The following is a 115,343-nucleotide window of genomic DNA, read 5'->3' on the forward strand; positions in this document are numbered from 1 at the left end:
AAGTTCTAAGTTCTAAGTTCTAAGTTCTAAGTTCTAAGTTCTAAGTTCTAAGTTCTAAGTTCTAAGTTCTAAGTTCTAAGTTCTAAGTTCTAAGTGAAATCAGCAGGTCGCTCTGCGACCGCTGATTTCACCTGACCACCTGACCACCTGACCACCTGACCACCTTATCTATATATCGGAAACTCCCTACAAAGCTCTACAACTAAATCCCTAGCAATTTTTTTGTCTTTCCTTATTAAACATTGATAAATGGCTTCGCCTATTGTTTCCATTTGCGCTTCTTTCATACCTCTTGCTGTTACTGTAGGTGTTCCTAGTCTTATGCCGCTGGTGATAAAAGGTTTTTCTGTATCGTATGGAACGGCATTTTTATTTGCTGTAATTTGCACTTCATCTAACATGGCCTCTGCATCTTTTCCAGTCAAGTGAATATTTCGCAAGTCCATTAGCATCAAGTGATTGTCTGTACCATTTGAAAGCAATTTAAATCCTTTGTCCATAAGTACTTCACTTAAAATCTTTGCATTCGCGACTACTTGTTTTTGATACACTATAAACTCATCGCTTAAAGCTTCTTTTAAGGCTACTGCTTTTGCTGCAATGATGTGCATCAATGGGCCACCTTGAGTCCCTGGAAAGACAGCTTTGTCGATCGCTTTTCCAAGTTCTTTTTTACAAAGAATAGCTCCTCCTCTAGGTCCTCTTAAAGTTTTATGAGTAGTCGTAGTTACTACATCTGCATATGGAATAGGGCTTGGATGAACTCCTGCTGCAACTAAACCAGCAATATGAGCCATATCTACCATAAATAAAGCGCCTACTTCTTTGGCGATTTTTCCAATTCTCTCAAAGTCAATTATCCTTGGATAAGCGCTTGCCCCCGCAACAATTAGCTTTGGTCTTGATTCTTTAGCAATTCTATCTAATTCTTCATAATCTAAAAGTTCTGTCTCTTTATCAACTCCGTAAGCGATAAAACGATAGTTAACACCTGACATATTTACTGGGCTACCATGAGTGAGATGCCCTCCATGAGATAAGTTCATACCCAGTACTGTATCACCTGGTTCTAGTAGTGCAAAATACACTGCTAAATTAGCTTGAGCGCCAGAATGGGGCTGCACATTAGAGTATTCTGCTCCAAAAAGCTTTTCAATTCTTTCTTTTGCTAAGCTTTCTGCAATGTCAACGTATTCACAACCCCCATAGTACCTTTTCCCAGGGTATCCTTCTGCGTATTTATTGGTCAAATGGTTTCCCATTGCCTGAATAACTCTTTCTGTAACTAAATTTTCTGAAGCAATTAATTCAAGATTTCCTTGTTGTCTTTTTAATTCCTTTTCCATAGCAGCATACACTTCTGGGTCAAATTCTTTAACTAATGGGAATTCTAACATTATTTAGCCTCCTAGTATAATTTGTCTTTTGATAAATGTTGAGCAATATGCCTTAAAGATTGATCGATACTTTTTATATATTCTTCCATTTTGTTTGTCTTGTCTCTCATTTGAAATAAAAACAAAGTTGCTACAAAAAAGAATATAAAGACCATAAAAGGACTTAAGAGTGTAGTCAAACTTGACAGGCTTAGTAAAAAATCATTAATTTGTATTTCCTCCCCTTTTCCGTCACCTTATTTTGATTAATATTACCATATTTTCATAAAGAAAAGAAGAAGAAATAGGTAATTTCAGAAGAAAAGTCGAACATTTTTTAAATAATCCAGTTTATCTTGCAGGTTTTAGTACTGTAGCCCGTAGTCACTAGCTTACATGTATTCCTTATGGGTCATTTAACTACCATCTTCGGCTTTCAACATAGACATTAGATTTTAAATAAATACCATCTGCATTTATCTACTTCATATTTTAGTTCGTATATTTTTTCCTCATTTTTTATTACGCTTTGACAGCGGTAAATGTACATGCGATTGCCTGCTAATTTTTCCTCATCAGCTTGAAGAATCCGATCTATTTTTACGACTTGTCTTTGATCCCCTTGTAAAAATCTAAACTTTATAGGTATAGGCATATCCATCTTTTTAAACCAAGCGATCATTTCGATTTCTTTTGCTATGACTTTCAACTTATACACCTCTTCATTGAAGCAAAGCTCCTTTTCATATTATGCTATAAATGACTCGACATCATCTTATACTCTTCTTCTCCTACACCTCCTGCTATAGGTTTTAAGCCTGAATGTAGAAAAGATCCTCTTATGACAGACTTTTTTCCATATTGCCTTCTCAAACAATCTACTGTTTCATCAATTCTTCTATATTTATCTAGAGATTTTTCATCAAAAATAGATATCTGATAAAATTCTCTGCTACATAACTCCGTAAGCCGCACCCCTAGGTGGCGAATGGGTTCTCCTTTCCAGGCTTCGTTAAATAGTTTTTTTACGTATTTAAACAACACATTAGTAGAATCTGTTGGGGCACATAAGGCGCATTGGTGAGAATAATAAGCAAAATCTTTATCTTTGATGGATACACTGACTACTCGGGCTAGGGACTTCTTTTTTCGAAGCCGCATAGATACCGTTTCTGTTAAGGAAAGAAGGATAAGATGAGCTTCTCTTTGATTGGTTACATCAAAAGCTATAGTCGTAGAATTTCCTACGCCTTTTTGCACCATGTCTTCTTCTCGAACAGGAGATTCGTCAATGCCATTAGCGTAATTCCATATGAGAACACCATGACTTTTTAAGTAACTTTTCATATGAGAAAGGTTCGCTTTTGCTAAATCGCCTATGGTACTGATACCTATCCTTTTTAATTTAGGTAAGGTTTTATTTCCTACCATAAACAAATCGTCTACTGGTAATGTCCACATTTTGCTTGCAATTTCATCTGAAAACAAGGTATGGACTTTATTTGGTTTTTCCAATTCCGAAGCCATCTTTGATAGCAATTTATTATGAGATATTCCGATATTTACTGTAAAACCTAATTCTTCTTGAATTCGATTCTTTATTTTATAAGCAGTCTTCAAAGGACTTCCAAATAGTTTTTCGCTCTCTGTATAGTCTAAAAAACATTCATCTACAGAGTACCTTTGAACTAAGTGTGAATACTCTTTCAATAAGTCAAACATACCATTGCTACATTTCATATACAATTCGTAATTAGGTGGCACAATGAGCAGGTCAGGACATTTTTGTCTTGCACTGTAAAGAGTTTCTCCTGTTTTGATTCCATACTTTTTTGCAGGAATAGACTTTGCCAAAATAATCCCATGACGACTTTTAGGATCTCCCCCTACTACAGAAGGTACATCTCTCAAATCTAAACTTTCCCCATGTTGCAATCTCCAAGTAGCCTCCCAACTTAGATAGGCTGAGTTCGCATCTATATGAAATATATTTCGATTTCTCATATTATTCCTTCTTTTTTTAATACATTATATCGAACATACGTTCTTTTTACAACGACTTTTTTATTGGTCAGTTGGTTCGTCGGACGAGTAAAACAAAAAACAGAAAGAGAAAGAACCAAACTCGCCTTTGGACGAGGAAATGCGTGTTTGGTTTTCTTCCACTTTCTGCTTTCGACTTTCTACTTTGAGCTTTTTATAATTATAAATTGTAAATTCTCAATTGCGCGAAGCGCATCATGATTTAGCACCTAAAACCTTGCCTTTTAATTCATTTAGAAGGGTAAATCCTAAAATCAATATTCCTCCTAGAATTTGTACTGGATTAATGGATTCACCTAGAATGGATACAGATACAAGAATGGCAACCAATGGGTCTATGTAACTTAAAATCGCCGCTTCCTGACCTTTTAAATCTTTTAAAGAGGAAAAATACATACAATAGGCTATCCCTGTATGAATGATTCCTAAGACAAGAAGATTAATCATTCCCAGGGTTCCAATACTTTCTATATGAATACCTGAAGTTGCCAATAGATAAGGTGTAAGGACTATAATAGATGCAATAAATTGTACTAAAGTTCGATCTACACCAGTAACATTTACAATAAATTTATTGAGAATTATGACCGTGGCGTAAAGTATAGCAGCACCTAAACCATAGCCTATTCCTACTAAATTCCCACTAGACTTTTCTACTCCGCCAATATTGATAATCATAATGAGACCTATTGTGGACATTATAAAACAGATGATTTGTTTAACAGTTAGTTTTTCTTTAAAAAACAGGGGGGAACTTGCCATAACTACTACAGGAGCAAAATAATAGCTTAGGGTGGCAATAGAGACTGTTGTGTAATGATAGGCTTGAAAGAGTAAAATCCAATTAAAGCCCATTGCCGCTCCTGAAACAAAGAGCAAAGGCAGGTCTTTTTTTATTTCTCTTAATGGAATTTTGTTCTTAGTAATGATTTTATATATCACAATAACCAAGGATGCAATAAATGCTCTAAATAGTGCAATTTCCCCTGTAGATAGGGGAATATTATTGACAAATATTGCAAGAGTTCCAAAGACGGTCATTGAAAATATGATTTTTAGCTTTGCTTCCAAATTACTTTTCACCTCACAAGAAAGTGCCTTTGCACTTTAGTTGCTAGTCATTAGTCTTTAGTCACTAGCATTTGGGTATTCCTTTTGGGTCAAGATCCTTCGCTTACGCTCAGGATGACTGAGCTAGAAGTTAAGGTTAAAAGTAGAACTTTGCTATTAAATAAGAAAGCGCCTTTAGCGCGTTGAATGATGGTTAAACGACAGTCGAACAATTGCTCAGCCATTGTTCAACTATCGTTAGATATCCATTTTCTCGCCTAAAGGCGAGGAATAATTCTAAATTTTCAATTGCGCGAAGCACTCATGGTAAGCCCCACCGGACAATGATCGGAGCCTAATACTTCTGAATAAATTTGGGCATCTACAAGTCTGTCTTCTAAGGATTTTGATGTGCAGAAATAATCGATTCTCCAACCTGCATTTCTTTCTCTCGCCTTTGTAATATAGCTCCACCAAGTGTAAGCATCTTCTTTGTCTGGATAAAAATAGCGGAAAGTGTCAATATATCCATTTTCTACAAGTACATCAAACTTAGCTCTTTCTTCATCACTAAAACCTGCACTCTTTCGATTAGACTTAGGATTTTTTAAATCAATCTCTTTATGAGCTACATTTAAGTCTCCACAAAAGATAATAGGTTTGATGGCTTCTAACTCTTTAAAGTACTCTAATATAGCTTCTTCCCAAGTCATTCGGTAGTCTAAGCGAGCTAGTTCTTTTTGAGAATTAGGCGTGTAAATAGTGAGTAAAAAGAAATCCTCAAACTCTGCTGTGATGATTCTTCCCTCTTTATCGTGCTCTTCTCTTCCCATGCCATACCGAACAGATATTGGCTCTGTCTTTGTAAAAATAGCAGTACCTGAATAACCCTTTTTCTCCGCATAATTCCAATACTGATGATACCCTTCTAACTCAAGATCCAATTGACCTTCTTGCAATTTGGTCTCCTGAAGACAAAACACATCTGCATCCACTTCCTTAAAAAAATCCATAAAGCCCTTTTTCAACACAGCTCGAATGCCATTTACATTCCAAGACACTAATTTCATATAACAACCACCTTTGTTGTTTTTAGTTTGTTTTAGCACTTTGTTGTAAGTTTTAGGTTGTAGGTACTTATGTCCCTTAAAGGGGACTTGTTTTTTTCCGCATTCCACATTCCGCTCTTAAGGTTTTCCTCGTCCAACCGACCCAAAAGACAGACCCTAAGTTTGCTCCTCTATTTCAACGCTTGTTGCATCATCCAGCGAGCTAGTGGGGCTGCTGATTCGCCTCCTGTTGAGCCGCTATTTTCTAAAATTACTGCCACTGCTATTTGTGGATCATCCGCAGGGGCAAAGCCAATAAACCAGGCATGGGATTTATCTGTATTATTTTCTGCTGTACCCGTCTTGCCTGCTACTTGAACTCCACTAATGGCTGCATTTTTTCCTGTACCTTTATTAACCACACTTTCCATCATAGAGGTCACTTCATTGGCTGTTTTCGCGGACATAACTGTAGATAATTCTTGTGGTTTTCCTTCTGTTCCTGTAAAACCTGTGATATTTTTTACTAAAATAGGTTTCATCATAATCCCATCATTGGCTATGGTAGAAACCATCATGGCCATGTGCAGAGGTGTGACTAAGAGTTCTCCTTGACCATAAGCAGTTACTGCTTGTTCACTTTTATTTAGCTTTTTACTAGGAAAATAACTCTTCTTTAGAGAAATCTCAAAATCAATAGATTGATTGAATAATAACTTTTCTGATAATCTTCTCAAATCTCCGTCGCCTAAAGCTACGCCTAATTCTGCAAAAGCTACATTGCTTGAGTAAGTGAGGGCTTCCTCTAAATTAATATTTCCATAGGCTTTTGCACCATAATTTTTAATCTCTTTTCCACCTATAGTAGTAACCCCTTTATCTTCAAAAGTAGTATCTCCTAGCCCGTTTTCAATGGCTGCGCTAGCTACAACCGTTTTAAAGGTTGACCCTGGCGGATATAGACCTTGAGTTGCTCTAGGTAGTAAAGGAGTATTTTCAGATTCTACAATAGAAGTCCAATTTTTTTCTAAAGTTGCGCTATTAGGATTGTAGTCTGGCTTGCTTACCATAGCTAGGATTTCTCCTGTTTTAGGGTTCATAACTACAATGGCTCCTTTATTTTCACCTAATAATTCTTGTCCTAAGGACTGCAATTCATGATCAATAGTCAAGTACAGATTATTTCCCTTGGAAGTCTGCCCCGTAATTTGATTTTTCAAATCGATAACGGGTCTTAATTCATTGATATTTAATAAATACTTATTGTAAGACGCCTCCAATAAAGCTTTTCCATAAGTCTTGGAGCTATAACCAATAATATGGCTGTACGTATTTTCATATGGGTAAATTCGCTTCTGTTCTGCTTCTTCTCCTTCTCTTTCGGAATAAGCAATAATTGTTCCATTTCGATCGTAAATATTTCCCCTTAAAACTGCATCTTCATATTCGCTTAACCTTTGATTGTAGCTATTAGATACAATTTGATCTTTTGTGAAAATTTCAAAATAGGTTAAATAAGCTATTAGGGAAAAGAATAGTACGCTTATGGCAATTAAAGATAAGATAATCCTCTTATTGGTATTCATACTCCGCCTCCCTCGATGTCCTTAGAAATACCCTGTAATATGCCTAATGCGATAAAGCTCGTAGTTAAGGAACTTCCTCCGTAACTAATAAAGGGTAAAGTAATTCCTGTTAAGGGAATGAGTTTGATAACGCCACCTATAATAATGAAAGTCTGAAAAGCAAATATTAAGGTAATCCCTAATGCAATAGCTTTATAGAATGTATTTTCAACAGTTAAAGCAATCTTAAATCCCCTATATACTAAAATATAGTAGAGCATAATGACCCCAACGCCACCTAAAATGCCCATTTCTTCACAAATAGCCGAAAAGATAAAATCTGTTTCTACCTCTGGAATATATCTGGGGCTACCGAGGCCTAAACCTCTACCAAAATAATCACCAGAGCCTATCGCAAAGAGGGATTGAGTAACTTGATAGCCCTTTCCAGCAATGTCTTCCCAAGGATTAAGCCACACATCAATTCGAACTTGAATGTGATTAACGAAAAGTACTCCTAAAAGGCCTCCAATAAAGGCAAGAGCAATATTTCCCAAAATCACCTTCCAATCATTTTCAAAGACAAACAAGAGCACAATGTGAATTAAAAAGAGTAAAACAGCTCCACCCCACTCTCTTTGCAATACAAAGAACACTAAAAAGACATAAGATACAATAGACAGCATAATATTATTAGGTATTTTAATGTCCCTCTCTTTAATTGTAAAGTTAGGCATTTTAATGTTTTTTTCTTTAATTGTAAAATCGGGCACTTTAATATCTCTTTCTTTAATTGAAAAGCTAGGCACTTCAAGAACATCCGGTTTTGCATAATAACAGGCTAAAAAGAAGACAAAGATAATCTTAATATATTCTGAAGGTTGAACGGAAAATCTTCCAATTCGAATCCAGTTTGTAGCACCACTTATATTTCTTCCAAATAGTAAAGTTAAAAGAAACAAAGCAATAGCTAAACCTATATAGAAGTAGGTGAGTTTGTTCCAAAACTTAATATTAGTAAAGACAAAATAAGTCAGCAAGAAGAGGATAATCCCTCCTGCAAACCAAATAATTTGTTTTGTCCCTAGCTCCGGGTCTAGGCGAAAAATCATAATCAGACCAATGCTACTTAACATAGCAACAATTAAAAATAAGTATAGATCCCCCCATTTTTTCCATCGTAGGAGAAAGTAGACAAAATAAATCATGGCAATCATAATAAGACAAGTAAGCAATACAGTCTTGCTTGGATTTCTTAAAAATAATAGTCCAAAGGCCAGAAGATTGAGAAAAACAATAAAGTAAATGGGTCTATAGCGGTTAAAAATCATCATTCTTCTTCATCCTCATATTCCGTTTCATCCACAAAAATAAAATCCAACTGGCCTAAGTGAATCTTATCTCCGTCTTGTAGTAAAACAGGTTCATCTCCAAGCTTTTCATCATTGACCAAAGTCCCATTGGTGCTGTCTAAATCTTGCACAAAACATTGATCCCCTTCAAAAGTAAAAGAGACGTGTTTCTTAGAGAGAAATGGATCTTGAATGGTAATTTCATTTTTATTGGACCGCCCTATGGTTTTATTCCTATCTAAATCGTAAGTATCAAATGTTTTAAAGTTTAATTTTTCTCTTCGATTCATTAATTTTAAATAAGGCACCTTTTCATCTTCATTTCTACGATACCCTTTCATATAACTAATATCCAAATAAATCATGCGAATAATAGAAAAAATAAAAAGATAGATAATGATGACAAAAAGATATTTAAACACAGTAGCGATAATTTGATAAGTGTCTCCTAAAAAATCATATATTCTGAGCAGTATTTCGTACATATAATTTACTACCTCTTCTTTAAATTATTTACTTACCATTATATTACAAGCCTTGAAGGGATACAACTTTTAAGTTGTAAGATATCCGTTCTATGCCCTATGTAAAAGCATTTGGGATGACTATCTTGGTTTTAAGTTCATATTAAGTTCTATGTTCTAAGTTCTATGTTCTAAGTATTAAAGCGATCTTCGGTGACATAAGTGTATATTAATAAAACAGATTCTTACATTTTTATTAAATAAAAATAAAGTCAAAGTATCTCCCTATTATTAGAAGGTACTTCGACTTTAAAATTGTTTATTCTGGCCACAAAATCTATATTTTCTACGTGACCTGCGGTGACTTAGGTGTTTTTAAATAGAAGCTACACCACATAACTATTTCGCGCTTGAAGTATTTGTTGCAATAGAGATCTTGTCGATAGTTACTGAAGTTTCCTTGTTTACGATATTTTGTATTTGTGCTGCTTGTGCTGTTGTCAATTGTTCTGCATCTACTACTACATTTACATATCCATCATGAATAAATACGATTGCATCGTTAAAGCCTTTTGAACGAATTAGATTTTCGATGACCATCTCTTGTTCACTTATTTTCACTAAACTAATCGCTTCTTGTTGTGCTAGATTTTTTGTCTCTTTATCTCCATCTTCTGATTTTGATATTTCTTCTAACATTGCAACATGTTGACTTCTACTTTGATCTCTCTCGATTTTGTAATCAACAAAGAATTCATCCGTCACAGCCATATTTCCAGTCATGATTTCATTTTCTGTCTCACTACTAACTAATTCTGCATTAATAGGTGCTTCTTCTGTGTTTACCTGGGCAGTGTCCGTATCCTTTTTAAAGAACATTTGGAAGTTAAGGTATCCTACAAAAACTAAAACTACTACCAAACCTAAAACCATTAAATTCTTGCTTCTTTTCAATTGAATAACCCCCTTGATTATTTTTAAATTTGTCTTATATATATTATTTCTTTCTTGAGTAAATCATAACTTTATGAGAAGGCAAATCAAGTACATTTTCCACACATTTTAAAAGATTGTATTTTATATCTGGATTAGAAGCACCGTCCGCCACTACGATGACTCCTTTTATACTTGGATAATTCTCAGTGATAATTAAGGGTTCATTAGAACCATTTTTATTGACCATAATTGCATTTAGATTTTTTTGACTTTCTTCAATAACTCTTTCACCTCCCTGATTGTCATTTTCAGTTGTGGTATTATTGGATTCTTGAGTGTTATAAGCGATTTCTTTTTTGTCTAGGCTTTCAAAGGTGATCATGACATCGATATTTCCTACACCCTCTATCTTCCCTAGAATACTCTTTAAGTCTTTTTGAATAGAAGACTGGTAATCGGATAAAGGTTGTGAGCTTGTGGTTTGTACCACTTCTTGTTGTTCAGCCATGTTTGCGCTTGTCCCTTTAGGATTATCAGCACTTCTAAAAAAATTTGAGACCAATACCATAACTACTCCGATAATACAGATCAATCCAATATTGAGCACTTTTTCTTTTTCGTTCATGTTCCTTATCTTGTCAATCATTTTTCTTATGTTCTCTTCTAATTTCACGTTTATCCCCCTTATCGTTATTTTCTCTCACTAATACTTATATTCTCCGACTTTAAATTATAGAAGTTCAAAAAGAAATTTTTTATATCTTTTGTTGTTTTTTCATCGATCGTTTCCTTTGTATTGTCTTTTTCAATTTCAATCTTTTCAACAGGATTAATAACAGAGTCGTCTTCTTCCGTCAATAAGATTACCTGCGCCTTCTTTAAAGTGCCAAAATCATCTTGATTTAAATCTTCGTAAATTTCTAAATTTACTTCTACTTTTAGATTAAAATTTTCTCCTATATTTTGCTCTATGTTTTCTGATAACTTATCTTTGTATAATTGAACCGTTAACTCTTTCTCATTAGCTGTAATTTTCTCATCTGATAGAGGGTCCATTTGACTTACTGTATTTTCTTTCATAATCAAATCGTGTTTTAACATGAGATTTTGCAAATAAAAATCCGTATTTAATACATTGGTAAAGGGCTGAACCATTGCCAATACAACAATAAAACCTGTAACGATCTTTACGTATTTTCCCATAGATTTGGGAAGAATTAAGTGAAGCAGCGTCACTGTAGCAGTGATGATGACAATATTCTTCAGCCATATGGAAAATGCATTCATTTTTTCACCTACCTATACATAACCGTCATATCGCCTAGTAGTATGATAATGCTGATCATCAAAAAGAACATGACCGCTACAACTAAGAGACAGGATAATATCAGCATAATATATGTACCTATTTCCGTAAGGCATTTCACAATACGCTCGTCAGATATGGGCTGAATAATAGCAGCTGAAGCTTTAAACATTAAAGATAATACGAACATCTTCATTATAGGAAAAGCGATAATTCCTACGATAATCAGTAAACCGACGATTCCTACACCATTTTTGATTACATTAGCAGCGCTAGCGATAGTATCCATAGAATCTGCTAAAAATCCTCCAACAAAGGGCACAAAATTATCTATAGCGTACTTTGCTGTTTTAGAAGATACCCCGTCTAATGTAGTCATGGCAAACCCTTGTATAGACACTACTCCTAAAAACAAAATAAACAAAAAACCTAATATGTATAAAGCAATATCTTTTAATAGTTTTGCTAAATTAGATAGTTTAACTTCCTTTGACAAATGATCGATTAAAGTAATCACTGCAGAGGCTAGAATCAACGGATAAATCACATTGTTAATGGTCGTTCCTACAAAAGTTACTACATAAACAATGACAGGGCTTAAAACGGCGCTACTGGCAATTGCTCCAACAGAGGCTAATAACAAAATAAGCGCAGGGATAATAGCCTGTATTCCGCTTACCATTTCGTCAATAGTGGATGATGCCAAACTGATAGAAGATCGAAAACTACTAGCAGCCAATCCAATCAAGACAAAATAGATGACATAAAACGCAATATTACCTACTTGACTCTCACCAAAAGAAGAGGAAATATTGTTGAGCACAGCGGCTAATATTGAGAGAAAAATGATTTGAGCCAGCAAACTTAGAGAAAGAGAAATCTCTTGAAAGAAAATGCTCTTTACCCCCTCTAATATGGTATCAAGGCTAAACTCTAATTCACCTTTGACAAGTGCTGCAATAAAATCTTTTACACTTGTATAATGTAAGTATTTCTCTAAACCAGCGCTATCATAAATTTGTTCTAAATTTCCTATATCGTACTTCTCGTATATTTGATCAGTAAGTTCTCCTAGAGTATTGGACTGCTCTAAGGCCAATACTCCACTTGTCCCAGATAGTAAAAGGACAAGCAATAGGATTGTTATTTTCTTTATCATAAGCTTCTCCTAAGGTATCAGATTGATAATAAAATCGATCAGCGAAAGGACAATCGGAACGGAAAGATACACGATAATTACTTTCCCTGCCAATTCTATTTTCATCCCGATAGAATTTTCTCCAGCATCTTTACATATTTGAGCTCCAAATTCCGTTATATACGCTATGACAATGACTTTTAAGATAATTTCAAAGTAGCTATTATCAATATCCGTCTTGCTCCAAAGAGAATGAAAGCTCTGTAAAATGGGTCCTAAATAAGAGTAAATAACAAATAAGATAATGACTCCAGTTGCTACAGCTATAAAAATTTGATATTCGGGATTGTACTTTTTAATCAGTACAATAAGTAAAGTAGCGACAATACCTATAATTGCAATTTGAAAGATATCCATATTTTGATCCTCTTCTAATAGAGTTGAAATAAGGATTTAATGGCATCAAATAAGTTTGAAATCATAGTAATGACCATCATCAGAACAATAACTACACCAGTGAGAGAGACCATATAAGCCATCTCATCTTTTTGTGCGTTCTTTAACAGCTGATTCAATACCGCTACTACGATTCCAATTGCAGCTACTTTGAATATCATTTGTACATCCATAAGCTCACCTCTAAATTATAATGATTGTAATAAATAAACCTACTATAATACCTAACTGACTATACAACTTGATATACTTTAATTTATCTTCTAAAGCTAAGGTCAACTGAGTATGTAAGCGATCCTTTACTAGGGCAAAATACTTTTTCTGATTTTCAGTATCTGTGGTGCCTAAGACATTGCCAAAGTATAAGAGGATGTCTAAATCTTCCTGTTTTAAATACAGAGAGCCTTTATTCTGATCTAATTCATCTTTCCAAATAACGCACAAGGGCTCATAGCCATAATCTGTAATGCGCGACAAAACATTTTTTAGTATTTTGTCAAAAGGTGGATTGACAATAGGGATTAGAGAATGGAAAATCTCCATTATAGGTGTAGAGGTATAACATATCTCTGTTTCAAAGTACTGGACAATACCTTGAAAATCTAGTATTTGTGAGTACCTCTTAGCAAAACGATTGGCTTGTAATCGACCAAGAAGGCAGGAACTTATAAACACCAGAAGAGCTCCTATACATTTAAGATACATGTTCTAGTTCCTCTTTTTTAAAGAGCTCGTTTACTTCTATTACCTTAGACACTGTTCCTATACCATTTGAGTTGTCTAGAAAAATAATCTTTTCAAATAATTTATCTTGAATCATTTGAGCAATATAGGGTCTATTGAGCAGCTCTTCCATACTTGCACCATGTACAGTGGTAATCATTTTTATTCCAGCATTTAAGGCTTCGCGAATAGCGATTAAGTCTTCTTTAGAACCGATCTCATCTGTTACAATAATTTGTGGAGACATAGAACGGATCAAATTGATGATGCCTGCTCCCTTTGGGCAGCAATCTAATACATCTGTGCGAATCCCCATATCGTTTTGTGGGATTCCCCTGTGACAGCCTGCGATTTCGCTTCTCTCATCTACTACGCCGATTTTTAGACCAGACCGGCCATTCCCCATACTAAAAGCTCGAACTAAATCTCTTAAAATTGTTGTCTTTCCGCTTTTAGGAGGACCAGCTATAAGGGTATGATAAATATCGTTTTCATCTCTTTGAATAATCTGAGCGACTGTTCTAGAACAACCCTTTACTTCTCTCATGACGCGATAATTCAAACCATTTACGTATTTAATCGTCTTTACTTCCCCGCCTTCTAGAACTACTTTTCCTGTAATACCTACCCGGTGCCCACCTCTTAAAGTGATAAATCCCTTAGACAGTTCTTCTTCAATAGAATACAATGAGTATTGGCTGAGCAATTGCAAAGAATTATGTATTTCCTTTTCTTTTACTATGTAAGCTTCTTTTACACTTTGGACAATTTCTCCGTGATCATTAATTAAAAAATCTTCCTTCATTTTGCAAACCATAAGAGGGTTGTTCACTCTTAATCTGATTTCGTCAATTCCTAATAAAAAGGTCAAAGGCAGTCTGCTTAAAATATTTTTAATCTTTAAATCCATTCCTTTGAAAATAACTTCATTAAAATCTTGAATTAATCTTTGGTTTGACATATTAATTCCTCCTTGTCCTTAATCTATATTTATTAGGCTAGGACAAGAAATATAACCTTTATTTTTTAAAAAAGCTATCAGCATTTTAGTTCTAAGTTTTACGTTGTAAGCTCTATGTAAAAACTTTTAGGTCGCAAATGATGATTGTTATGTCTGATTATTAGTATTTGAACAATGACTTTATCGCAAAAAATAAGAACAGGTTTATATCCATGGATATAAACCTGTTCTTATTGTCGTTGATTATCAATTCAGCCTACTTAAACATGAAACTCCTCAGCAAATGGTTTTACTTAGAACATAAAACATACAACTTAAAACAAAAAGCGCCAAAGGCGCTTTTTATTATTCGTGGTCGTGGCAATCACAATCGTCGCCGCAGTCACATTCTGTTGTGTCGATTTCTACTATGTGTCCACAATAAGGACAGTCTATTTCGAAATCTTCTTCCTCTAATTCATCGAAATTGGTAATGAAATCTTCTCCGCAATGTGGGCATTCTACTTCATAGAAGTCATCATCATCGTCATCTAAAAAATCCAAACCGTAAACTTCGTCTTCGACTTCCATAAGATCCTCGTCGACTAATTCTACATAATCTTCTAAATCTTCGTAGGCGTCATCAAGGCCTGCTAAAGCATCCGTTATATCCTCAAGAATTTCAACAATCTTCACGAGGACTTTTCCTTCTCTTGAAGAATCTTTAATCTCTAGGCCATCACATAAACCCTTTAAATAAGATACTTTTTCGTTAATGTATTCCATTTCCAATTCCTCCTTTACACTTTTATGCAAGTATGCATATTCATTATACCCCAACTTCTAGGGTAAACATACAAATATTTTATAAATAAATATTTGTATGTACTCATTTACATTGTAGCGTTGACGGGAAAGTGCCTCTGGCACTTTAGTCGCTAGCATTTAAGTATTCCTTTTGGGTCAAGATCCTTCGCTTACGCTCAGGATGACTGAGCTAGGAGTTAAGGTTAAAAGTAGAACTTTCCGAATACACAAGAAAGCGCCTGCGACACATCAGCAGCCAGCAATCAGCTACCAGAACTTTGTATTCCCCTGGGGTCAAAGATCCTTCGCTGGCGCTCAGGATCACGTGGATAGTAAATCTTCTAGGCTACCATTGGCAGCTAAAATGCTGATAGCTGACTGCTGGTGGCTGCCTTTCTAGACTCTCTCCATGTATTCGCCTGTTCTAGTGTCAATACGAATCGTATCTCCTTCATCTACAAATAATGGCACTGTTACTACTGCGCCTGTTTCTAATGTAGCAGGTTTGTTTGCACCTGTAGCTGTATCTCCTTTAAAGCCTGGTTCTGTTTCTGTAATAACTAATTCTACAAAGTTAGGAGCTGATACGGAGAAAGCTTGTCCCTTGTAGAATTTAATAGTAGCATTCATGTTTTCTTTTAAGAATTTGATTGCTTCTTCTACTTGGCCGTGATTTAATGGGATTTGCTCGTAACTTTCTAAATCCATAAAGTAATATAAATCCCCATCTTTGTACAAGTATTGCATTTCTTTTGTCTCAATATGCGCTTTTGGATATTTTTCAGAAGGATTAAATGTTCTTTCTGTAGTTCCCCCTGTAATTACATTTTTAATCTTAGTTCGAACAAAAGCAGCACCTTTGCCTGGTTTTACATGTTGAAAATCAATAATGACGTATACATTGCCATCCATTTCAAATGTAACACCTTTTCTAAAATCACTTGCAGATATCATACTTTATTCCTCCAAATTCAACAGTTTTGCGTGAAACAATGAGCCAAGCGAAAGCAAAGCTTTCAAATGAATACAATGCATTCATTTGGCGAATTTCTTCAGTACTTATGACTACTAATTTTAATAGCTTGCTAATACGCAATAAATCACTAATTAATATTAACATAAACTTCCTATGTAATCCATAATTAATTTTCATAATTAAACCACTTTTAACTTATTCTACACACCTAGGGTTGATCTATATTATTGCTAATTTCACTGTTATCATCTATACTTTGGTTTTTTTCTTCAACAAAAGGATTCGATTTACCATAGGATTTCCCCTGAACAAAATCGTACTGAGTCCATTCTGGATCATTTTCCTTAAGAAGAGCAAATGCCACTAGCCCTATAGTGGCATGAATTTTTCCTTCTCTATTTTCGTAGTGGACTCTTGTGACTTCAAGTCTTCTCTCATTACCATACAAATCTTTTAAAAAAGAATCTACCTGCTCATAGGTTCCTACAAGCGTCACATTTATATCCACTTTTGATAATATAGCGCCATCTTCATAAACCTGTTGCGAAGCTTTTTCTAAGGAACCAAATTCGATAAGATTATAGGATACTCCAGAATTTTTTTGCAAATTAAGCAGATTCATATACAAATCAGGGAGTTTCATACTTGATGGAATCTGTTTTTTAGCTTTTGACCATTGTTTATCTACATCCTTCAATTGCTTACTACTATAAAGGAACTCCATTTCACTACATTCTAATTCTTTTTCTTTTATAAATTGTCCATGCTTTTGAAATTCTTGAAATTTAGGCCAAAACAAACAAAAAAAGTACAAACTAAATATTCCAAGAAACAGCAGTAACCCTAATAAAACCTCTTCCCTTCTACTTAGATTCAAATTCTTCTCCTCCATTTGATCCGTATGAAAAAGTAATTTCAAAGCGAATTTGATTCTCATAAGCCGCAGAACGAATCCGTATATTGTGTGCTTCTTCTAATTGATATAAATTTGCAGCTAGCTCAGCGATTCCTTCTTCCTTGCTTGCTATTCCACTTATAATCATATTTCCATTTTCTCCTCTTTGACTCGTAAATGTAACACCCATAGGAACTAACCCTTCTAATCTCTTGATTAACTCGTAAAAATTGGTTGTGGATTGATTTCTTTCATGAATCATTCCCTTAATAAGATTGATTTCATTACTCTTTATAGAAATTTCCTGTTTTAAACCCTTCACGTCTCCCATAGATTGAATTTGTTCGTCTATTTGTAATATCTTATTTTGCAAATGGTAGTCTAGTGCAAACAGAGCAAGATACAAAATTCCCATAGTAAGGAAGAGAACAAGGATGATCTGAACCTTCTTTTTTCTCCCTAAAGCCATATTTGTTAGCATTTCCTCAGGAAGCAAGTTAATATCCATCATGATTTTTCTCCCTTCTCACAAGAGCACCTATAGCATTGGCTAAAAAGCTAATGTGATTTGCAGAGTGTAATTCTTTAATATATATACTATGTAAGGCAAAAAGGTACTCTGTTTCTACTTGAAGTGCATTCTCAATATATTTTTTACAGATAGGCATAAGAGAACCTCCACCTAGCAATAAAATATACCCTATCCTTTTATCTTTACACATAGATTCAAAAAATCCCATTAGCTGAGTTAATTCTTGTATTATTTCTAAGAGCAGATTATTTACCTCTTCCTTTCCTTTAAATTCTTCTTTTTCCATAGAAGAGAACGGATTATCTAATTTCCACTCTTCTGCTTCTTGAAAACTCATATGAAAATCTTTGGCAATAGCCTTTGTAAAATCCCTGCCACCTTTATTTAAAATCTTGTAAATGAAAATCTTCTTGCCCTCTATAAACGTAATTGATGTTTTTTCATACCCCATATCTAAAACAGCTATATTCTGATTTTTAAGAACGGTTCCATTCATTTTGCGCATATAGAAATGATCGTGGCATAGTAATTTAGAAATAGCATTAGGCTGAACATCTACTACATTAACTTTAAGCCCTGCTTTTGAAAAACAGTCTAAATAGTCGGTAACCGTTTTCCGTTCTACTGCAATGCCTTGAACTTCATACATGATGAAGGTGTTGTTTTCTTCAGAAGTTTCTTTGTATTCTCTAATTACCACTCCATCTACGATGTAATTTTCTATTTCATCAGGCAGTAATACAGACATTTCAAATTTTACAGCTTGACGAACTTCACTTAATTCCATTTTAGGCAATTGAAAAGTTCTAAGAATTATGTCCTTAGAGGAGAGAAGTAGTCGAATATCACTAGCTTTGATTTTTAACTTACAAAGTTCTTCTGAAAGGCCTTTCTTATCCACAACCTTTCCTTCTTGTACTATGTCTTGCGGTATATGAAATATACGGTAGTGCTCGATATTTATTATTTCTTCCTTTATATATCCCTTTATAATCTTTATGGTACTCGAACCTACATCAAACACCACTGTATGACTTTCTTTACGAAACACTCTATTCACCTCTACACTAAGCCTATCCGTTTTATTTTGCTTGCTATTTATGAACCTTACTGCAAGATTTCAAGCCTTAGAAAATGCCTTTATATCTCGCTCCACTTTAACAGATTGATTCTATTTTTTCGCTCATTATGTAACAAATCTGTAGACAGATAAGGCGTGATTTTTTCTAGTGCTTCTAAATCGTAGTGCAATACACCTTTAAAACAAGCCTCTTCCTTTAAATCAAGGAGCATCATACTTCCTTTTATTTCTCCCTGTATCTCTGTTACTCCCGTATCCATTCCAAAAAGGAGCATGGACCCATGTAATTTTGCACTGCTTGTCATATAAACCTCTTTTACGCAATCTAAAACAACAAATCCCTCAAAGGTACAATCATCCATGATAAAAGCATCTGCCTCCTGTACAATATACAGCTCTCTAGTATTGTCTCCTATAGGAAAAGTATCTTTGTTCAAATATATTGTCTCTCCTGGAGCATTGATGAAAGACACATTTTCCTTAAAATTTTCTACTAACCATGTTACGTAATCTTCACTATTGTAGGGTTGACAATAAGGCAAGTGAGAGTCTACAAAAGAATTGTACTGAGTGAATCCTTCATTTCCTCTTAGAACCACAGTATCTCCTTTTACATCTAGAGAGCGCTTCTTAAAATCATCAGATTTATTTACAATTAAGTCTTTTGTGATCCCTATAATGCCAGATGAAGTTTCTGGAATATCAATCGTATTCATACTATCAATAATCATTTTTCCATTGCAATACAAGACGTATTTTTTTAAATCTAATAAATTTACTTTTCCACTAGGCGCCTCAAGGATTGCTTCAAAATCTCTTCGAATAAGATGGGATTTTCCGTATATTTTGATCTTTTTTCTATTCTCATTAGATTCTACGACCTCATACCCATACTCACCGCCCTCAACCACAGTAGAAGATAAACCTCCTAAAGCATCCCAATCTGAAGATAAAATAGAAAGGGCTTCTTCCCTTGCACCTAAAGCTAAATAACAGGCTCTTTGATAGTGATCATAATTCTCTACAGACCGAAATTCATAAAGAGCTAAAAAAAGCATCGAAAACAATACAATACTTATAAGCATCATAATGATAATAATCGTAAAAAGAACAGCGTATCCATCCTGCTTTTTCATGGTAATCCCCCTAATTAATTACAGTCACTTGTCCTAATACGGAGATGTCCTTTTGCAATCTGGCCTTCTTTTCGCCTTCTGAGACTTCAATCGTAAGCTGAATGGTTTTACTGTCTATATAAGTTATAAAAAAATTTTCGATTTTATTAGCTATCTGAGACTTGCTCCCTAGCCCTATATCTTTTAAGTCTGAATGGGTCTTAGTTTTGTACAAAATCTTATTTGTCAATGTATAATAATTGTAGTACTCTGGAGTCTCTATATCTCTTAAATAAACTGTACCTTCTACTACATAAATTCTAGACGTATTACAAATCTGCTTTTCCAGCTGTATGGATAAAAAACGCAATTTTTCCATAGATGTAATATCTTCATAAAGATTTTCGTAACTACTGTACTGAAAATGAAAGTGGTAAAAAACAGCGCCTAGTATTAAGGTCATTAAAAATAAACTAATTATTAGTTCAATCAAAGTAAAGCCCTTATTTAAGGTACGTATATTTGAGTCCATAATTTCTTATACCGGCTTTCTTCAAAGATTATTTGTACTTTATATAAGCCTCGCCTGGTTGTTTCTTGTAAGTCGATTATATAATCGCCTTCAGAGTCTTTTGCATTTTCAACAATAGATGAAACCATTTCAACACTTAATTCTTCTCGATCGCATTCATTCATTGCAGACTTAATCTTTTCTAAGGAATTTTCGGCTTTTGTCAACACTTCATATCGATTTTTAGAGATGGTATAGCTTTTGTAAGCAAACTGCGAAGCAGTTAAAAAGCTAAAACAAAATACAGAAAAAACGCAAATAGACACAATTACTTCAATTAAAGTAAAAGCATCCTGCCTTTTCATTATTCTTCCTCCTTAATATAGATTCTGCCTGTCCCAATTTGTACCACGATAGTCCTCTTATTTCCTTGTCTATTTTCAAAAACAAAATGCCCCCCGAGATTGACTGTACCTGTAGGATGAAAAGTTAGGTTTTTTCTAAAGTACGTATTTGAAGTGATTAAAATAGAATCCTTAAATTCTATTTTTTCTGCTTGAGCGGTTGCTTCAGCAATATATATGTAGATTTTATCTTCATGTATATTAACTCTACGTGCTTTTCCATCCATTATAGCGTCATTTCGCGCATTCAAAAGAACTTGATGTACTTCCCTACACTGAGTTTTTAGATTTTGATTGTCTATAAAGTTTTGTAAACCTTTACTATTAAGGAAAACCATAGAAAGAATAATACCTAAAATCCCAACAGTAACAATCATTTCGATCAAAGTAAAAGCCTTCTCATCCTTCAAAACAAACACACCCTATTTAGTTCTAAGTGAAATCAGCAGGCCGCTCTGCGGCCGCTGATTTCACCTGACCACCTGACCACCTGACCACCTGACCACCTGACCACCTGACCACCTGACCACCTGACCACCTTATAAACCTAGATACCAACTAATAATATCGCTCCCCCAATACATAGAGATAAAAGCTGCTAGAGCAATCCAGGGTCCAAAAGGGATGGCATCTGTTTTGTCTTTTATTCTTGTGGCTAATAAAAGGATTCCAAAAATGCCTCCTAAAATAAAAGATAAAAATAGGGTTAGCAAAGATAATTTCCAACCTAAATACAATCCGATTACGCCCATAAACTTTACGTCCCCAGGCCCCATACCCCTCCCCTTTGTAAGTAAAAATAGGATAAGTAACGGAACTGCTCCTACAAATGCACCTAAAAAAGAATCTCGCCATGAAATAAAAGGCAAAAACACAGTAAGTAGAACAAATGCAATGAGTCCAAACAACAGTATTATATTAGGTAAAATAAAATGGTCCATATCGATGAATGTATTTATTATAAGCATACAGCCAAGTACTAAATAGGCCACCAACTTTTGATCAATACCTACTGCAATATATGTAAAAAGAAATAATCCTCCAGTCAACAATTCTACAAAGGGATATCGATACGAAATTTTAGAGCTACAATATCTACACTTACCTTTTAGAGCAATCCAACTAAGGATAGGAATTAAATCTAAGGGTCTCAATCTACTATCACAATTACCACAATGAGACGGCGGCGAAATAATAGACTCTCCTATAGGGATTCGGTAAATGATCACATTTAAAAAACTTCCAATAATCGTTCCTACTAAAAATACATAAAAAAAATCCAAAATATAGCCTCCTTAGACAATCCCAATATAATATTACCACGATTAAACTCTAATAAACAGCAAAAATGTAAAAATATGGTTTATTTTTCCAAAAAACAAATACTTCTCTACAATACTATTTTCAATTAATAATATACCCTACTTTTTTTATCTTGTATATTTATTGAAAGTATAATTATCACAAATTAAACTTATCGAAATAATACGTTTTTTATTGACATTAGGAAAATATAGTATTAATATATTATAAAACATATATATTTACTACGTTAAGGAGGCAACATGAAATGAGTTCACACGAACACAACCACGGTCACCACCATCATCACCACCACAACGATTTCCACGACTATAATGAGGCTATCAAAGAATATAAGAAAACCTTTCCTTCTAAGGAAGATGTCTTAGAACACACACCTGATCCAGCTGTAAAAGAACTTATTCATAATATGGAGAAAGTCGGACTTGAAACAGTATTTGATCGTTTCGATGCCCAAAAACCTCACTGTACTTTTGGTATGGCCGGAATTTGCTGCAAAAACTGTAATATTGGACCTTGTAGAATTACAAAAAAAAGCCCTAGGGGTGTCTGCGGCGCCGATGCCGATCTAATTGTATCTCGTAATTTACTTCGATGGGTAGCAAGTGGAGTTGCTGGTCATGGATATAGAGGTAGAGAAAGCATGCTTGCCTTAAAATGGGTTGGAGAAGGAAAGTTAAACTTGCCAATTCTAGGACCTGAAAAACTTAAAAAATCAGCTACTACACTCGGCATTGATATCGAAGGAAAGTCCATTAAAGAGCTTGCTGTTCTCGTTGCAGATATTTTACTTGAAGATTTATCTAGAACTGTTCCAGATAAGCACAAGACTATGCATGCCTTTGCTACTCCAGAAAGAGTAAAAGTTTGGAAGGAGTTAGATATTCTCCCTATTAGCGCATATCACGAAATAACAGACGCACTACATAGAACAACTACAGGCACTGATAGCGACTGGAAAAACATCATGCAGCAATTATCTCGATGTGGCCTTGCATTCTCATGGTCCAGCGTACTAGCTTCTTCTATTGCCATAGATAGCTTGTTTGGTTTGCCAGTGAGAAGTACGGTAAAATGTAATGTTGGAGCATTAAAAGAAGGATATGTAAATATCGCCCTTCACGGTCACTCTCCTCTTCTCGTCAGCGAGATCGTAAGACTAGGAAAAACAGAGGAATTTGATGCTTTAGCAAAAAAACATGGAGCTAAAGGAATACAGTTTTACGGTATTTGCTGTTCTGGTTTGTCTTCTATGTATCGATACGGAGGAGTCATTCCACTTTCTAATGCCATCGGTGCCGAATTAATCGTGGGAACAGGTGCCCTTGACCTTTGGGTTGCTGACGTTCAAGATGTATTCCCTGCTATTATGGAAGTTGCAAATTGCTTCAAAACTGTAGTAGTAACTACAAGCGATTCTGCAAGATTGCCTGGTGCGGAGCATTATGCTTATGACCATGAGCACTCTAATATTGCTCAAACGGAAAATTTAGCTAAAAAAATCCTTACTCGTGGAATTGTAAGCTTTGCAAATAGGAGAGATATACCTGTAACGATTCCTCAGTATGAAGTCAATGCAGAAGTTGGATTTTCTCTTGAAAATATCATAAAACAATTTGGCAGTATTGAACCTATCGCACAAGCTTTAAAGACAGGAAAAATCAAGGGAATTATTAATCTAGTAGGCTGTAATAATCCTAGAGTTTTATATGAAAAAGCGATTACAGATATTACATCAAAGCTAATAAAGGAAAATATTCTCGTTCTTACAAATGGATGCGCATCCTTCCCACTTCTAAAATTAGGATACTGTAATAAATCCGCTTTAGAACATACAGGTAGCCAGCTAAAAGAATTTTTAGGATCAGACCTTCCACCTGTATGGCATATGGGAGAATGTCTTGATAATGCAAGAGCTTCTGCGCTTTTTAGAGCCCTAGCAGATGCTTGTGGAAAAGACTTAAAGGATATGCCATTTGCCTTTGCAAGCCCTGAATGGTCAAACGAAAAAGGCGTTGCAGCTGCATTAAGCTTCCGTTTACTAGGGATTAATTCCTACCATTGTGTAGAGTCTCCTGTACAAGGATCACCTAATGTAATGAAATACATTTATGAAGATACAAAAGAAACCATCGGTGCAGTCATGGTCGTAGATGTAAATCCAGACAGCTTAGGCAATAAAATTATCGAAGATATTGAAGCAAAACGAGAAGCATTAAGCTGGAGTTAAGCTTAGGAGGAAAAATGAAAAAGTTTATCTATTTAATCATCATTGCAATTCTTATCATCAGCCTTTCTGCATGTTCTAAAGAAAAAAATGCGCCAGTTGATGAAGGAAATCCTATAAAAATAGGATACCTCCCCATAACCCATGCCCTTCCTCTTTTCATTCAAGAGGATGGGGCTAATCTAAAAAGTGCAAAGTTGGAATTAGTCAAATTTGGGTCTTGGGCAGAATTAGTTGAAGCCTTAAATGCTGGAGAAATTGACGGTGCAAGTATGCTTGTTGAACTTGCTATGAAGTCAAAAGAGCAAGGAATTGGCTTAAAGTCTGTGGCCCTAGGCCATAGAGATGGAAATGTAGTTGTGGTCTCTGAAGAAATAAATAAAGCTTCTGACTTAAAAGGCAAAACCGTGTCCATACCGAGCAAGCTTTCATCTCACAATATCCTCTTGTACCAGATGTTAAAGGAAAATAATTTAAAACTATCCGATGTCAATGTAGTAGAGCTTCCTCCAGCGGAAATGCCTGCAGCCCTTTCAGATGGAAGAATATCAGCATATATCGTTGCAGAACCTTTTGGAGCCATATCCATATCTCATGGTAGCGGGAAAGTTTTATACGACTCACAAGAATTATGGCAAGATTCTTTATGCTGTACTTTAGTTCTTAGAGATGAATTTATAAATAATAATAGGTTAGTTGCTGAGGAATTTGTAAGAGAATACGTAAAAGCAGCAGAAAAAGCCGAACAAAAAGATAAAGATGTATATGAAGTGTCTTCTAAATACATGAAGACAAAAAAAGATGTATTAGAATTATCCCTTAAGTTTATTTCCTATAAAGACCTTGCTATAAGAAAAGAGGAATACCAAGTTCTTACAGATTACATGAAAGAAATGGGCTTATCTGAAAATCCCCCAGCTTATGAAGATTTTATCGATAATTCCTTAATACAAGGTGAATAGCATGAATATCATAAAAAAGTCATTTCATGTACTAGTGAGCATTTCCGTACTCGTGGGTATTTGGCAGATAGTCTGTGCAACAGGAAGGTATGAGCCTTCCTTGTTGCCTTCCCCTATGGATGTTGTTAGGAGCATGAAAGAATTATTGGAAGATGGAACTTTGATTCTTCATATTCAAGTCAGCATGACAAGGTTTTTAATAGGGTATATTACGGCTTCCATTGCTGGTATTGTGTTAGGCCTTATATTAGGATGGTATCAAAAACTATGGGCGTTTATCGATCCTATTGTTCAAGTCTTAAGGCCAATATCTCCTATTGCATGGTTTCCATTTATCGTCCTTTGGTTTGGAATTGGAGATGCTCCTGCCATAGTGATTATCTTTATCGCAGCATTCTACCCTGTACTTTTATCTACTGTAAACGGCATACGTAAAGTAGACCAAGTTTACTTAAAAGTTGCGCAAAACTTTGAAATGAATCAGTTCCAATTACTTACAAAGATCGTCTTGCCTGCTGCCTTCCCAATAATCGCCAATGGCCTACATATGGCTCTTGGATCTTCTTGGGTCTTTTTAGTAGCTGGTGAGATGGTTGGTGCTCAGTCAGGTTTAGGTTATTTAATTATTGACGCGAGAAATTCACTGCGATTAGACCTAGTATTAGCTGGAATCATATTTATCGGCTTATCTGGCCTTATTTTAGATATGATTATTAAAAAAGTAGAAAAAAACATAGAGAGTAAGTGGGGTGTTCAAAATGGATCAAAATAATGAATCCTTTATTACCATAGAAGGGGTTACTAAAAACTATCCTAGAAACGATAAAACCCAAAGCCTTGCTCTAGATAAAGTGGATTTATCTATTAAAAAAGGTGAATTCATTTGTTTATTAGGGCCTAGTGGCTGTGGAAAGACCACTCTTTTAAACCTCATTGGAGGTTTTAGCAAACCCACTACTGGTAAAATCCTTATTGATGGAGAATTAGTAGATAAACCATCTGTTGACCGAATCACCATATTTCAAAATTACGGTTTACTTCCCTGGAGAAGCGTTATTAAAAATGTGGAACTAGGACTAGAAGCAAAAAAAATCTCTAAAGAAGAGCGAAAAACTATCGCTGAAGAATATCTAAGCTTAGTGGGCTTAACAGACTTTTCAAAACATCATCCAAGTGAGCTCTCTGGAGGTATGCAACAACGAGTTGCCATTGCAAGGGCATTAGCAGCAGACCCTGACATTTTACTTATGGATGAGCCCTTTGGCGCATTAGACGCCATGACACGAATGGGCATTCAAGATGAAATTCAAAGGATATGGAGCGAAAAAAAGAAGACCATTATCTTTGTCACACATGATATCGAAGAGGCTGTTTTTCTAGCAGACCGCATCGTCATCATGACCCCTTATCCAGGCAAAGTCAAAAGCATCTTAAAGGTGCCTTTAGCAAGAAAAAGAGATCGAACCAGTATAGATTTTCTAAAGATTCGAGATAAAGTTTTTAGCGAATTTGAATTAAAAGCTCCAGATTGTACGGAATACTATTTGTAATAATAGCGACCAGCCACCAGTATTTTGGGGTCAAGATCTTTCACTTGCGCTCAAGATGACTGGGTAGGAGTTAGGCTCAAAAGCAGGACTTTCCTAGTAGATCAATAGAGCACGAGGTTTCTCGTGCTCTTTACATATTTATATATATTAGAAACGTTCTGTTTTTTAACTTAGCCATTATTTAAGTCAGCTTTATATACAAGGCTTACATCTCTGACCCAAGAGACTTGACCCTAGCACTGGTAGCTGGCGACTGATTGGTGAGAGCTAAAATGCCGGAGCCACTTGTAGATCATGATAGCAGTAAAGCCCTTTTATCCCTTCACTAGTTACAACAGCATTTACAATTGCCTTAGCTACTACTTCTGCTGCTAGTGCCCCTAAAATGTTCATGTCAATTTCCTTATCTCCGCTAGAAATAGTAAAGAGAGCATCACCATCAAGATTAGTATGTACTGGATTAATTGCCCTTGCCATTCCATCATGTGCCATCTGTGATATTCGAAGACACTCTGACTTGTTTAGATGGGCATTTGTAGCTATGCAACCTATTGTAGTATTCATTAATTGCCCTCCAACTTTAGACGCCTCCCTTTCCATATCTTTAAAGACATCAATGGTGGGCTTTATTTTCTTGTTGGATATATCCACAGGTCCAGCCAGGATTTCATTTTGGCAAAACGGATCATAGACATCTCCAAAAGCATTGACAGCAATGACACAGGACACAATTACATCACCGTACTGAAGGCTAGCCTGTCCTAAACCAGACTTCATAGCAGACACCATGCCATTTACTTTTCCCACAGTAGCTCCAGTTCCTGCGCCGATATTTCCCATTGATCTATCACTTGTTGTAGCAGCACATATAGCCTCCGCTCCCATATTGCCATTAGGATATGCAAGGGGTGAGCCAATGGCTAAATCAAAAATTACGCATCCAGGAACAATGGGAACCTTTGTTACGCCAGTATCATAACCTATATCTTGGCTTCGGAGATAATCCATAATTCCATCTGCGCAAGCAAGTCCAAAGGCAGATCCTCCCGCAAGAAAAATCCCATGGACTTCTCCCACACTCTTCTCAGCACATAAAAGATCTGTTTCTCTCGTACCAGGTGACGCTCCTCGAACGTCAATAGACGCTGTAGCCTTATTAAGAGGACGTATTACAGTTACCCCTGTCATACCCTCGTAATCCATAGCATGACCGAGGGCAAAACCAGGAACATCACAAAAATATCCAGTATACCTTGGTTTGTACATTTTTTTCTTCCTTTCTAACTATTATCATATATCATTAATTTGCTCTATATTGTTGTCATAATACTATTGTATTTCGTTTTTAAACTTCATATTGGTTTTTAAATACGACTATTTAAGATGCAAGTTGCTCCATCAAAGATTCTTAAAAGAATCCACTTATTTCCTCTTAATTTGTTCTTATACATTATTCTACCACAACAAAAACATATTAAAGCATTAACCTCTTCTTAGAGCTATTATTTCTTATATCCTTATCTTATTCATTCCACACCAAATCAAAATAACCTTCTTTTCAAAGATGTATTTAAGCTTTTTATGTAGAAATTTAGATATTTCCACAGCAATATCATAAAGTGCCGACATACTTTAGCGACCAGCTTTATAGTATTTAAGTCTTATGTTCATGAAGTACTTTAAGTGAAATGCAAACCCTGTATATTCAATAGTTTTCTAGTTCATGTTAAACTTTAATACGAACATATAGTTAAGTGTATATTCTATATCTTCCCCTGGAATTGTTTTTTGCATAAAGTATCTAAATGAAGTAGAATGTCAATAACAAATAATAAGAGGTGTATCATGGAATTTTTAATGAGTTTAGAAGGTCTAGCTCTATACATTACTATATTTATTGCGAAGATTGTTGAAGTTTCCATTTCGACAATCCGACTGGTCTATAATAATAAAGGTGAAAGAGTAAAGGGTACTATTCTGGGATTTATTGAAATATTGATTTGGTTACTAGTTGTAAGCTCTGTCCTTAACAACATTACAGAAGATCCTTTTAAAATATTTGCATATGCATTAGGTTTTGCGCTGGGCAATTACTTAGGGCTCTATATAGAGTCTAAAATAGCCCTTGGTCTTGCATCCATTCAGGTTGTCGTCGGTGAGGAAACAGGAAGCACTCTAGCTGAAGCACTTCGTGAAGATGGCTATGGGGTTACTATTATTGATGGAAAAGGGAAAAACGACAGCTGGAAAAGTCTTTTGTTTATTCAACTTAAAAGGAAACAAATCCCTGCTGCTATTAAAACCATTAAATACATCGCTCCTAGTGCGTATATTACTGTCAATGATATTACGTCCATGTTTGGTGGATTTATTAAAAAATAGTTGTAAATATGCATAATTAAATTTTTATTTTAGTTTATGTTATACTTTAACTAAACCTCAAATTCAGTAATGATAAGGAATTTAACGTTTAAGCTAAACCTTAACTACTTAAGAGGTATTACAAAATAATATATAAAATCAATAATGAAGAATAGCTCCTTTCTCGTTTAAATCGCTTTTATATTTATACTAGTAGAGAGCTATTCTTTTCTTAATTAAATATAAAAGAGTTTTCTTTCTAAATGTTTATTAGGTTCCTTTCAGAATTACTTGACAAGCATAGCTTTAAACTGATAATTTTATTATCAGACTAAAATACAGAATAAAGAAGGAGGAACTTGGCTTTAGGCCAGGAAAACAGATGAGCGATAAGATTAGAATAGGTATTGTAGGATACGGAAACCTTGGCAAAGGTGTAGAATTAGCTTTGGGGCAAAATCCAGATTTTTCCTTAGAAGCTATTTTCACAAGAAGAGATCCAGAAAATTTTAAAACTACTTCAAAAGCAGTTCATATTTCTGATATAGCAAATTATATTGGAAAAATTGATGTAATGATTCTTTGCGGTGGCTCAGCTACAGATTTACCACAACAGACACCACAACTTGCTGAACTCTTTAACACAGTAGACAGTTTTGATAATCACGGAAAAATACCAGAGTATTTCAACAAATTAGATTCTGTTGCAAAAAACTCTAGCAAACTTAGCCTAATATCTGTTGGTTGGGATCCAGGATTATTTTCTTTAAATCGTCTTTTAGGACAGGCGGTACTCCCAAATGGAAAAGATTATACTTTCTGGGGAAAAGGTGTAAGTCAAGGACATTCAGATGCTATTAGAAGAGTAGAAGGCGTTAAAGATGGCGTGCAGTACACAGTTCCTATTGAGAGCGCTATAGATATGGTACGTACTGGAAAAAATGTAGAGCTTTCCCCTAGAGAAAAACACGAGAGAATCTGTTATATCGTCCCAGAAGATGGAGCTGATTTAGACAAAATAACAAATGAGATTGTGAACATGCCAAATTACTTTGCAGACTACGATACCACAGTACATTTTATAACTGAGGATGAGATGCAAAAAAATCATAAAGGCATGCCTCATGGGGGGTTTGTAATACGCACAGGGGTTACTGGAAATGGTACAAATCAGAGAATGGAATTTAGTTTAAGCCTAAATAGCAATCCAGAGTTTACTTCAAGTGTGCTAGTAGCTTATGCAAGAGCAGTTTATAGACTATCTAAGGAAGGTCATACTGGAGCTCGCAGTGTATTAGATATTCCATTTAGCTACTTATCTCCAAAGTCAGGAGAAGATTTAAGAAGAGAGTTGCTTTAGTCACTAGCATGTGGGTATTCCTTTAGGATCAAGATCTTTCGCTTGCGCTCAAGATGACTGGGCAAGAGCTAGGTCAAAAATAGGAGTTCCCTATTACAGTACGAAGAAAGGGCAGAATCATATTCTGCCCTTTTTTAATTAGAATACTATGTACTTATAGAAAATAATATTTGCTATTATTTATCTTAATTTTATTTCATATTACTTTGCGTCAACGCTTGTATTAAATTTTGATCGTCCTACAAAAGCTACAATACTTAGTATGATTAATGCAGTACCACATAATAAGAATTTAAAACTTTCTCCACCACCAAAATTATTGACAATTGGGTTCAGTATAAATGGAGAAACGAACATGCCGATATTAGAAGCACCATTTATTAATGAAATAGCATTAGCGCTCATTGCAGGTGTTACAGCAGAAGAAGCGATGAACATCGCTGTTGGCATTAACAAAGAAAGGCCAAACCCTATGAGAGCACCAGCGATAAAGACACTAGCAATGGACCCTACGATATTAATAAGAAGCAAGCCCACTCCTGCAAGTAAAATAGCAGTTGGAATAATAGTATCTTTTAATCGTTTTTTTATTGAGCCATAAATAACTCCAGCTACAGTTCCTGCAGCGGACATTAAAGTATTTGCTAGTCCTGCAGTTGTTGCATCACCTAAACCATTGTTTACTACAAACATTGCTACATTGGTAGCAAAGGAAAACATGAGAGTCGCAAAAACAAAGGTAACAACAGCCGTGAAGTACACCGTTCCATTTAATTTGCCTTTTTCCCCACTGCTTTCCTGCTGCTGAATGGGAGGATCATTCGGCAAGTATTTCATAACGATTACAATAATAGGGATAAAAATCAAGAAAATCAGATAAGATGATTTCCAACCTAAGCGAGCTAAAAGACTAGATATAAAGATGATAACCATACTACCACCATTCACAAATGCCGATTGTAAACCCATTAAAGAACTGCTTTCATCCCCTACAAAATAATCTGCAATAAGTGCCATGGACATGGTAGAATTAATGCCTTGACCTACGCCAATAAGCGCGCTCGATAATAATAACACATAAATACTTAGACCTCCAAATAAATAGGCAAGCATACCACCTGTAAATGCAGAGAAAAGTCCTACTAATACAATGATTTTCTTAGCAATCTTTCCAGAAAGAGGACCTGCTGAAATAGCAAATATCATCCCCATTAAAGATGGCAATGTCATAATCATTTGAATCAACGACGGATCTGCAGAAGGATAGCTCATAGAGATATCTGCTAAAATAGCGGATGCAATCATAGAAGCCATAAGTACAGAAGATATCGCTAAAATGGCAAATTTAATATGATTTTTGTTATGTTTTGTTTTCATTTAATTTGTAACTCCTTTCATTATTATCAATATAAGTATACTTAATTTGCGTATGCTTTACAAGTTCTTTTTATAAATCTACTTATTTATAATTTCTTATACCCAATCCTTGATATACTCATGAACGATATTATAATAATAATCGATCTCTGTACTTATCAGATGTACTATTTAATTATCGCTTTTTTGTCATGTAAAGCTAAACTGCGTTTAATCCTCTCTTGCCCACCCATATGAACATTTAACTGCTTTATTCCATCCTTTTAATCTGCTTGCTCTCTCTTCTTCGCAAATTAACGGTTCAAAGGTTTTATCAATAGACCAATTTTTAACGACCTCTTCTTTGTTTGCCCAATACCCAACAGCTATACCAGCTAAATAAGCAGCGCCCATAGCAGTTGTTTCCACACATTGTGGTCGGTTTACAGGTGCATTAATAATATCTGCTTGTGTTTGCATTAAGTAATTATTTGCACTTGCTCCCCCATCAACTTTTAGTGTTTTTAGAGAAATCCTAGAATCTGCTTCCATAGCTTTTAATACGTCATGCACCTGATATGCTAGTGAATCAAGAGCAGCCCGTATAATGTGGTACTTATTTACTCCACGAGTAAGGCCTACAATCGTACCTCTTGCATATGGATCCCAATGAGGAGCACCAAGACCAGTAAATGCTGGCACTACATAGCAACCATTTGTATCGTTTACTTTCGTCGCCATATATTCTGAATCCGAGGAAGAATCAATAATGCGCAGTTCATCACGCAACCACTGAATAGCCGCACCTGCAACAAAAATAGAGCCCTCTAATGCGTAATTTACTTTTCCATCTATTCCCCATGCGATGGTTGTAACGAGACCATTTTTCGAAAATACTGGTTTTTCACCTGTATTCATAAGTAGAAAGCAACCTGTTCCATATGTGTTTTTTGCTTCTCCAGCAGAAAAACACGTCTGTCCAAATAAAGCTGCCTGTTGATCCCCTGCTGCTCCAGATATGACTATAGGGCCACCTAAAAATGATGGATCCGTTTGACCATAAACACAGCTTGATGGTTTTACCTCTGGAAGCATACATTTTGGTATATCTAGCTCCTGTAAAATCTCCTTATCCCACTTCAACTCGTTAATATTAAACATCAGTGTACGAGAAGCGTTAGAGTAGTCCGTTACATGCACTTTTCCCTTTGTCAATTTCCAAATAAGCCATGTTTCAACAGTACCGAATAATAACTCCCCTCTTTTAGCTCTTTCTCTAGCACCTTCTACATGATCTAAAATCCATTTTACCTTCGTTGCTGAAAAATAAGCATCAATAACAAGACCCGTTTTAGCTCTAAAAGAATCTGATAATCCTTTTTCTTTTAGAGAATCGCAGTCCTCTGCAGTCCTTCTACATTGCCAAACAATGGCATGATATATAGGTTCTCCAGTATTTTTGTCCCACACAATGGATGTTTCTCTTTGGTTTGTAATACCTATTGCTGCAATATCTGCTGCTGTTGCTCCGATTTTATTCATAGCTTCTACAGCAACGCCTAATTGTGAAGACCAAATTTCATCGGCATCGTGCTCAACCCAACCTGGCTTTGGAAAGAACTGTGTGAATTCTTTTTGCGCAATGCTACAAATCTGCCCTTTCTCATTAAAGAGAATACACCTATTACTTGTCGTTCCTGCATCTAGTGCCATCATATACTTTGCCATAAAAATCCTCCCCAAGTTCTATACTTATGCATCTATTTTTTGTTATAAAATGAAAGGGCTCCATTAATAAAAGTATTAATAAAGCCCTTCTGATTATGTTACATATTTTCAACAAATTGAATTCTTACTCCATTAGGGTCTTCTACAAAGAAGAACTTTATATGAGGATTTGGCGATATTGGGCCTGCTACAATATCAATACCTCTTTGCTTTACGAAATCCATCATTTTATCAACAGAATCAACTTCGAACCCCAAGGATATATCTTTTCCAATTTGAACTTCTTTTACATTTTTATCACAGATAAGTTCTATTTGAGTTTCGCCATCTCCTAAAAAGGAAAGCTCCATATCCGGTCCCCCAGAGAAACTCTTGTTTAAGGGTAGTCCAACTACGTCTTGATAAAATTCAAGGGATTTTTTCATATCTTTTACATGAATAGTCGTCCATAAATATTTCATATATAAAACCTCCTTAAGTTATAGTGTTATTCTACACTTAAAGACCTGATATTTGCAACTTATGATTTTTAAAAACCTACATAAATAAAGATTTTTCCTAAAATATACCACTTGTAATAATCAATAAATTCATATATAATAATTAATTACGCATTGATCACGGCAAAAATATAAACACGATGTAACACAACAAAGGAGAAAAATATTGTTATTTAAAAATCTAAATATAATAGAACCAATTCAAAAATCCTTACTTCAGGTAGGATATTCAGAGGCTACACCAATTCAAGAACAGGCAATTCCAACTTTATTAGCAGGAAAAGATCTATTAGGTTGTGCACAAACTGGTACTGGCAAAACAGCTGCCTTTGCTATCCCTATTTTACAAGGCCTTTCTACTGAGCAGCGAAGTACTAGAAGTAAAAAGCAAATAAAAGCATTAATACTAGCCCCTACAAGAGAACTCGTTATTCAAATTGGGGAAAATTTTGAAACGTATGGAAAATACTTAGGTCTAAAAACTCTTGTTATTTTTGGTGGAGTCTCACAGCACCCTCAAACTCAATCCTTAAATCGGGGAGTAGATATTCTCGTAGCTACGCCTGGAAGATTGCTCGACCTCATCCATCAAGGATTTATCTCTTTAAAACAAATTCAATATTTTGTTCTGGATGAAGCAGACATGATGCTCGATATGGGAATGCTTCAAGACGTAAGGAAAATTATTAAATTTCTACCACAGATAAAGCAATCTATGTTTTTTTCTGCTACCATGCCAAGTGAAATTGCAAAACTTGCAAACTCTATACTAAAAAACCCCACTAAAATCGAAATCACGCCAGTATCCTCTACTGTAGATATTATCGAACAATCCGTTTATTATGTAAATAAAAGTAATAAGACAAAACTATTGATTGATTTGCTAAAAAACAAGGAAATCACTTCGGCTTTGGTATTTTCTAGAACAAAACATGGGGCTGATAAAATAGTAAAGACTCTTGAAAAATCCAAGTTGCAAGCAGAAGCCATCCACGGAAATAAATCGCAAAACGCAAGACAACGGGCTCTGAATAGTTTCAAAGAAGGAAAAACAAGGGTATTAGTCGCTACAGATATTGCAGCTAGAGGAATTGATGTAGACGAATTGTCCCATGTAATCAATTATGATTTACCTGAAGTTCCAGAAACCTATGTACATCGTATTGGCCGTACTGGACGAGCAGGTCATGGAGGAATTGCTATCTCCTTTTGCGATGTGGAAGAAAAATCTTCACTCAAATATATTGAAAAACTGATATCAAAATCCATTCCCGTCATTGAAAATAATCTCTACCCCTTAGTCGAAATGCCTAAGGAAAAAAGCAGTAAGCCAATAGGGAGGAGCAGTTCCACTAGAAACCCAAAAACAGGTTATGGTAATAAAAGTAAGGGATCAAAAGTATCTCAAAGTACTACCCGTAAGAATGATAAAATGAACAGATATAAATAAATTTTGCAAGACAAGAATAGCGCCTATGGCGCGTTAGTCGCTAGTCTTTAGTCACTAGCATTAGGGTATTCCTTTTGGGTCAAGATTCTTCGCTTACACTCAGGATGACTGAGCAGGAGCTAATGTCAGAAGTAGGACTTTCCTATTACATCAAATTCACCCCCTTTCTAGCAAAAATCCAAAAGGGATTTAGCCAGAAAGGGGCTATTTTATTATTGATTTCTCATTTGCTCATCGTACATATTCTTATAGAAACCGTCTTGTTCCATTAAAGACTTGTGATTTCCTCTTTCTATAATCTTGCCCTTGTTTAGTACGATAATCTTGTCTACATCTTTAATCGTAGAAAGTCTATGGGCGATTATAAAAGTGGTACAATTCTCTCTTAACTTTTGGATTCCTTTTTGAATTATTTTTTCCGTTTCCGTATCAATATTAGAGGTTGCTTCGTCAAGGATTAGAATTCTAGGTTTTCGAATGTACGCCCTTGCAAAAGAGATAAGCTGTTTTTCCCCTTGACTAAAGTCATTTCCTTTTTCAAATATTTTCTCGTGAATCCCCCTTTTCACAATGGACTCTGCCCCTACATCCATAAGGGCCTTTTCAATCTCTGCATCACTAAACCCTTCGTCAAGTCCTACATTACCCTTAATATCCGTTTCAAAAATAAAGGGATCTTGTAGAACTACAGCCATTTGCTCTCGTAGAGAATTTCTGTTAATGTCTTTTGTGTTTTTTCCATCAATGTATATATTTCCAAGCCTTGGGCAATAGAAATTTAAAAGCAAGTTTACAATGGTGCTCTTACCACTGCCCGTAGAGCCAACAAAGGCGATACTTTCTCCGCTTTTCACTTCAAAATCTATCCCTTTTAGAACATCGCTCTCTCCATAACCGAAGTAAACACCTTCAAATCTTACATCTCCTTTAACTTCTGTAAGTTTCTCTGGCAATTCCTCCATTGGTTCTAGCCTTAATAAGTCAAATACATGAGATGCTGATGCGTAAGACTGTTCTAGCTCGCCAAACCTTGAAACCACCGTCTTTATATTGTTAAAAATCTTTGTGACATAGTCGATTGAGATGTACATACTTCCGATTGTAACCGCGTAAGCCCCTGTAATTTTCCCCATACCAAAATACAAGAGGACGAGAATGGTTCCAACATAACTAAGAGCATCAATGGCTCTAAAACCTCCGTAGCTTCTCACCTTTGTTACCTCTAAACCGGTTTTGAATATATTTTTATTGATGTGGTCAAACTCCTCTTTGATATGGTTTTCCTTATTGTATACTTGAATAATCTCCATGTTTTGAATATTTTCATTTATACTTGCGTTTATAGCTCCTACGTAACTGCGGTTAAGAGTAGTATACTTCCAGGTCTTATGTCTTAAATCCTTAAATACAATGTATATTATAGGGACAAGTGTCAAAAACAGTATGGCAACGGGAAAACTGACTACAAGAATCATCCCGTAAATACAGATGATCATAATACCTGAAGTGGTCATATCTGCTAGGATCAACTGAAACATGGTCTTTAATCGATTGGTATCATTTGTGATTCGAGATACGATATTTCCAGCAGGCAAATTATCAAAGTAGGATATGGGAAGCTTTGTTACATGTTTATATACATCCTTTTGAACGCTAAAGGAAATTTTATTTGCAGCTTGCTCAAAAGATATGAGAGCTAAATTGCTAAACAATCCACAAAGAACATATATGACTAAATACAACAAGAGAAGTTTGGCAATTGCCATAAAATCTCTAATATCCATATCTAGCTTTATGTAGTTATTTAGTATATAACCAATAATCATTGGACCTATTATTTCTAAAGCTGTACGCACAACAGAAAGAAATAATCCAATAGATAAAGACTTCGATTCTCCTTTTGCATAACGCCACAATCTCTGCTTTACAAATTCATTTCGTTTCTTATTTTTCATCTTTTTCATCAAAGCGACTCCTTGCCATCTGATTCTTGTACTGTTTTGCGTACCATTGTCCTTTTTTAAGGAGCTCTTCATGTGTTCCTCTCTCCGTGATTGTACCTTTGTTAAGTACGATAATTTCATCGCAATCCTTAACTTGACTTATTCTATGACATGAAATAATCGTAGTCTTGCCACGACTTTTCTTCTTTATATTTTCAATGATGTTCTTTTCGGTCTTTCCATCTACTGCACTCATAGAGTCATCAAGTATCAATATATCTGGCTCTTTTAGAAAAGCTCTAGCAATACCAATTCTCTGTTTTTGACCACCAGAAAGAGAAATCCCCTTTTCGCCACAAAGAGTATCTAGACCTTCTGGAAATGTGCTAAGATCTTTTTCAAGATCTGCAAACCTTACAGCTTCCATAACCTCTTCATCTGTAGCCTTTGGTTTTGACAGTTTAATATTTTCTTTTATGGTCTTTGAAAAAATCATGTGATTTTGTGGAACATATCCAATCTTTTCTCGAACACTCGAAATACTGTATTTATGAATTCTTTCCCCATCTAAATAGAGATGATTCGTATCTATAGGGTAAAGACGTAAAAGTTGCTTAATAAAGGTAGATTTACCTGATCCGGTCTTACCAAGCACGCCAAGAGATTTTCCACTTTCAATTTTTATATTTATATCTTTTAAAACCTTCTCTTTTGAAGATGGGTACTTAAATGAATAATCGCTAAATTCGATATTGGGGTTCGTTTCTAAATCAAATGCATCTATACTCTCTACAATATCTTCCTCATAGTCTAATACTTCTTGAATTCGGTCCATAGAAGCAGTACCTTGTTGTTTGATATTGATAAAATTACCAAAGGCGTACATAGGCCATACAAGCATATTTAAATAATAGGTAAAAGAGACCAATTGACCTATTGTAATTTCTCCATTTGAAATTAAAAAAGACCCATACCCTATTGCAATAACAAATGTAAGAGCTGGTATAATCCTTTGGACAGGAGTCATAAGTGCTTGATATTTTACTACATTCATATTTTTATCACATAAATCTTTTCCACTTTCTTCAAATTTATTGTATCTAGATTTCTGAAGATTAAAAACTCGAATAATCCTTATTCCTTCTACATCCTCTAGAATATTTGTATTGAGTTTATCAAATGCCCTTTGGACTTTAGCCCATCTTGCATAGATTTTATTTCCAATTAAGATGCACAAGTAGGCAAGAATAGGCAGCGGTATAATAGAAGCTAAAGTCAATTTAACATCTACAACAACCATCATCATAACAATGATAAACAGGGGAAATATAGTGGAATCAAATAAACTAAGCGTACCTGCTCCAGCTAAATTGCTAATACTATTGGCGTCATTTGTGGCTTTTCCCATAAGAGAACCTGTAGAATGGGTTTCAAAAAACTTTAGAGATTGCTCTAAAAATTTTGTCATAAGATTGTCTTTTGCTTTATAATCTATTTCATTACCTGCCCTAAATGTAAAATAGCTCCAAGACATAGCAAACAAATACTTTATTAATATAATAAGTAAGTCAAGACCTAAGATAAGCAAAAAAACTTTTAGCTCAATGTTTCCTTCAAAAATCATATCCGTTAAACGACCTGTTATATATGGAGGAATCAACCCAACTAAATCACTTAAAAGCAAAAAAAGAACTGCTAAAATATATTTATTTTTGTAATACGAAATAAACCACCAGAATTTTTTAAACATACAGCCTCCTAATTCATTATGTATACATTCTATATTTACACTGTTATAGTATACCACAAGAAAGTGCCTTGGGCACTTTAGCTACCAGTGCTAGGGTCAAGTCCTAGAGGTCGAAAAGTCAACTACATATAAGAGATTTTTCAAATAATAGTTAGGTGATGAAAAACTTGCTATTGTAACCTTTTATATAAAATGAGAAAATAGAAACAGTACATAAAATCATAATATAAACTGAGGAGTATTTTATATGACAAAAGATTGTTTTATTTCATGGAGTGGTGGGAAGGATTCATGTCTTGCAATGTATAAAGCTATCGAGCTCGGCTACAAACCTAAAAAACTATTTACTATGTTTAGCATTGAAAATCAAATTAGTTCAGCTCATAGATTAAGCGAAGAGACCCTAAGGGCTCAGGCAGATGCAATAGGCATTAGCTCCTATATTGGAAAAGCTGCATTTGAGGAGTACGAGAACGTTTTTGTAGATAGCATCACTTCTTTTAAAGCCGAAGGCATGAATTACGGCGTTTTTGGTGATATCGATATAGACCAGCACAGAGAATGGGAAGAAAATGTCTGCAAAAAAGCATCTCTTGAGGCTGTATTGCCCCTTTGGCAAATGAATCGAAAAGAACTTGTAAAGGAATTTATCGACTTAGGATTTAAAGCAAAAATCATTGTCGTAAATACTACTATGCTAAGTACGAGCTTTTTAGGGCGAGATTTATCTTATCCATTAATGGCTGAAATTGAAGATTATGGCGCAGATGTTTGCGGTGAAAATGGCGAATATCACACAATCGTTTATGATGGTCCTATATTTTATAAGCCTTTAAATCTAAAATATAGGGATGAAATCACACCTATAGAAGATCGATGGGCACAGTTGAAAATCATACTTTAAAAATCACAAATAAAAGAATCATCTGCAAATGAATGCATACCCTTTGTAGATGATTCCCTTAATTTTTATTTAATTTATCTTTTTAATGAATATTTATCTTTTTTATTCATTATTCTCCATTATATTTGAACACATAGCTATTTAAGTCTACCTTCAATTTATTTGCTATCGTAGGACATTTTGCCTTTAATAAAAAGAATAAGTTTTCTTTTCTTTCAGAAAGCCCCTCAAAATTACCCTGTCCTTTACTGATAATGATATCTGAATTATTGTAAATTTTAATAAAATCATCAGAACACTCTTCTAAAATTACTCCTGGTGCATCGCATCCCGTAGATACGATTGTTGCTATTTGTCCAAGACCTGATTCATAAGCTTCTTTTTCTGTTGTATCATTTAGAATTGGCGACTTTCTAACAGCATATACAACAGGTATCTTGGGCATATTTTCAATCATTACCTTATCAAAGATCGTTTCTCCCGTATTATCTCCTATAATCAAGATATTGGATGCTTCTTTCAACTTATTATTAAAAATATCCAAATCACATATGTAAAATTCCTTTTCTAATTCACTTTCTACGCATTTTTCAATATCAATATCATAATACACAGCTGCATCAATATTATTTCCTGTAGCTGCTGTTTTTAATGCCCAATATAAATCTCTGTTTTTCTTTTGCATAAATGCAATTAGAAATCTATATACCTCTTTGGCTGCTCTTAAATCTCTTCTTTTGATTTCATAATAAGGATCTTCTTCACCTGTAATATTTATTATAATTTTTTGTATTTTTCGTACTAAGTCGGGAGAATTTTTATACTTTTTATAATCTAACAATACAGCTAACGCTTCTTCTATTATCTTTTTTTGTTTATCGATATCATTCGTTACCAATCTAGAAGACTCCAAAGCTTGTTTTAACATACATGGAATACAATCAAGAGTAATTTCCATACTATCCTCCATTACCTAATATTATATTAATCTCTGTATTTATGAGCATCTTATTAACAAATTATATTTCTTGTAGATGATTTCATGTAAGACAAAATAAATGCGTCAACAAATCTTTCCCTTGTGTTTATATTCAATACCTATGTGTGACATATGCTCATTATCATAATAATCATATTGACGATATATGTCAATAACATCTAAAGCATATAATAAAGATATAAATTCTAATACTTTAAATTATAATAACAAACGCCATGTACAAACCATAGATACCTAGAACTACTCTTTTTGATATACTAATCCCAATTTTTGTATTGCTGCTTCGGGTTTTTCTTCTTCTGTCAAAACAATTTCAACATTAGAATCAGAAAAAACATAGGCTGGATCTTTGTTAGCAAATTCCTTTTAAACTATTAAAATATCTATGTTCTTTTTTATCAAAAATTCAGCTGCTAAAATCCCCTTTCCCTTTGTCTCACTATTATATGGATTAGCAATAAAATCTACTTGCTCAACAACTTTTTCTGATGGTTTAAATGCAAATAGCATGAATATTGGTGCCTCTCCAAAATGAGAACTTATTCTATTTTTTTCCGTTTTAAAGGAAAACACCAACCGACTTTGGTTGATGTTTCTTAGTATTACAATATTAGCTTCATAATATAAAGAGCATTTATCCTATATGACTCTTAATTATTCTTCACATTCATCGTGATGTTGGTGCTCATGACAAACGGAACCTGTGGATTTTAGGCTACCCTGTAGATATGCTTCTGCTGTGGCCTTAGCATTCCCCGTTGCTCCGACGATGACTTCAATACCTTTCTCATTAAAAATATCTATAGCGCCACCTCCCATACCACCAGAAATGACCACATTAACACCCATATCATTTAAGTAATTTGGTAGAAAGCCAGGTTTGTGTCCTGGGTTTGGTATGGATTCACTCTTTATAATTTGGTCATTTTCAGCTTCAAAAATATTGAAGTTGACACAATGTCCAAAGTGCTCAGTTACTATTTCATTTTCACTAGCTACAGCAATTTTAATCATTTTCTTTGCCTCCATTTGTTCTAATATTTTTGCAACAGAATCAAACCAATTGCCATCGAAAAGCTCTATCATTCCGATATCACAAGTTTTAGCTATTTTAGGGTCTATGGGAAGCTTTGCAAGAACCTTTAAATTATGTTTTTTAGCTACTTCTTCGATATGACTATCCCCAAATATATTGTAATCCTTACCATTATCAGGGCATTTAAAGTAAGACATATTTTCTACAAGACCAATGATAGGAATATTCATCATCTCAGCCATCTTAACTGCTTTTGATACAATCATAGATACAAGCTCCTGAGGAGAAGTTACAACAATAATTCCATCAACAGCTATAGACTGAAATACTGTAAGAGGAACATCACCAGTACCTGGAGGCATATCTATGAACATAAAATCCACATCACTCCAGATGACATCACTCCAAAACTGTTTAACTGTATTGGCAATAACAGGTCCTCTCCAAACAACGGGATCGGTATCATTTTCTAAAAGTAAATTAACAGACATAATGTCAATGCCGGTTTTTGTTTTAACAGGCAATAGTCCAAGTTCATTACCTACAGCTTTTTCTCTAATGCCAAAAGCTTTAGGAATAGAAGGCCCAGTGATATCAGCATCAAGAATAGCAGTATGATAACCCATTCTGTTCATTGTAACTGCAAGCATAGAAGTAACCAGTGACTTACCTACTCCTCCTTTGCCACTAACAATACCGATGACCCTTTTAACGTTGCTCATTTCATGTAATTTCTCAGAGAAATCATTTTGTTGTTCTTTTCTTTCTGCACAGTCTTCTGCGCAACTGTTGCAGCTTTGATCACAATTTTCGCTCATAATTTTAGCTCCTTATTTTTAGATTGTTATACAAAAAGTTTTTGTCTACTTGTTTTAATATAATACATACTAAGTCAATGATTATCGTTAAAATCATTAGATATGGATTGTTCTGGACTCCTATTTTTACAATTATTATCTTGATCCATTATCGTCTTTAAATAAGAGTTCCATAGCCTTATTATAGGCCTCTCTTACTGCTAACCCCGATGCACAATTTATATCCACAATAGTCTGGCCGTTATTAATCGCTTTTACTGCATCTGAATCAAAAGGTATTTTACCTACAAAGGTCAATCCTTTGTTTTTACAAAACAGCTCTATCTTCTCTGTATTTGCATAATTGGTATCAAATTTGTTTATACAGATTGCGATTTTCGTTCCAAATTTTGCTGCTGTTTTTATGATGCGCTCCATATCGCTAATCCCCGATATTGAAGGCTCAGCCACGATTAGAACCATATCCACACCACTAAGGGATGCTATAAAGGGGCAGCCAATACCCGGTGAACCGTCAATAATGGCAAGTTCAGTATCCGGATCTGCTAATTTCATCTGCTTTTTGACCTCAGTAACCAACATTCCAGAGGTACCACTGCCCATTTTCAATTGTGCTGTTGAAAAAACTCTTTCTTCATTTGTATACAACATCAACTCTCCAGCTATAGCAGGTTTTAATGATATCGCGTCTACAGGACAAACATACTCGCAAACACCACAGCTTTCACAGGCAAAAGAATCTACTTTATATGTCCTTTTAACTGAAATAGCGTCAAATCTACAGTTTTGTCTACATTGATCACATTCAATACATAGTTCAGGATTAATCTCAGATTTTGGCAGACCATAATAATCTGTTTTTTTCGGCTCAGACCCTTGTCCTATTATAAGGTGTAGATTAGGTGCATCTACATCACAATCTGCGTAAACCTTAGCGTTTGAAAGCTTTATAAAAGCGCTGGCTATTGTCGTTTTTCCAGTACCTCCTTTTCCGCTAAGAATTAGTAGTTGTTTCATATTGCACCTCCCTTTTTACGGTCTCTAGCAGAGAAGAAAATATGGCATAGTATTTTTTGGTTTTTCTAGCTGCAATTTCAGCATTTGAATTCAACATGCCTAGTTCGTTGTCAAAGGGTAAACGCTTTAAAATCTTGATGTTTTTTTCTAGACAGAATTTTTCAGCTGGATTTTCTCCGTCTACACATTTATTGAGAACCACCCCGAAAGGCTTATTAAATAACTTGACTAGTTCGTATACCATATTGAGATTATGAACGCCAAATAATGTAGGCTCAGCGACTAACACACAATAATCAGCATCCTTAATGCTCTCCATTACGATACAAGCACTTCCAGGAGGGCAATCAATAAAAGTCTGTTCATCTCCTTTGGATTTATTGTTGACAAGCAGTTTTTTTATAATTGAAATACCTGAAGCTTCGCCTGTGTCCAATATTCCTGTGTATACTGTTACCTCATCGGAAATTCCTCTTTGCATTTTCCCAATACCTTTTTCTTTCTCTGTCAACGCTTTTTCTGGGCAAAGCATAATGCAACCACCACAGGAGTGACAAATCTCTTCAAATATAATCAGTTTGTCTTTTATATAGGCAAGGGCATTAAATTTGCAAAAGTCAACGCACTTTCGGCATCCATTGCAACGTTCATTATCCACTTGTGGAATTTTTACAGATACTTCTTCTTCCTGCACATCTATAGGTTTAAAAAACAGATGTCCATTGGGTTCTTCAACATCACAATCAATATAAGTTGATTTTTGCGCTACTGCAGCTAAATTAACCGATACTAGTGTTTTACCTGTACCGCCCTTGCCGCTTAGCACAGCTATTTTCATATTAATTGCCGACCTGGCCATGAAACCCCTCATGAATATCATCTAGCAAAGAAAGCGTTTCGGCAATAAAAGCGTCAATACTATCTTTTACGGATAGGGTTGTCGTTTTATACATTTTAATATTAGCAGCTTTTAACACGTTAGCAGCATTTTGCCCACATCGAGGAGTTAGCAAAGCTTCTATATTACTATCTACAATTATTTGTGCCGCTTTAATCCCTGCGCCACCTGAGCTGGCTACTGCGCTATTGTCTAGAAATACACTCTCTTTTGATTCCGTATCGTATATAAGAAAATAAGGCGTACGTCCAAAAGATACACATACATTTGTTCCCATGTCTTTTTCATCTACAGGTATTGCTATTTTCATAAAAATCCTCCACTCTATTTTATATTTAAATATTTTTTAATTGCATTTCGTAATTCATCGCAAAGGCAATATTCGCTTCCTTAGATTAACAGTATCTTTCGATTGACTAATGATTGTGCTAGCCTTTTCGCGCTTCCATATACATACCTTGAACAGTGGTACGAGCGCCTATTGGACCAGTTTCATCTCTTCTTGGCATACTATTTACCTCCTCATATATTCGTGACATATGTCATTTATGTTTTTATTATACTCTGTTTATGTCATATGTCAATAACTTTTTTTTACTCAACTGACTATTAATTACAAAATCCCTCCATAAATTACACATCTTATTACCATAAATAATGGCAAATATGCCTATTTATGAGCATAAAAGTCTCTGTACTGATCCCTACACGCATCTCAGTAGTAAACATTACTATGCTAAGTATAAGATTTATAGGAGGAAATTTATCTTATAGAGTAATGGATGAATTTTAAAATAATAGAGAAATATCTAGGATCAAAAGTTAGACTTTTCTAGTATACAAACAAAAGAATCATCTACAAATGAATGATTCTCACTTGCAGATGATTCTTTTGTTTGAAATACAAGGGAAAGCAAAAAGAGTCTAGAACTAAATAATCTTGACCCTTTCTCCATCCATTTCTATACATTCATACCCAAGATCTTCAGCTGTTCATTAATCTTAGCTTCCAGATCCGCGATTTCTTGTTTGTCTTGCTCCAATAGTTTAATCACTTCATCAAGGTCGATGGCTTCTTCTTCTTCAAATGTATCTACATAACGAGGAATATTTAAGTTAAACTCGTTTTGATTGATTTCTTCAAGTAATGCCACATGAGCGTATTTATCAACAGCTACACGATTTCGGTAGGTTTCAATAATCTTATTAATGTTTTCATCAGTAAGTTTATTTTGATTCTTCATGAACTTGGTTTAATAGTTGTTCTACCAGTTCAGTAAGATAATCATAGTCTACTTTAACATCTTTTACGTGTGTCATCTTCAGTTCAATTTGATAAAGGGGGATTTTCTTCTCTTTTGCAATATGTGATTTAAGTTCATTCGTCAAAACTGTTGTCAACATGACTTCTTGATCTGAAGTCATCCCTAACTTTTCTACCAACTCATCTGGATTGTCATAGTTGAATCCGACTTTTTCACCATCAATTTCCTCGGGATCATATTGCTTTAATTTTGCCATTCCTCTGTTATATTCACGGAGCAAATCAAGCATATAATCCTTTTGTTTTTCAGATGGTGGTAACTGTTGAAATTCGGTGGTCAAGCTACTTAATTTCCCTACAATTTGTTTCACTTCGTTAAACACATCTTCAAATGGTTTAGCAATGATACCGTCTTTTTGATTAGACTTACGTTGTTCCTCTTGAGATAACACAGCTGAATCTTTATTTGCATAAATAGCAAGGGCTTTATTCATCAGCTTCTCATTTTGTGCAGGCCACCTAAAATTTACCACACGCCCCCATGGTTTCTCTTGCATATCTGCAATACGGTTCGTTCTTGAATAGGCTTGAATTAACCCAGCACCTTTCAAGGTTCTATCTACATAAAGGGTATTAAGTTCTGGTGCATCAAAACCAGTTAATAATTGGTCAACGACAATAACCAAATCCAGAAAATTTCCATCTGAGGCGGATTTGTTTAAACGTGAAGTCACGTCTTGGGTATAACCAGAAACATCATCCATCCCAAAAGATGTGCCAAATTCTGCATTATAAGCTTTAATAGCATCATGTAAACCCTGATTTGTGGCAAGCATGCTATCATTATTCGATGAATTCTGGCTAAAAGTAACGGCAACTTTTAAAGTCTGTCCGCCATTCTTCTTATTTTCTTCGTTAATACGTTGAAACTCATTAAAATACATCATCGCCATTGGCGTACTTGCTTTACTACCGCCTACGTGAGTTGTAAACAAAGCATTATACTTGCCTTCATTAGAACGATTACGCCAATTTCTAAAAATATCTTCTACTACTAATTTGATGTGATCCAGATTTTCATCGTAGAAACTTGGTTCAACAGCATCATCCATATCTTCTTGAGAGAGGTTGTTTACTTTCTCTTGAATTTGTTCTTCGGTCCATTTTGGATAACGTTCACGGTAGAACGCCGGAAGATATTTCTCTTTCATTTTCTTTTCGTCAATTGTTGTCTCAAAATCAACTTTGAAACCTAATACATTACGGTCGGCAATCGCTTCACGAATAGTGTAAGCGTGTAATAGTGGCCCAAAAACATCTTCTGTTCGAAGGCCAGTGGTTGTTTCATCAAACATCGGTGTTCCAGTATAACCGACCCAGGCGGATTTCTTAAAAGCTTTTTGGATATTCTTGAATGAGTCACCGCCTGTTGAACGGTGTGCTTCATCCACGATAAATACGATATTCTTATCTGGCGCTTTAAAGGTTTTTCGTTTCACTAAAGTATCTAGTTTTTGAACGGAAGTCACTATAATACTATTGTCTTTGCTTTTAAGCTTACGATTCAAATCTGTCGTATTGTTTGTATTTTGAACGCTACCAAATGTGTCTTCTGATGCATCGGGGTCATAGGCTTTATAATTTTCATTGGTTTGCTTGGTTAAGGCAATTCTATCCACAACAAATACAACCCTATCTACTTTTGGCATACGGCTTGCAAGCCATGCAGTTTTAAAACTTGTGATGGTTTTGCCAGATCCAGTACCCATATCTATAGTAAAATCAAATTTTTTTAGACTAAGAGTTTGCTCAAGTCTATTTTATAATTGTATATTTCTAATACTTTCTAATATATCTTTTTTTGCTAAAAACACCTTATTGCTAACTCTAGAGTCTATCTGGATAATTCTCTGCCGTGCAGCATAGTTTTCAACAGTAAATGTTCCATCTTTTTTAACTTGTCCTTCAATTATATCATAAACAAATACTACACAATATTACTTAAAACAACAAATATTAACTGTCATTTTGACATTATTGTGCTATAATTATTTAATAACAATCAAATAGGATATTTGTTCGAATTTATTAAAGTGAGTGAGGTGGCTTCTATGCCTGGAACAATACATAACGACAGATGGATATCCCTGCAAGAAGTTTGCGACTATCTTGGCGTAAAGCGCCACACGGTCACGCGTTGGATTGATCAGCGCGGTATGCCTGCATCCAAGGTGGGAAAGCTCTGGCGTTTCAAAACCGCTGATATAGACGAATGGGTTAAAAAAGGCGAAGCCTCCGATGAGCGGGAGGTTATAAAATGAACAGATTTAAGACTTTAAATGCCCGTAGGCTTTCTGTTGTTGGATTTTCATTTCTTTTTGCCTATATTCTATCCTTCCAGTTTGAGGGACAGGTACTGTACAGCCTGCTGAATCTGCGTGGAACAGAAGCCGACCGTTACATACTGGCTGCAATTATCGCACATTTTGCAGGGCTTTTTACCTGTGGCCTGTTTGTCAAATCACAGGCGGCCGCCAAAAGTATGATGTTCGGTGGTATGGGCTTATGCTTAGCCGCCACTGTGCCCTTCTTTTTTGCTCCCTCCTCTCTATGGATAGGCGGACTGATTGTCAGCGGATACTTTAGCGGCTGCGTGGTGGCGGCATGGGGATTTTTTCTCAGGGCCTTTGCTCCCAAGAACGAGCGCATTAAATCCTGTGCCGACGTTCTGATTTATTCCAATTTGCTGATGGTTGCAGTTAACGTGGTGGCCATGAACAGATCAACCTTTATCGGGCTTGGCTTCTCTATGCTTTGCCTTGTTATCGGCATGGTCTTCATTTGGATGCTGCCGTTGGAGCAGGAGAATGAGCAGAACAAAACATTTAAAAATAAGACGCATGGCGGCATTAAAAACCCGCTAATATTGCTGTGTCTTTTTATCTTTATCATCACAATTAATTCAGGACTAATGTATCAGGTCATCAACCCCGCTTTTGAACCTCTGACGAGGCTGGTGAGCTGGTATTGGGCTGTGCCTTATATTGTGGCACTTGTTATTATGCGCAACCTACCTATGAAAGCAAAGCGTTCCAGAATTTTGTATATCGGAATGGCAATGATTATAGGAGCGTTCATCAGCTTTATGCTGTTAGGGCGAAACACTTCCGACTATCTGATTGTGGATACGCTGATGCTCGGTGCTTGTGGTGTTTTTGATCTGTTTTGGTGGAGCATCCTTGGAGAAATGCTGGATTATAGCGACAACCCAGCACAAACCTTTGGCATTGGGCTTTCCGCCAATGTATTTGGCGTGCTTTGCGGAGGCGTCTTGGGAATGACCGTAACATCCATTGGGCTTCCCAGTGCGGAGGTTGCGGTGATTGCCCTTACTGTGGTTTGCGTTACACTGGTTATGCTACCACCACTGAACCACCAGCTTGTTTTACTGCTGAAAAGCCATGCCTACCTTGCTACTTATGACAATATAAGTCAGTCACAGCAAACGGACATTATTCGTCAAATTAAAATTCTTGACCCACTGACCGTCCGGGAGGAAGAGGTATTACAGTTAATCCTTTCGGGCAAATCAAACCGTGAGATTGCCGGGGCTTTGTTTATCAGTGAGAGTACTGTAAAAACACATGTAAGGAACATTTTTTCAAAATATGATGCCGGTAGTCGGGCAGAACTCATCAGCACCCTGCTGAAGAATCAAAGGGTTGAATAATTCATAAAATCATATAAATACAGGGTTTAACTAGCCTCTCATACTAAAGTATGAGAGGCTTTTTTCTGCAAATTCATCCTTTCGAAGGATGCTTTTTAAAGACCTTTTCCTTAAAATCTATATTAGAGGAGGTATGGTGCAAATGAAATTAATCCGCAAACGACGTAATAGATATGCTTTATCGTTGGCAGCCAGTATTTATTTGACGGTGTGGTTAGGCAAGGCATTTATGTTAGAAGTGGTTTTCGCTTTTGGAGCTATCAGCCTTATCTCTCTCCTGTTATTGGTGAGGCAGAGCCGTCTGCTCTATGACGCAACACTCATTTGGGATAATCGAATCCTTGCGGTGCCATCTGCTCTCATCTCCATGCCGGGCCCCCAAATGAAAAAAGACACCGGGGAAACTGTAGTATCTACCTTTGGTATCCTCATCGGCAGTGAAATTTACCGGTGGGGTCTCGACGGGGTGCATGGCGTGCGGCTACACACCGCCCAAATTGACAAAGAACGGATGTACCTGACCTTTGGCGACGCGTCCAAGACCACGCGGGTAGAGTTGCTGCACGGAATGACAGAGAAGCAGGCGATACTGGATGCAGCACAAACGCTGCTTCGTGAAACCGGCGTAACAGCAGAAATTATTAATTGGAAATGAAAAGGAGGAATCCGAAATGAAAAAGACAGTATCTATTTTACTTGTGATAGTTCTGCTTTTAGGGAATCTTACCGGATGCGGCGGTGGAGGCGGCAAAATCAACGCGGCAACGCTTTCACCAGAGACCACCGGCGTCACCTTATCAAACGGCGTCAGCATAGAGCTGGGCGGCTATGTGCTGGAAAGTGAAGAAGAACTTACCGTAACCAAGCAACCTGTGGAAGAAAACAAAGACGAAGGGTATAAAATAGAAGCCTACGACTTCAAGCTGGGCGAAATGTCTGGGCTGTCGGACTTCATCACCCTTCGTATCCCCTATGATACCGCATACTGCGAAGATGGGCAGGATCCTGCGAAATGCGTGGGCGCAAAGTACAAAAACGAGGAAACCGGCCAGTGGGAGGATGTGCTGTTCGAGGTGGATGCCGCCGCGAATGAGCTTATCATCTACACCGACCATCTCTCCACCTTCGGCGTGTTCCATATCAAAAACGAGGGTCAACGCAGTGCCAAAATCACCAACATTTATGCAGACGTTACCAGCATTGACCAGCAGGAAGCTATGGAAACGCTCCGAAAATACGTGGCAGGCGGCGGCACGGACGGAGAGGAAGCAGCGGGCCTCGCGGCACGCCTTCTCACCGCTCATAACGGATTTATGGACAGCGTAGCAGGAGCAACCGGTGATGTGGGCTTTGCCACTGACCTCACAGGTACGATCCTGAACATGGCGTCCCTTGGCAGCCCGACCTTTGATACCGCCCTGGCTGATTCAGCCTACAAAAAGATGAATAAGCTGGGCAAAGTTGCAGCGGCGGTAAAGATTGGCGCGGTGATGCTGAATACGGAAAAGACAGACGCCGATACCCTTGGCTTATACAAGGACACGGCAATGTTGGCACTCTCCTATGCCGAATCCGCCGCCTGGGGACTTGCCGCCAGCGGACTGTTTATTTTCGATTACACCATAACCAGTCTGTTTGAGCAGGGCTTGGCGATGAAAATGGATAAGATAGACGAGGTCTATGTCTATTTCAACGACGAATACATCAGTAAAGACAAGCAGGGCTTTCAATGGACGGCCCGCAGCCTGAAGGATTGGCGGCAGGTGATGATTGATATAGCCGAAGCCAACCCCAACGAAGCCGATGCCAAGGCTGCCATTGAAGCGGAGATAGACCGCTATGCCCGCATATTCTGGACGCTGGGCAGTGCGGATATGGACATCGTCGTTACAGAAATGAAAGATAAGAGCAGCAAAGGCTCCGTCACAATCCCCACTCCCACCGAAGCGGAGATCAAAACCTTGGTGGCTGGTTACAAGGCGTATCTTTATGAACGCCTATACCCAGTAACGCAGTCCATCAGCGTGTATATGCAGCGCAAGGCCGAGGCTGAGTATCTGGCCGCGCTGAATGAGGTTAAAGCGTTCTTTAATCAAACCATCACCTTCAATATCGTGGAGGATGTTCCCAATGGCGAGAAATCGCAGTATGACGGCTACGTCCTGTGCTTCGCCCCGCTTTCCGAAAATGCGGTAAAAGAGAGCTGGAGCGGTACGATGAAGGGTGCGGGCGGAGCTTCCACCAAGTTTACCCTGCTAGGCTATGTGCAGGCTGGTTGTCCCAAGGAACTGCAACTGTTCAAACCTGGTGACGACCCCGAAAGCGACACGCCGGAGCTGACGCTGGGCTTTAAACTCTCCGCGCCTATGACGGAGGTGAAGCTTGGCGGGCTGCCGTTGGAGGAGCTTTTGGGCACTTATTCTGCGACATTTATCTTTGAAGGTGAGACCACTACCTATAATTTTACTTTTATGTACTACGAGGGGCAATTGGTATTTATGCCGGAAGGTAAAGATTTTGGCACCGCCTTCTTGCTTATACCGGGCCCGTATGAATATGACCCCTCCACCGCTACGGCGATTTGTGAAGCGCCAGGTGAGGCTTTGTCTTTTTCTACTCAAGTTAGATTCATTTCCGAGGAAGGCACGGTTCGTTTTTCAAGCGACAATACTGTGGAAGATATTAAAGAAGGGAGAACTTCAACAGTCTACGGCGAGGGTACCAAAATTGATTAGACAAGACTTGCCCTGTCCAGGGTAAAGCGAATCAAGGAGGGCTGATAAAATTGAAGAAAGGTTTGATTTCCGTGCTTATTGCATCCAATCTGCTGATGCTTGTGATAGGTATTCTCACTATACCACCCAATTTGCAGTCAGCAGCAGTAAAGGAATCTCCTGTGCCGGGGGCTGAGCAAACAGTGCCCATCATACCGTCGCCGGAGGAACAAACCCCGCCTGGGACCATAGAAAGTGAAGGTATCCTCAGGCCGGCGGTAACAGGCACGAACTTGTCCACAGAAGAACGTCCCGATTTACAGGACTTTCTCTGGTACACAGAGGATGTGACTTATGATGGAGTTCCGTCCGATGCGAATATCATTGACAATATAGGCCAACTAACTGGAAGCTGGAAAGCACTGATTATTTATGACCCCAATAACGAATACGACGCAGGTGCTATGGAGTTTCTCAATGTCGCCCTTGCAGGTGCGGCGGAGAGCCTGAGCCTCACTCTCGACTGGTATCAGATTTTTTGGGCAAACGAGGGAGATAGCTTCGATGAAACGGATATGGAGGACGGTGTATTTCTCGGCAAGTGGGAAAACGGCAGCCTGTGGGCGTCTGGTGCGGGAACCATACACCTGACGCAGTTCTACGAGCTTAATGGAAAGCAATACGCCGTCGGCACAATGGATACGCCCGACGGGACACCGGCGCTGGTGGCGCTGGTAAGGCCATAAGGAGGTGTAATTATGGAAAATTTTTGTACTAATTGTGGCAAAGAGCTTCATACCAGCGCTCGCTTCTGCGCCAAATGCGGCGCGCCGGTTCTTGATGGGTCCGTGAGTCCTGTTCCCGCAGAACAGCCGAAACCTGTGGCACATACGCAGATTAAAAGCGAGGTACAGCCTAAAGAATATACTCCACCCCTTAAGATACCAAAAAGAAAAAGTGCCGCAGCACCGAAAAGAAACAGCGGGCGCAATACGCTGTGCATCGTGCTTTCCGTGCTACTTATCATACAGATCGTGGCGGTGGCCCTCTACGGCTGGCCGGGGTTTATGGTCGGCGGCGGAGTCAAGCGCCCTTCCGTACAGAAAAGCGACAGCTTTACCTTGCAGGAAGGGCAGACCACAGTTTCGACCGACGGCGGTGTGACGGTGGACTTCGGCCCATATAACGCAATGGACGGAGAAAAGGTGTCGGTAAAGGAGCTGTCCGCCGACAGCGACAGCATAGAGGGCGGCACACGCACGGCCTATGACATTTCAGCCGGTGAACGCACCGAGTTCGATGGTCTTTTGACGATCACGCTACCCTATGACGAAAGCAAAACCGATTCCACCGATGAGGAAGGTTCCGTGCTGGCGGAGTATTACAACAGGGAAACCAGCGAATGGGAGCTTGTGGACTACACCGTAAACACCACCGACAACACCGTTAACATCACCACCGACCATCTTTCGCAGTACTGCACTGTCACCCTGCGGGACGCAGGTTCGCCCTACGCTCTGCTGTCCAAATTCAGCAGCAAACGTCTGGACGATGAAACCGCGATAGCGATACTGCGAGAGTATGAACAGACTGGGCAGCCCGGCGAAGTGAGCGACAGTTTGCTGCAAACGTTTTACAAACAGTTTTTACCCATGCAATACCAACAAAATCTCGGTGACACCGAAGCGGAGGCTGTACATGAGCTTGTGGACTGGCTAGCCGACGTGAGTGAGCTAGCAGCGCAGGGCGGCGGCTATAAGCAAGCGGCAAGCGTCTTGGAAAAAACCGGCTATATGCTCCTTGGAGTTTCTGCTTTATCGCTGGGAGACACCATGATAGACGCATATAAGGGCAAAGAATCTGCCGAAACGGTGGCAGCGGAGGCTTACAAGCTGTCCTACAATGTTGGCGTGGCATTACTTGACTATAAAAAAATCACCACCGGCATGGTACAGCTCTCCATGCTGGGGGTCATCGCCCTTGACTACTCCCTGAACAAGTTCATGGTGGCAGCCAACCAAACCTATAAGGACGCTATTTTCAAAGCGGTTATTGCCTACAACGAGGAGGTACACCCGTGGACGGAGGCCGAATGGTACGCCCGCATTATGGGACTGTACAAAAACCGTGGTGACAACCCAGAAAAGTTCAACGCCGCTTTGAGAGGCATCATGGAAAACTACAGCTCCCGTTATTTCCATGACACATGGGAGGAGCAGCAGGTGGCAGCCAACCTAGCGGGTCTGCATACCTACACCACGGACGCCTTGCAGGTCACCGATGCCGCCAAGGAGTATTGCATCGAGCAGTATATGGCTCGTTTGGGCGAAAGACTTCAACCCGTCTTAGGCGAGGTTGTGAAGCGGATACGCTATGACTCTCTAAAGGCTTACGGCAAAAACGCCACGGAGCTACGGCAGGCACTCAACGCACCACTGGTATTTGAGGTCGCAGAGGAAATTCCCGACGGCGAAAAGAGCCAATATGCTGGCTGCACCGTGGTAATCTCCCGTCCAAATGCACCTGTGGGCGGGGCTTGGACAGTGGGACTGGACAAGTACGGACGGGCTTCACTCGACGCCACCATCTTGGGGTATATGCAGGCGGGCATCCCCACTCAGCTTCGTTTATGGAACAAGGGCGATGACGAGTTTGAGGACGAGCCGCTACTGACACAAACCTTTAAGGTTACGGAAAAGGTCACGGTGATCCCACTGGGTAAAACGGGTATCGATGCAAAATGGTTCGAAGGTAACTGGCGTAATCCAGTTCATAATACGGTAATGCGACTTGAAATAATCGATGATACAAAATGTAGCTATACAACAACAATTGACGATGAAAGTATCACCACCCAAACGACCTATGTTTTTGACAAAGAAACAAGCTCAATCACATTTGCAGCAAGCGATAAAAATGGAACAGATGGTCGCGTTTGGATGCCAGAAGTGATTTTCCATGGCTATGAAGAAAATGGGGGTGGCTATATCGCAAGTGGCAGCGGTAGCCGTTATGAGCGGATCAAATAATTGGAGGGAGTATCATCATGACAAAGAAAAATAAAAATAAAATACCATTGCCGATACTTATATTAATTTGCGCCGTGCTGGTGTTTGCTATGTATTTGAGCCTCTCTACGCTGACGCTTGCAATATGTGGCGACAGCGTTATGGGCACGGTGGACAGCTATCAGTCGCGTCTTGACGATACTGATGCGACGCAAAACCGCTCCCGCACCATTTCCAAAGGCTATTGGTTTCTGGCAAATGGCAAGGAATATCGGGGTCATGTGATGTACCAAAGCGACGAGGCATGGCCAAACCTTACCGAGGGTGAAACGCACTCGGAGCGCATCCGCTATCTTGGCCTTTTCCCATATGTCAACAAGCCTGCCATGCTGTCCGAATTTAGCGAGATGGGCGAAGTTGCGATCATTTACCATATCCTCGCACCCATCGGTTATCTGCTTTTGCTGCTACTTGTAATTCGCACAGCTAGAGGCGGGAAAAAGAAGAAAACAACGGTGAGAAAACCTGCCGCACCTCAAATAATCGAAGCAAGGAGTGATACAAATATGTTTTGTTATAACTGCGGAAATAAGCTGCCGAAGGGAGTGGTTTTCTGTTCAGGCTGCGGAGTAAAAATACAGGCCAGTACCCCTAACATCTGCACTACCTGTGGCGCAACTCTACCGGAGGACGCTGAATTTTGTATCAGTTGCGGCAAGGCAGTAAATTTAAGAACGCCGGAGCCGATGGAGGTAAGTCAAGCGTCATCTTCCGCTCCCCCACAGGATGACACGGGGCTGGTCGGCTTTTCCGACAGGTGTAATTCACCGGAGATACTAGCCACCGCACAGAAAAACAAGAAATTCTCTATTGGCTGTATGTGGATATTGGTTTTCGTGCCACTCATCGGTTTTCCCGTCGCTGGTCTGCTGATGGACGATTTCCCCTTTGGTGAATCTCTTGTCATCGGTGTTGGCATTGCCCTTATCATGCTGGTCGTTAATCTGCTGGCCTTGCGAAAAACCAAGCAGCCCATGTGGGATGGCGTAGTCGTCAATAAGTACAGCAAGGAGAAAAGCGAGCATAGGGGCGGCGAGGACGATAACTGGAGAACCTATACAGAATATAACACTATCATCAACACCGATGGGGGAAAGAAGAAAATCATCGTAGAAAAAGACAGTAACAGGCATATGTACGACTATCTGGGTGTAGGCGACAAGGTGCGTTTTCATCCGAAGTTCGGTACGTATGAAAAATACGACAAATCAAAAGATCGCATCATCTACTGCAACGTGTGTTCTATGATGAATCCAATACAGAATGATCGCTGCGAAAGGTGTAATAATCTGCTGTTTAAATAAATAAGGAGGTAGATTTCCAATGAAACAATTCAATACATTACTGGAGGCGGCGAAATGTGCCGCAACACGATGCGAAAGCTTCCGTTTTGCCACTTCCAATGATAGATACGACGTAAAAGACTTGCTGGTGCTTGCGGAGACAAGTGATAGCGAAGATCCCATCGACGAGGACAACTTTTATGTAGTATCGCCCGCCGGATCCATAGGCCTATGTGAAGATGGAGAGGATATTGACTGGCTGTTTCTGACAGTCTCCAGTACAGATGAGAATTTACCCACCACGCTTCAGACTACTTCACAAATAAAATTTTGCTCTAAATGTGGAAGTAGGGTTATTCTGGGTGCTAGCTTTTGTGGAACCTGTGGCAAAAAACTTAATTAGAAACACGGAAGAACCACTATAGATCAGTACTACTTGATATTTATGTTAGGTGAAAAACAAACCTAGCATAAATATCAAGTGTTAATTTTCTTTCTCCAATTAAATAGAAATACTAACTTCTCTAAGCAATGCACGAAATATATTTGTTTAAAGTTCCTGAAACCCTTGATTTAACAACACAAACTGCACCCATCACTATTATGACACGTTCCCCAGTTGTATGCCAAATATAACCAATTTTATTCATACCGAGTTCAAAATCAGCGTGCTTCAAGCGCTCGATAACGTTTTGTGTCGCATACACTTGATAGGGGCGCATAACTTTCAACATTTGTTTATTCTTTGTTCCGTCTAAAATCATGTAGTTGGTTGCCATTTGATGCGCCATCGGAATGGAAAGCATGGAGTCGGCAAATTCCTTCCAGTTGCGCACGATAGCATTATCACTCTTGCGTTGCCAATTAAAAGCAAAATCCTTATTAAATTTATCTGCCGTAGTATTTGCCATATACTTCACGTTGTTTGGTGTGATTGCTACCAAAACTTGTAAAGTCGAGAAAATGCCACGATACTGATTTTCATCAGCATACTGATGCATTTGATTGAGTGCTTCATTGACATCACGAGTGTCACGTTTTTCCTCAATCTGAATGATTGGTAGACCGTTAATTAATAGAGTGGTATCAAAATATCGAGTTTGTTTCCCTGTAATCACTGCTGGTCGTTTAATTTGATTGACCACTTGATAAACTGTATCTCCAGCCCCTATTTGTTTTTGATCAAAAATGGTAAGGAATACATGACGTCCATCATCTAAATCAATCTCGATTTGCGACACACCGTTTAGGCCGTACAAGAACTGCCCCCCTTCGTAAGGTGTCTGAATGTCAGAGATGATTTTTTTAACTTGATTAAATTCGACAGTACTTAGAGGATGGTCAAGGGTGTTTTGATTGTGCTGTTCTAAAATCCCCTTAAAGTTATCCCAGAGTTGTTCTGTAGTTTTAATATGTGGTTCATATTTCCACAGTTTGGTTTTTACAATATAATCAATATTTGATTCTGCAACAAAGTTGTTGATTCCCCCTAGATGCTCTGGTTTTGTAATTGTTCCGCTCGTAAGGTATTGAATTAATTCTGTTTCAAATTGAATCTCGTTCATTTATTACTTGCCTCCCTAAGCTTTTCTAGTACAATGATTGTTTGTGAATTTGCCACCCTATTTCTTTAGGCTTCTAGACGTAATTGATTGAAATAAAGTTCGCCGATAAGCTCCTGCTTTTCTATTGCTGGCAAATCTGGTAATTCAAGTTCTTTCACTTGTTTTAGGGTATATTTTAAAACTCGAGAACCCTGCAATCCCACTTGAAACGGTCTCTTAATGGATTTATCTTCATTTTAGCATAAATAGGTTCCTGATTTTTATCAGGAACCCTTAAAATTACATCTTATATCGTTTCTTAATCGACAACCAATTCATTGGAGTAAGAAAATTACCATACCATATCGGAATATTACCATTTCTATTAATCTTTAATCCAAGAAAATGCATACTCTATATTCTTAGGTAGCGTTATCTCAGAGGGAGATTCTATTTTAAATTGTCCTTTGATGCCCTTTTGTTTAACCGAAAAATCAAAGTGGGCTGCAGCAATTCCTAAATCTACTCTTTGAATATCATATGGAAAAACATCGCTGTAACCTGGTTCTTTTTGTTCATAGAAATGTAGTACATTATTCTCTACTACTACTCTCCATGGTTGCTTATTTGATGCCGACGGTGCAAGTCGTACCATCTCTAGCGGAAATGCAAAATCCCCTGCATCTTCTATTGACAAAGGTGTATTAAAATCCTTCATAAAAAATAACTCATTCCAATTCTTCCTATAATCAGCCTTTATCATTTTTCGCATAGCAAGTTCCTTGATATGCTTTTTCTCTGCTGCATATCCATAAGGGCTTATAATGGGCAAAAGCTCTCCTTCTTTAATATTCATTGCATGTGCAAATCCTTTTCGATCAAAAGTGCCCCCAAGCCAGCAAGTTCCGAGACCTAGATGTGCCAAATAAAGAACCACAGCCTCAAACTCATAACCAAGGGCTTCTAATGTCATTGGTTCTAGTTTTATGGTTGTACCAATATAATTTTTTGCTCCTTTTATTACACCGTAGGTACCAAGTTTCTTTTTTTCATTAGAATCCTCCATATGAAAAAGGTGAAAATCGACTTCTTTTCCAAAGGGATTGTCTAGAGAATCTATGAAGACCTTTATTTCATTTATCTTTTCGCTTTCAATCTTTACATCTTTATAATTCCTCACACTGTATCTTTTTTTTACTACCTCTTCTATTGAAAAATCTATATCCATCACAATCACTCCTCTATATCTATTTAAACTAGAGATACCATATATTATACTCTAATCTAGATTATCTAGCTATTCTTTCAAATAATCAACATGATACTGGGTTCTTCTTTCCTACGTTTATAGAACTTAAAACTTTATTTATTGACAACAGTTATATACTGTTATATACTGTTTGTGAATGGAGGATACAAAAATATGCATATTATAATAAACAATTCATCCATGATACCCATCTACGAACAGATAATGGATCAGATTAAAACAGCAATTATTAATGAAGATTTACTTGAAGGGGATGTTTTACCTTCGGTTCGAGGATTGGCAAAGGAATTAAAAATAAGTGCTCTTACAGTCAAGAAGGCATATGACCATCTTGAACAAGAGGGTTTTACAACAACTGTTCACGGCAAGGGTACATTTGTAGCAGAGACGAATAAAGAATTACTCAAAGAAGAACATCGAAAAGAGCTCGAATGGAATTTAGAACAGGCAATTTTCAAAGGAAGAAGATGTGGTTTAAGGGATGAAGAAATTCGCAATTTATTTGAACTTATTATGGAGGAATAAAGATGCTAATAGTCAACAATTTAATTAAAAATTATGATGGATTTTCTTTAAATTGCTCTCTAAACGTTTTACCAGGATCTATTACAGGATTGATTGGAAAAAATGGTTCTGGAAAAAGCACAACTTTTAAAGCCGCACTGGGTTTAATACATATCGATGGTGGTAGTATAGAAATTTTAGGCAAAGACCTTAAACAGATTACAAATAAAGATAAACAAAAACTTGGTGTTGCCCTATCGGACTCTGGCTTTAACACATATCTTACGATACAAGATATTACGTATATATTAAAAAATATGTACGATGAATATGATAATGAGAAGTTCCTTGCTCAATGTGGTCAATTCGGTTTACCACAAAATAAGAAAATCAAGGAATTTTCCACAGGAATGAAAGCAAAGTTAAAGATAATAGTGGCAATGAGTCATAATGCAAGTTTATTGATTTTAGATGAGCCTACAGTAGGCCTTGATGTAATGGCTCGTGACGAATTACTTGATCTATTACGAAATTATATGGCGGAAGATGATAGTCGTTCTATTCTTATTAGTTCCCATATTTCATCTGATTTAGAAAGCTTGTGCGATGATATTTACATGATACATGATGGAAAGATTATTTTGCACGAAGAAACAGATATCCTACTGAGTGACTATGCATTATTGAAATTAGATCAAAATCAGTTTGAGCAACTAGATAAACAATACATCGTAAAGTATAAAAAAGAAACCTATGGATACAGTTGCTTAACAAACCAAAAACAGTTTTATTTAGAAAACTATCCAGATATTATAATTGAAAAGGGAAATATCGACAATCTTATTACAATGATAAGTAGAGGTGTTAAAATATGAGAGGAATGCTAACTAAGGATATAAGGCTAATGCTTCAACAAAAGAAATTTTTTATTTTCTTAATTTTTATTGCTATATTTATAAATTATGGTTCTGATGATTATTTTATAATAGGGTACTTAACTTTTGCTTGCTCCATTTTTGTACTGAGTACTATGAGCTATGATGAATACGATAATTGTTATCCGTTTTTAATGACTTTACCTGTTGATAGAAAATCCTATGTAAAAGAAAAGTTCCTCTTTGGACTCTTGTTAGGCGCAGTTGCATGGATTGTAGGAGTTGTAATATCTCTAGGATCTCATATTATTAGGACTCAAGATCTTGCATATACAGAATTCTTTCTAATGGCCGTTATTTACATACCAATTTTTATGATATTACTATCCATTACAATCCCATTTCAACTAAAGTTTGGTGGGGAAAAAAGTAGAATTGTTATGTTAGGAACAGTTGGCGCTGTATTTTTAGTCGTTCATTTGTTAATTAAACTAGCAGAAAATATGGGTGTAGATATTGATGCAATAGAAAATGCGCTATCTGCTGTTCATATAGGTCTCATTAACGCAGCTCTAATTCTAGTTGCAGTTGTAGGCTTGATGATTTCTTATATGATAAGTTCTGCAATTATGGAGAAGAAAGATTTTTAATGAAATGACCTCTTTATAAAAATATTGTAACACCCACTTTGATTTGTTATTAAGAGGAAAGGCAGATTTTTTGCCTTTCCTCTTTTATTGCTTTTGAATTTATTGATATCGAAGAGCCTTGTTGTAGGTATCATAAATCAAAAGCATGGTTTAATGGACCACTTCCCGCACCTAAATCGAGCATATCCGATAAAGCAGCAGAAATATAATTCTTTGCTTTTTCTACAGATATAGACAAGTCTTCTCCCTTGGCAAGATTAGAAGCGATTGCGCTAGAAAGGGTACAACCTGTACCGTGAGTATTTGAATTACCAATTCGTTTTCCATAGAACCAACGATATTCTCCACTACTGTACAATAAATCATTGGCATCATTCATATTGTGCCCGCCCTTGCAAAGAACTGCACAATTGTAAGCTTTGCTGATCATTTCTGCTGCTTTTATCATATCAGCAGCACTTTCTATCTTCATAGATGAAAGCACCTCAGCCTCTGGAATATTTGGCGTTACAACAGTGGCAAGGGGCAACAATTTTTCTTTTAGTGCACTTATTGCATCATCAGTAATAAGCTTAGAACCGCTGGTTGCTACCATTACAGGATCAACAACGATATTTTCTGCCTTGTAATGAATCAGTTTGTCTGCAATAGTGGAAATGAGTTCTGTAGAAGACACCATACCAATCTTTACTGCATCCGGGCGAATATCATTAAACACACTGTCAATCTGCATAGCAAGAAAGTCTGGCGTTACTTCCAAAACACCTTGAACACCTACTGTATTTTGCGCAGTAAGAGCTGTAATTGCACTCATAGCATAAACTCCATTTGTGATCATTGTCTTAATATCTGCTTGAATACCAGCTCCCCCACTTGAATCGCTTCCAGCGATGGTCAATGCTGTTTTCATATGAATATCTCCTCCAATTATCTTAGATCTACTATATCAAAATCAGACACTGCCAGAACGCCTCCTGGTTTTTATCCTCTATTTTATATAGGCTAAATGGTACTCTCTATTGTTCAGACTTCACCATTTTTTGTGAGAGCAATCTGAGAGATTTGCACTCTAACTCGATATCTATTACCCCAAAAATTGCGGAAACAAGGGCTGCTCCATCTACACCTGTACCTGACAGCTCCAAAATATTCGATTTACTAATGCCTCCAATGGCAACAATAGGAATAGATACTGCCTTACAGATTTCTTTTAAGGTCTCATGGGATATTGTATTGGCATCGAGTTTTGTTTTTGTAGAAAATACTGCGCCAACACCCAGATAATCTGCTCCTGCTTTTTCGGCAGCAAGTGCCTGTTCTACGGTCTGTACTGAAACGCCAATGATCATGTTGTCTCCAACTAAAGAACGAACACTTCCCGTTTCCATATCTTTTTGTCCTACATGTATGCCATCTGCATTACATTTTATAGCAATTTCTACATTGTCATTGATAATGAGAGGAACACCGTAGCGAGAGCATAAAGCCTTCATCTCCATTGCCTCCGCAAGAAATGCTTCTTGGTCTAGTTCTTTTTCCCGCAATTGAACACAAGTTATGCCACCCTTAATGGCATCTTCTACTTGTTCCATTAATGTTTGCTTACCTACCCATGCACGGTCAGTTACAGCATAAAGTAACATCATATCTTTAATATATTTTATATTTATCGCCACCTTATTCCAATGTGAAGAATATTATTTACATTCATTTTTTAATACATTTCATATCTAGCACCCCGCTCTAGTTCATCACCATCAAGATTGTAAATAGCATCAATGATGTAATTGCGATAACTTGCATTTCCGTCTTCACCTTTTAATCGTTTATAAGCTTTTTCTCCGCAGAATCCCATAGCACAAATAGCAGCTACTGTTGCTTCAAGAAGCTTATCTGGGTTTGCTGTTATAAAGGCTGCAATTAGAGCAGAAAGCTGACAACCTGTTCCTGTAATACTCCTCATCATAGGATGACCATTATAGATGCAGTATGCTTTTTCATTGTAAGCCACTAGATCAATGGCGCCAGTAATAGCTATGATTGAGCCGGTTTTCCTTGAAAAGTCTTTTGCAAAGGATATGGCTTGCTCTAGGCTGTCTTTCGTTATGCTGTCGGATAAGTCAGCATCCACCCCTCTAGTAGTGCCTTGGCCTAAAGCTAAAGTTTTAATTTCTGAAGCATTACCACGAATGACAGTAAACTCAATGTGTTCTATAAGTTCCATAGCTGTTTTTGTTCGAAGGGCTGATGCCCCAGCACCTACTGGATCTAATACAATAGGATGACTAAGCTGGTTTGCCCTCTTTCCTGCTGCAAGCATAGCAGGAATGGTCCGCTGGTTTAGTGTTCCGATATTAATATTTAATCCACCGCAAATCCTTGTAATATCCTCTACCTCATCAATATCATCTGCCATGATAGGCGAACCACCACAAGCAATAAGGATATTTGCACAATCATTAACCGTTACATAGTTTGTAATATTGTGAACCAAAGGAGAAGTTCTTTTTACATTTTCAAGAATTTCTCTAAGCATTATGAATCCCCCCCTCCTCTTGAGTCATTGTCTTGTGTAGTCCTGTTTTCTTTAAAGAACTTAAGAGAATTGCAGAAAAAAAGGCACCACCTACTGTTGAGATCAGAAACGGTACAATATAAGCATAAAAAGCAATATCTCCAGCACTTTTACCCATTAAAAGTATGGCAACAGGGTAAGCACTCAATCCTCCAAGTATAGACGTACCAAAGGCTTCAGCAATCAAAGTTAAGGATATGTTTTTTGTTTTGTAGTATACAATTCCGCACAGCAAAGCGCCAAACATACTTCCTGGAAAAGCCATAAGGCTACCGAGTCCAAGAAGATTCCGAAGGAAACTTGCTACAAAAGCTACGCCTACACCATACCAAGGTCCTAATATTACAGCACAGATAATATTTACCATATGCTGAATAGGAGCACATTTACTTCCAAATACGGGAAAAGAGAATAAGCTACCAACAATGGCAATGGTACATAAAATTCCAGCAATAGACAATTTTTTTATTTCATTATTTTTCATTATAAAAACTCAACCTTTTCACCTTTTAAAACCTTATTCGTTGTTCTCATAGCGCACATTTTTCCGCACATAGAACAACTTTCATCGTCAGAAGGAGGCGTGCTTTCGAAATACTCTCTTGCCTTTTTACCATCTATAGCAAGGGAAAACATCTCTTCCCAATCAATTCGTCGCCTTGCATCGCTCATTTTATTATCCCACTCACGTGCATTTGGTATTCCCTTTGCAATATCAGCTGCATGAGCAGCAATTTTTGATGCAATAATTCCTTCTTTCACATCTCCTAAATCTGGTAAGCGCAAATGCTCTGCAGGTGTTACATAACACAAGAAATCCGCTCCATGAGATGCCGCAATTGCACTACCAATAGCTGATGTAATATGATCATATCCAGGTGCTATATCTGTAACGATTGGTCCTAAAACATAAAATGGCGCCCCATAACAAAGCCTTTTTTGAAGAGCCATATTTGCTGCAATTTCATTCATTGCCATATGACCTGGTCCTTCTACCATAACTTGAACATCTCTCTCCCAAGCTCGCTTTGTTAAGCTTCCTAGTTCGATTAATTCACTAATTTGTCCAGCATCTGTACTATCGTTAATGCTTCCTGGTCTTAATGCATCTCCTAAACTAATGGTTACATCGTACTGTCTAAGGATCACTAAAATGTCATCGTAATATTCGTAAAAAGGATTTTCATTACCTGTCATTTCCATCCAAGCAAAAATCAAAGAACCACCACGAGAGACGATATTGGTCAATCTGTTTGTGCGCTTAAAACTTTCAACTGCCTTTTTATTGATACCTGCATGTATTGTCATAAAATCTACACCCTGCTTTGCATGAGCTTCAATGACCTTTAGAAAATCTGTAGCAGATATTTTTGCGAGATCTTTTTCAAGATAGCCTATGGCGTCATACATAGGTACAGTACCAATCATCGCCTTGGAATAAGAGATGAGTTGTTGTCGAAAAGTATTGGTTTTGCCGTAATTACTTAAATCCATAATCGCTTCTGCACCTAAATCTATGGCCATTTTTACCTTTTGCATCTCTTGTGTGTGATCAATACAATCTCCAGATACCCCTAAATTTACATTAATTTTAGTTCTTAGTCCTTCTCCAATTCCTTCTGGGCTTAAAGATTTGTGATTTGAGTTCGCTGGTATTGCTATCCTACCATATGCCACTAAGTCTCTAAGCTTCTCCTCTGAGAATTGTTCTTTTTTTGCGACTACCTTCATTTCTTCTGTAATAATACCTTTTTTAGCTGCTTCCATTTGAGTTTTGTAAGACATCTTGATTCTCCTTAACTTTATTTAAATGCAGTTAGGATACCTCATAAGAAAACATCGATTTTGTTGTGTATGACAATTGACGTTTTTACTCGCTCTGCAACCTCGACAGTCACTTCGTCGCGACCTTGTTACACGAAAAAAGGTGCTTCCCAGAGGGCAAGCACCAAATATGTACACAAACAACACATATCAATGTATATTGCTTCCCTACGACGGTATTAACCGACAGGTTCAAAGGGTCAGGCTAAAAGCCTTCTCAACATTAAGTCCCCCTGCAAATATACCTTATAATAACTCTTCTAGATAAAATTGTCAACCCCAACGTAATTTTTGTCTTTTCTACATTATACTATCAATTCTATAAATAGAAAATTGTTGAATTTATTCAATATTTGTGATAATCTATATTAAATAAATAACTTTTCAACGTTAATGGCAAACCCTTCGAAAGATGGGGACGCAAAGCCAAGGGCCTTTCACTTGTGTGAATGGCAGCCGGTTACCAAAAGAGGAGTATTGAAATGTAATCATACCCCTAATTTTGTTGGGGGTATTTTTTATTTTTGCGATAGCAAAATAAATTATATTAAAAAATACCATCAACTATACTCCTAAAGAAAAACTATTACTAAAGGAGAAATGTATAATGGAAAGAAAATGGGAATTTGTAATACTACTTAAAACAATTTTTAATTTGATTACTAAAGGTACTTTATTTCCAGAAGGTACATTATTTGAGATTGATGAGTTATTCCAAAACGAAGAGTAAAAGTAATTCTAACAAAAATCGGGATCATATTAAAATATAATCCCGATTCTTCTAAAAAGTAATGATACCTGTCAGAAAGCTATCTACTTTATCACCATATTGCGTATTATAGTCTATCCATATTTCACAGTGCCCACCATCTTCTACGGTCTAAATATACTTACTATTTTTCTTTTTTCATATTTTTTTACCCTCATACGCTTAAAAGACGCTAGGTATTTAACCTAGCGTCTTTTAGATATGTTTTATTTAAATGATTGAATATATAATTCTTTAAGTTCGCTGATGAGTGGGTATCTTGGGTTTGCACCTGTACATTGATCATCAAATGCTTGTTCAGCCATTGCATCAACTTTAGCCATGAATTCTTTTTCGTCTACTCCGAATTCTTTAATAGACTTAGGAATATTGATAGTTGCTTTTAATTCTTCTATTTTTGCTACTAAACCATCAAATTTTTCTTGATCGGTCTTGCCTGATATTCCTACATATGCAGCAACTTCAGCATAGCGTTTTAATGCTTGAGGATACTTGTATTGAGAGAAAGTAGCCATTTTTGGAGCTTCTGTAGCATTGTATTTCATAACATTTGTCATCAATAATGCATTTGCAATACCATGTGGTACATGGAAGTTTGCTCCTAGTTTATGTGCTAAAGAGTGGTTAATACCTAGGAATGCATTAGAGAAGGCAAGAGCTGCAAGAGTAGATGCATTAGACATTTTTTCACGAGCTTCTACATCTTCTGCGCCATATTTGTATGCTCTTGGTAAATATTCAAAAACTAGTTTTGCTGCTGTTAAAGCAAATCCATTTGTGTAGTCAGTAGCAAATGTTGAAACATAAGCTTCTATTGCATGAGTTAATACGTCAATACCAGAAGCTGCTGTTAAGCCTTTTGGTTGGTTCATCATATTGTCAGCATCACTTATTGCGATTGTTGGTAATATATTATAATCAGCTAGTGAGTATTTAATTTGTGTTTGTTCATCAGTAATAATAGCAAATGGAGTTACTTCAGAACCAGTACCTGATGTTGTTGCGATACAAATCAGGATAGCTTTTTCGCCCATCTTAGGGAATGTGTATACTCTCTTTCTAATATCCATAAATCTCATTGCTAAATCAGTAAATTCAGCTTCTGGATGTTCGTACATAATCCACATAATCTTAGCAGCATCCATAGCAGAACCTCCACCGATTGCAATAATACAATCTGGTTCAAAAGCTCTCATAGCTGCAACACCTTTGTTTGCAGTCGCTAAAGTTGGATCTGGAGCTACATCGTAGAATGTAGTATGAGTAATGCCATAGTCATCTAATTGATCTGTAACTGCTTTAGTGGCGCCACTCTTATATAAGAATGTATCTGTTACAATAAATACCTTTTTAGAGCTGTATACATCTTTTAATTCAGCAAGGGCTACAGGTGTAGAACCTTTCTTGAAGTAAACCTTTTCAGGAGTTCTTAACCAAAGCATATTTTCTCTCCTCTCAGCGACGGTTTTAACATTTATTAAATCTTTTATTCCAACGTTTTCAGATACGGAGTTACCTGCCCAAGTTCCGCAGCCTAGTGTTAATGATGGAAGAAGTCTAAAGTTATAAAGGTCACCAATACCGCCATGAGAAGAAGGAGTATTAATTAAAATACGGCATGTTTTAATTCTTTCTTCAAATTTCTTTATTTTATCAGTAGCTTTTACAGGATCAGCGTAAATTACAGAAGTGTGTCCTATTCCACCGTCAGTTACAAGTCTATCTACTATATCTAAAGCTTGATCGAAGTTGTTCGCTTTGTATATAGCAAGTATAGGAGAAAGTTTTTCATGTGCAAATGGCTCAAGTGTAACATCTACTTCCGTTACTTCTCCAATAAGAATCTTTGCTTCTTTTGGACACTCAAATCCAGCTAATTGTGCTATTTGATAAGGGCTTCTACCAACGATTTTTGCATTGATACCGCCATTAGCGTTTAAGATAACTTTTCTTACCTTTTCTTTTTCATCATTATTCATTATGTAGCAGCCTCTGTAAGCGAACTCTTTAATAGCTTTATCATAAACGCTACTTAGAATAACTGAAGATTGTTCAGAAGCACAAATTGTACCATTATCAAATGTTTTAGAAGCGATGATTGAGCTAACAGCCATAAGGACATCTGCACTGTCATCGATTAACGCAGGAGTATTACCATTACCTACACCTACAGCTGGTTTTCCAGATGAATAAGCTGATTTAACCATTCCAGGACCACCTGTTGCAAGTACCATATCTGCGTCTTTCATAACTTCTATTGATAAATCAATAGATGGTTCATCGATCCATGCTAAAATTCCTTTTGGAGCACCAGCTGCAACAGCTGCATCTAGACAAACTTTTACCGCTGCAATAGTACATCTTTTAGCACCTGGATGTGGAGAGAAGATGATACCATTTCTAGTTTTTAAAGCTAAAAGGCATTTAAAAATAGCTGTTGATGTCGGATTGGTTGTAGGTATAACAGCTGCTAAAACACCAATTGGCTCAATAATCTTTTTGAAACCAAATGCTTTATCTTCATCAATAACGCCAACTGTTTGAGTGTTCTTATATGCATTGTATATGTATTCTGAAGCAAAATGATTTTTGATTACTTTGTCTTCGACTACACCCATGCCAGTGTCTTCTACTGCCATTTTTGCTAAAGGAATTCTTTGTTGGGTAGCTGCTGTAGCTGTTGCTAAGAATATTGCATCAACTTGCTCTTGAGTATAAGTTGAAAATATTCTTTGAGCTTCTTTTACTTCTGCAATTTTTGCTTTTAATGTCTCTACGCTGTTTACCAAGCCGTTGTTTACTACTACTTTTTCTTCTTTAATTTTTTTCTCTGACATTAATATGCCCCCTTAAAGTATTATAATAAATACATTTGGTATTCATTTAAAACCATTACCTAAAACTATCTAAAAACTATTATCGATATTTTAGCGCTAAATATCAGTTGTTGACCTCAAAACTAGTATATATTAACGTTTTTATAAAGTCAACTGAAAAGAAAATAACAATCTTTATTATAAATTTCAAAAAACGAACCAATATATAAATTGATATTAAATGCATATTTATCCTTTGTAATTCAAGGGATATAAGGTTTTATCCTTCGTTTTGGACAAGTTTAGAGAAAACAGTTTTTATTCAACTGATTAACAATCTATAAATAGACAATTTTGAGATAAATATTCGTACAAGCAAGGTATCTAAAGGCTTGGCAACTTTTATTCCTCGGAAAATATATTTCATTAATTTGTTATTTGATAAACTATCTGGCTATTTTCGAGAAGTTTTAGAAAGGTTTTAGAAAAATCTAATAAATTTATAAATACTTAGATAAGAAGTCAAAGAACCAACGAAAATTGATTCGTCGGTTTAAAATGCGGAAAATATTTGCCAGTAAAAGGCATGCTATGGACTATTTCATCTAATTGTTCTAAAATACAAATAATTGTAATAGGGCTAATAATCTACAGCAGTTTTTCAACGAGATGTGGTATTTTGTCTGTAGCCGTTTTTATTGCGTTTTGGCGTTCTTCTTCTGTTGTTCCTGTGCCATCTACCAATAATTCATCAAAAGTACTGATACCAATAAATTTCATAATATCTTCAACATAGTTTAGACCTTTAGAAAGAGCTGATTTTAGAATCCATGGAATATTGCCACCAGAAGATTGAACATAAATAAATACTCTTTTCTTATCATCCATAAGACCATGTGGTTTGTTTCCTTCAAAGGTAATTGTTTTTCCAGACTGTATAATACAATCTAGATATTCCTTTACTGGAGCTGGAAATGATAGGCTCCACATTGGAGCTGCTAGAACATAAATATCAGCTGCCTTAAATTGATCACAAAGATGTTCTACTTTGGCAACCTCCTTTTGTTCCTCTGCAGTAAGCTTATTTCTTGCCTCTGAACTAACAATGGTACTTCTACTTTGAAAATAGCAACCTTTTAATTGAGGAATGTGTTCTTCGTACAGATTTAGTTCCTCCAATTCCACATTTGGAACTTTCTCTAAGATTGTATTTACTAATGCTCTACTAACTGTCCTACTTGAAGACTGCTCTTCAGCCTTCGAGTTTGCAATAATATAAAGTAATTTTTTCATACATATCACCTCAGTATGTTATTTGAATACTAAAAGTATTATGTATCTTTTTAATATACTCTATTCTTTTTTCCATTAATGGCTACAACAGATTATAATGATGAAAATTTTATTCTACTATTTCCTTAACTCTCTTTGCAAAGGCATCCGCTAAGTTTCTATGCTCTTCTTTTGTCAGATGTAGTCCATCTTCTTCCGATGGTTTGGCTGCTAATGCAGCATCCATAAATTCTACACCTAGTTCTTCTGCAATCATTTGAAATTGTGATGCCAATTGCAAACATTTCTCGTAGGATTCTACATATTCAAACTCTTCGCCAAATAGGGATGTTTCTATTGCTTTTCCTATATGTATTGGTGAAACAAGCAATATTTTTGTGCATGCATTCGCATTGCTATTTTCTCTTAGCCATTCAATGGCCATTTTAGCTAACTCCCTTACCCCTCTTGCTATATCAGAAGGCTCTGCATTAAACTCTTTTTTAAGATCATTACTTCCAAGCATAATGATAATTAAATCTAATGGTTGATGAGTTTCAATACACGGAATAATCATTTTTCTTCCGTTTCGATTACTATCAAAGGGATCATCGAAAACCGTAGTTCTGCCACATAATCCTTCTTCAATAATTTTATAATCAGATCCTAATAATTGCTGTAATACGCCTGTCCAGCGTTCTTTCTTAGTATACCTTCTTCCAGTAAGGGGAACAAACCCAAAAGTATTAGAGTCACCGTAACATAGTATTCGCTTTTTAATTTTATTGCTCATTTTAATTTCCTCTCTATTTCATAGATTCGTTAGGGACCTTTCTCCCACTATTTTTCCATGATGATGAGAGCATTTATCTAAGCAGAAAATTCTTACAATATGTCCCTACTTGCACATTATTACACTTTGTGAAAAAATGCAAGCAAGCATGATATTAAATAATAAACAAAGAGCACTTTTGAAAATCCGTTTAAGATCACTCTATTTTCGATAAAAATCAAATATGAAGAAATAGGCAAGCGGTGAATAATATAATACAAAAACTAAAAAGTAGGTATTGTATTTAGGGACAGTTAACCTTCTCTCCTAAAATCCGGACGAGAAAATTACTGTCCCTATATCACCCTTTTGCTAAGTAATGCTTTCTTTTCGTTATACTGATATCAGCTGAAAACTATAATAAGTACTTTAATCTTCATTTGTCATATTATTTAAATGAGTGGCTAAATAAGTAACTTCTGTCAAATTTGCAGTAACTTCTTGTATTGCTGCAGATTGCTGTTGCGTAGTATCCAGGGTAGAATTAGATGTTTCAATGGTTTTATCTGTGGAATTTTGGATATTTTTTGTAAGTTCCATTATTTTATCAGCTGTTTTCCTTGAGTTTTCGGATAGATTTCTAATCTCAGTAGCTACTACACCAAAACCTCTACCTGCGTCTCCTGCCCTAGCTGCTTCTATGGCAGCGTTAAGTCCTAACATTTTTGTTTGATCTGCAATGTTTTTTATTAAATCTAGTATCGTATAAATCTCAACAGAAACAGTCTTCACATTATTAATCTCATCATTTAGTGTATGTTGATTTGCTGTTACATTTATTGATGAGGCACTAAGTTCTTCCATAGTTGCTGATATTTGATTGAACTTATCTAAAAGAGTTTGAGACATATTTCTTAATTTTAATTGTTCATATCCTATTTTTGAAAGTGCATTTGCCACGATGTATAATACTTCAGCAGCTGCGGCTACATTTTTTTCATTCATCATATATACATTTTTCACAGCATTTGCATATTGATCCGCATCTACTCCTATTTCAACAGCTATATTTCTATATTTTGATTCCTCAGGAGCAGTGGTTAAAACTTGTCCACCTAAAATCGTTCCAATCAAATGTCCATTTACAAGAACAGGTGCTGCAAAATCAATTAATCCAGCATGGCAACTATAAATATAGGGTTTACCAGTCCTGGCAGCTTCTTCGCCACCTTTTTTGTGTGATAATGCACATCTATCGGTTCCAACTTTAGTAGATTGAGTAAAGTCTATACAAAAACTCGTGTAAGAACTTGGCTTCGTTACCGGATTCCCCTCTTTATTTACTGTCACGCTGGCAATGTTCATTCCTATTGCAAAATTATCTTGAAATTTTTGCAATAATTCAATATCAAGAACGTCCTCAATTTCTAGTGCTTGTTCATCTAATTCGCCATTTCCTAATTGTCTAATCATTTTCAGAATCCTCCTCATTACAAATAATGTATTTCATTAATAATATCGTCATTGTACAAATATATTTAAGTGTTATGCAAATATATTTATAGTTAAGTCGTATATTCAACTTCTCAGCTTATGTTTGTACATAAAGCCTGTATTATGGTGTCTATGAAAAAAGAGGCGGTTTATACATTATCGTTGCAACGAGCATTGCTAAGATTCAAGAGAAAGCTTTAGTTGTGCAAAGGCCCTTCATTTACATTCGCCATTTTAAAATTGTTTTTAATTGTATTTATTGTTTGACTATTTAGAAGGCTAATCTCAAATAGGATGAAATTATTTGTAAATGAGCTAGAAGCCGTATTGTCATTAACTGATCTACCCAAGGATGTATTACATAATAACTATTTTCAATCAAAAAGGACGAGATTTAAATATTAACAGTCTCATCCTCCAAAACACTCTGGCTCTAATCTTTGATTGCATCTATTGCAGGGTTCGCAATGTTTTCTACCCTTTATATGATTTTTCCTATAGTTAACAGCAGCATATCCATTCCATATATCATACAGTGTCCGCGTTTTAGCATCTCCTAATAAATAATCTCCCTCTGCATCCATACAGCATAAACCTACTTTACCATCCCATAAAATGGTCATTGATCTTAATATGCGATCACATATTGTATCCGTATTTGGAGCTAAAGATTCTTTAAAATCACCTAAGTAATTGTAAGTATCATATGTATGAATATCCACATCCTTATTTCGTCCCTTCGTGATATTGTTCCATAGGCTATAAAATTCTTCACTTGTTTGTATATTATCTTTAACTAAAGGCATTGTAATCTTCATGGGTATATCTAATTGTGCAATAGCATATTTTATGTTTTCTATCGTTTTGTAAAAGTTTAATCCAGTAATCTTTTCATAGCTTTCCTTTGTACCACCAGGAAAACTAAAACTTAATAAATCTAAATTTGTTACTTCTTTAAGTGCATCAACTTGATTTTTTTTTAATAAGGAAGCATTCGTAAAGATATGAATTTTAGCTTTGGGAGCTAATTTATTAATGCGATTCACTTTTTCTATAAAGTCCTTCCTGATAAAAGGTTCTCCGTGTAAAAAAGGACTAATATATTTAATCTCTAACTCATTCGCCTGTTTGAGTATATCATCGTATAGTTCATTTGTCATATACCCTCTTTTTCTATTCATATCTGGAATAACACACATTTGACAGTTTGCATTACATATATTATTAAGTTCAATTTGAAGATACTTAGGTGCTTTTGGGATTTCTTCAAAATATGTCTTTTTCAAACGCCATTTATGAAAATCAATTACTTTAGGCATTGTCTTGCTATATAATACATTACCTATTCCTAAATCATAGCTCATAATGCCTAGCTCTTCGCATTTCTCTTTTATCTGAGTTATCAATGGTCCATAAAATTTATAATCATCCTCTATATCAATTTTACCTTCTGGTAGTGGCTCTCCCTCAAGATGCTCTATTACTAAAGCAAAGTAAATAGAATTTTCAGGATGATAGTGAACTTCGTCAAACCATTTTACCTTATTCATAGCTGTATTTCTTATAAGCACTAAATCATAAATTTTAGGAGCTAATCCTTCTTTTGAAAGTATGTATTGTATTCTATATTCTTCTTTTAATCTTGTATATTCATCGCTTAAATTATCCTTAACAATATACTTAATAATTTTTAAAGCCTGTCCCTTTTTTATCTTAAGAGACTTTGCTGCCTCTTCTGTCTTAGCAGGTATATACCAAGTTGTTTTACCCCTAGACCCTTCAATGATAATCTCTTCATCTACAATATAATCAATCTTAATACCTGTCCAGTTCCGCCATGAACCGTTAAACCCAGGCTTTTCAGGATAGTTTTGAGATTCATACTCTTCCATGTTCTTAACGTTGAATTTTATTGTGAATAGAGGCAAGTCCATTTTACTAAATTTTTCTTCATTCTGCCAAGGATAGTTCATTTTATCCTCCTAACGTTCAACCTTGCTATAAACTATGGGCTTTTTTCGTACTATTGATATAAGCTTTTGTACTATATATACATTAGGACCTATAGACTTTAAAATAATTGCCACAGGCAGAGATAGCCAATCTACAAACCGAATCTTTACATCTAAACCAATAATCTTCACTGCAAGCTTTGGTAGAATATACATATAGACAAAAAGAGATAACAAATATATGCTAAATAACCCTTTTTTAAGTTCTAAACTTGGTACAAAGCAAATACTTATAAAACCTATACCCACTACCAACGGTGCAAAAGCCCATGCGCCTTGCAAATGATATCCATCTAATAATTGTACAAATGGCTTCTTCTCGGTAAAACCTTTGCTCCAGTTATATGCAGAATAAAGCTCCATACAACCTCCATACCATCTAGAATGTTGAACAACCATCTCACTAGTGGATTTAGGCATATCATCACTGCAAAAATAAGGTACCGTTTTTATAGATGCATTCATCATAGACAATCGATAGCCGATTTGTACACCATCTGCAATGACTCCCTCTGGAAATCCTCCTATCTTATCAAGTATACCTTTTGAAAAAAATTGACCATGCCCATTCAAATAAACATTTCTCAAATAATATGTATTAACTCTTTTTGCTTTATGTCTTGAATACTTGTAGTTATTAGGATATTCTTTTATTACGCTCCACATAGTTTGATATATTGCACTAGCAACAAGAATGGGGTTTTTTCTTTCCTTACTGTATTGATTTGCAGTATCTATAAAATGAAGAGGTTGTTGACAAGCATCCGCTCCCGTATAACATATAGCATGTACGACAGATTCAAATGCTTTTAGATCTGGAATGGAATCTGCGTCATAAACACCGATAACATCTATATCTGAATTAATCGTGCTAAGATAGGTTTTAAGTCCATAATTTAATTGAGTAGCTCTATCTCCTTTTTTTTGCGGACTTTCTAAGTAATAAAACCTGGGTGCATAACTAGATACCGTTTTACTTCTATAATTTTCAATCCATTCTTCAACTACTTTCTTAGTGCTAGGTTGTTTATCATATTCCTCTATAAAAGCTTCAAGTGTATACCCAGCTCTATTCTCCCATAGTTTTTCTAAAGTTTCTTCTAAAAAAAATCCTCTTACGTTTTTTTTCATCTCTTCAATATGGCTACTATTTTGATAAAGATCATAAACGGTCTCTAGCCTTCTTCTATGCTTTTCTTTATCGGATTGTTCTTTATGTGTACCTACTATAACAACTTGAAGCCGAATATTTTTACTAGCGTATTTGCCAAAATAATCTAATGTATCTTTTATAATATTTTGTTCTCTTAAAACGGGTATGAGGAGTAAAAGTTCCTTAGGATTTTTATTCGATGTAAAACATGTATTTTGTACCTCATTTAATGCCTTATAGCTTGTCCATATATTTCTCAAAGCAAATAGGGTTTTTCCAATTACTAAACTTGTCAAAATTACTGCTACGATCTCTATCATATATTATATCTCCTTGGTGTCTATCTTCATCAAGAGCTCTCTAAGGTCAAAATACTCCATTGCCATAGCCTTATAGCTCTCTATTAAATTTAATATCATCTCTACATCATTATCTAAAAACTCGTTGGGATGATACATAATTCCAATGAAATAGTTATCTATGTATTTCATAGTATTTTGTACTTCATTTGTAATAACATCATAAGGTTTAAGAATTGATTTTGGATGGTACGACTTAACAACATCTATACTAATTGGTACCTGAAGCATAGTACTTTCTACTAGCTTATTGTATTGGCTAGAATAAACTTGAAATCCCAACTCTTCAAGTATCTCAACAGTTTGCCTAGAAGTATTATTCCAAGGAGGTATATAGGTCGTAATAGGTCTTTGTAGTACTTCTTTTAAATAATCTCTACCATCTCTTATTTGTTTTTTTATTATACATTTATCCAAATATTCAGGGAATTCATCTAGCCATCCTGCATTAACTTTATTTAAATGATTCACTCCATGTTGAGCAACAATGCAGTACTTTAATTCTTTTATGTAATCTGCCATTTTGCGCTCTAGTTTATTTGGAATAACTGCGACAATACTTGGTATGCACAATTCTTCTAATCGATCTAATATATTTATGGTATTGTCATTATAAGGTCCTATATCATCAAATCTATGAAAAATCAAATGATTCATTATTATCCTCGCCTTGAATAATTCCTTGCTCCACTAAATCTTTCCTATGCCTCCACGGGCCTATATGCTCAAATACACCTGGCTGTAATTGTAGATTTATGGGATATATTTCATGGAATGCTTTCATACACTCTACTTCGCTGTTATAACCCTTACTAATTAAATCTAAAGCTTCTTTTGATATGATAGACGGATTATTTACCCAGTGTAGATTGCCATAAGCTAATATGTAATTGCCAATCACAACTTCTTTTGTCCATTTAATAGGTTCTTGAGTTACAAAATTATGTTTCGCTCCTCCCGTCAAAGTGCCATCATATCTAGAGTTTCTAAGTCGAATTTGCCCTATATCTGGGTTTTTTCTTAAGTACTCAATTAGTTCAATTAATGGTATATAAGCAGCACATGCCCAATCATCTTCTAATATAATATAAGCATCGCCATCTTCTTTTTTCATTAATCGACTGAGATTTCTATGTCCTATAGAAATATTATGGTCTCTTATTTTAGAGTTTTTCGTGGATTCGATAACCTTTCTTGATGTAACAAATTTCGAACGATATTTTTGAGCTATCTTTTTATTTATTTTAATGATTTCATCTTTACTGCCATTGTCAAAAATCACAAACTTAAATAAATCCCTATAAGCCTTTAAATACTCATTAAAAGAGTGTAATGTCTCTTCTAATAACTCAGGGCGATTATATGTTAATACACCTACTACAATTTTTGATATGGTCATTTCTCTTTTAACTCCTTGCATCATAATTATCGCACAATATTCTCGTCTACACTAGAATAGCCTGCTATTTTATCTTGACCAAAAATTCTTAAACATCTAGAGCAAGGTTCTAATTTGTTGGCCTTGTAATTACTAAGTTTTGTTCTAATGATTTCATAAGAAGAATTATTAAAAACTTCGACTATAGACTTGTCCCTCACATTACCTACATTAGCAAAAGAATCATAATCCCAGCAGCATATCCCAACATCACCATTCCAGTAGATGATCATATTTTCAAAGGGCTCCTGGCAAACATCAATCTGTTTATCACTTTTAACTTGGGTCATGTCTGACATGCCAGCATCTAAGTAATTATGCATTTTCTTTATAAAGATTTCATCTGCAAAATCTTCCCATTGTTTTTTATAATCATGTACTTCATTTATGTTCTCATGATATACAAGCATCTGCATTACAGTATGTATATTAGAATGGTACTGCCTCTTTAGCTCAAAAAATCTTATCAAGTTATCAATCACTGTCTTATAGTCTAAACCTAGTCTTAGTTTTTGGTAGCTTTCCTCTCTAGCACCATCAACGCTAAAAAACACTTTATCTAGTCCAGAATGTAATAATTGTATCGTATTTTCTTCATTTAAAAGCATAGCGTTTGTATTTAAGACCACTTCTTTTAAATTTGGCAATTCTTTTTTTATATAACGAACTCTATTAAATATCTTAGAATCGATTAAAGGCTCACCTTCTTTATGTAAATAAATCGTGGTATTTTCTAGATCTAACTCCTTACAATCTCGAACAATTTTCACAAATAGTGTCCAATCCATTATGCCCCGTTCTCTTTTCATTTGGTCATTTGGACACATAGGGCAGTGAGCATTACAATGATTGGTTGTTTCTATATATATTTCTTTAGGTATCTTATACTCTATCTTAGACATAGGTCACCTTTTTATTTTGTTGAATATATTTGATGACTGAACCGGTCTTTAAATTACTGCATATACTTTGATAATCATCTTGTCCAATTTTTCCATAATATTCATCTAAAATCTTAATTGTGCCATTATGAGATACTAGTAGACAATTACCTCCTGCACCATCTGCATCTGCTGATTGCATGATAATTTTTCCTCCACTTGGCAAAGTTTCTGGCATATGAGTTTTTAGGTAAAGAAATTTCTCTGATGACAGAGCATATTTTTTACTATAAACTACGGATCTAAACTTATCCTCAATAAATTGATAAATCTTCCACTTGTCAACTGGAAGATTACTATTAAACACAAAATCCATTAAATTTAATATTTCGTCATAATTTTCTGCTGTAGCTATAGTAGCAAGTATAATTTTGATATTAGGGTTTATTTGTTTTAATTTTTTGATATTTTTAATAGGAATATCAAACTGTTCTTCTATTGTTAGTCTTTGCCTACTAGGACGCATCTTCGCATTAATCTCTGCTAAGCCGTCTAATGAAACGCCCACCCATTCGCAGTTATGAGCTACAAGATCCATATATTGTTCTAGTAAGATACCATTAGTTCTAACAATGACCTTAAATCCCTTTTTTCTAGCTTCTAGTACCGCTGTCTCAAACAAAGGAGATATAAGTGGTTCTCCACCACACAATTCAATTGTATCCGCACAAATATACTCTGCAAAATTCAAACAATTCATCAAGGTATCATATGTCATGTGAGGACTTGTATCAGATTCTCCATAGCAATATTCACACTTATAATTACAACTGCCTGTTAAATATAGGTCAACTGTGCTAATGCTAATATTTGACATCATCTTCACTCTTTCTTTACTGTTTTTCTGGCCACGCATGTAACATCGTATAGCTTCCCATTCTAGCTTGTATACCTTTTAATTTAATATTGTAATTATTATCAATAGATTTTATATAATTATATATTTGCTCAGCATCTTCGATATTGTGATATGTTGTAATCGCCATTTTAGGTTTATACTTTCTTATGGTCTCCTTAGCGCCCTTAAGCATCTTAAGCTCTTGTCCTTCTAAATCAGCCTTTATATAATCTACAGATTTGCTATTTTTATAAAACAAATCGTCAATGGACCATGTATCTACCTTTATATTCGTAAATTCATCCGTAATATAGGAAGAAATAGTATCCTCATCCAAATACATTACTCCTAACTGATCTGATATAGCGCCAGGAATAATCTCTATATTCTTTCTATTTGCAAAAGATTTTCTTAAACACCTAACAAAGTCCGGTACAGGTTCAATTGCGTATACCTTTTTGCAATGCTTAGCAACAGTATAAGTAAATAACCCTTCAGCAGCACCACAATCTAACACCACATCATCCTCTTCGACCCTTGTTTGTGGTATCTGATAATAATGCCAGTGATCCTTATTAAATGTCTCTTCCATGATTAAGTAGAACAAATCCAGGTCTAAACCTTTAGGTATATATAAAGGTTCCCTATAATTTTTTAATATAATTTCCAGACATTCATCCATCACATTAATGCGTTCAAGTCTTCTTTTAGACTTTGTTTTGTATGAAAAATCTATAATTACACGTAATAATTCTCTTAATGTTACTTCATTACTATTGTTCATCCAATGTTTTATAACTCTTAGTTTCCAATGCACGTTTATTGATCACTCCACTTTTTCACGAGTTTCTAGAGCAATAACAGTAAATTCTTCTCCACCCATCCTTACTATCTTATCATAAATCCAGACTCTCTTTCATCAAGTTTCATACTTCAACAGCAATTTTACTTCAGTACATAATTTGTAAGTACTATGCACAGGATAATCTATTGTGAACCAAAACATTAATTTCACTAATATAATAATAGTGCCTGCGGCGTATTAGTCACTAGCATTAGCGTATTTCTTTTGGATCAAAACCCTTTGTGTACATTCAGTATGACTTGCAGGAACCAATGTCAAAAGTAGGTGTTGTAGAGTAAAGTTCTGGCTTTGGTTATACCTCTGCCAGAACCTCCTCATCAAACCGTACGTGAGATTTTCCCTCATACGGCTTTCCGAAGTTCTTCTTCCATCAGCATTATGATGTGAATGCAATTCTTTTAAGTCCTAAATCTTTAAACATTAACGACAACTCTATAAATTTATAGCGCTTTCGTTCTTGTCTTTTCCGATTGTACCAGATCACTAGCCTTGTTAGGATATACTTATCTAGCTTCATCAGTATTCTCGTTGGCGATATACCATAGTAATTACGCCAACCTACAATCTTTCGATTTAATCTTTTTATTACGGCTTCTATATCTTGATATAAAGTTGCATTCTTTAGGGTTTCTTTCACTTTGCTTTGTACGTTCTGTTTTGCCTTCTTGCATATCCATTGTTCCATTGCATAGTATATCAAACCATTTGCTTTCTTTTACCGTTGGTATTCCCAGTGGTCTTTTCTTACCACCAGCTTTGGGTATATACACTCGTCGTACTGGCGCAGGATTATACTGCCCTTCTTTTAACTCTTCTTGAATTTCTAGAATGACTTTATCTATTCCGTAGCTTTCGATATCTTCTATCGTTTGCTTATCTACTCCAGCACTTCCTTTGTTACACTTCACTTGTTGCCATCCCCTATAGAGTATATCTTTTCGATAGAGTTTATCGTACAAAGCATGAAATTTTCTTACCCTATTTCTCTTGGCTGATTGGTATAGCTTTCTTTGAAGTTGTCGAACTTTATCTATGGTGTTGTTAGTCTTTGTGACATTCACTCACTCTTACCTCCTCCAAAAGCTTGAACTAAGCAGGGACCCTTCCCTCGGTATGGTTTTGTTGTCCATACCTTCATCAGTACTATGGTCCCCTCCGACTTCCTTCCTGCCGATTTCCATTTCACTTTCGCTTATAGGTTACCGCTTTATGCTTTCGCATGCAGGGGAGGATCTCTCCAGTTCCAGCCTCTTACATTCTATACATACCGATTCCCATACACCGGAAACTTCTTCACTAAGGGCTCCAAGTTCTTCCTTAGCTTCCATGGACTTCACCTAATAAGAAGAGGTTCGTCAGTTTCTTTCTCTCCTCTCGGAGTTTTCTAACAGTGCTGCAGAATTCACTTTATGTTACGGTCTGTATATTTGATAGCACCACTTTCGGCACATTTTCATAACGCTTCATGCAACAGTTCTCACCATTACATGGTTATATATCTACTGCGCTCCTTGGCGATTACGCAGGTCGGACTTTCACCGACTTGTAAGTGGCCAGCTTAGCTGGACACGCTCTTATTATATAAAAAAGGTAAACAGTATTAACTGTCTACCTTTTTTATATTTAATATAAGCTAGTAATCATTCTTACTTTAACCACTGAGTTACTACTTCTTCATTTTCATTCATCCATGCTTTTGCAGATTCTAATTCATTGCTTCCTTCTGCTATAGCACCCATTAATTCACTTAGCTGCTCATCTGTTAAAGAAAACTTTTCTAAGAAAGAGTACACTTCAGGCATATCTTCCTCTAGTCCTATACGAGCAATGGTATGTATTTCTTCTGTTTTTCCATATACACCTTTAGAATCTTCTAAAAATTTTAAATCAAAATCAGCAAACTTCCAGTGAGGCGTCCATCCTGTCACTACTACAGGAGTTTTTTCGTCAATTGCTTTTGATAATGATGCTGTCATAGCCGCTTCACTGCTAGTAATAAGTTCAAAATCCAAATCATATTCATCAATAGCTTCTTCCGTTGAACTCATGATACCTGCTCCAGCATCAATGCCGATGATTTTCTTATCAAATATTTCTGCATTATCATTTAGTTCTTCTATACTATCTACTTCTACATATTCTGGTACAACTAAGCCTATTCTCGCATTTCCGTTGTTTATACCCAAATCAACTAAATTATCACCATACTCTTCCATATAGCTTTCATGAGTAACTGGTAACCATACGTCTAAGAATGCATCTGTATTACCGCTGGCCACTGATGTAAATATTGGTGCCACATCAGCTACGGTAATATCCACCTCATAATTCATATGATCTTCTAGAACTGCTGTTACTAAATTGGTCATCGCAATTCCCTCAGCCCAGTTTACCACACCTAGTTTAACGGTTCCTTTATTATCGGACCCGCCACCATCCTTTGCACATCCAGCAAAAGCTCCTACAGTCATAAAAGTTACTAATAACAATATTGCAAATTTTTTAAAACGCATTAAATCTTCCTTTCATTTTTTATTCTAATAGACATATTAGTCTATAAAAACTCTACTTTTCCTTGCCTAGAGATTGTGTTACTCTGTCAAGTATCATTGCCAATATGACTACTGCTAGCCCTCCCTCAAAACCTTCTCCAACCTTCATCTGCGTAATACCCCTAAGCACAACATTACCAAGGCCACCGCCACCAATCATTGAAGATATAACAACCATAGACAAGGAAAGCATAATCGTTTGGTTTAATCCAGCTAATATGGTTGGCATTGCCAAGGGTATTTGTACTTGAAATAGTTTTTGCTTGTAAGTGGCTCCAAAAGAATCCGAAGCTTCGATGACATCTTTAGACACTTGTCGTATTCCCAGGCTCGTAAGTCTAACAACAGGAGGCATAGCAAATATAACCGTTGCCACTGCACCAGGAACTTGTCCAAGATCAAAGAAATATACTGCAGGTATTAAGTAAACAAAAGCAGGCATCGTCTGCATAAAATCTAGTATGGGTCGAACTATTTGATCAAGTTTATCACTTCTAGCCATCCATATTCCTAGAGGAATTCCTATGGCTAGCGCAATAAAGGTTGCCGTTAAAACTAATGCTAATGTCTCCATAGTCTCGCTCCAAAGATTCATGCCATAAATCAAACAAAGACCTATGATGGCAAGAATACTTTCTTTTTTTCCTACCCTTAACCAACATATAAGAACAATAAGTCCAAGCATAATAAACCAAGGAATGCCATTAAATATTCCTTCAAATAAATTAAGTACTCCCAATAATATCAGTTTTATTATATCAAAAAAGCCGCTAAGATTTTTTGTCATCCAATCAATTGCTACTTCAACTACCTCACCTATAGGTAAACTAATCACTGTCACCACCCCCTCCTAAAATTCCTGCTAGTACAGAAATCTTAAAAATAATACCCAACATACGATTATCGTCATCTACTACTACAATGGGATAAGGAGATTCCATAAAATGAGGTAGTATTTCCTCAATAGCTTTATCTAAAGATACGGTTTTTACATTTGTATCTACAACATCTTCAAGCTTATTATTGTTTGCCTTAAGAGCTTCTAGTGCTTTTTCCGCAGTGATAATCCCTTTAATATGACGTCCTTTATCTACTACAAAGATACTGGATATAGAGGCATCGTTCATTTTTTTAACAGCCAATCGCAAGCCATCTCTTTCAGTAACTACTACATCCGCTTTTTTCATAATAGATGCAGCCGTTACTACACGTGCTCTATTAACATCTTGAACAAACTCTTTTACATAATCGTCGGCTGGATTATTTAAAATCTGTTCTGGAGTTCCTGTTTGAACAATAACACCATCTTTCATAATAGCAATACGATCACCTATTTTAAGTGCCTCATCTAGATCATGTGTTATAAAGATGATGGTCTTTTGCATTCTTTCCTGCAAAGATACTAACTCATCTTGCATTTCTTTTCGAATCAATGGATCCAATGCACTGAAGGCTTCGTCCATAAGTAGAATATCTGCATCAGTAGCCAATGCTCTAGCGAGACCAACTCTTTGTTGCATTCCCCCACTTAATTCACTTGGATAAGAATCTTCATATCCTTTGAGGCCAACAAGCTCTAATGCGCTTTTGGCTTTTTCATGTCTTTTGGCTAGTTCAACATTTTGAATTTGCAAACCAAAAGCCACATTATCCAAAATCGTCCGATGAGGAAGTAATGCGAAGTTTTGAAATATCATTGCGACTTTCTTTCTTCGTACTTCCATAAGTTCTTCTTTATTCATTGAAATAATATTCTTTCCATCAATCCATATTTCCCCTTTACTTGGTTCGATAAGACGATTGAGGCATCGAATGAGCGTGGATTTTCCACTACCTGATAATCCCATGATAACAAAGACTTCACCTCGATGAACTTGAAAACTCACATTAGATACGCCAAGTCCATATCCAGTTTTTTCTAAGATTTCTCTTTTCGTCATTCCTTTGTCTATTAATGGAAATATTTTATTGGGCGAAGGACCAAATATTTTATATAAATTTTTTACTTCAACTTCTACCGTCAAAATACCCCCCCTTTCAATCTTTTAAAAGCAACATATTGATTTTTATTTACAGTTGTCACTTTAACATAAATCTTTTTACTCGTCAAGAACCATGTATAAACTGTATAAGTTTATCCTATAATCTAGTTTAGAATACTACGTAGTTATGAAAACCATGCCACCTCCACATCTTTCCAACAATCGCCATCGGCTCGTCAATATGTCCCGCAAACAAAAAAGCGCCTTCGGCGCATTAGTCACAAGTAATTACTCTTTAGTCATTAGTATTAGGGTATTCCTTTTGGGTCAAGATCTTTTTCTGGCGTTCAAGACGACTAGCAAGAGCTAGAGTCTAAAGTAGGAGTTTCCTATAACATAAAAAAGAAGCAGCTTTCGCTGCATATTCTATTTTTTATTATAAAACAAACTTTTTACATTCTCAAAAGCATTGTCGTCCCCTACAAAGTATAAGATATCACCTTCATTTACAGTAGCATATGGGCCTGGCGACATGGTTAAGGTGTCATCTCTTCGTATGCCGACAATCGTCGCAGAAGTACTGTGCCATAGATTAATCTCCGATAGATTTTGTCCTAAATAATTGCTATCACCTTTTAACTCTATTTCATAGGGTATAAAAGGATTAATCCGATTAAAACGGCTGATTTTATCGACAAGAAGATTAATCTGCTCTATTAGATATTTATTTTCTTTTTGCTGTCCTTCTATTGTTTTAATAACTTTATTTTTTAGTGATGTTACCGTATCAATATCTTTGTGATGTTGTACAAAGTAGACTGCATTTTCACGTGAAGTTATCACAACTCCGCTACCTTTTACTGGTTTTACGATTTGCATATCCGATAACACACATATAGCTCTTCTAGCTGTTTCTGCAGAAACACCATACTGACTTGCTAATGCAGATCGAGCAAATATTTTATCCCCTACTTTATATTGATTATTTACAATCTTTGCTGCCACATCCGCTGCAATCTGTTGGTATCTAGGATTTGTCACTTTAATATTTTTTTCCATTCTTCTCTCTACCTTTTCTTTTTATTCTTAACCATACTCTATTATACACAATTACTTGATGTCAGGCATACCCAATGTTTGATGAAAATCCAAACCTCTTCACAATAATTATATTAGCTATGTCTTTATTCATCTTTTCATTAATAAACGGCATAATTCTACAGTCATACCTCAGTTTTACAAGAGACAGTAGATCAACAAAAATCTTACGAGGCACATCTCATTTTCATGATGGTACATTTAACATTGAATTGAAACAATCTATTACTATGTTCTCGTAAATATTACTGTACATTATTATTGACTAATGTTAAATTTTGGGTTATACTATACACAATTTTATATCCGATATGAAGTAAATGTTATGAGTAACAAGTTTTCGAGTCTGTCACGTATGAATTAATACAAATTCAGATAAGACTACTGCAATTGTGAAAATAATATTGAAAAATATTCTTATAGAACTGGGGTCTGTTTAGGATCATATGGTCATGAACTATGCTATGAAGATCATGGTATAAAGCTAGCTAAATAGTGAAGCTTAGGCACTCTAACTCTATTACGTAAAGTAATGAGTTAGAGTGCCTTTTTTTTCGCAGAAAATACTTCACTGTAGAAAAAACAAACTAATATTTAAGGAGGCAACAGATGAAAGAAGGGATAGATTTTATACATCTGTACATGAATGACAAAAAATTAAACGAAAAATCTTTAATAAAGTGGACTGATTGGAGGTGGCAAATCAAAAACTCTATTAAAAAAATTGAGACTGTTGAAAAAATATTAAATGTTTCCTTCTCTGAAGAAAAAAGAAAGAAATTACAGGAAACTATAGATGCATTTCCTATGGCAATTACACCTTATTATATGTCTTTAGTTGATCCAAGTGATTATGAAAATGATCCTGTTTTTAAACAAGCATTTCCAGATACAAGAGAATTGAAAAAATCAGATGCTGAGATGCTTGATCCCTTAGCGGAGGAAAAGGATAGTCCCGTTATTGGGATTACTCATCGTTATCCAGATAGAGTTTTATTCCATGTTAGTAATTTATGTGCAATGTATTGCAGACATTGTACGAGAAAAAGAAAAGTAGGAGACAAAGATTCCATACCCAGCAAGGCAGATCTTCTCAAAGGAATTGAGTACATAAAGAAGCATACGGAAGTAAGAGATGTTCTATTATCTGGCGGAGACCCACTTATGTTACCTGATGAACACATTCTTTTTATATTAGATGAACTGACTAAAATAGATCACGTTGAAGTCATTAGAATAGGCACTAGAACTCCAGTCGTACTTCCATTTAGAATTACGAATAAATTAATAGATTCACTCAGCAAATATGATAACCTGTGGATTAATACCCACTATAATCATCCAAAAGAATTAACCTATGAAGCAAAAACAGCAATAAAAAAACTTACGGGAGTAGGTATACCTTTGGGAAACCAATCTGTTCTATTAGCGGATATTAATGATTGTCCTAGAATCATGAAAAAACTCGTTCAGAAATTAGTTCATTTTAGAGTAAGACCTTATTATATCTATCAATGTGATTTATCTGAAGGCCTTGAACATTTTAGAACTTCTGTGGGCAAAGGAATTGAAATAATGGAGAATTTAAGAGGCTATACAAGCGGATTCGCAGTTCCAACTTATGTTATTGATGCTCCTGGTGGAGGTGGAAAAATCCCAGTTGGTCCGAACTATATTGTTTCGTGGTCAACAAATAAAGTTATTCTACGAAATTACGAGGGTGTAATTACTACATATCGAGAACCAGACTGCTATAAACCTGCCCTTTGCGATCTAAATTGCACCGACTGTAATCTACAGTTTAAAACAGATACTCATCATACTAAAGAGGTAGTTGGCATTAATAAATTATTGGCAGATTACGATGATACTATTAACTTAACGCCAGTGGGGTGAGATCATTATGTTTGATATAATTGAAAAACTTGGAAACTGTACTATTCATCACGGAAAATCCAATAACAGAATCTACCTTATGGATTACAATTCCAAAGATGAGAATATTATAATAGACCGTATAGAAGATTTAGCAGAAAAAGAAGAATACAGCAAAATAGTATTAAAAATACCTGAAAATGCTATCCAACAATTTTTAGAAAGAGCTTATCATATTGAAGGACAAATTCCAAGGTATTTTATGGGTAAAGAAAATTGCATTTTTTTAAGTAAGTTTTTATTGCCTGAAAGAGGTAAGTCGGATAAGGAGCACATATACAAAAAAAATATAGATATTGCACGAACAAAACTACAAGTATTACCAGAAAGCTTACACTCTAATTTTACACTACAAAAAATGGATGAGAAGAGAGCACCAGAAATGGTCGCCTTATATAAAAAAGTATTTCTATCTTATCCTTTCCCAATATTTGATACACACTATATCATTGATACAATGAAAGATAATATTGCATATTTTGGAATATATTATAATAAAGAACTAATTGCTTTATCCTCAAGCGAGATTAGTTATAAATATAAAAATGCAGAGATGACAGATTTCGCTATAAATCCAGAATATAGAGGTAAAGGATTAGCAAAGCACCTCTTAAATACAATGGAAAAGGAAATGAAAAATCAAGGAATCCAAACTGTTTATAGCATAGCAAGATCTTTATCACTACCTATGAACTGTACCTTTTCAAGTGTAGGGTATAAATATGGTGGAACATTATTAAATAATACGCAAATTTCAGGTCAAATTGAAAGTATGAATATTTGGTATAAAAATTAATTTATACTACTTCCATAGAAAAGCATTACAAACAAAAAATTGGTAATACTAATACAAATTCATTAGGAGGTATGATGATGTTTGTTGCGCAAGTAGATGCACGTAAGTATGAACCAAAAGATAAGCATAGAATTATTTTTGAAACGTATCATAGTTTAAAACCAGGTGAAAGTATGGAGTTAACAAATGACCACGACCCACTTCCTCTTTATTATCAATTTTCAGCGGAATATACAGATCAATTTGAGTGGGAATATTTAGATAAAGGTCCTGATGTGTGGAGGGTACGCATCGGTAAAAAATAATTATTATAGTAAAATCAATCTTTTTATTTAGCTTAATGATTATTTGCAAAAAAGAATTTGCCAATAAAATTTCTATGGCAAATTCCTTTTCTTATATTTAGTTCTCTTTTCCGTACTTAAGCCCTGCAACTGCTCTTGCTTTTTCAAAAACTTCTACTACCTCTATGCTTATGTCTAATAGTTCGTAACAAGATGTATAATCCTTTTCTTGAATCATCTTGTCAAAATCTAAGAATTCTTCTACTAATCGACTTTTCCACTGATTTTCATCAATATAAGAAGGCTCTCCACTACAAGTTAACGTATATCCATCACAACTATTTGCAGATGATGGTATATAGATTTCACCTAAATCACCTTGTATTCGGATGGACGGTTTTCCGTGACAATCTTTTGCAGCAACACAGGCGCACTTAAAGTCTTCGTATTCCATAATAAGAATTCCTGAAGTGTCAATTCCTCTAACCATATTCGGAAAATAGTGGACTTCTTTTGGCCTTCCAAATAATCCTACGGCAAAATGAATATTATAAATATTTAAATCAGCTAATGCACCACCATAGTATACAGGATTAAAGACATTTGGCGTCTCCCCACTTTTAAATAAATCGTACCTACTTGAATACTGTATAAAATCTAGTTGTACGATCTTTATTTTGCCTAGTTTATCTAAATTCCTTTTTACGGATTTGTAATTTGATAAATGCCTTGTGGTTATCGCTTCAAAAATCATTACATTATGATTTATTGCAGCTTTTTTTAGAGCATATGCCTCCTCTACGGTTGTAGTGAAGGGTTTTTCACATATAACGTGCTTATGGTGCTCTAAAGCCTCTAAACTGTATTGAAAGTGAAGGCTATTTGGCAAGGCAACATAGATCGTATCAATTTCTTTGTTTTCTAGCATCTCTTTGTAACTGCAATACTTGTATGGGATATTCCACGTCTCTGAGAATTCAAGCGCAGTATTGGGATTTCTTGAACAAATCGCAGTGAATTCAATTTGTTCAAAATCTTTTAATGCATCTAAAAACTCACGCACAATAGGCCCTGTGCCAACAATACCTAATTTCATATAATTTTCACCCTTATCTATAAATTCTTTTGTATCTATTTTTCTTTGTATATTATCACAAAATACTCTTTATGTCATTTTCAATATTATATTGTTATTAGATTGCAATATAAATTATAATAAAGGACTTGCCTCTCCCCTACAAAACAAATTAAGCCTGTGAAGGGCTCTTGTGCAGGCAATGTATAGGAGTTTTTTATCGTCTTCACTTTGATAATTTTTACTATCTGCATCACAGATTAAGACAGCATCAAATTCAAGGCCTTTTGACATATAAACAGGTATAATATTCACGCCATGTAAATCTACTACATCCCCACTTTTTATTAATTTAAGATTTGTTTTATCTTTTAAAGACTCATATAACAAGTCAGCATTTTGGGCTGTTTTACAGATTAAGCCGATGGTTTCATAACCTTCCTCTAAACACAACTGCACTTCTGAAATAATCTTATGATTAAAAGAAGATGCATCATCCGATGTATAAACTTTTGGTTCTTCTCCATCTCTGTTAAAACTCTTTATCTCTAAATCGTGATCAATGAATTTTGAACTATAATTCAAAATCTCATTGGTGCAACGAAAACTCTTGTTCATCGTAATCAAAGATGCTTTTTTCTTATCTAGAATCTTTTGAATTTGTTCATATAAAGATAAGTCTTCTTTCTTTTCAAGGGTTTGATTGATATCGCCTAATATCGTAAACTTAGAATGCTTAAACAATAAATGAAATATTTCATAATGAAGCGGATAGTAATCTTGTGCTTCATCGATGACTACTTGTTTTATGTTTATATATTCTCTAGATCCATATATCTTTAGATGTAAATAAGCAAGAACAGCTGCATCGTCATAGCATAAGTAAGGAATATTTAGATTTTCCGCTGTAAACCTCAAAATCTCTTCAATATCGTCATGCAGCTCAATATCTTTCGCTATGTGATAAAAGTATTCTTTATTGTTGATGAATTTTCGGTATAAATTTTTAATATTAAGCTTGGTGAATCTTTGTATATCATTTTTAATATGAAATACTTCTAATTTGCCAAGTGGCTTTTTCTTAGATTCAGATATTAGATCTAAAATATACTCTTCTAATTGCTCTAATTTCATCCCTATAGGAGTTTCTTTTCTTCCTGATATTTTATCTCGTAGTATTTCCTTCTTTACGATGCATTTGTTTTTATAATAGACATCTTCAAACTCAATCCATTGATAAGCTAAATCGGATATAAAACTATTTAATATTTCTAAAAACTCAGGAGACATTTTAAATTCCATACTGCTCTTTATAAGAGCTCCATATTTTGAGCTTGAGATAATGCTTTCTAAAAATTCGCTTCTTGGCTGTATATGCTCATTTTGAAGAATTTCAGAAAGCATCTCTTCAAATACTGCAGAAGCTACGTTATCTTCTCCTAGCTCAGGCAGTACGCTAGAAATATACTGCTCAAATAAGGAGTTTGGTGAAATGATCATAATATTATTAGATGAAAGTGTATTAGACAATCCTTGATACATAAGATATGCAGCCCTATGAAGAGCAACAGAAGTCTTACCGCTTCCTGCTACACCTTGTACCATCATCAATTCGTTTTCCATATCCCTTATGACCAGATCTTGTTCTTTCTGTATTGTTTCTACAATAGCTTTCATTTGATTAGAAGTATTTTGAGACAATAGTTTTTTTAAAAATTCGTCTACAATTTGAACTTCTGCATCATAAAAGTATTTTAATTCTCCATTTACAATCTCATATTCTCGTTTTAGATTCACTTCTCCTGTGATACGCCCACTAGGTGCATCATAATAGGCTTTCCCTAATGCAAAGCGGTAAAAGACACTTGCTATTGGCGATCTCCAATCGTAGACAATTATTTCATATGAATCATCTTCTATTAAGGAAGAACGCCCAATATATACCTTTTCAAATTCATCCTCATCATCAAATTTAAAGTCAATTCGCGCAAAATAAGGAGATTTTATGAGTTTTTCTAAAGTAGCAATTTTCTTCTCTATTTTTTCATAGTCCATGACCTTTTCTGTGATAGGATTTGTATATTGACTTAATTCAGCCAGAGCTTCAAATCCTTCACTGCTTGAAAGATTGGAAATTGAGTGGACCGTGTTTTCACGTAGTTCCTGTTTTGCAGCAATAATGGCTGATTTATTTTCTTCGTTTTTATATTTTGCTTCATGAATTTGTTTCTTTGCTAAAGCTATGGTTGTTTCTAATCTCTTCTTTTCAAAATGTAACTCAGATGGTTCATTTTCCATTGCGAGAATCACTCCTTATTTAGGATTGTCAGGAGATTCATCTCCAAAACAATATACATAACTTTAGCATAATTTCCATGAGAAATATAGTCTTGTTGTTGTTATTGGTATTTGATACAATTATAGTAGTAAATACGTACTTTGCGCACAATTGAAAATTTAGAATATTTCTCGCCTGATTCTTCACCTGCCAATTCTATCATTATATCATGGCATAGACAGTAAATTGAGCAGACCTCTATGCTGAAAAACGAGACGAGACTTCGTCATAGAAGTCTCGTCTCGTTTGATATAATATATTTTAGAATAAACCGAAGCTTGCAAAATATGCAATTACTACTGAGGCAGGTCCTGTAATCACTCTAGAGAATAAAATGGCAGGAACACCAATCTCAACAGTCTCTGGTTCAGCATCTCCAAGGCTTAAACCTACTGGATTGCTCTTTGGCGCTACTTTTGCCTCTTCTTTTGGAGCTGAAGCAGTTTCTGTAATAACAGTATCTCCATCAGCTAAAGACATATTAATTACTATTACACAAATATAATTTTTCTATAACTTGCACTCAAAAGCCCTAAATATCCTTTGTTTGACCTAATATATACTCTTCTGCTTCCTTTGACCAAACACCGTTATTTTTACTTAAGATACGTCCTAATTCTGAATCCTTTTCTACTTGGCTAATATCTTTTAGGGCCATATCTTTATGGGTGTATACGATTTTTTTCCCACCTCCTATTTCTGTTTGATGTAAGGTGGCATAAGCTACATCGTTTAAGCCTAAAATATGAGTTACGATCTTAGACACATCAACTTTTTTGTCTTCAATGAGCTTTATACCATCTTTCATATCTTGTATATTTCCTCCAGATGTACCTACATAATGGTGATCATTGTAATGGATGCCATAAATATTAATAGGTGCCATTAAGGATTTATCAGAAGGACCTGCAAAGAAGTTCAAACAGCCATCTATATTTAAGATTGAAGAACCTAATGTCACTAGAGAAGGAACAGGTGCAAAGACAAAGATATCGTCATATCCTCCTCCATTTACAAAAGATCTGAGAAGTTGTTCTTGATCCTCAGTATTTGCCGTATTGACGAACTCAATTTCGACTTCTTCAGAGGTATATAATTTTCTAGCCCTCTCAAGTTTTTTGTCATCAATGTCAGTTACAATTAGTTTTTTAGGCTTTTTAGGACCATGCAAAGCTAAGTCTACTGCTAATAATCCCATTGGCCCTGTTGCTCCAATTAATAACATATTTCCATTCTCTTTAATGCCCATATGATGAACTTTTACGTCGTCGTATACATGATAATTTGCTTTGAATGCAGAGATAACACAAGATAACGGCTCAATTAGAGAACCTTCATAATAGGTATCTCCTTTAAAGGATAGTAAGCAGTCGTTATCCATAATTTCACTAGGAATGATAATATACGTTGCATCTCCACCAATATGTTCATATGAATATCCAGGAGTTTCCAATTGATTTGGAAGATTAACCTGCATGACAAACTTACTTCCAGGTTGGTGTTTTTCCTGCCATTTTGAGCCTACTTCTAATATCTCCCCACACATTTCATGACCAATAATCGTAGGGTGGTCTGATAGGTCTCTGGTAACTCTTTTATGTTCAGAACCTTGTTTGATTAATTTATAGGTAGACATACAGATGCTATCTACCACTACTTTAGCTAGGATTTCATCCTCTTTTATTTCAGGTAAATCAAACTCTTCTAAGCGCACATCTTCTTTTCCATATAGTCTTACGGCTTTTGTTTTCATTTACATTCCCCTCTCTGCTTGTCCAGTACTGCCAAACACCTGCATTTTGTCCATTACATCTTCTTTAACGATATCTATGGTCCATAGAGAAATATCGTGAGAATATGTATCTATATTTTTCTGAGCTGCTTCATTAAGCTTTTCTCTTGCTTTTACAGCTACTTTATGAGCTAGATCAGAGTAATAATTGATCTTTGTAACACCATAATAAATGGATTTCTTGTACTCCTCTTCTGATAATCCAGAACCTCCATGCATAACTAGAGGAACAGAAACAGATTTAGCTATTTCGTCTAATCTTTTATAGTCTAATTTTGGTTTCGCAATATATAAGCCATGTGCAGTGCCAAAAGATACGGCTAGTAAATCTACATTTGTCTTTTCTACAAAATCAGCCGCTACTTTAGGGTCTGTATAAATAGCTTCTGAATGGATTAGCTCATCATTTGTTTCACCAGATGTTTCTGGATTTCCCATAGTTCCTAATTCTGCTTCCACTGTTGCACCATAAGAATGTGCTAAGCCAACTACTTTCTTCGTCAGTTCAACGTTTTCATCATAAGGCAAATCAGCACCATCAATCATTACAGATGAAAAGCCTAGCTCTAGTGCCTGAGCGATTAAATCCACGTCTTTGCCATGATCAAAATGAACGACGACAGGTACTGTGGCCTTCTCAGCCTCCCTGACCATAACCGGTCCTATTATGTCTAAAGGCACAAATCCTAAATGGCTTTCTGCAAATTCCATAATAACAGGAGAGTTTGCCTCTTCAGCGGCTGCAATAATACCTCTTATGGCCTCTATACTTGCCACATTAAAGGCACCAAGTGCATATTTGTTCTCTTTTGCATATTGCAAGACCTCTTTTGTATTTACAATAGGCATTGCCAATTCCTCCTTTATGTATATCATTTTTTTCTTGCTTTTATTGTACGACCTTATGAATTATAATGAAAGGGATGGCGATAAAATCAATAAATAATCAAAATTAATCATTACAGAGCATTCATTTAACTGATTATACAGATAAAGATAAATTTTTCACATTCTTTACTCAAAATCAATCATTATTATGGAGGATAATATGTTACCATTTGAACGAAAACAAAAAATTTTAGACTTGTTAAAAACAAAGAAAAGCCTCTCTGTTGAGGGCTTAACCAAACTTTTATACAGCAGTCCAGCCACCATTAGGCGCGATCTAGCTGAATTGTCTCAAGAGGGATTAATACGACGTATCCGAGGCGGAGCTACATATATAGAAAACAAATCCGTAGATTTGCCATATGACTTTCGAAAAGTAAGTGAAAGCGAAAAGAAAAAATACATTGCCAAAATTGCTTTAGATTTCGTATATCACGATATGACTCTATTTATGGATTCAAGTACTACAGTATTACAAATGGTCCCTTTCTTAAAAGAATATAAGGGACTAAAAATATTAACGAATGGAACCATTACTGCCCAGCAATTATCTCAATATACCAATGCTGAAGTCACTTGCGTAGGTGGTAGAGTCCATCCTAAAAGTTCATCTATAAATGGTGCAGTTGCAAGTGATTTTATTACTCATTATCGCGCAGATCTAGCTTTAATGTCTGGAAAATCTCTTTGCGAGAGTGGTGCTATGGAATATACAGAAGAAGAAGCTATAGTAAGACGAGCTTATGTAAAATATGCAAAGGAAAAAGTAGTGCTTATCGATAGTACAAAATTTGGGGGTTCTTGCTTTTATCAGAGCATCCCTTTTAGCCACATGGATTATCTTATCTCAGACGGCCCCATATCCCCATCAATAAGAGAGCAAGTAGATAGATATAATGTAGAATTTATATATTAGATAATAAGTTTGAGTAAAATAAAAATAGTGGGAGAATTAAAAAAGGATCGTATAGACACTTTGGGGCGGTGACTTTTATCTACTAATATGGAGTAGGAAGCCACCCGTCCCTATATGCCCCATGCAGAGCAAACTACAGTAAAGGCCCTATCTATCATAGATACGGCCTTTACTTACTTGGCTATTTCTTGTTTTTATTACCGTTTCCTTTTGCTGCATTATTGTTTGATTTTTGATTTGCATTGTCATTTTTCTTATTTGCATTATCATTTTTCTTATTTGCATTATTTATTTTTCCAACTTTGTCTTTGTTGTCTTTTTTGTCTTTTTTGTCTTTTTTGTCGTTTTTATCGTTTTTCTTGTCCATTCTTTCATTATCAGCAGTTTGTTCTTCTGATGTACTTGTTTCAGTAATTGCGTCATCAGTAGTGATATCCGTTGCTTCTTCTATGTTTTCTTCCTCTACATCTGATTTAGCAGAAGCTTTTAAAGCCTTTTTATTTTCCTTTGTAGCTTTCATGATTTCTTTGACTGGTTTGTCTAACCATTCTTCCATGTTAAAGTCCTCTGGATTTTCTGCTGAAGCCTGTAATTTTTGAACTAGGTTAAGCTTTCCTGGAGTTACGCCAAGTTCTCTTGCTTTCTGGACTCTTTGTAAGCCAACGCTTGTTACTTCAACTGATATCCCTTCAGCATTCTCTTCATTCTCAGCGTATTCATCATTCTCAATATTGTCATCTATAGGTGTTTCATTCGTTTCATCCGTTTCTTCTGTAGGTAATATTATATTTTCTTTTATTTCTTCAGCAAGTTCCTCTGATTCTTCTTCCTCTTGGCCATAAGTCGCTATAACCAAGCCACCTTCAACATCACCCTCGACATCATCTTTAAAATAACCTTCTTCATAGATAGCATTGATAGCTTCTGTAAGAGCTTTGTCGACTTTTTCGTATTTTATTTCGTCTAATGAAACCTTCTTTAAAATTTCCTCACCATCAGGGTTAACCGCCTCAACGCTTAATACTCGATCAAATCGATTCAACGTAAATTCTATAGATGGGTTAACATCTAAACTCACATATGAATATGGGCTTGTACTTGCCCATACACCAGCTCCACAAAGCATGACAAAGGTCGCTGCTGTAGATGCCATAATTGCTAATTTTTTTGATTTCTTAACTTTTCCTCGTTCCAAATCGATCACCTGTCCTATTGAATAATTATTGTCTTTTATTTTTTCTATGCAACCATTATCAGAAAGGACTGCGGCAAAACCATCTTTTATTTCTACAATTACAGATTTCATTTTTACATCTCCTCCCGAATGTATTGCATATAATTTGCAACATGAGGATACTCTCCGGAAAGTATCTCCATTGCCGCTATTATATACTTTCGATGTCTTTCCAAAATTTTTCGGGGTATCTTTGCATTTTTTTCAATTATTTTTAAGGGCAGTTGTTTCTTGTTGCGGATTTCCTGTATGAGAAGGGGATTTTTCAAAAGATAAGAAATAGCCTTTGCACAAGAAGTTTTTGTCTTTTTAGATTTAGGTGAACAATCTACCAAATCCATAAAGGAAAAACAATATGCGCTAAATACTTCGTTTAGAGCGTCTATCTCTAGTTTGATAGAATTATCATTTTTTTGAAGAGTCTTTGCTCCAATCTCTTGGACTAAAGCACCATTGTCTTCTTCTTCATTAAATCCACAATCGAAGACATTAGGATTTACGGAAATCTCAGATTTATATTTTGATTGAGTTCTAAAGTAATCGATGAGGCGACGTCGAATAATCAGCTCTGCAAATTTATCAAAACTCCCTTTTTCTAAATGATAATGATCTACCGCTTCTTTAAAAGCCAACAGGGCAATAGACCATTCCTCATCATTTTTCGTAATGTAATGATGTGAAATAGCAGATGTACACTTTATTATAAACAACTCGCTTCTCTTTAAGAGCTTGTTAAAAGTATCGGGATTCATCCTAGCCTCTGCTACCATACAATTTATATCTGTCAAGAATGAACACCTCCAAGTATAATTGTAACGGAATTATATACATATTATATCTGAAACATGTACACTTTCATAGTTATTTTTATAATTGTAAAGCTATTGTTGAATGGTAGTTAAACCATTATGGATGTTCACCTTCCCCCAAATTTAGAATTATAAAAAAATAATTAATAGATGGTATTTATCACCAAATCAATTAAAATCCATTTTTATTTGAAATTTTCAAACTGTGAAATGATAAAAATATAAACTTAAGGCGAGGTAGTAGCTAGGGATATTACATCAAAAATAGCTCCTATTCAAGCACAAAAAAATGGAGGCAATTTTTCTCCATTTTTTATATTAATACTTATCTCTTTGGCAAATGTATTGGTTCCCCTAGTGCACAGTGTGCCGCTTCCATGATGGTTTCTGCTATTGTTGCGTGTTGATAAATTCTTCCAGTGTGCCTTCTAATTTCATTTTTCCTTGCAAAATACTCGTTAGCTATAACCATCTGTATAAATTCATCGTCATGCTTATATTTCGTTTACTGCACTGCATCGTAATCATTCACGCCTGTGACTTCAATCTGACATACCTTCATTGCATACAGTGCGTTCTTATGACTTTCCAAGGTGGTTCCTGCACAGCAAGATGCATCAACTATAATTGGAATTTCTGGCATTTTAGCTTTTAAAATCATTGCATTTGAAATAACACAAATATCTGTGCAAAGTCCAATAAGTTCTATAGACTCTACCTCCTTTATTGCTGAAATAAATTCAGCAAGTTCTATTGAACCGAAAGCTGGCTTTTCAATCACCTGGCATCCTATCACATACACCCTTTGCGAAATCTCCCAGCCAGGTGTCCCTTTCATGCAATGCTCAACAGGTAGCTTTTGCCCTTCTTGTGTTTGAAGGTAAGCCTCAGTATGGGTATCTTGTGTATAAATGACTCTATCTCCTGCTGCTAGATAACTGTCAATCTTTGCCTTCGCAGAATCAACAATCCCTATAGCTTCCTTAGTGCCAAGTGTTCCATCAATAAAATCATTCTGCATATCAGTTACTACTAAAACTTTCATTTTTTATCCCATCCTTACATTTTATCTTGTGAATAAATTTTATCATAATAATCATGAAAACAATGAAATAAAAGTGAATGCCCGCTGATTTTGTATTAAATCATCTCGTAGGTAGCATAAATATCACTAAAATTGATGTAAAATCTATATAGAGAGTGTATTCATTGCTTTTTCCTTATTAATCCTAGAGTAACAGATTGCTGCATAAACTCCTATTATAGCCATTACTATCCAAGTTCCTAGTGAATTATATAAACTAAAATTTGTTGGTATAACAAACATTGTAAATACTGATCCCATATAGAGCATAACAGAAATAAATTGAATAACTTTTGCATAAGCCAGGCTTGCACACCACATTGCATAACAATTAATAATTGAATAAAAAATTTGAAAAACTACTGATATTAATAAAATTTCAAACAATGTTATAAATGAAAATATACTGCTTTTAAATACTATCCACCCAATACCTGTTGATAAAAAATAAAATATAACTGACAAAGAAACACTAATAAGGATTGGCAGTATCATCTTTCCAATGATAATAACGTACAATTTTGTAGGCATTATAAATAATGTTTCTAACATATTCATATTTTTTTCATACCAAAACCTTAAATTTGATATAAACATTAAGTATCCTAAAATAACGGTCATATAGTTGATATTATATCGATAAACACTGATTGAAAAGTCAGATGTATGTAATCTTATAAACAGTAGTAAATATATGAATATTATAGTTCCTATTGCCATAACTACTTTGGACTTTATATTTTTTGTTAAGCTTTTAAATTCTTTCCACAGCAATGCTTTAATAATCATGAATATCACCTCACTCTTTCAAAATATAAATCTTCTAGACTTTTCTCAATGTGATTTATTTTCTTCACATTGAGTTTATATCTCTGTATTACACAAGATATAATTTGATTTTCTATATCTCCTATGCTATTATCATATTCAATATATAAAGCCTCATCTACAGAATACACATCTAGAACACCCACAATTGAAATCAATTCTTTTTTCAGTTGTGGATTATAGCTTTCTTTTACGTACTCAATTTTAAGTTTTATTATATTTCCATAGTCAATATCTTCTATATCACCAAAATACTTAATTTCTTGATTTAGAAGTATGACTTTATCACAAATTTTCTCAACTTGTGCCATATTATGACTACTTATTATGATCAAGGATTTCTTACTCATACTCTTTAACAACATGGTTAAGCGTTTTTGATTATCTACGTCTAACCAAGACATGGGTTCATCCAGAATTATCATAGAAGCTTCATTAATCAATGTACGAATCAAAGCCACTTTTTTTCTCATTCCCTTAGATAAATTCTTTGCTTGAGTATTTAACTCTTGATCTATATCCAACAAAATGCTTAATTCTTCAATTTTTTTATTCCCATTATTAATTCCATATGCTCTAACTATGAATTGTAGATTTTCACTCACTGTCAAGTCTTCATACAAATTATCCCCGTCAGAACAATAGTTAATATTATTTCCAACAATATTAGTAGAGTTATTTTGGTCCCATAATTTAATTTTTCCTGTAGTAGGTTCAATAAGGTTCATAATTAATCTAAATAATGTAGTTTTCCCTGCACCATTTGGCCCAACTAAACCTACTATACAATTTTTATCTAATGAAAAATTTATATTTTTTAAAGCAACCTTATTGGAATATTTTTTTGATACATTATCTAATGTTAAAATACTCATGTTTTTACCTCCTACATGTTATTTTTTCATCAATACTTGCTCCCAGTCTTGTTTCTAAACTTCTACAGTCATTGCAGGCATACTTTAATCCACAATCTTTACATTGAACTATTTCTCTGTTACTCATATCCCAATATTTTAATAGTTTATCTTCTGTAAAAATGCCATAAATGTCGTCAATTTTACCGATTGCTAAATCCTTCAATCCTAAACATGGTACTATATTGCCATTAGAAAGAATTGCAAATACTAATGGAATTGCATTGAGAAATATGATGTAAAGAAATACTAAAATTATATATATCCACAATATGAACGTTATTGGTTGTTTCCAATTCGATTAAATTATTTCTTCATCTTTATTATCCTTTCTAAACTTGTTTAACTGATTGAAATAAATATCTTTTACTTTGCATTTGTTCGTATCTATTTGATCATTATATACTAACGTGCCTTTCTCAATGATGGATATACTATTTCCTATCTCATTAATAAAATCTAAATTATGGCTGCTTATCATCATAGTAGCTCCCAACCTTTGAGTATGCTTTATAATAGAAATTAAAACCTCTAAACTTTCTGGGTCTATTCCATTAGTCGGTTCATCCAGCAACAACAATTTTGGAGACCCTACCAATGCACATGCTAATGCTAATCGTTTTTTCATTCCATTAGACCATATTCCCACTAAGTCATTTCTTCTATCTATCAATCCCAACAAAACAAGAAACTCTTCGGATTTTTGGTTTATTTCTTTTTTGTTAGTATTTGATAAGCTTGCTCTAAATTTCAGATTTTGTAATGCAGTCAATTTGTCGTAAATCCCATTTGATTCAGGCATATATGCCATATATCTCTTAAATTGCTCAGGCACTTTATTATCTATTAGAATTTCTCCCTTGGTGGGATATATAATACCTGAAGTAAGTCTTAACAATGTTGTTTTTCCGGCTCCATTGTGACCTAATACTCCATGTACATCACCTTGATTTATATTAAAAGTTATACCATTTAATATTTGTGGATTTTTCTTTCTATATCTAAAATACAGTTCATTATATTTTATCATTTGATTCCTTTATTTTACCAAGATCTAACAGCAATTCAGGTGTATATAAACTATCGATCCATTTGTTTTTTGAAGCCGGCTTTATATAATTAAAAAAATCCAATATGGTTATATCTAATATATATTCATAATAATCTTTCCTGTTAAATTCATATCCCCTACAAACTAATTTTAATTTGCCAACACTCAGGTCAATATATAGTGTACACATGAGGTAGGGAGTCGTCCTATGGTGTACGAAGAATCCAAAATGAACTGATTAAGCTTGGTTTCAACATAGGAAGGCGACTTATTAAACGTTATATGCAAGAGATGGATATAGAAGCCTTGTATCCTGACCCTAATTTAAGCAAGCGAGCTAAATTGGTAAAGACATCCTCTTATTTATTGCGCCATTTATCCATTGAACGCCCTATTTAGGTGTGGTCTATCGGATATATCGTACGTAGAAGCTCCCAGTGGATTTGTTTATATAACAGCCATTATCGACTGGTACTCAAGATTTTTGGTAAGTTATTCAATTAGCAATACCCTTCAAGCACATACAGTAACCCGTGTTGTAAAAGACGCTGTTTGCAAATATGGAGCACCTGAAATCATCAATAGTGATCAAGGTTCTCAGTTTACATCAAACGAATATATAGAGCTCATTAAGAGCTTTGAAAAAACAGAAATCAGCGTGGATGGAAAGGGTCGTGCAACAGATAACATTGCCATTGAACGCTTTTTCAGATCTTATAAATGGTAGCATCTTTATTTAATGTACCCTAAGACAGTCTCGAAGGTGAAAACCTTAACAAAAGAGTATATTAATCACTATAATTATGAAAGAGGTCATCAAAGCTACGACTAGAAAACACGAGCACAAATCTACTTTAATTTTGTTGCCAGTGCAGCTTAATCAAGAAAGTAGTCATAACTAAGAATTTCTGAATTTGTGTCTTGACAAGCGTGCACATTATAACCTGATAAGTATTCTTTTACAGCTAATAGTTTTTCTTTAGGTGATATACTCCTGTTTCCAAACATAAAAATATACTCCTCCTTATGATAAACAGTTTTAATTATTTAAACTGTCTACCATAAGGGGAGCATATCATATTATCTTTGCTCTTCTAAAATTAATTATCTTTTAGCTTTTTTATTACAATTTCTGTAACAACTGCTACGTTAACGATAAAAAATTTTCCCAAAAATTCGGATTTAAGAATACTTTATCATGTAGTGTTAGTTCTAAGTTTTACTCCTAATATCATCCCCTATTATAATAAGATAACTCAAAATACTAATTACGATTTTCTTTATTGTCCTCACCTAATCCTTATGTCCCGTTGTGTACAAATAGGTTGCTATACACCATCTCTACGCGCCTCATAGTTTACTTTTTTTGAAATAATTGCATACTAACGGAATTGCATTGAGAAATATGATGTATAAAAATACTAAAGTTATATATACCCATAATACAAGCGTTATTGGTTCTTGCCATTTAATTAAATTGTTTCTTTCGACTACTTGAGACAGTATAAATATCCCAATTCCAAATGCAAATAGTATTACCGCAATAGTATTTCGAATTTGTCTAAATTTTTTGTTCACTTGAATCCCTCCGCTTTGTCTTTTATAATTTTTATTAGATATGAGAAATATACGAACCGTAGTTATCGCCGGTACTTGCTCTAAATGACCAAACATATCGGTATAGAGGTGCACTGTTAGGTATTGTATACATCTGAAGTGTATACTTAACTGTGCCACCAATTGCTCCTGCTGCAATAACACCTAAGGCTGCTGTTCCCATTGCCGCTATTACGCCAACAGCGTTTAAAGATGCAAGTGGAATTGCAATTACAGCAGCAACTGCTGCAGCAGTAATGCCTCGTGCCCAAGATACATACTTAGAGCCAGAGCCAATATTTTTCCATGTACTATTGGGAGAATACTCTAGATTATCAAATTTAATGTCGTTTCCTTTTTCTAATGTGCCTATTACTTCATCATTATAATATATTGTAGAAGTGTTTTCATTATACGACACTTTTTCTACTGAATTATCGTTATTATTTGTAACATAAATAACTCTATGATTATTTTCATAACTATAATCATATGTATAACTAGTGCCGTCTATAAATACAGTTTCACTTTCTTGTTTGTTAATATTACCTGTAACATAATCATTAGAGATAGTTTTAGCGTTTGCATGATAGGGTAGTGTCCAAGATAACATTAAGACCAAACTCATAATCACTAAAATTTTTTTCTTCATTAAATAATTCCTCCATAGTTACTTATTTAACAATGACAATGTTTTTGTATATTGCGGGGGATGTGTTAGTTTACTTTTTAATAACATTGTCAGTATTTTTTGTGTAAATCTCTTTAATCTCAATCATTGATATATCTCGCTCTCGGTGGTTGTCAAGGTGGTTGTCACAAATAACAAATTTTTTATGACACTTTTTCTACCTTACCTTCTACTTCTTCTTTTTCTGGATTTAAGTATACTGTCTCAGAGATTGACCAATCTCTTGTCTCTCGTGACCAGCGTTGTGGATTTGTTTGTTTTGCCTCTTCATATACTGCTTTACGTTTTACTAGGACATCTAGTCCAAAATCTTCACTATGGCGTTGTACAGGGGTTAGAAAGTTAATTCCACTGTGATGATGTTCAAAGTTGTACCATTGAACAAATTCATATGCCCATTGACGGGCTTCCTCGATGGTGGGAAAGCCTTTAGGCTGATAATTAGGGCGATATTTCACTGTTTTAAATAAACTTTCAGCATAAGCATTGTCATTGCTGACACGTGGTCTACTGTTTGAAGGGGTGATCCCTAGTGCATAAAGTTTTTCAAGCATAGTGGCACCTTTCATAGGGCTACCATTGTCAGAATGAAGCACTAAGGGATAATTTCTAGTTGTCAGTTTTTCGGAGATTACAGCTTTTGTAATGAGTTCGCTAGCATGCTCGGCTGATTCCTCTTCCCAGACTTCCCATGCAACGATTTTTCAACTAAATATATCTGATATCATGTACAGATAATAATGTCGTCCCTTAATAGGCCCATTCAAATACGTGATATCCCATACGTAGACCTGATTAGGTGCCGTGGCTTCATGTGTAGATATAGGACGTTTGACTGGTTCTTAGCTACGTCCACGATGATGCTGTTCATCGTATTAATGTAATACTTTATAAAAAGTAGATTCTTATGCAATATAGATTCCTTCATCGGCTAACATTGGAACAATCTGACTTGGCGGCAGACTGCTGTATTTCGGATTATGTACTATATTTAGAATTTGATGTTCCTCAAATTCCGTAAGTTTATTAGAAGGTGGTTTACGTTCACATGTTGTTCTGTGGTCAATATAATCACCATCTACGGCAGCTGATTTCTTCCAACGGTTTAATGTTCGGCTACTGATACCTACTTCTTTGCAAGCAGCGTCAAGGGTCGCACCGCTTTGAATAGCTTCTTCGATTAGTTCGACTGCTTTACTGCGATCTACGGGGCTAATCATTCATCTTAGTATTTCTTAACCTTACCCACCACAAGCATCATTGCAAGCAATCCAATTGCCATTGTAATACAGATTAATACTTGTTTTTGTCCCAAAATCCAAAATAACAAATTTACCACCAGTAAAAAACTTAAAATCATTCTTGTTTTCTTTCTATAAATCACAATTTCCATTTGATCCAAAGGTTTGTTACTATCCTCTACCGGTGCAAACAAGAAGACTATACTCCCTGCGCAGAGTGCAACCATCAAACAAATAATACTTGTCCAAGGTATCAACTTTATCCCTAAAAGGGTTACTGACATGGTTCCTATTGAAAATATGTAACATCTAAACTGCGTTCTTGCATGATACCCCCCTGCATATGTTCTAAGAGGGATATACACAAGCGTCAATAGGATGCTTTGCCATACCATTCTCAATACGATACCGATAACAATCGTTGTGGCAATATTAAGCACCATCAATGTTCCTTGTTCCAGTCCATAGGTGTATAAGTCTTTATCCTCAGAGGGTATTACTCCGTTCTGAATAAATGAATCTGTAATTTTCTCGAATACATTCATTCTCATTAAAATTTGCGGAGCTTTTGGGCACCTTCTGGTAGCTTTGGTTGATGTACAAGAAATATACACGCTGAATTTACATTCATAATCGTGACCGTCAGCGCTAAACTTGCGATCATTCCACTAAACTTCATTGCGATTCTTTTCATATGCGTTCCCTACCTCTCTTTATTTTATTTGGTAATCTTATCCTACTATAAAAATTCAACTTATGCGGAGACTTGTCAAAATTCATATATGTTTTTGTAGTGAATTAAGGTTTTTCTTTTAAAATCTTTAAAAGAGTTTTGCTTCATTAAAAAAAGAGCAGGCTATTTTAACAGCCATTGCTCTCAGATAATTCGATATACATGAATAGTGTTACAGAAAATACTTTCTCGTTATGTGAAATATCTATAGTCCCATTATATTTTGCTAAAACAGTTTTGATGCTTTGTAGACCAATTCCATGATTCGCTTTATCCTCCTTTGTTGTCAGGAACGTATCATCCTCTTTAGCTATTTTCCCTTCAAACGGATTATCGATATTTAATATAAACCGCCCCCTATCATATTTTATGATAATATTGATATATCTTTCTTCCGTTAACTTGCAGACAGCCGACACTGCATTATCAAGTAAATTTCCTAATATGATTGTCATATCAAAAGAGGGAATATCCATTTCTTCTGGTACATTAAGATCAAGTGCAATTTTTATATTTTTTTGTTCTAATTCTTGAAGTTTAAAATTTAGAATACTGTCTACAATTATGTTTCCTGAATGTGCATGTTCCTTTTTTTCACCAATTGTGTATAGCATTTTAGATATATGGTCAAGTGAATGCTCTATTTCATTATCATGGACTAGCGAATATATTACTGTGAGATGATTTATTAAGTCATGCTTTATTTGTCGTGTTGATTTCAAGGAATTTCTCATAAGATTGAATTGTTCATTGTAATATTCATTTTGCTTGGTGAGTAATGCTGCTTCCATTTTGTTTGATAAAGTCTCCGAAGTTCTATCAAATAAATAGAATGTTGCAAAATTAATTAATAACATGAAAATGATACCTACTATCACTTGTAGTAACATGATATCTTGTGTTTGAAATAAAATTAAAATTATATATAGAGATGATACAGGCATTAATATTATACATACCCAATATGACATCGGAACACTTTCACTATGCTTAACATTTACAAATTTTCCTAAAACTAAAACAACTATATATGTAACCACTTTTAGAACTATTAGGCTATAAGAAATTGAATATTCATTTTCCGAGAAAATTGTGAAACGCATCCCTGACAAAAGTATTATTACAATTATTTCAACACACATGGAAATCAAGTATATATAAGTAACAGCCAAAATCCTTTTTTTTATATTCGCTTTGTAATTAAGAGACAATCCAATAAAAGCACTTATATTGCATATCATCATAACCACAGGTATTTTAATAAATAAATATACAATTGTTATCATTATAAAATATCCAAGATATGATAATAACTCTATCTTTCTGTTAACTTCTTTTCTATTAAAAAAAACACTCATAAATTTGTAAATAATATATGTTCCAAAGATATTAGTGATAATGTATACCAGATTATATAAGCTTATATCCATTTCTTAACATCCTTTTTTAGACTCTTAAAACTGCTATTCTACATAGTCTCTGCATAAACTTCACTCAAATTTTTCATAAATAACTTGTAATTCTCTTATTGCTTTTCTCCTTGGTTGACTTATCGGGAGTTGCATCAAATTCGACATTATAACGGATTCGTATCTAAATGTAATAACATGAGCGTAGCTTACGATATAAGATTTATGAATATGCATAAATCGGTATGTTGAGACTTCTGTTAGCACGTCCCGAAGCTTACCATAAAATAATTCTTCCCCATCAGTAGTAACTATTTTCACTTGTCTACCTATGCTTTCAAAATAAAGGATATTCTTTATGGGTATCTTGTAAGTCTCCTGACCTTTTTTGTAAGTAAATATACCGCCTGATTTTTCATTTAATTTCATTGCAAGCAAAACATCTTTTATAATCTTGCCCTCATCTAGGGGTTTGGGCAAAAAATGCATGGGTCTTACTTCAAATAGCTCTCTATCGTAGCAATCTTTTCCTGATATGTATATAATTTGTATGGTTTGATTATCCATTTCTTTTCGGATTTTCATACCCACCTCTATACCATTTATCCGTTCTAATTCAATATCTAAAAAGATTAGATCAAAACTATGTTCCTTTTCAATGAACTCACATAATTTTTCTCCTGAATAAAAGACTTGAACTTCTACTTTTTCGTTAGTGGTCTTAAAATAAGTTAAGATGATCTTTTCAATTTGTGAACAAATCATTTGCTCGTCGTCACATATTGCAATTTGAAACAAAACGTTCATCCCTCCCCATAAATTCAGGATGTAATGATACTCTGACATATTATTTGCTTAAATTCCTTCTGTTTACATAATATCACAGAATATGGAATAAAAAACAACTTTTGCTTACCTTTATTTTATAATATTTAAAGCAATCACAAGACTATTCTAAAAATCACCAAACAAAAAACGGAGGAATTCTTCCTCCGTTTTTTGTAGGTCATTCTTATCTCTTGGGTAAATGTATTGGCTCGCCTAGTGCACAATGTGCGGCTTCCATGATGGTTTCTGCAATGGTTGGATGAGCGTGGATGGTGTTTACTAGTTCTTCTAGTGTGCCTTCTAATTTCATTACAGCTGCTGCTTCTGCAATGATCTCTGTTGCACTTGCTCCTACAATGTGAACGCCTAGGATTTCACCGTATTTCTTATCAGCAATAACCTTTACAAAGCCTTCTGTTTCGCCCATGGCAAGAGCTTTTCCGCTTGCAGACATAGGGAATTTACCTACTAAAACATCACCGTATTTTCTTCTTGCTTCTTCTTCAGTCAACCCTACACAGCCGATTTCTGGAATGGTAAAGATGCAAGATGGAACAATATTGTACTTCATCTTCTCTGAGCCACCCATGGCGTTTTCTGCTGCTTTAATCCCTTGTGCAGAAGCTACATGAGCTAATTGGAATTTACCTGTGACATCGCCTATTGCATATACATCTTCTACAGATGTCTTTAGATAATCATCAACTTTGACGACTCTGTCTATATCTAGACCTAAATCTTCTAATCCCTCTAAGCAAGTTTTTCTTCCAATAGACACTAAGACTTTATTCGCTTCGATTTCTATGGCTTTGTTCCCACTTACATGAACTGTGTATTTGTCTTCTTTCTTTTCTACTTTTTCCACTTTTGCAGATGTAAGAACCTCTACGCCAGATTTTTGAAAAGATTTTTTTAATGTTTCAGCAATTTCTTTATCTAAGTTTGGAAGTAAATAATCTTGCATTTCTACAATCGTAACCTTGCTTCCAAATGTACTAAAGATCGTCGCAAATTCACAACCAATCACGCCGCCACCAATGACGACTAATTCTTTTGGCACTTCTTGTATATCTAATATTTCCGTACTTGTCATGATGCCAGGTAAATCTAGACCTGGTATTGGTGGAACTAATGGAGTAGAACCTGTAGCGATGATTAATTTACCGTAAGAAATGACTTGACCTTTATCTGCCCCGTCAACAATATCTACTGTTTTATTTTTGTTTACATGACCTTTTCCAGAGTAAATTTTGATATTATTTGATTTTAAAATGCCAGTAACGCCACCTACAAGTTGTTTGACAACACTGTTTTTATTTTGAACAACTTGAGCCATATCTACTTGAGGCTCTCCTACCTTTATACCTTTTTGCTCCGCATTTTTCATATTATGAATAATCTCTGCACCTTTGACCATCGTCTTTGTTGGGATGCAACCTACATTTAAGCACGTTCCACCTACAGATGTTTTTTCAATTAGGGCAACTTTTGCACCTAGCTGTGCAGCACGAATAGCTGCTACATATCCGCCAGGTCCCCCACCTAATACCACAATATCATAAGTGTTATCAGCTGTTTGAGGTGTTGCAGCTTCTTCTTTAGCAGGAGCTATTTCTTGAATTGGGGCTGCTTCTGGTGCTGGAACTTGTGAACCTGTAGCATTAGGGATCACTTCCCCTTCCCCACCAATATATCCAATAACCGTAAATACGGGTAAAACGTCTCCTTCTTTAGCTAAAATTTTAAGAAGAGTACCTGACACTTCTGCTTCTACTTCCATATTGACCTTATCCGTCAAGATTTCTAGTAAAGGCTCTCCTGTTTCAATCTGATCTCCTTCTTCTTTCAGCCATTTAATGACTGTACCTTCTTCCATATCCATGCCAGCTTTTGGCATAATCACTTCTGTTGCCATTTGACACCTCCGTGTTTTTAAGGTGGTAAGGTGGTCAGCTTTAAGGTGGTCAGCAAAACCTAAGCTCGCCTTTCTCTTAGGCGAGGTAAGCGCTACTGGGGTCTTCTTTTAGGGTCTAAGATCCTTCGCTTTGCTCAGGATGACTGGGCAGTAGCGAGGGTCTAAAAACAGCCACTAGCTACTAGCATTCAATACTTTGTTAATTGCAATAGCATTATGCTTTTGCTGACCACCTGACCACCCGACTACCTGACCACCTTTCAATACTAGTATTGCCTTACAAATTACAACAACAACAAATTCGGATCCTCTAGCAAATCCTTCAAGTATTGCAAGAACTGCGCTCCTACTAATCCGTCCATTACTCTGTGGTCTAGGGTAATGCTCATGTTCATTACTTCTCTTATTTGAGGAGCATCATTTATAATTCTCATTCTCTTAACTGTTACCCCTACGCTTAAGATGGCGCTATTGGGTTGGTTGATGATGGAATTAAAGCTAATGGTGTCGTACATTCCTAAATTGCTGATAGTAAAAGTGCTTCCGCTTAATTCATCTGGAGTAATCTTGCTAGACAGGGTTCTTTTTACGATATCTGTTCTACTAGACACAATCTCTTTTAAAGTCATTTTATTTGTTCCCTTTATCACTGGAACAAGCAGTCCATTTTCTAAGCCTACTGCTATACCCATATTTACATAGTCATTGACTCGAATTCCTTCCTCTACAAGAGTAGAGTTGACTATTGGATATTTCATTAAGGCTTTTGAAGTAGCCATAATAAGCAAATCTGTTACAGTAATTTTCTTATCTATTTCTTCTTGGATAATTGGTTTTAGCTTAGCTCTTAGGGCATTGATATGCGTCATATCTACTTCAGTTTGAAGGGTTACAGGAGCACTCTTTTCTAGGCTTTCTTTCATCCTTTGAGCGATGATTTTTCGAAGCCCAACCATAGGAATGATATTAGAAGCTTTTTCTTTTGCTTTAGAAGGTGCTAAAACTTTCTTTTGCCCTGTTGCTTCTGTAGGAGCAAGACTAAGATCGTCTTTTGTAATCTTTCCGCCAACGCCAGTACCTTTTATTGTAGATAAATCGATATTTTCCACTTCTGCCATTTTAGTAGCAAGTGGTGTTGCTTTGATGATATCAAATTCTTCTACATCTACCTTTTGAACTCTGCCAAAAGGTCCACTTCCTGGTATGTCTTCTACAAGAAGGTTTCTATCTTTTGCAATTTTTCGAGCAGCAGGTGTGGCACGAACTTTGCCTACAGGAATTGAAGAATTCGATGTGGCTTTTTCTTCTTTAACAGTTTCTTCAATGGTTTCTACCTCTTTTACTTCCATGCTTGGTGTTGCCTCACCTGATGGCGCTTTTTCACCAGCTTCACCGATATATCCGATTACTGTAAATACTGGAAGAACATCTCCCTCATTCGCGCGAATATCGATTAAAGTACCAGACACCTCTGCTTCTACTTCCATATTTACTTTGTCTGTGAGGATTTCTAATAGTGGTTCACCAGTCTCTACAGTTTCACCTACGTTTTTTAGCCACTTAATGACTGTTCCTTCTTCCATATCCATGCCTGCTTTAGGCATAATGATTTCCGTTGCCATTTTGACACCTCCCTATCGATTCATTACTTTATAGATTGCTTCTTTAATTTCATCTTTCTTTGGTACAACAGCTGCTTCTAAATTTCTATTGTATGGAGTTGGTACGTCTAAGCCGCCTAATCTCATAACTGGAGCATCTAAATAGTCAAAAGCTTCACTTTCAGCGATTCTTGCAGCAATTTCTCCACCAACGCCACCAGTCTTGCAAGCTTCATGAACGACAATAGCCCTACCTGTTTTCTTTACAGATTCTATTATGGTATCTATGTCCATAGGATATAAAGTAATTGGATCTACTACTTCTACGCTGATGCCTTCTTTTTCTACTTCTTCAGCAATATCTAATACCTTTTGTAAAGTAGTACCCCAAGAAACGATTGTTACATCCCTACCTTCTCTTTTTACAAAAGATTTTCCAATAGGAACGATATAATCTTCATCTACTGGCACTTCTCCCTTTACTTTGTATAAGAGCTTATGTTCAACAAAACAAACTGGATTATCATCACGAATAGCTGCTTTCATAAGGCCTTTTGCCTCTGCAGGAGTAGAAGGAGTTACCACCTTAAGCCCTGGTACATGACATAACCAAGCCTCTAAACTTTGGGTATGTTGAGCAGCTGCCCCTGTACCTGAACCAGAAGGAAGTCTTAATACCATAGGAACTTTTGCTTTTCCACCGAACATGTATCTCATCTTTGCCGCTTGATTAACTAACGCATCCATACCAATAGTAATAAAATCCATAAACATCATTTCTGTAATAGGTCTTAATCCTGTTGCTGCTGCCCCAGCTGCTGCTCCTACGATAACTGCTTCAGATATTGGCGTATCTCTTACTCTTTCTTCTCCAAATTCTTCAAGCATGCCAACAGATACACCAAAAGCTCCTCCGTAAAGACCTACATCTTCTCCGAAGAATATAACATTTTCATCTCGTCTCATTTCTTCGCTCATACCTAAACGGATGGCGTCCTTATAAGTCATTTCTTTCATTTCCATATTTATATCCTCCCTATGCGTATACATCTTCTAATACCGTTTCAATTGCTGGTTCAGGTGAATTTATAGCAAATTCTACAGAATCATCTAAGGCCTTTTGGGCTCTCGCTTCTATTTCATCTGCTTCTGTTTCGGTAACGATATTGTTTTCGATCATATACTTTCTAAGTCTTTTTATTGGATCTTTTTGTTTCCATTCGTTTACTTCTTCTTTCGTACGGTAAGCCTGAGCATCGCTCTTAGAGTGTCCTAACCATCTGTAGGTTTTACTTTCTATTAATACTGGTCCTCTTCCGCTTCTACAGTATTCAGTAGCTTTTTGCACTGTTTCATATACTTCTATAGCATCATTGCCATCTACGATAATTCCTGGCATTCCATAAGATTTTGCTCTTTCAGCAATGTCTTTAATATTCATATGTTTTTCAATTGGTGTAGACATGCCATATAGATTGTTTTCTACAAAGAAAATCACTGGAAGTTTCCAGACAGATGCTAAATTTAAAGATTCGTGAAAACTTCCTTCATTTGTTGCACCATCTCCACTAAAACAAAGGACGACCTTTCCAGTTTTCTTATATTGTTGTGTAAGAGCAGCACCTACAGAAATACTGTATCCCCCACCTACGATACCATTTGCACCTAGATTACCGTTTTCAACATCGGCAATATGCATAGAGCCGCCCTTTCCTTTACAATAACCTGTTGCTTTTCCTAATAATTCTGCTTGTATTCTATTTAAATCTAGACCAAATCCAATTACTTGTGAATGTCCTCTATGAGTTGCAGAAACTAAGTCTCCTTTTTCTAAAGCCATACAAGATGCTACACCAGATGCTTCTTCTCCTACGGATAAATGTGTCGTACCGTGTACCATACCTCTTGAGAAAAACCATGCAACTTTTTCTTCAAATAGCCTAGCCTCATTCATTCTTAAATACATTTCTACTAAAGTTTCTTTCGTTATAGCCATTTTTTTACCTCCCGGTATTTATTATTTTTTCATTAATGCAGTGGCGGTTTCACTATCTGTAACGAGTACATCTACAAAACCACCTCTGATGCCACCAAAAATTGCATCTACTTTTTCTTTTGTCCCAGATACGCAGATTTTTAAAGGTATCTCCTTTAAAGGCTCTAATTCAGGACATAGCAATCTATCATAAAAAGGCGCTTCGATGATATTTCCATCTATGTCAAAATACCTAAAAACAAAATTTCCAACGGCTTTTTTTTCTAATAGATACTGTAAATCCTCTTCTGTTAGCGCCCCTTCTACAAAAGGTGAAATGTTATTACCTAAGCTTCCAATGCTGACTATTGCAATGGTACAAGTTTTTGCCATATTAAAAATATTACTTATAGTTGATTCATGAAGTAAAACTTGTTTTGTCGCAATATTGTCTACAACAAGAGGATTATTCATTAAATAAGGCTTTGCTCCTAATTTTAATGAGATTTCTCGAGTAATTTCGCCTGATTGTTTAGAAAGCTCTCCATTAAAAAAGTGCCCATATGGAAAAACCCCTCCTGCCAATTGAACCATAGATAGATTTAAATTAGATCTTTCCTTTACAATGTGTTGGGATACATAGGTCAAGGTTCGGCCCCAAGCGATGCCAATAATATCATCGTGTTTGAGAATCCGGTCAAGATACTCCGCACCTGCTCGTCCAATATTATCTAAGGTCATATGATTGTTCTCTTCTGTAGAAACCACTACTACTTCCTTTAGATTAAACTTTTCTTCAAGTCCTTGTTCTAAAGCCAAATAAGAGTCTAAAGAATCATCAATATG

At 35.7% G+C, this 115,343-nt stretch carries 115 protein-coding genes, 4 pseudogenes and 2 riboswitches (1 of these 121 running past the window's edge); of the genes and pseudogenes, 26 read left to right on the forward strand and 93 right to left on the reverse strand.

Going from position 1 to position 115,343, the window contains the following annotated elements; all coding sequences use genetic code 11:
- Window positions 1-164 precede the first annotated feature (164 nt).
- The 27 genes from DES36_RS06340 to DES36_RS06470 form a co-directional block, all read right to left on the reverse strand.
- On the reverse strand, window positions 165-1,397 hold the full coding sequence (locus DES36_RS06340) for a serine hydroxymethyltransferase (protein ID WP_113920394.1): 1,233 nt from the start codon (window positions 1,395-1,397) through the stop codon (window positions 165-167).
- A 427-nt stretch (window positions 1,398-1,824) separates the two neighbouring features.
- The gene (locus DES36_RS06345) at window positions 1,825-2,085 is read right to left on the reverse strand and encodes a hypothetical protein (protein WP_113920395.1); all 261 of its coding nucleotides are present in this window, start codon (window positions 2,083-2,085) and stop codon (window positions 1,825-1,827) included.
- A 44-nt stretch (window positions 2,086-2,129) separates the two neighbouring features.
- A complete protein-coding gene (locus tag DES36_RS06350; RefSeq protein WP_113920396.1) occupies window positions 2,130-3,380 on the reverse strand; it encodes a DNA polymerase Y family protein in 1,251 nt (416 codons plus the stop codon).
- Window positions 3,381-3,614: 234 nt separating this feature from the next.
- Complete coding sequence (locus DES36_RS06355) at window positions 3,615-4,490, reverse strand: DMT family transporter (protein ID WP_187387050.1); 876 nt, start codon at window positions 4,488-4,490, stop codon at window positions 3,615-3,617.
- 284 nt (window positions 4,491-4,774) lie between these two features.
- Entirely contained in the window at window positions 4,775-5,539 is a 765-nt protein-coding gene (locus tag DES36_RS06360) for an exodeoxyribonuclease III (protein ID WP_113920398.1), read from the reverse strand.
- 170 nt (window positions 5,540-5,709) lie between these two features.
- Window positions 5,710-7,104, reverse strand: coding sequence for a peptidoglycan D,D-transpeptidase FtsI family protein (locus tag DES36_RS06365; RefSeq protein WP_113920399.1), 1,395 nt, complete (start codon window positions 7,102-7,104; stop codon window positions 5,710-5,712).
- Window positions 7,101-8,417: an FtsW/RodA/SpoVE family cell cycle protein gene (locus DES36_RS06370; protein WP_113920400.1), complete on the reverse strand. Its 1,317-nt coding sequence runs from the start codon at window positions 8,415-8,417 to the stop codon at window positions 7,101-7,103. Before DES36_RS06370 ends, DES36_RS06365 begins: the two co-directional genes overlap by 4 nt.
- Window positions 8,414-8,920, reverse strand: a complete 507-nt coding sequence (locus DES36_RS06375; RefSeq protein WP_113920401.1) for an FHA domain-containing protein — start codon at window positions 8,918-8,920, stop codon at window positions 8,414-8,416. The genes DES36_RS06370 and DES36_RS06375 overlap by 4 nt, the downstream gene beginning before the upstream one ends.
- A 378-nt stretch (window positions 8,921-9,298) precedes the next feature.
- On the reverse strand, window positions 9,299-9,853 hold the full coding sequence (locus tag DES36_RS06380) for a SpoIIIAH-like family protein (protein WP_113920402.1): 555 nt from the start codon (window positions 9,851-9,853) through the stop codon (window positions 9,299-9,301).
- A gap of 43 nt (window positions 9,854-9,896) precedes the next feature.
- Window positions 9,897-10,508: a stage III sporulation protein AG gene (gene spoIIIAG / locus DES36_RS06385; protein WP_113920403.1), complete on the reverse strand. Its 612-nt coding sequence runs from the start codon at window positions 10,506-10,508 to the stop codon at window positions 9,897-9,899.
- Window positions 10,509-10,525: 17 nt separating this feature from the next.
- Complete coding sequence (locus DES36_RS06390) at window positions 10,526-11,122, reverse strand: stage III sporulation protein AF (protein WP_113920404.1); 597 nt, start codon at window positions 11,120-11,122, stop codon at window positions 10,526-10,528.
- An 8-nt stretch (window positions 11,123-11,130) separates the two neighbouring features.
- Complete coding sequence (spoIIIAE, locus tag DES36_RS06395; protein ID WP_113920405.1) at window positions 11,131-12,300, reverse strand: stage III sporulation protein AE; 1,170 nt, start codon at window positions 12,298-12,300, stop codon at window positions 11,131-11,133.
- 9 nt (window positions 12,301-12,309) lie between these two features.
- Window positions 12,310-12,696: a stage III sporulation protein AD gene (spoIIIAD, locus tag DES36_RS06400; protein WP_113920406.1), complete on the reverse strand. Its 387-nt coding sequence runs from the start codon at window positions 12,694-12,696 to the stop codon at window positions 12,310-12,312.
- 14 nt (window positions 12,697-12,710) lie between these two features.
- Window positions 12,711-12,908 (reverse strand): stage III sporulation protein AC, encoded by a 198-nt coding sequence (spoIIIAC, locus tag DES36_RS06405; protein WP_113920407.1) that lies wholly within the window; start codon window positions 12,906-12,908, stop codon window positions 12,711-12,713.
- 10 nt (window positions 12,909-12,918) lie between these two features.
- A complete protein-coding gene (locus tag DES36_RS06410) occupies window positions 12,919-13,440 on the reverse strand; it encodes a stage III sporulation protein AB (RefSeq protein ID WP_113920408.1) in 522 nt (173 codons plus the stop codon).
- Window positions 13,430-14,419 (reverse strand): stage III sporulation protein AA, encoded by a 990-nt coding sequence (gene spoIIIAA / locus DES36_RS06415; protein WP_113920409.1) that lies wholly within the window; start codon window positions 14,417-14,419, stop codon window positions 13,430-13,432. The genes DES36_RS06410 and spoIIIAA overlap by 11 nt, the downstream gene beginning before the upstream one ends.
- A 345-nt stretch (window positions 14,420-14,764) precedes the next feature.
- A complete protein-coding gene (locus tag DES36_RS06420; RefSeq protein WP_187387048.1) occupies window positions 14,765-15,184 on the reverse strand; it encodes a CD1247 N-terminal domain-containing protein in 420 nt (139 codons plus the stop codon).
- Window positions 15,185-15,601: 417 nt separating this feature from the next.
- Window positions 15,602-16,159 (reverse strand): elongation factor P, encoded by a 558-nt coding sequence (efp, locus tag DES36_RS06425; RefSeq protein WP_113920410.1) that lies wholly within the window; start codon window positions 16,157-16,159, stop codon window positions 15,602-15,604.
- The gene (locus DES36_RS06430) at window positions 16,143-16,358 is read right to left on the reverse strand and encodes a hypothetical protein (protein WP_113920411.1); all 216 of its coding nucleotides are present in this window, start codon (window positions 16,356-16,358) and stop codon (window positions 16,143-16,145) included. Before DES36_RS06430 ends, efp begins: the two co-directional genes overlap by 17 nt.
- Before the next feature lie 31 nt (window positions 16,359-16,389).
- Window positions 16,390-17,058, reverse strand: coding sequence for a type 4a pilus biogenesis protein PilO (gene pilO / locus DES36_RS06435; protein WP_170128209.1), 669 nt, complete (start codon window positions 17,056-17,058; stop codon window positions 16,390-16,392).
- Complete coding sequence (locus tag DES36_RS06440) at window positions 17,045-17,587, reverse strand: PilN domain-containing protein (RefSeq protein ID WP_113920413.1); 543 nt, start codon at window positions 17,585-17,587, stop codon at window positions 17,045-17,047. The genes pilO and DES36_RS06440 overlap by 14 nt, the downstream gene beginning before the upstream one ends.
- Window positions 17,574-18,659, reverse strand: a complete 1,086-nt coding sequence (locus DES36_RS06445; protein WP_170128210.1) for a type II secretion system protein GspL — start codon at window positions 18,657-18,659, stop codon at window positions 17,574-17,576. Before DES36_RS06445 ends, DES36_RS06440 begins: the two co-directional genes overlap by 14 nt.
- An 89-nt stretch (window positions 18,660-18,748) precedes the next feature.
- Window positions 18,749-19,825, reverse strand: a complete 1,077-nt coding sequence (locus DES36_RS06450) for a hypothetical protein (RefSeq protein WP_113920415.1) — start codon at window positions 19,823-19,825, stop codon at window positions 18,749-18,751.
- 10 nt (window positions 19,826-19,835) lie between these two features.
- Complete coding sequence (locus DES36_RS06455; RefSeq protein WP_113920416.1) at window positions 19,836-20,336, reverse strand: PulJ/GspJ family protein; 501 nt, start codon at window positions 20,334-20,336, stop codon at window positions 19,836-19,838.
- Entirely contained in the window at window positions 20,312-20,680 is a 369-nt protein-coding gene (locus DES36_RS06460) for a type IV pilus modification PilV family protein (protein ID WP_113920417.1), read from the reverse strand. The genes DES36_RS06455 and DES36_RS06460 overlap by 25 nt, the downstream gene beginning before the upstream one ends.
- Entirely contained in the window at window positions 20,680-21,129 is a 450-nt protein-coding gene (locus DES36_RS06465; RefSeq protein ID WP_170128211.1) for a type II secretion system protein, read from the reverse strand. Before DES36_RS06465 ends, DES36_RS06460 begins: the two co-directional genes overlap by 1 nt.
- A 129-nt stretch (window positions 21,130-21,258) precedes the next feature.
- Window positions 21,259-22,002 carry a prepilin peptidase gene (locus DES36_RS06470; RefSeq protein WP_242981719.1) on the reverse strand — a complete coding sequence of 248 codons (744 nt, stop codon included), beginning with the start codon at window positions 22,000-22,002 and terminating at the stop codon, window positions 21,259-21,261.
- 287 nt (window positions 22,003-22,289) lie between these two features.
- On the opposite strand from DES36_RS06470, the gene cooS reads away from it, so the two are divergent.
- From cooS to DES36_RS06490, 4 genes are read left to right on the forward strand one after another with little or no spacing between them, the layout of a single operon-like run.
- Window positions 22,290-24,272 (forward strand): anaerobic carbon-monoxide dehydrogenase catalytic subunit, encoded by a 1,983-nt coding sequence (cooS, locus tag DES36_RS06475; protein WP_113920420.1) that lies wholly within the window; start codon window positions 22,290-22,292, stop codon window positions 24,270-24,272.
- Window positions 24,273-24,286: 14 nt separating this feature from the next.
- Window positions 24,287-25,231, forward strand: coding sequence for an ABC transporter substrate-binding protein (locus DES36_RS06480; protein WP_113920421.1), 945 nt, complete (start codon window positions 24,287-24,289; stop codon window positions 25,229-25,231).
- Window position 25,232: 1 nt separating this feature from the next.
- Complete coding sequence (locus DES36_RS06485; RefSeq protein WP_113920422.1) at window positions 25,233-26,003, forward strand: ABC transporter permease; 771 nt, start codon at window positions 25,233-25,235, stop codon at window positions 26,001-26,003.
- Entirely contained in the window at window positions 25,990-26,781 is a 792-nt protein-coding gene (locus DES36_RS06490; protein ID WP_113920423.1) for an ABC transporter ATP-binding protein, read from the forward strand. The genes DES36_RS06485 and DES36_RS06490 overlap by 14 nt, the downstream gene beginning before the upstream one ends.
- A 267-nt stretch (window positions 26,782-27,048) precedes the next feature.
- Here DES36_RS06490 and DES36_RS06495 read toward each other — a convergent pair whose 3' ends face one another.
- The gene (locus tag DES36_RS06495; protein ID WP_113920424.1) at window positions 27,049-28,047 is read right to left on the reverse strand and encodes a P1 family peptidase; all 999 of its coding nucleotides are present in this window, start codon (window positions 28,045-28,047) and stop codon (window positions 27,049-27,051) included.
- Between the two features lie 579 nt (window positions 28,048-28,626).
- Between DES36_RS06495 and DES36_RS06500 the strand changes: the two genes are divergently transcribed.
- The gene (locus tag DES36_RS06500) at window positions 28,627-29,163 is read left to right on the forward strand and encodes a DUF2179 domain-containing protein (RefSeq protein ID WP_170128212.1); all 537 of its coding nucleotides are present in this window, start codon (window positions 28,627-28,629) and stop codon (window positions 29,161-29,163) included.
- A 361-nt stretch (window positions 29,164-29,524) separates the two neighbouring features.
- The gene (locus DES36_RS06505; RefSeq protein ID WP_113920426.1) at window positions 29,525-30,502 is read left to right on the forward strand and encodes a diaminopimelate dehydrogenase; all 978 of its coding nucleotides are present in this window, start codon (window positions 29,525-29,527) and stop codon (window positions 30,500-30,502) included.
- Window positions 30,503-30,703: 201 nt separating this feature from the next.
- Here DES36_RS06505 and DES36_RS06510 read toward each other — a convergent pair whose 3' ends face one another.
- The 3 genes from DES36_RS06510 to DES36_RS06520 form a co-directional block, all read right to left on the reverse strand.
- Window positions 30,704-31,879, reverse strand: a complete 1,176-nt coding sequence (locus DES36_RS06510; protein WP_113920427.1) for an MFS transporter — start codon at window positions 31,877-31,879, stop codon at window positions 30,704-30,706.
- A 210-nt stretch (window positions 31,880-32,089) separates the two neighbouring features.
- A complete protein-coding gene (glpK, locus tag DES36_RS06515) occupies window positions 32,090-33,586 on the reverse strand; it encodes a glycerol kinase GlpK (protein WP_113920428.1) in 1,497 nt (498 codons plus the stop codon).
- 98 nt (window positions 33,587-33,684) lie between these two features.
- Window positions 33,685-34,047 (reverse strand): VOC family protein, encoded by a 363-nt coding sequence (locus DES36_RS06520; RefSeq protein ID WP_113920429.1) that lies wholly within the window; start codon window positions 34,045-34,047, stop codon window positions 33,685-33,687.
- Between the two features lie 205 nt (window positions 34,048-34,252).
- Between DES36_RS06520 and DES36_RS06525 the strand changes: the two genes are divergently transcribed.
- Window positions 34,253-35,536, forward strand: a complete 1,284-nt coding sequence (locus DES36_RS06525; RefSeq protein ID WP_113920430.1) for a DEAD/DEAH box helicase — start codon at window positions 34,253-34,255, stop codon at window positions 35,534-35,536.
- Between the two features lie 212 nt (window positions 35,537-35,748).
- Here the strand turns inward: DES36_RS06525 and DES36_RS06530 are convergent, their stop codons facing one another.
- Both DES36_RS06530 and DES36_RS06535 read right to left on the reverse strand, forming a co-directional pair.
- A complete protein-coding gene (locus DES36_RS06530) occupies window positions 35,749-37,500 on the reverse strand; it encodes an ABC transporter ATP-binding protein (protein ID WP_113920431.1) in 1,752 nt (583 codons plus the stop codon).
- Window positions 37,481-39,229 carry an ABC transporter ATP-binding protein gene (locus tag DES36_RS06535; RefSeq protein ID WP_113920432.1) on the reverse strand — a complete coding sequence of 583 codons (1,749 nt, stop codon included), beginning with the start codon at window positions 39,227-39,229 and terminating at the stop codon, window positions 37,481-37,483. Before DES36_RS06535 ends, DES36_RS06530 begins: the two co-directional genes overlap by 20 nt.
- 247 nt (window positions 39,230-39,476) lie before the next feature.
- Here DES36_RS06535 and DES36_RS06540 point away from each other — a divergent pair, with 247 nt between their 5' ends.
- Window positions 39,477-40,133 (forward strand): Dph6-related ATP pyrophosphatase, encoded by a 657-nt coding sequence (locus tag DES36_RS06540; RefSeq protein ID WP_113920433.1) that lies wholly within the window; start codon window positions 39,477-39,479, stop codon window positions 40,131-40,133.
- Window positions 40,134-40,242: 109 nt separating this feature from the next.
- Here the strand turns inward: DES36_RS06540 and DES36_RS06545 are convergent, their stop codons facing one another.
- From DES36_RS06545 to DES36_RS06580, 8 genes and pseudogenes are all read right to left on the reverse strand, one after another.
- Window positions 40,243-41,091, reverse strand: a complete 849-nt coding sequence (locus tag DES36_RS06545) for a damage-control phosphatase ARMT1 family protein (protein ID WP_113920434.1) — start codon at window positions 41,089-41,091, stop codon at window positions 40,243-40,245.
- A 408-nt stretch (window positions 41,092-41,499) separates the two neighbouring features.
- Window positions 41,500-41,706: a NifB/NifX family molybdenum-iron cluster-binding protein gene (locus DES36_RS06550; RefSeq protein ID WP_170128213.1), complete on the reverse strand. Its 207-nt coding sequence runs from the start codon at window positions 41,704-41,706 to the stop codon at window positions 41,500-41,502.
- Window positions 41,707-41,787: 81 nt separating this feature from the next.
- On the reverse strand, window positions 41,788-42,987 hold the full coding sequence (locus DES36_RS06555) for an iron-sulfur cluster carrier protein MrpORP (protein WP_113920436.1): 1,200 nt from the start codon (window positions 42,985-42,987) through the stop codon (window positions 41,788-41,790).
- A gap of 135 nt (window positions 42,988-43,122) precedes the next feature.
- Window positions 43,123-44,004: an ATP-binding protein gene (locus tag DES36_RS06560; protein ID WP_113920437.1), complete on the reverse strand. Its 882-nt coding sequence runs from the start codon at window positions 44,002-44,004 to the stop codon at window positions 43,123-43,125.
- Window positions 43,982-44,842, reverse strand: a complete 861-nt coding sequence (locus tag DES36_RS06565) for a nucleotide-binding protein (RefSeq protein WP_113920531.1) — start codon at window positions 44,840-44,842, stop codon at window positions 43,982-43,984. The genes DES36_RS06560 and DES36_RS06565 overlap by 23 nt, the downstream gene beginning before the upstream one ends.
- A 1-nt stretch (window position 44,843) precedes the next feature.
- Entirely contained in the window at window positions 44,844-45,212 is a 369-nt protein-coding gene (locus DES36_RS06570) for a NifB/NifX family molybdenum-iron cluster-binding protein (protein ID WP_113920438.1), read from the reverse strand.
- 652 nt (window positions 45,213-45,864) lie between these two features.
- Window positions 45,865-46,143: pseudogene (locus DES36_RS06575) on the reverse strand (N-6 DNA methylase); the annotation flags it as partial.
- Window positions 46,142-47,971, reverse strand: a pseudogene (locus DES36_RS06580) (type I restriction endonuclease subunit R, EcoR124 family); the annotation flags it as partial. The pseudogenes DES36_RS06580 and DES36_RS06575, both read right to left, overlap by 2 nt.
- A 306-nt stretch (window positions 47,972-48,277) precedes the next feature.
- Here DES36_RS06580 and DES36_RS06585 point away from each other — a divergent pair.
- The 8 genes from DES36_RS06585 to DES36_RS06620 all read left to right on the forward strand — a co-directional run bounded on the left by DES36_RS06585 (window position 48,278) and on the right by DES36_RS06620 (window position 57,364).
- Window positions 48,278-48,487, forward strand: coding sequence for a helix-turn-helix domain-containing protein (locus DES36_RS06585; RefSeq protein WP_113920439.1), 210 nt, complete (start codon window positions 48,278-48,280; stop codon window positions 48,485-48,487).
- Complete coding sequence (locus DES36_RS15290) at window positions 48,484-49,896, forward strand: LuxR C-terminal-related transcriptional regulator (protein ID WP_113920440.1); 1,413 nt, start codon at window positions 48,484-48,486, stop codon at window positions 49,894-49,896. The genes DES36_RS06585 and DES36_RS15290 overlap by 4 nt, the downstream gene beginning before the upstream one ends.
- 142 nt (window positions 49,897-50,038) lie before the next feature.
- Entirely contained in the window at window positions 50,039-50,551 is a 513-nt protein-coding gene (locus DES36_RS06595) for a hypothetical protein (protein WP_113920441.1), read from the forward strand.
- 16 nt (window positions 50,552-50,567) lie between these two features.
- Window positions 50,568-52,631, forward strand: a complete 2,064-nt coding sequence (locus tag DES36_RS06600) for a hypothetical protein (RefSeq protein WP_113920442.1) — start codon at window positions 50,568-50,570, stop codon at window positions 52,629-52,631.
- A 50-nt stretch (window positions 52,632-52,681) separates the two neighbouring features.
- Window positions 52,682-53,356, forward strand: coding sequence for a hypothetical protein (locus DES36_RS06605; protein WP_113920443.1), 675 nt, complete (start codon window positions 52,682-52,684; stop codon window positions 53,354-53,356).
- Between the two features lie 12 nt (window positions 53,357-53,368).
- Complete coding sequence (locus DES36_RS06610; protein WP_242981720.1) at window positions 53,369-55,639, forward strand: zinc ribbon domain-containing protein; 2,271 nt, start codon at window positions 53,369-53,371, stop codon at window positions 55,637-55,639.
- 17 nt (window positions 55,640-55,656) lie between these two features.
- A complete protein-coding gene (locus DES36_RS06615) occupies window positions 55,657-56,982 on the forward strand; it encodes a zinc ribbon domain-containing protein (RefSeq protein ID WP_113920444.1) in 1,326 nt (441 codons plus the stop codon).
- A gap of 19 nt (window positions 56,983-57,001) precedes the next feature.
- The gene (locus DES36_RS06620) at window positions 57,002-57,364 is read left to right on the forward strand and encodes a zinc-ribbon domain-containing protein (RefSeq protein WP_113920445.1); all 363 of its coding nucleotides are present in this window, start codon (window positions 57,002-57,004) and stop codon (window positions 57,362-57,364) included.
- A gap of 160 nt (window positions 57,365-57,524) precedes the next feature.
- Here the strand turns inward: DES36_RS06620 and DES36_RS06625 are convergent.
- The 3 genes and pseudogenes from DES36_RS06625 to DES36_RS06635 form a co-directional block, all read right to left on the reverse strand.
- Window positions 57,525-58,526 (reverse strand): annotated as a pseudogene (locus tag DES36_RS06625) (type I restriction endonuclease); the annotation flags it as partial.
- 65 nt (window positions 58,527-58,591) lie between these two features.
- Window positions 58,592-58,729 carry a hypothetical protein gene (locus DES36_RS15440; RefSeq protein ID WP_423230750.1) on the reverse strand — a complete coding sequence of 46 codons (138 nt, stop codon included), beginning with the start codon at window positions 58,727-58,729 and terminating at the stop codon, window positions 58,592-58,594.
- 161 nt (window positions 58,730-58,890) lie between these two features.
- Window positions 58,891-59,733 (reverse strand): nitroreductase family protein, encoded by an 843-nt coding sequence (locus tag DES36_RS06635; RefSeq protein WP_113920446.1) that lies wholly within the window; start codon window positions 59,731-59,733, stop codon window positions 58,891-58,893.
- 195 nt (window positions 59,734-59,928) lie between these two features.
- Here DES36_RS06635 and DES36_RS06640 point away from each other — a divergent pair, with 195 nt between their 5' ends.
- Genes DES36_RS06640 through DES36_RS06650 form a run of 3 tightly spaced genes read left to right on the forward strand, consistent with a single transcriptional unit; the run spans window position 59,929 to window position 61,804 of the window.
- Window positions 59,929-60,300, forward strand: coding sequence for a GntR family transcriptional regulator (locus DES36_RS06640; RefSeq protein WP_113920447.1), 372 nt, complete (start codon window positions 59,929-59,931; stop codon window positions 60,298-60,300).
- 2 nt (window positions 60,301-60,302) lie between these two features.
- Window positions 60,303-61,154 carry an ATP-binding cassette domain-containing protein gene (locus tag DES36_RS06645; RefSeq protein WP_113920448.1) on the forward strand — a complete coding sequence of 284 codons (852 nt, stop codon included), beginning with the start codon at window positions 60,303-60,305 and terminating at the stop codon, window positions 61,152-61,154.
- On the forward strand, window positions 61,151-61,804 hold the full coding sequence (locus DES36_RS06650; RefSeq protein WP_113920449.1) for an ABC-2 transporter permease: 654 nt from the start codon (window positions 61,151-61,153) through the stop codon (window positions 61,802-61,804). The genes DES36_RS06645 and DES36_RS06650 overlap by 4 nt, the downstream gene beginning before the upstream one ends.
- 130 nt (window positions 61,805-61,934) lie before the next feature.
- Here DES36_RS06650 and thiD read toward each other — a convergent pair whose 3' ends face one another.
- From thiD to thiC, 5 genes are all read right to left on the reverse strand, one after another.
- Window positions 61,935-62,714: a bifunctional hydroxymethylpyrimidine kinase/phosphomethylpyrimidine kinase gene (gene thiD, locus DES36_RS06655; RefSeq protein WP_113920450.1), complete on the reverse strand. Its 780-nt coding sequence runs from the start codon at window positions 62,712-62,714 to the stop codon at window positions 61,935-61,937.
- Between the two features lie 106 nt (window positions 62,715-62,820).
- Window positions 62,821-63,450, reverse strand: a complete 630-nt coding sequence (thiE, locus tag DES36_RS06660) for a thiamine phosphate synthase (RefSeq protein ID WP_341457127.1) — start codon at window positions 63,448-63,450, stop codon at window positions 62,821-62,823.
- A 68-nt stretch (window positions 63,451-63,518) separates the two neighbouring features.
- Window positions 63,519-64,340: a hydroxyethylthiazole kinase gene (gene thiM / locus DES36_RS06665; RefSeq protein WP_113920451.1), complete on the reverse strand. Its 822-nt coding sequence runs from the start codon at window positions 64,338-64,340 to the stop codon at window positions 63,519-63,521.
- Window positions 64,333-64,863: an energy coupling factor transporter S component ThiW gene (gene thiW / locus DES36_RS06670; protein ID WP_113920452.1), complete on the reverse strand. Its 531-nt coding sequence runs from the start codon at window positions 64,861-64,863 to the stop codon at window positions 64,333-64,335. The genes thiM and thiW overlap by 8 nt, the downstream gene beginning before the upstream one ends.
- Window positions 64,863-66,164: a phosphomethylpyrimidine synthase ThiC gene (gene thiC, locus DES36_RS06675; protein ID WP_113920453.1), complete on the reverse strand. Its 1,302-nt coding sequence runs from the start codon at window positions 66,162-66,164 to the stop codon at window positions 64,863-64,865. Before thiC ends, thiW begins: the two co-directional genes overlap by 1 nt.
- A gap of 186 nt (window positions 66,165-66,350) precedes the next feature.
- Window positions 66,351-66,448, reverse strand: a riboswitch (TPP riboswitch).
- 140 nt (window positions 66,449-66,588) lie between these two features.
- A riboswitch (cyclic di-GMP riboswitch) is annotated at window positions 66,589-66,671 on the forward strand.
- Window positions 66,672-66,810: 139 nt separating this feature from the next.
- Here thiC and DES36_RS15295 point away from each other — a divergent pair.
- On the forward strand, window positions 66,811-66,933 hold the full coding sequence (locus DES36_RS15295) for a hypothetical protein (protein ID WP_278278696.1): 123 nt from the start codon (window positions 66,811-66,813) through the stop codon (window positions 66,931-66,933).
- A 245-nt stretch (window positions 66,934-67,178) separates the two neighbouring features.
- On the opposite strand, the gene adhE is transcribed toward DES36_RS15295, so the two are convergent.
- The 18 genes from adhE to DES36_RS06755 form a co-directional block, all read right to left on the reverse strand.
- Entirely contained in the window at window positions 67,179-69,809 is a 2,631-nt protein-coding gene (gene adhE, locus DES36_RS06680; RefSeq protein ID WP_113920454.1) for a bifunctional acetaldehyde-CoA/alcohol dehydrogenase, read from the reverse strand.
- 627 nt (window positions 69,810-70,436) lie between these two features.
- Entirely contained in the window at window positions 70,437-71,081 is a 645-nt protein-coding gene (locus DES36_RS06685; RefSeq protein ID WP_113920455.1) for an FMN-dependent NADH-azoreductase, read from the reverse strand.
- 109 nt (window positions 71,082-71,190) lie between these two features.
- Window positions 71,191-71,853 carry an SGNH/GDSL hydrolase family protein gene (locus tag DES36_RS06690; RefSeq protein ID WP_113920456.1) on the reverse strand — a complete coding sequence of 221 codons (663 nt, stop codon included), beginning with the start codon at window positions 71,851-71,853 and terminating at the stop codon, window positions 71,191-71,193.
- Window positions 71,854-72,261: 408 nt separating this feature from the next.
- Window positions 72,262-73,305, reverse strand: a complete 1,044-nt coding sequence (locus tag DES36_RS06695; RefSeq protein WP_113920457.1) for a PocR ligand-binding domain-containing protein — start codon at window positions 73,303-73,305, stop codon at window positions 72,262-72,264.
- Window positions 73,306-73,736: 431 nt separating this feature from the next.
- Complete coding sequence (locus DES36_RS06700) at window positions 73,737-75,299, reverse strand: radical SAM/SPASM domain-containing protein (RefSeq protein WP_113920458.1); 1,563 nt, start codon at window positions 75,297-75,299, stop codon at window positions 73,737-73,739.
- Between the two features lie 9 nt (window positions 75,300-75,308).
- A complete protein-coding gene (locus DES36_RS06705; RefSeq protein WP_113920459.1) occupies window positions 75,309-76,811 on the reverse strand; it encodes a glycosyltransferase family 2 protein in 1,503 nt (500 codons plus the stop codon).
- A 3-nt stretch (window positions 76,812-76,814) separates the two neighbouring features.
- Window positions 76,815-77,507 carry a DUF2334 domain-containing protein gene (locus tag DES36_RS06710; RefSeq protein WP_113920460.1) on the reverse strand — a complete coding sequence of 231 codons (693 nt, stop codon included), beginning with the start codon at window positions 77,505-77,507 and terminating at the stop codon, window positions 76,815-76,817.
- Complete coding sequence (locus DES36_RS06715) at window positions 77,485-78,249, reverse strand: glycosyltransferase family 2 protein (protein WP_207657433.1); 765 nt, start codon at window positions 78,247-78,249, stop codon at window positions 77,485-77,487. Before DES36_RS06715 ends, DES36_RS06710 begins: the two co-directional genes overlap by 23 nt.
- 26 nt (window positions 78,250-78,275) lie before the next feature.
- Complete coding sequence (locus DES36_RS06720; protein ID WP_113920462.1) at window positions 78,276-79,190, reverse strand: radical SAM/SPASM domain-containing protein; 915 nt, start codon at window positions 79,188-79,190, stop codon at window positions 78,276-78,278.
- The gene (locus tag DES36_RS06725; RefSeq protein ID WP_170128214.1) at window positions 79,183-80,046 is read right to left on the reverse strand and encodes a radical SAM protein; all 864 of its coding nucleotides are present in this window, start codon (window positions 80,044-80,046) and stop codon (window positions 79,183-79,185) included. The genes DES36_RS06720 and DES36_RS06725 overlap by 8 nt, the downstream gene beginning before the upstream one ends.
- 16 nt (window positions 80,047-80,062) lie before the next feature.
- Complete coding sequence (locus DES36_RS06730) at window positions 80,063-80,884, reverse strand: FkbM family methyltransferase (protein ID WP_146953614.1); 822 nt, start codon at window positions 80,882-80,884, stop codon at window positions 80,063-80,065.
- Window positions 80,885-81,308: 424 nt separating this feature from the next.
- On the reverse strand, window positions 81,309-81,569 hold the full coding sequence (locus DES36_RS15445) for a group II intron maturase-specific domain-containing protein (RefSeq protein WP_170128215.1): 261 nt from the start codon (window positions 81,567-81,569) through the stop codon (window positions 81,309-81,311).
- Window positions 81,481-81,993 (reverse strand): reverse transcriptase family protein, encoded by a 513-nt coding sequence (locus DES36_RS14785; protein WP_170128216.1) that lies wholly within the window; start codon window positions 81,991-81,993, stop codon window positions 81,481-81,483. The genes DES36_RS15445 and DES36_RS14785 overlap by 89 nt, the downstream gene beginning before the upstream one ends.
- 138 nt (window positions 81,994-82,131) lie before the next feature.
- On the reverse strand, window positions 82,132-82,260 hold the full coding sequence (locus tag DES36_RS15300; protein ID WP_278278697.1) for a hypothetical protein: 129 nt from the start codon (window positions 82,258-82,260) through the stop codon (window positions 82,132-82,134).
- Window positions 82,261-82,578: 318 nt separating this feature from the next.
- A complete protein-coding gene (locus DES36_RS06740; protein ID WP_113920466.1) occupies window positions 82,579-83,445 on the reverse strand; it encodes a glycine betaine ABC transporter substrate-binding protein in 867 nt (288 codons plus the stop codon).
- A 52-nt stretch (window positions 83,446-83,497) separates the two neighbouring features.
- The gene (locus DES36_RS06745) at window positions 83,498-84,319 is read right to left on the reverse strand and encodes an ABC transporter permease (RefSeq protein ID WP_242981728.1); all 822 of its coding nucleotides are present in this window, start codon (window positions 84,317-84,319) and stop codon (window positions 83,498-83,500) included.
- On the reverse strand, window positions 84,312-85,508 hold the full coding sequence (locus DES36_RS06750; protein WP_242981721.1) for a quaternary amine ABC transporter ATP-binding protein: 1,197 nt from the start codon (window positions 85,506-85,508) through the stop codon (window positions 84,312-84,314). Before DES36_RS06750 ends, DES36_RS06745 begins: the two co-directional genes overlap by 8 nt.
- A 384-nt stretch (window positions 85,509-85,892) precedes the next feature.
- Window positions 85,893-86,525, reverse strand: a complete 633-nt coding sequence (locus DES36_RS06755; protein ID WP_113920467.1) for a GntR family transcriptional regulator — start codon at window positions 86,523-86,525, stop codon at window positions 85,893-85,895.
- A gap of 648 nt (window positions 86,526-87,173) precedes the next feature.
- Here DES36_RS06755 and kamA point away from each other — a divergent pair.
- The 3 genes from kamA to DES36_RS06770 all read left to right on the forward strand — a co-directional run bounded on the left by kamA (window position 87,174) and on the right by DES36_RS06770 (window position 89,600).
- Entirely contained in the window at window positions 87,174-88,460 is a 1,287-nt protein-coding gene (kamA, locus tag DES36_RS06760) for a lysine 2,3-aminomutase (RefSeq protein ID WP_242981722.1), read from the forward strand.
- A gap of 7 nt (window positions 88,461-88,467) precedes the next feature.
- Window positions 88,468-89,295, forward strand: a complete 828-nt coding sequence (gene ablB / locus DES36_RS06765; protein ID WP_113920468.1) for a putative beta-lysine N-acetyltransferase — start codon at window positions 88,468-88,470, stop codon at window positions 89,293-89,295.
- 71 nt (window positions 89,296-89,366) lie between these two features.
- Window positions 89,367-89,600, forward strand: a complete 234-nt coding sequence (locus tag DES36_RS06770) for a DUF2249 domain-containing protein (protein ID WP_113920469.1) — start codon at window positions 89,367-89,369, stop codon at window positions 89,598-89,600.
- 97 nt (window positions 89,601-89,697) lie between these two features.
- Here the strand turns inward: DES36_RS06770 and DES36_RS06775 are convergent, their stop codons facing one another.
- The 5 genes from DES36_RS06775 to DES36_RS06795 form a co-directional block, all read right to left on the reverse strand.
- Complete coding sequence (locus DES36_RS06775) at window positions 89,698-90,675, reverse strand: Gfo/Idh/MocA family protein (RefSeq protein WP_113920470.1); 978 nt, start codon at window positions 90,673-90,675, stop codon at window positions 89,698-89,700.
- Window positions 90,676-90,789: 114 nt separating this feature from the next.
- Window positions 90,790-92,952 carry a HelD family protein gene (locus DES36_RS06780; RefSeq protein ID WP_113920471.1) on the reverse strand — a complete coding sequence of 721 codons (2,163 nt, stop codon included), beginning with the start codon at window positions 92,950-92,952 and terminating at the stop codon, window positions 90,790-90,792.
- A 301-nt stretch (window positions 92,953-93,253) separates the two neighbouring features.
- Window positions 93,254-93,472: a hypothetical protein gene (locus DES36_RS15305; protein WP_278278698.1), complete on the reverse strand. Its 219-nt coding sequence runs from the start codon at window positions 93,470-93,472 to the stop codon at window positions 93,254-93,256.
- A 52-nt stretch (window positions 93,473-93,524) separates the two neighbouring features.
- Entirely contained in the window at window positions 93,525-94,745 is a 1,221-nt protein-coding gene (locus tag DES36_RS06790) for a zinc-binding dehydrogenase (protein ID WP_113920472.1), read from the reverse strand.
- Entirely contained in the window at window positions 94,746-95,633 is an 888-nt protein-coding gene (locus DES36_RS06795; RefSeq protein ID WP_113920473.1) for a class II fructose-bisphosphate aldolase, read from the reverse strand. It abuts the gene before it with no gap.
- Window positions 95,634-95,832: 199 nt separating this feature from the next.
- On the opposite strand from DES36_RS06795, the gene DES36_RS06800 reads away from it, so the two are divergent.
- Entirely contained in the window at window positions 95,833-96,588 is a 756-nt protein-coding gene (locus DES36_RS06800) for a DeoR/GlpR family DNA-binding transcription regulator (protein ID WP_170128217.1), read from the forward strand.
- Between the two features lie 181 nt (window positions 96,589-96,769).
- On the opposite strand, the gene DES36_RS06805 is transcribed toward DES36_RS06800, so the two are convergent.
- From DES36_RS06805 to DES36_RS06835, 8 genes are all read right to left on the reverse strand, one after another.
- Window positions 96,770-97,894, reverse strand: a complete 1,125-nt coding sequence (locus DES36_RS06805; RefSeq protein WP_113920475.1) for an anti-sigma-I factor RsgI family protein — start codon at window positions 97,892-97,894, stop codon at window positions 96,770-96,772.
- A gap of 2 nt (window positions 97,895-97,896) precedes the next feature.
- The gene (locus tag DES36_RS06810) at window positions 97,897-98,610 is read right to left on the reverse strand and encodes a hypothetical protein (protein WP_113920476.1); all 714 of its coding nucleotides are present in this window, start codon (window positions 98,608-98,610) and stop codon (window positions 97,897-97,899) included.
- A 346-nt stretch (window positions 98,611-98,956) separates the two neighbouring features.
- Window positions 98,957-99,103: a hypothetical protein gene (locus tag DES36_RS15040; protein WP_187387046.1), complete on the reverse strand. Its 147-nt coding sequence runs from the start codon at window positions 99,101-99,103 to the stop codon at window positions 98,957-98,959.
- 33 nt (window positions 99,104-99,136) lie between these two features.
- Window positions 99,137-99,676: a cysteine hydrolase family protein gene (locus DES36_RS06815; RefSeq protein WP_113920477.1), complete on the reverse strand. Its 540-nt coding sequence runs from the start codon at window positions 99,674-99,676 to the stop codon at window positions 99,137-99,139.
- Window positions 99,677-99,820: 144 nt separating this feature from the next.
- Window positions 99,821-100,504, reverse strand: a complete 684-nt coding sequence (locus tag DES36_RS06820; RefSeq protein WP_113920478.1) for a hypothetical protein — start codon at window positions 100,502-100,504, stop codon at window positions 99,821-99,823.
- A gap of 5 nt (window positions 100,505-100,509) precedes the next feature.
- Complete coding sequence (locus DES36_RS06825) at window positions 100,510-101,418, reverse strand: ABC transporter ATP-binding protein (protein ID WP_113920479.1); 909 nt, start codon at window positions 101,416-101,418, stop codon at window positions 100,510-100,512.
- A 4-nt stretch (window positions 101,419-101,422) separates the two neighbouring features.
- A complete protein-coding gene (locus DES36_RS06830) occupies window positions 101,423-101,728 on the reverse strand; it encodes an SPASM domain-containing protein (protein ID WP_170128218.1) in 306 nt (101 codons plus the stop codon).
- A gap of 30 nt (window positions 101,729-101,758) precedes the next feature.
- Window positions 101,759-102,487 carry an ABC transporter ATP-binding protein gene (locus DES36_RS06835; protein WP_113920481.1) on the reverse strand — a complete coding sequence of 243 codons (729 nt, stop codon included), beginning with the start codon at window positions 102,485-102,487 and terminating at the stop codon, window positions 101,759-101,761.
- A 234-nt stretch (window positions 102,488-102,721) separates the two neighbouring features.
- On the opposite strand from DES36_RS06835, the pseudogene DES36_RS15450 reads away from it, so the two are divergent.
- Window positions 102,722-102,907: pseudogene (locus DES36_RS15450) on the forward strand (hypothetical protein); the annotation flags it as partial.
- Complete coding sequence (locus DES36_RS06845) at window positions 102,891-103,235, forward strand: DDE-type integrase/transposase/recombinase (RefSeq protein WP_170128219.1); 345 nt, start codon at window positions 102,891-102,893, stop codon at window positions 103,233-103,235. The pseudogene DES36_RS15450 and the gene DES36_RS06845, both read left to right, overlap by 17 nt.
- 149 nt (window positions 103,236-103,384) lie before the next feature.
- On the opposite strand, the gene DES36_RS15310 is transcribed toward DES36_RS06845, so the two are convergent.
- From DES36_RS15310 to DES36_RS06910, 13 genes are all read right to left on the reverse strand, one after another.
- Window positions 103,385-103,516, reverse strand: coding sequence for a hypothetical protein (locus tag DES36_RS15310; protein ID WP_278278699.1), 132 nt, complete (start codon window positions 103,514-103,516; stop codon window positions 103,385-103,387).
- 604 nt (window positions 103,517-104,120) lie between these two features.
- A complete protein-coding gene (locus DES36_RS06855; protein WP_207657434.1) occupies window positions 104,121-104,732 on the reverse strand; it encodes a hypothetical protein in 612 nt (203 codons plus the stop codon).
- 206 nt (window positions 104,733-104,938) lie between these two features.
- A complete protein-coding gene (locus DES36_RS06860) occupies window positions 104,939-105,391 on the reverse strand; it encodes an integrase core domain-containing protein (protein WP_242981723.1) in 453 nt (150 codons plus the stop codon).
- 309 nt (window positions 105,392-105,700) lie between these two features.
- Window positions 105,701-106,015, reverse strand: coding sequence for a helix-turn-helix domain-containing protein (locus tag DES36_RS06865; protein ID WP_113920487.1), 315 nt, complete (start codon window positions 106,013-106,015; stop codon window positions 105,701-105,703).
- A gap of 5 nt (window positions 106,016-106,020) precedes the next feature.
- Entirely contained in the window at window positions 106,021-106,581 is a 561-nt protein-coding gene (locus DES36_RS06870) for an accessory gene regulator ArgB-like protein (protein ID WP_242981724.1), read from the reverse strand.
- A 5-nt stretch (window positions 106,582-106,586) separates the two neighbouring features.
- Complete coding sequence (locus DES36_RS06875; RefSeq protein WP_113920489.1) at window positions 106,587-106,730, reverse strand: cyclic lactone autoinducer peptide; 144 nt, start codon at window positions 106,728-106,730, stop codon at window positions 106,587-106,589.
- 167 nt (window positions 106,731-106,897) lie between these two features.
- Window positions 106,898-108,199 (reverse strand): sensor histidine kinase, encoded by a 1,302-nt coding sequence (locus DES36_RS06880; RefSeq protein WP_113920490.1) that lies wholly within the window; start codon window positions 108,197-108,199, stop codon window positions 106,898-106,900.
- 60 nt (window positions 108,200-108,259) lie between these two features.
- Window positions 108,260-108,985 (reverse strand): LytR/AlgR family response regulator transcription factor, encoded by a 726-nt coding sequence (locus tag DES36_RS06885; RefSeq protein WP_242981725.1) that lies wholly within the window; start codon window positions 108,983-108,985, stop codon window positions 108,260-108,262.
- A gap of 205 nt (window positions 108,986-109,190) precedes the next feature.
- Entirely contained in the window at window positions 109,191-110,921 is a 1,731-nt protein-coding gene (gene lpdA, locus DES36_RS06890; RefSeq protein ID WP_113920492.1) for a dihydrolipoyl dehydrogenase, read from the reverse strand.
- A 284-nt stretch (window positions 110,922-111,205) separates the two neighbouring features.
- On the reverse strand, window positions 111,206-112,543 hold the full coding sequence (locus DES36_RS06895; RefSeq protein WP_113920493.1) for a dihydrolipoamide acetyltransferase family protein: 1,338 nt from the start codon (window positions 112,541-112,543) through the stop codon (window positions 111,206-111,208).
- Between the two features lie 12 nt (window positions 112,544-112,555).
- Window positions 112,556-113,539, reverse strand: a complete 984-nt coding sequence (locus tag DES36_RS06900; RefSeq protein WP_341457129.1) for an alpha-ketoacid dehydrogenase subunit beta — start codon at window positions 113,537-113,539, stop codon at window positions 112,556-112,558.
- A 19-nt stretch (window positions 113,540-113,558) separates the two neighbouring features.
- A complete protein-coding gene (locus DES36_RS06905) occupies window positions 113,559-114,518 on the reverse strand; it encodes a thiamine pyrophosphate-dependent dehydrogenase E1 component subunit alpha (protein WP_113920495.1) in 960 nt (319 codons plus the stop codon).
- 21 nt (window positions 114,519-114,539) lie between these two features.
- Window positions 114,540-115,343, reverse strand: partial view of a sugar-binding transcriptional regulator gene (locus DES36_RS06910; protein WP_148581879.1) — the 3' portion only. The gene runs 237 nt beyond the window's last position; 804 of the gene's 1,041 nt are visible here — the last part of the coding sequence; its start codon lies off the right edge, out of view — the gene reads right to left on this strand; its stop codon occupies window positions 114,540-114,542.

It is taken from the genome of Alkalibaculum bacchi, from assembly GCF_003317055.1.
Classification (GTDB): Bacteria; Bacillota; Clostridia; order Eubacteriales; family Alkalibacteraceae; genus Alkalibaculum; species Alkalibaculum bacchi.

Excerpts from the sequence above, each read along its gene's own strand:
- DES36_RS06635 (WP_113920446.1), bottom strand. The coding sequence starts at position 59,733 with ATGGATATAGATTTTTCAATAGAAGAGGTAGTAAAAAAAAGATACAGT.
- DES36_RS06480 (WP_113920421.1), top strand. The coding sequence starts at position 24,287 with ATGAAAAAGTTTATCTATTTAATCATCATTGCAATTCTTATCATCAGC.
- DES36_RS06710 (WP_113920460.1), bottom strand. The coding sequence starts at position 77,507 with ATGAATCATTTGATTTTTCATAGATTTGATGATATAGGACCTTATAAT.
- DES36_RS06595 (WP_113920441.1), top strand. The coding sequence starts at position 50,039 with ATGAAATTAATCCGCAAACGACGTAATAGATATGCTTTATCGTTGGCA.
- DES36_RS15300 (WP_278278697.1), bottom strand. The coding sequence starts at position 82,260 with ATGGAAGCTAAGGAAGAACTTGGAGCCCTTAGTGAAGAAGTTTCCGGT.
- DES36_RS06835 (WP_113920481.1), bottom strand. The coding sequence starts at position 102,487 with ATGATAAAATATAATGAACTGTATTTTAGATATAGAAAGAAAAATCCA.
- DES36_RS06555 (WP_113920436.1), bottom strand. The coding sequence starts at position 42,987 with ATGAGCGAAAATTGTGATCAAAGCTGCAACAGTTGCGCAGAAGACTGT.
- DES36_RS06645 (WP_113920448.1), top strand. The coding sequence starts at position 60,303 with ATGCTAATAGTCAACAATTTAATTAAAAATTATGATGGATTTTCTTTA.
- DES36_RS06500 (WP_170128212.1), top strand. The coding sequence starts at position 28,627 with ATGGAATTTTTAATGAGTTTAGAAGGTCTAGCTCTATACATTACTATA.
- DES36_RS06365 (WP_113920399.1), bottom strand. The coding sequence starts at position 7,104 with ATGAATACCAATAAGAGGATTATCTTATCTTTAATTGCCATAAGCGTA.
- DES36_RS06895 (WP_113920493.1), bottom strand. The coding sequence starts at position 112,543 with ATGGCAACGGAAATCATTATGCCTAAAGCAGGCATGGATATGGAAGAA.
- DES36_RS06495 (WP_113920424.1), bottom strand. The coding sequence starts at position 28,047 with ATGTACAAACCAAGGTATACTGGATATTTTTGTGATGTTCCTGGTTTT.
- DES36_RS06685 (WP_113920455.1), bottom strand. The coding sequence starts at position 71,081 with ATGAAAAAATTACTTTATATTATTGCAAACTCGAAGGCTGAAGAGCAG.
- adhE (WP_113920454.1), bottom strand. The coding sequence starts at position 69,809 with ATGTCAGAGAAAAAAATTAAAGAAGAAAAAGTAGTAGTAAACAACGGC.
- DES36_RS06775 (WP_113920470.1), bottom strand. The coding sequence starts at position 90,675 with ATGAAATTAGGTATTGTTGGCACAGGGCCTATTGTGCGTGAGTTTTTA.
- ablB (WP_113920468.1), top strand. The coding sequence starts at position 88,468 with ATGTTTGATATAATTGAAAAACTTGGAAACTGTACTATTCATCACGGA.
- thiE (WP_341457127.1), bottom strand. The coding sequence starts at position 63,450 with ATGATGTTACTTTATGCTGTAACTGACCGTGCATGGGTAGGTAAGCAA.
- DES36_RS06690 (WP_113920456.1), bottom strand. The coding sequence starts at position 71,853 with ATGAGCAATAAAATTAAAAAGCGAATACTATGTTACGGTGACTCTAAT.
- DES36_RS06505 (WP_113920426.1), top strand. The coding sequence starts at position 29,525 with ATGAGCGATAAGATTAGAATAGGTATTGTAGGATACGGAAACCTTGGC.
- DES36_RS06820 (WP_113920478.1), bottom strand. The coding sequence starts at position 100,504 with ATGATTATTAAAGCATTGCTGTGGAAAGAATTTAAAAGCTTAACAAAA.
- spoIIIAA (WP_113920409.1), bottom strand. The coding sequence starts at position 14,419 with ATGTCAAACCAAAGATTAATTCAAGATTTTAATGAAGTTATTTTCAAA.
- DES36_RS06905 (WP_113920495.1), bottom strand. The coding sequence starts at position 114,518 with ATGGCTATAACGAAAGAAACTTTAGTAGAAATGTATTTAAGAATGAAT.
- DES36_RS06560 (WP_113920437.1), bottom strand. The coding sequence starts at position 44,004 with ATGAAACAACTACTAATTCTTAGCGGAAAAGGAGGTACTGGAAAAACG.
- DES36_RS15305 (WP_278278698.1), bottom strand. The coding sequence starts at position 93,472 with ATGTCTTTAGCTGATGGAGATACTGTTATTACAGAAACTGCTTCAGCT.
- DES36_RS06715 (WP_207657433.1), bottom strand. The coding sequence starts at position 78,249 with ATGACCATATCAAAAATTGTAGTAGGTGTATTAACATATAATCGCCCT.
- DES36_RS06720 (WP_113920462.1), bottom strand. The coding sequence starts at position 79,190 with ATGTCTAAGATAGAGTATAAGATACCTAAAGAAATATATATAGAAACA.
- thiD (WP_113920450.1), bottom strand. The coding sequence starts at position 62,714 with ATGAAAACAGCATTGACCATCGCTGGAAGCGATTCAAGTGGGGGAGCT.
- DES36_RS06695 (WP_113920457.1), bottom strand. The coding sequence starts at position 73,305 with ATGATTAGACAATTAGGAAATGGCGAATTAGATGAACAAGCACTAGAA.
- DES36_RS06865 (WP_113920487.1), bottom strand. The coding sequence starts at position 106,015 with ATGATTAGCCCCGTAGATCGCAGTAAAGCAGTCGAACTAATCGAAGAA.
- DES36_RS06390 (WP_113920404.1), bottom strand. The coding sequence starts at position 11,122 with ATGAATGCATTTTCCATATGGCTGAAGAATATTGTCATCATCACTGCT.
- DES36_RS06600 (WP_113920442.1), top strand. The coding sequence starts at position 50,568 with ATGAAAAAGACAGTATCTATTTTACTTGTGATAGTTCTGCTTTTAGGG.
- DES36_RS15310 (WP_278278699.1), bottom strand. The coding sequence starts at position 103,516 with ATGTTTGGAAACAGGAGTATATCACCTAAAGAAAAACTATTAGCTGTA.
- spoIIIAE (WP_113920405.1), bottom strand. The coding sequence starts at position 12,300 with ATGATAAAGAAAATAACAATCCTATTGCTTGTCCTTTTACTATCTGGG.
- DES36_RS06740 (WP_113920466.1), bottom strand. The coding sequence starts at position 83,445 with ATGCGTTTTAAAAAATTTGCAATATTGTTATTAGTAACTTTTATGACT.
- DES36_RS06565 (WP_113920531.1), bottom strand. The coding sequence starts at position 44,842 with ATGAAAATAGCTGTGCTAAGCGGCAAGGGCGGTACAGGTAAAACACTA.
- DES36_RS06815 (WP_113920477.1), bottom strand. The coding sequence starts at position 99,676 with ATGAAAGTTTTAGTAGTAACTGATATGCAGAATGATTTTATTGATGGA.
- DES36_RS06800 (WP_170128217.1), top strand. The coding sequence starts at position 95,833 with ATGTTACCATTTGAACGAAAACAAAAAATTTTAGACTTGTTAAAAACA.
- DES36_RS06885 (WP_242981725.1), bottom strand. The coding sequence starts at position 108,985 with ATGAACGTTTTGTTTCAAATTGCAATATGTGACGACGAGCAAATGATT.
- DES36_RS06490 (WP_113920423.1), top strand. The coding sequence starts at position 25,990 with ATGGATCAAAATAATGAATCCTTTATTACCATAGAAGGGGTTACTAAA.
- DES36_RS06510 (WP_113920427.1), bottom strand. The coding sequence starts at position 31,879 with ATGAAAACAAAACATAACAAAAATCATATTAAATTTGCCATTTTAGCG.
- DES36_RS06615 (WP_113920444.1), top strand. The coding sequence starts at position 55,657 with ATGACAAAGAAAAATAAAAATAAAATACCATTGCCGATACTTATATTA.
- DES36_RS06540 (WP_113920433.1), top strand. The coding sequence starts at position 39,477 with ATGACAAAAGATTGTTTTATTTCATGGAGTGGTGGGAAGGATTCATGT.
- DES36_RS06770 (WP_113920469.1), top strand. The coding sequence starts at position 89,367 with ATGATGATGTTTGTTGCGCAAGTAGATGCACGTAAGTATGAACCAAAA.
- DES36_RS06795 (WP_113920473.1), bottom strand. The coding sequence starts at position 95,633 with ATGCCTATTGTAAATACAAAAGAGGTCTTGCAATATGCAAAAGAGAAC.
- cooS (WP_113920420.1), top strand. The coding sequence starts at position 22,290 with ATGAGTTCACACGAACACAACCACGGTCACCACCATCATCACCACCAC.
- DES36_RS06650 (WP_113920449.1), top strand. The coding sequence starts at position 61,151 with ATGAGAGGAATGCTAACTAAGGATATAAGGCTAATGCTTCAACAAAAG.
- DES36_RS06640 (WP_113920447.1), top strand. The coding sequence starts at position 59,929 with ATGCATATTATAATAAACAATTCATCCATGATACCCATCTACGAACAG.
- thiM (WP_113920451.1), bottom strand. The coding sequence starts at position 64,340 with ATGCTTAGAGAAATTCTTGAAAATGTAAAAAGAACTTCTCCTTTGGTT.
- DES36_RS06450 (WP_113920415.1), bottom strand. The coding sequence starts at position 19,825 with ATGAAAAAGCAGGATGGATACGCTGTTCTTTTTACGATTATTATCATT.
- DES36_RS06360 (WP_113920398.1), bottom strand. The coding sequence starts at position 5,539 with ATGAAATTAGTGTCTTGGAATGTAAATGGCATTCGAGCTGTGTTGAAA.
- DES36_RS06530 (WP_113920431.1), bottom strand. The coding sequence starts at position 37,500 with ATGAAAAAGATGAAAAATAAGAAACGAAATGAATTTGTAAAGCAGAGA.
- spoIIIAD (WP_113920406.1), bottom strand. The coding sequence starts at position 12,696 with ATGGATATCTTTCAAATTGCAATTATAGGTATTGTCGCTACTTTACTT.
- kamA (WP_242981722.1), top strand. The coding sequence starts at position 87,174 with ATGAAAGAAGGGATAGATTTTATACATCTGTACATGAATGACAAAAAA.
- DES36_RS06375 (WP_113920401.1), bottom strand. The coding sequence starts at position 8,920 with ATGTACGAAATACTGCTCAGAATATATGATTTTTTAGGAGACACTTAT.
- DES36_RS06870 (WP_242981724.1), bottom strand. The coding sequence starts at position 106,581 with ATGAATGTATTCGAGAAAATTACAGATTCATTTATTCAGAACGGAGTA.
- DES36_RS06455 (WP_113920416.1), bottom strand. The coding sequence starts at position 20,336 with ATGGACTCAAATATACGTACCTTAAATAAGGGCTTTACTTTGATTGAA.
- DES36_RS06780 (WP_113920471.1), bottom strand. The coding sequence starts at position 92,952 with ATGGAAAATGAACCATCTGAGTTACATTTTGAAAAGAAGAGATTAGAA.
- DES36_RS06880 (WP_113920490.1), bottom strand. The coding sequence starts at position 108,199 with ATGGATATAAGCTTATATAATCTGGTATACATTATCACTAATATCTTT.
- DES36_RS06485 (WP_113920422.1), top strand. The coding sequence starts at position 25,233 with ATGAATATCATAAAAAAGTCATTTCATGTACTAGTGAGCATTTCCGTA.
- DES36_RS06825 (WP_113920479.1), bottom strand. The coding sequence starts at position 101,418 with ATGAGTATTTTAACATTAGATAATGTATCAAAAAAATATTCCAATAAG.
- DES36_RS06370 (WP_113920400.1), bottom strand. The coding sequence starts at position 8,417 with ATGATGATTTTTAACCGCTATAGACCCATTTACTTTATTGTTTTTCTC.
- DES36_RS06585 (WP_113920439.1), top strand. The coding sequence starts at position 48,278 with ATGCCTGGAACAATACATAACGACAGATGGATATCCCTGCAAGAAGTT.
- DES36_RS06875 (WP_113920489.1), bottom strand. The coding sequence starts at position 106,730 with ATGAAAAGAATCGCAATGAAGTTTAGTGGAATGATCGCAAGTTTAGCG.
- DES36_RS06900 (WP_341457129.1), bottom strand. The coding sequence starts at position 113,539 with ATGAAAGAAATGACTTATAAGGACGCCATCCGTTTAGGTATGAGCGAA.
- DES36_RS15290 (WP_113920440.1), top strand. The coding sequence starts at position 48,484 with ATGAACAGATTTAAGACTTTAAATGCCCGTAGGCTTTCTGTTGTTGGA.
- thiC (WP_113920453.1), bottom strand. The coding sequence starts at position 66,164 with ATGTCTTACAAAACTCAAATGGAAGCAGCTAAAAAAGGTATTATTACA.
- DES36_RS06410 (WP_113920408.1), bottom strand. The coding sequence starts at position 13,440 with ATGTATCTTAAATGTATAGGAGCTCTTCTGGTGTTTATAAGTTCCTGC.
- thiW (WP_113920452.1), bottom strand. The coding sequence starts at position 64,863 with ATGAAAAATAATGAAATAAAAAAATTGTCTATTGCTGGAATTTTATGT.
- DES36_RS06430 (WP_113920411.1), bottom strand. The coding sequence starts at position 16,358 with ATGAAAATTAATTATGGATTACATAGGAAGTTTATGTTAATATTAATT.
- DES36_RS15295 (WP_278278696.1), top strand. The coding sequence starts at position 66,811 with ATGGAAAGAAAATGGGAATTTGTAATACTACTTAAAACAATTTTTAAT.
- glpK (WP_113920428.1), bottom strand. The coding sequence starts at position 33,586 with ATGGCAAAGTATATGATGGCACTAGATGCAGGAACGACAAGTAATAGG.
- lpdA (WP_113920492.1), bottom strand. The coding sequence starts at position 110,921 with ATGGCAACAGAAGTGATTATGCCAAAAGCTGGCATGGATATGGAAGAA.
- DES36_RS06725 (WP_170128214.1), bottom strand. The coding sequence starts at position 80,046 with ATGTCAAATATTAGCATTAGCACAGTTGACCTATATTTAACAGGCAGT.
- DES36_RS06420 (WP_187387048.1), bottom strand. The coding sequence starts at position 15,184 with ATGGAATACATTAACGAAAAAGTATCTTATTTAAAGGGTTTATGTGAT.
- DES36_RS06545 (WP_113920434.1), bottom strand. The coding sequence starts at position 41,091 with ATGGAAATTACTCTTGATTGTATTCCATGTATGTTAAAACAAGCTTTG.
- DES36_RS06350 (WP_113920396.1), bottom strand. The coding sequence starts at position 3,380 with ATGAGAAATCGAAATATATTTCATATAGATGCGAACTCAGCCTATCTA.
- spoIIIAC (WP_113920407.1), bottom strand. The coding sequence starts at position 12,908 with ATGGATGTACAAATGATATTCAAAGTAGCTGCAATTGGAATCGTAGTA.
- DES36_RS06620 (WP_113920445.1), top strand. The coding sequence starts at position 57,002 with ATGAAACAATTCAATACATTACTGGAGGCGGCGAAATGTGCCGCAACA.
- DES36_RS06705 (WP_113920459.1), bottom strand. The coding sequence starts at position 76,811 with ATGATAGAGATCGTAGCAGTAATTTTGACAAGTTTAGTAATTGGAAAA.
- DES36_RS06520 (WP_113920429.1), bottom strand. The coding sequence starts at position 34,047 with ATGAAATATTTATGGACGACTATTCATGTAAAAGATATGAAAAAATCC.
- efp (WP_113920410.1), bottom strand. The coding sequence starts at position 16,159 with ATGATATCTGCAAGTGATTTTAGAAAAGGTGTTACATTTGAAATGGAT.
- DES36_RS06805 (WP_113920475.1), bottom strand. The coding sequence starts at position 97,894 with ATGAAATCTGTAATTGTAGAAATAAAAGATGGTTTTGCCGCAGTCCTT.
- DES36_RS06790 (WP_113920472.1), bottom strand. The coding sequence starts at position 94,745 with ATGAAAACAAAAGCCGTAAGACTATATGGAAAAGAAGATGTGCGCTTA.
- DES36_RS06700 (WP_113920458.1), bottom strand. The coding sequence starts at position 75,299 with ATGAACTATCCTTGGCAGAATGAAGAAAAATTTAGTAAAATGGACTTG.
- DES36_RS06855 (WP_207657434.1), bottom strand. The coding sequence starts at position 104,732 with ATGAGTTTGGTCTTAATGTTATCTTGGACACTACCCTATCATGCAAAC.
- DES36_RS06535 (WP_113920432.1), bottom strand. The coding sequence starts at position 39,229 with ATGTTTAAAAAATTCTGGTGGTTTATTTCGTATTACAAAAATAAATAT.
- DES36_RS15040 (WP_187387046.1), bottom strand. The coding sequence starts at position 99,103 with ATGGTTATAGCTAACGAGTATTTTGCAAGGAAAAATGAAATTAGAAGG.
- DES36_RS06755 (WP_113920467.1), bottom strand. The coding sequence starts at position 86,525 with ATGGAAAAAAATATTAAAGTGACAAATCCTAGATACCAACAGATTGCA.
- DES36_RS06610 (WP_242981720.1), top strand. The coding sequence starts at position 53,369 with ATGGAAAATTTTTGTACTAATTGTGGCAAAGAGCTTCATACCAGCGCT.
- DES36_RS06340 (WP_113920394.1), bottom strand. The coding sequence starts at position 1,397 with ATGTTAGAATTCCCATTAGTTAAAGAATTTGACCCAGAAGTGTATGCT.
- DES36_RS06440 (WP_113920413.1), bottom strand. The coding sequence starts at position 17,587 with ATGATGGATATTAACTTGCTTCCTGAGGAAATGCTAACAAATATGGCT.
- DES36_RS06570 (WP_113920438.1), bottom strand. The coding sequence starts at position 45,212 with ATGAAAATAGCAATACCTGTAGATGAAAAAGACATGGGAACAAATGTA.
- DES36_RS06460 (WP_113920417.1), bottom strand. The coding sequence starts at position 20,680 with ATGAAAAGGCAGGATGCTTTTACTTTAATTGAAGTAATTGTGTCTATT.